Origin of the sequence: Corallococcus exercitus (assembly GCF_042231735.1) — a bacterium.
Lineage (GTDB): Bacteria > Myxococcota > Myxococcia > Myxococcales > Myxococcaceae > Corallococcus > Corallococcus exercitus_B.
The window spans coordinates 5893940-6007356 of sequence record NZ_CP102577.1; the positions used below are offsets into that span (position 1 = coordinate 5893940).

At 70.4% G+C, this 113417-nt stretch carries 102 protein-coding genes (2 of these 102 running past the window's edge); 51 read left to right on the forward strand and 51 right to left on the reverse strand.

Annotation, left to right across the window (positions count from 1 at the left end; translation table 11 throughout):
• From NR792_RS23160 to NR792_RS23200, 9 genes are all read left to right on the forward strand, one after another.
• On the forward strand, positions 1 to 12 hold the 3' portion of the coding sequence (locus NR792_RS23160; RefSeq protein WP_375754850.1) for a VOC family protein. Its footprint begins 759 nt before the window's first position; only the last 12 of its 771 coding nucleotides appear in the window; its start codon lies off the left edge, out of view; the stop codon is at positions 10 to 12.
• A gap of 218 nt (positions 13 to 230) precedes the next feature.
• Positions 231 to 1418 (forward strand): HlyD family secretion protein, encoded by a 1188-nt coding sequence (locus NR792_RS23165; RefSeq protein WP_375754851.1) that lies wholly within the window; start codon positions 231 to 233, stop codon positions 1416 to 1418.
• Position 1419: 1 nt separating this feature from the next.
• Positions 1420 to 4110: an ATP-binding cassette domain-containing protein gene (locus NR792_RS23170; protein WP_375754852.1), complete on the forward strand. Its 2691-nt coding sequence runs from the start codon at positions 1420 to 1422 to the stop codon at positions 4108 to 4110.
• Entirely contained in the window at positions 4107 to 6233 is a 2127-nt protein-coding gene (locus tag NR792_RS23175) for an ATP-binding cassette domain-containing protein (RefSeq protein WP_375754853.1), read from the forward strand. The genes NR792_RS23170 and NR792_RS23175 overlap by 4 nt, the downstream gene beginning before the upstream one ends.
• On the forward strand, positions 6230 to 7522 hold the full coding sequence (fes, locus tag NR792_RS23180) for an enterochelin esterase (protein WP_375754854.1): 1293 nt from the start codon (positions 6230 to 6232) through the stop codon (positions 7520 to 7522). Before NR792_RS23175 ends, fes begins: the two co-directional genes overlap by 4 nt.
• 137 nt (positions 7523 to 7659) lie before the next feature.
• A complete protein-coding gene (locus tag NR792_RS23185) occupies positions 7660 to 7839 on the forward strand; it encodes a hypothetical protein (protein ID WP_375754855.1) in 180 nt (59 codons plus the stop codon).
• Between the two features lie 49 nt (positions 7840 to 7888).
• The gene (locus NR792_RS23190; RefSeq protein WP_375754856.1) at positions 7889 to 8641 is read left to right on the forward strand and encodes a ferritin-like domain-containing protein; all 753 of its coding nucleotides are present in this window, start codon (positions 7889 to 7891) and stop codon (positions 8639 to 8641) included.
• Positions 8642 to 8721: 80 nt separating this feature from the next.
• Positions 8722 to 9069 carry a DUF3088 domain-containing protein gene (locus NR792_RS23195; protein WP_375754857.1) on the forward strand — a complete coding sequence of 116 codons (348 nt, stop codon included), beginning with the start codon at positions 8722 to 8724 and terminating at the stop codon, positions 9067 to 9069.
• A 44-nt stretch (positions 9070 to 9113) separates the two neighbouring features.
• A complete protein-coding gene (locus tag NR792_RS23200) occupies positions 9114 to 10106 on the forward strand; it encodes an LLM class flavin-dependent oxidoreductase (protein WP_375754858.1) in 993 nt (330 codons plus the stop codon).
• Here the strand turns inward: NR792_RS23200 and larC are convergent.
• From larC to thiL, 8 genes are all read right to left on the reverse strand, one after another.
• Complete coding sequence (gene larC, locus NR792_RS23205) at positions 10096 to 11262, reverse strand: nickel pincer cofactor biosynthesis protein LarC (RefSeq protein WP_375754859.1); 1167 nt, start codon at positions 11260 to 11262, stop codon at positions 10096 to 10098. The genes NR792_RS23200 and larC overlap by 11 nt on opposite strands.
• A 6-nt stretch (positions 11263 to 11268) precedes the next feature.
• A complete protein-coding gene (larB, locus tag NR792_RS23210) occupies positions 11269 to 12021 on the reverse strand; it encodes a nickel pincer cofactor biosynthesis protein LarB (protein ID WP_375754861.1) in 753 nt (250 codons plus the stop codon).
• A gap of 57 nt (positions 12022 to 12078) precedes the next feature.
• Positions 12079 to 12669, reverse strand: coding sequence for a chemotaxis protein CheC (locus NR792_RS23215; RefSeq protein WP_375754862.1), 591 nt, complete (start codon positions 12667 to 12669; stop codon positions 12079 to 12081).
• Positions 12666 to 15125: a chemotaxis protein CheW gene (locus tag NR792_RS23220; protein WP_375754863.1), complete on the reverse strand. Its 2460-nt coding sequence runs from the start codon at positions 15123 to 15125 to the stop codon at positions 12666 to 12668. The genes NR792_RS23215 and NR792_RS23220 overlap by 4 nt, the downstream gene beginning before the upstream one ends.
• Positions 15126 to 15192: 67 nt before the next feature.
• The gene (locus NR792_RS23225; protein ID WP_014400067.1) at positions 15193 to 15561 is read right to left on the reverse strand and encodes a response regulator; all 369 of its coding nucleotides are present in this window, start codon (positions 15559 to 15561) and stop codon (positions 15193 to 15195) included.
• Between the two features lie 71 nt (positions 15562 to 15632).
• Entirely contained in the window at positions 15633 to 16055 is a 423-nt protein-coding gene (locus tag NR792_RS23230; RefSeq protein ID WP_120524690.1) for a chemotaxis protein CheW, read from the reverse strand.
• 24 nt (positions 16056 to 16079) lie between these two features.
• The gene (locus tag NR792_RS23235) at positions 16080 to 17453 is read right to left on the reverse strand and encodes a methyl-accepting chemotaxis protein (RefSeq protein WP_375754864.1); all 1374 of its coding nucleotides are present in this window, start codon (positions 17451 to 17453) and stop codon (positions 16080 to 16082) included.
• A gap of 64 nt (positions 17454 to 17517) precedes the next feature.
• Positions 17518 to 18480 (reverse strand): thiamine-phosphate kinase, encoded by a 963-nt coding sequence (gene thiL / locus NR792_RS23240; protein WP_375754865.1) that lies wholly within the window; start codon positions 18478 to 18480, stop codon positions 17518 to 17520.
• A 117-nt stretch (positions 18481 to 18597) separates the two neighbouring features.
• Between thiL and NR792_RS23245 the strand changes: the two genes are divergently transcribed.
• Positions 18598 to 19731, forward strand: a complete 1134-nt coding sequence (locus tag NR792_RS23245) for an aquaporin (RefSeq protein ID WP_375754866.1) — start codon at positions 18598 to 18600, stop codon at positions 19729 to 19731.
• 17 nt (positions 19732 to 19748) lie between these two features.
• On the opposite strand, the gene NR792_RS23250 is transcribed toward NR792_RS23245, so the two are convergent.
• Positions 19749 to 21245, reverse strand: coding sequence for an ATP-binding protein (locus NR792_RS23250; RefSeq protein ID WP_375754867.1), 1497 nt, complete (start codon positions 21243 to 21245; stop codon positions 19749 to 19751).
• Complete coding sequence (locus tag NR792_RS23255; protein ID WP_375754868.1) at positions 21242 to 21967, reverse strand: ATP/GTP-binding protein; 726 nt, start codon at positions 21965 to 21967, stop codon at positions 21242 to 21244. The genes NR792_RS23250 and NR792_RS23255 overlap by 4 nt, the downstream gene beginning before the upstream one ends.
• 270 nt (positions 21968 to 22237) lie before the next feature.
• Here NR792_RS23255 and NR792_RS23260 point away from each other — a divergent pair, with 270 nt between their 5' ends.
• The 15 genes from NR792_RS23260 to NR792_RS23330 all read left to right on the forward strand — a co-directional run bounded on the left by NR792_RS23260 (position 22238) and on the right by NR792_RS23330 (position 38607).
• Positions 22238 to 22777 (forward strand): N-acetyltransferase, encoded by a 540-nt coding sequence (locus NR792_RS23260; protein ID WP_120605084.1) that lies wholly within the window; start codon positions 22238 to 22240, stop codon positions 22775 to 22777.
• 176 nt (positions 22778 to 22953) lie between these two features.
• Complete coding sequence (locus tag NR792_RS23265; RefSeq protein WP_375754869.1) at positions 22954 to 24762, forward strand: type IV pilus twitching motility protein PilT; 1809 nt, start codon at positions 22954 to 22956, stop codon at positions 24760 to 24762.
• A gap of 1 nt (position 24763) precedes the next feature.
• Positions 24764 to 25870: a type IV pilus twitching motility protein PilT gene (locus tag NR792_RS23270; RefSeq protein ID WP_338277930.1), complete on the forward strand. Its 1107-nt coding sequence runs from the start codon at positions 24764 to 24766 to the stop codon at positions 25868 to 25870.
• A gap of 115 nt (positions 25871 to 25985) precedes the next feature.
• Entirely contained in the window at positions 25986 to 26405 is a 420-nt protein-coding gene (locus tag NR792_RS23275) for a DUF5684 domain-containing protein (RefSeq protein ID WP_375754870.1), read from the forward strand.
• A gap of 109 nt (positions 26406 to 26514) precedes the next feature.
• Entirely contained in the window at positions 26515 to 27555 is a 1041-nt protein-coding gene (locus NR792_RS23280; protein WP_375754871.1) for a beta-propeller fold lactonase family protein, read from the forward strand.
• Between the two features lie 134 nt (positions 27556 to 27689).
• Positions 27690 to 29537: a methanol/ethanol family PQQ-dependent dehydrogenase gene (locus tag NR792_RS23285; protein ID WP_375754872.1), complete on the forward strand. Its 1848-nt coding sequence runs from the start codon at positions 27690 to 27692 to the stop codon at positions 29535 to 29537.
• A 7-nt stretch (positions 29538 to 29544) separates the two neighbouring features.
• Complete coding sequence (locus NR792_RS23290) at positions 29545 to 30357, forward strand: substrate-binding domain-containing protein (RefSeq protein WP_375754873.1); 813 nt, start codon at positions 29545 to 29547, stop codon at positions 30355 to 30357.
• Positions 30354 to 30917 carry a c-type cytochrome gene (locus tag NR792_RS23295; protein WP_375754874.1) on the forward strand — a complete coding sequence of 188 codons (564 nt, stop codon included), beginning with the start codon at positions 30354 to 30356 and terminating at the stop codon, positions 30915 to 30917. The genes NR792_RS23290 and NR792_RS23295 overlap by 4 nt, the downstream gene beginning before the upstream one ends.
• A complete protein-coding gene (gene coxB / locus NR792_RS23300; RefSeq protein ID WP_375754875.1) occupies positions 30914 to 31954 on the forward strand; it encodes a cytochrome c oxidase subunit II in 1041 nt (346 codons plus the stop codon). Before NR792_RS23295 ends, coxB begins: the two co-directional genes overlap by 4 nt.
• On the forward strand, positions 31951 to 33885 hold the full coding sequence (ctaD, locus tag NR792_RS23305; RefSeq protein WP_375754876.1) for a cytochrome c oxidase subunit I: 1935 nt from the start codon (positions 31951 to 31953) through the stop codon (positions 33883 to 33885). The genes coxB and ctaD overlap by 4 nt, the downstream gene beginning before the upstream one ends.
• Entirely contained in the window at positions 33882 to 34496 is a 615-nt protein-coding gene (locus NR792_RS23310) for a heme-copper oxidase subunit III (protein ID WP_375754877.1), read from the forward strand. Before ctaD ends, NR792_RS23310 begins: the two co-directional genes overlap by 4 nt.
• Before the next feature lie 12 nt (positions 34497 to 34508).
• Positions 34509 to 34883, forward strand: coding sequence for a hypothetical protein (locus NR792_RS23315; RefSeq protein WP_375754878.1), 375 nt, complete (start codon positions 34509 to 34511; stop codon positions 34881 to 34883).
• Positions 34884 to 34887: 4 nt separating this feature from the next.
• Positions 34888 to 35823: a cytochrome c oxidase assembly protein gene (locus tag NR792_RS23320; RefSeq protein WP_375754879.1), complete on the forward strand. Its 936-nt coding sequence runs from the start codon at positions 34888 to 34890 to the stop codon at positions 35821 to 35823.
• Complete coding sequence (locus tag NR792_RS23325; protein WP_375754880.1) at positions 35820 to 36194, forward strand: c-type cytochrome; 375 nt, start codon at positions 35820 to 35822, stop codon at positions 36192 to 36194. The genes NR792_RS23320 and NR792_RS23325 overlap by 4 nt, the downstream gene beginning before the upstream one ends.
• Before the next feature lie 61 nt (positions 36195 to 36255).
• Positions 36256 to 38607 carry a TonB-dependent receptor domain-containing protein gene (locus tag NR792_RS23330; protein ID WP_375754881.1) on the forward strand — a complete coding sequence of 784 codons (2352 nt, stop codon included), beginning with the start codon at positions 36256 to 36258 and terminating at the stop codon, positions 38605 to 38607.
• On the opposite strand, the gene NR792_RS23335 is transcribed toward NR792_RS23330, so the two are convergent.
• The 3 genes from NR792_RS23335 to NR792_RS23345 form a co-directional block, all read right to left on the reverse strand.
• Complete coding sequence (locus NR792_RS23335; protein WP_375754882.1) at positions 38561 to 40558, reverse strand: ATP-dependent DNA helicase; 1998 nt, start codon at positions 40556 to 40558, stop codon at positions 38561 to 38563. The genes NR792_RS23330 and NR792_RS23335 overlap by 47 nt on opposite strands.
• Before the next feature lie 152 nt (positions 40559 to 40710).
• Positions 40711 to 41535 carry a hypothetical protein gene (locus NR792_RS23340; RefSeq protein WP_375754883.1) on the reverse strand — a complete coding sequence of 275 codons (825 nt, stop codon included), beginning with the start codon at positions 41533 to 41535 and terminating at the stop codon, positions 40711 to 40713.
• A complete protein-coding gene (locus tag NR792_RS23345) occupies positions 41532 to 42533 on the reverse strand; it encodes a site-2 protease family protein (RefSeq protein ID WP_375754884.1) in 1002 nt (333 codons plus the stop codon). The genes NR792_RS23340 and NR792_RS23345 overlap by 4 nt, the downstream gene beginning before the upstream one ends.
• 215 nt (positions 42534 to 42748) lie before the next feature.
• Here NR792_RS23345 and NR792_RS23350 point away from each other — a divergent pair, with 215 nt between their 5' ends.
• From NR792_RS23350 to NR792_RS23360, 3 genes are all read left to right on the forward strand, one after another.
• A complete protein-coding gene (locus tag NR792_RS23350) occupies positions 42749 to 43096 on the forward strand; it encodes a hypothetical protein (RefSeq protein ID WP_375754885.1) in 348 nt (115 codons plus the stop codon).
• A gap of 112 nt (positions 43097 to 43208) precedes the next feature.
• Positions 43209 to 44030 carry a hypothetical protein gene (locus NR792_RS23355; RefSeq protein ID WP_375754886.1) on the forward strand — a complete coding sequence of 274 codons (822 nt, stop codon included), beginning with the start codon at positions 43209 to 43211 and terminating at the stop codon, positions 44028 to 44030.
• Between the two features lie 47 nt (positions 44031 to 44077).
• Positions 44078 to 44791 (forward strand): HAD family hydrolase, encoded by a 714-nt coding sequence (locus tag NR792_RS23360; RefSeq protein WP_375754887.1) that lies wholly within the window; start codon positions 44078 to 44080, stop codon positions 44789 to 44791.
• 144 nt (positions 44792 to 44935) lie between these two features.
• Here NR792_RS23360 and NR792_RS23365 read toward each other — a convergent pair whose 3' ends face one another.
• A complete protein-coding gene (locus tag NR792_RS23365; RefSeq protein WP_375754888.1) occupies positions 44936 to 45394 on the reverse strand; it encodes a transcriptional regulator in 459 nt (152 codons plus the stop codon).
• Between the two features lie 303 nt (positions 45395 to 45697).
• On the opposite strand from NR792_RS23365, the gene NR792_RS23370 reads away from it, so the two are divergent.
• Entirely contained in the window at positions 45698 to 46612 is a 915-nt protein-coding gene (locus NR792_RS23370; RefSeq protein ID WP_375761682.1) for a lipid kinase, read from the forward strand.
• A 12-nt stretch (positions 46613 to 46624) separates the two neighbouring features.
• On the opposite strand, the gene hrcA is transcribed toward NR792_RS23370, so the two are convergent.
• Positions 46625 to 47656, reverse strand: a complete 1032-nt coding sequence (gene hrcA / locus NR792_RS23375; protein ID WP_120524719.1) for a heat-inducible transcriptional repressor HrcA — start codon at positions 47654 to 47656, stop codon at positions 46625 to 46627.
• 203 nt (positions 47657 to 47859) lie between these two features.
• Here hrcA and yedA point away from each other — a divergent pair, with 203 nt between their 5' ends.
• The 5 genes from yedA (at position 47860) to NR792_RS23400 (ending at position 52224) form a co-directional block, all read left to right on the forward strand.
• Complete coding sequence (yedA, locus tag NR792_RS23380; RefSeq protein ID WP_375754889.1) at positions 47860 to 48759, forward strand: drug/metabolite exporter YedA; 900 nt, start codon at positions 47860 to 47862, stop codon at positions 48757 to 48759.
• An 86-nt stretch (positions 48760 to 48845) separates the two neighbouring features.
• Positions 48846 to 49556 carry a hypothetical protein gene (locus tag NR792_RS23385; RefSeq protein ID WP_375754890.1) on the forward strand — a complete coding sequence of 237 codons (711 nt, stop codon included), beginning with the start codon at positions 48846 to 48848 and terminating at the stop codon, positions 49554 to 49556.
• Positions 49553 to 50464: a DUF3396 domain-containing protein gene (locus tag NR792_RS23390; protein ID WP_375754891.1), complete on the forward strand. Its 912-nt coding sequence runs from the start codon at positions 49553 to 49555 to the stop codon at positions 50462 to 50464. The genes NR792_RS23385 and NR792_RS23390 overlap by 4 nt, the downstream gene beginning before the upstream one ends.
• Positions 50465 to 50611: 147 nt before the next feature.
• Entirely contained in the window at positions 50612 to 51316 is a 705-nt protein-coding gene (locus NR792_RS23395; protein ID WP_375754892.1) for a hypothetical protein, read from the forward strand.
• A complete protein-coding gene (locus tag NR792_RS23400) occupies positions 51313 to 52224 on the forward strand; it encodes a type VI immunity family protein (RefSeq protein WP_375754893.1) in 912 nt (303 codons plus the stop codon). Before NR792_RS23395 ends, NR792_RS23400 begins: the two co-directional genes overlap by 4 nt.
• 22 nt (positions 52225 to 52246) lie before the next feature.
• Here NR792_RS23400 and NR792_RS23405 read toward each other — a convergent pair whose 3' ends face one another.
• Positions 52247 to 52831 (reverse strand): hypothetical protein, encoded by a 585-nt coding sequence (locus NR792_RS23405; protein WP_375754894.1) that lies wholly within the window; start codon positions 52829 to 52831, stop codon positions 52247 to 52249.
• A 429-nt stretch (positions 52832 to 53260) separates the two neighbouring features.
• Between NR792_RS23405 and NR792_RS23410 the strand changes: the two genes are divergently transcribed.
• Complete coding sequence (locus tag NR792_RS23410) at positions 53261 to 53680, forward strand: hypothetical protein (RefSeq protein WP_375754895.1); 420 nt, start codon at positions 53261 to 53263, stop codon at positions 53678 to 53680.
• Entirely contained in the window at positions 53677 to 54600 is a 924-nt protein-coding gene (locus NR792_RS23415; protein WP_375754896.1) for a type VI immunity family protein, read from the forward strand. Before NR792_RS23410 ends, NR792_RS23415 begins: the two co-directional genes overlap by 4 nt.
• Here the strand turns inward: NR792_RS23415 and NR792_RS23420 are convergent.
• The 4 genes from NR792_RS23420 to NR792_RS23435 all read right to left on the reverse strand — a co-directional run bounded on the left by NR792_RS23420 (position 54597) and on the right by NR792_RS23435 (position 67282).
• Positions 54597 to 56522 carry a sulfatase-like hydrolase/transferase gene (locus NR792_RS23420; protein ID WP_375754897.1) on the reverse strand — a complete coding sequence of 642 codons (1926 nt, stop codon included), beginning with the start codon at positions 56520 to 56522 and terminating at the stop codon, positions 54597 to 54599. The genes NR792_RS23415 and NR792_RS23420 overlap by 4 nt on opposite strands.
• Positions 56523 to 56642: 120 nt before the next feature.
• The gene (locus NR792_RS23425) at positions 56643 to 58616 is read right to left on the reverse strand and encodes a PAS domain S-box protein (protein ID WP_375754898.1); all 1974 of its coding nucleotides are present in this window, start codon (positions 58614 to 58616) and stop codon (positions 56643 to 56645) included.
• A gap of 119 nt (positions 58617 to 58735) precedes the next feature.
• Positions 58736 to 66160 (reverse strand): HAMP domain-containing protein, encoded by a 7425-nt coding sequence (locus tag NR792_RS23430; protein WP_375754899.1) that lies wholly within the window; start codon positions 66158 to 66160, stop codon positions 58736 to 58738.
• Between the two features lie 222 nt (positions 66161 to 66382).
• A complete protein-coding gene (locus NR792_RS23435) occupies positions 66383 to 67282 on the reverse strand; it encodes a hypothetical protein (RefSeq protein WP_375754900.1) in 900 nt (299 codons plus the stop codon).
• Between the two features lie 273 nt (positions 67283 to 67555).
• Here NR792_RS23435 and NR792_RS23440 point away from each other — a divergent pair, with 273 nt between their 5' ends.
• Positions 67556 to 68332, forward strand: a complete 777-nt coding sequence (locus NR792_RS23440; protein WP_375754901.1) for a hypothetical protein — start codon at positions 67556 to 67558, stop codon at positions 68330 to 68332.
• 73 nt (positions 68333 to 68405) lie between these two features.
• On the opposite strand, the gene NR792_RS23445 is transcribed toward NR792_RS23440, so the two are convergent.
• Positions 68406 to 69143, reverse strand: coding sequence for a MerR family transcriptional regulator (locus NR792_RS23445; RefSeq protein ID WP_375754902.1), 738 nt, complete (start codon positions 69141 to 69143; stop codon positions 68406 to 68408).
• Positions 69144 to 69506: 363 nt separating this feature from the next.
• Between NR792_RS23445 and rsgA the strand changes: the two genes are divergently transcribed.
• A complete protein-coding gene (rsgA, locus tag NR792_RS23450; RefSeq protein WP_375754903.1) occupies positions 69507 to 70604 on the forward strand; it encodes a ribosome small subunit-dependent GTPase A in 1098 nt (365 codons plus the stop codon).
• Positions 70605 to 70657: 53 nt separating this feature from the next.
• On the opposite strand, the gene NR792_RS23455 is transcribed toward rsgA, so the two are convergent.
• From NR792_RS23455 to NR792_RS23465, 3 genes are all read right to left on the reverse strand, one after another.
• A complete protein-coding gene (locus NR792_RS23455; protein WP_375754904.1) occupies positions 70658 to 71218 on the reverse strand; it encodes a hypothetical protein in 561 nt (186 codons plus the stop codon).
• A 96-nt stretch (positions 71219 to 71314) separates the two neighbouring features.
• Positions 71315 to 72931 carry a trypsin-like serine peptidase gene (locus tag NR792_RS23460; RefSeq protein WP_375754905.1) on the reverse strand — a complete coding sequence of 539 codons (1617 nt, stop codon included), beginning with the start codon at positions 72929 to 72931 and terminating at the stop codon, positions 71315 to 71317.
• Positions 72932 to 73026: 95 nt separating this feature from the next.
• A complete protein-coding gene (locus NR792_RS23465) occupies positions 73027 to 73632 on the reverse strand; it encodes a TetR/AcrR family transcriptional regulator (protein WP_375754906.1) in 606 nt (201 codons plus the stop codon).
• 143 nt (positions 73633 to 73775) lie between these two features.
• On the opposite strand from NR792_RS23465, the gene NR792_RS23470 reads away from it, so the two are divergent.
• On the forward strand, positions 73776 to 74525 hold the full coding sequence (locus NR792_RS23470) for an SDR family oxidoreductase (RefSeq protein ID WP_375754907.1): 750 nt from the start codon (positions 73776 to 73778) through the stop codon (positions 74523 to 74525).
• An 18-nt stretch (positions 74526 to 74543) separates the two neighbouring features.
• On the opposite strand, the gene NR792_RS23475 is transcribed toward NR792_RS23470, so the two are convergent.
• Both NR792_RS23475 and NR792_RS23480 read right to left on the reverse strand, forming a co-directional pair.
• Positions 74544 to 74774, reverse strand: a complete 231-nt coding sequence (locus NR792_RS23475) for a hypothetical protein (protein WP_375754908.1) — start codon at positions 74772 to 74774, stop codon at positions 74544 to 74546.
• Between the two features lie 29 nt (positions 74775 to 74803).
• On the reverse strand, positions 74804 to 75646 hold the full coding sequence (locus NR792_RS23480; RefSeq protein ID WP_375754909.1) for a 2-oxo acid dehydrogenase subunit E2: 843 nt from the start codon (positions 75644 to 75646) through the stop codon (positions 74804 to 74806).
• A 115-nt stretch (positions 75647 to 75761) separates the two neighbouring features.
• Here NR792_RS23480 and NR792_RS23485 point away from each other — a divergent pair, with 115 nt between their 5' ends.
• A complete protein-coding gene (locus tag NR792_RS23485) occupies positions 75762 to 76688 on the forward strand; it encodes a DUF1684 domain-containing protein (RefSeq protein ID WP_375754910.1) in 927 nt (308 codons plus the stop codon).
• 45 nt (positions 76689 to 76733) lie between these two features.
• Entirely contained in the window at positions 76734 to 77621 is an 888-nt protein-coding gene (locus tag NR792_RS23490; protein ID WP_375754911.1) for a nucleotidyl transferase AbiEii/AbiGii toxin family protein, read from the forward strand.
• On the opposite strand, the gene NR792_RS23495 is transcribed toward NR792_RS23490, so the two are convergent.
• The 3 genes from NR792_RS23495 to NR792_RS23505 form a co-directional block, all read right to left on the reverse strand.
• Entirely contained in the window at positions 77598 to 78383 is a 786-nt protein-coding gene (locus NR792_RS23495) for a hypothetical protein (protein WP_375754912.1), read from the reverse strand. The two genes, NR792_RS23490 and NR792_RS23495, sit on opposite strands and share 24 nt — an antisense overlap.
• Before the next feature lie 231 nt (positions 78384 to 78614).
• A complete protein-coding gene (locus NR792_RS23500) occupies positions 78615 to 79514 on the reverse strand; it encodes a hypothetical protein (RefSeq protein WP_375754913.1) in 900 nt (299 codons plus the stop codon).
• Between the two features lie 415 nt (positions 79515 to 79929).
• Positions 79930 to 80508, reverse strand: a complete 579-nt coding sequence (locus NR792_RS23505; RefSeq protein ID WP_375754914.1) for a type 1 glutamine amidotransferase domain-containing protein — start codon at positions 80506 to 80508, stop codon at positions 79930 to 79932.
• A gap of 166 nt (positions 80509 to 80674) precedes the next feature.
• On the opposite strand from NR792_RS23505, the gene NR792_RS23510 reads away from it, so the two are divergent.
• The gene (locus tag NR792_RS23510) at positions 80675 to 81847 is read left to right on the forward strand and encodes a PQQ-dependent sugar dehydrogenase (protein WP_375754915.1); all 1173 of its coding nucleotides are present in this window, start codon (positions 80675 to 80677) and stop codon (positions 81845 to 81847) included.
• Here the strand turns inward: NR792_RS23510 and NR792_RS23515 are convergent, their stop codons facing one another.
• Together NR792_RS23515 and NR792_RS23520 are read right to left on the reverse strand one after the other, a co-directional pair.
• On the reverse strand, positions 81848 to 82651 hold the full coding sequence (locus NR792_RS23515) for an ABC transporter permease (RefSeq protein WP_375754916.1): 804 nt from the start codon (positions 82649 to 82651) through the stop codon (positions 81848 to 81850). It abuts the gene before it with no gap.
• Positions 82648 to 83418 (reverse strand): ABC transporter ATP-binding protein, encoded by a 771-nt coding sequence (locus NR792_RS23520; RefSeq protein WP_375754917.1) that lies wholly within the window; start codon positions 83416 to 83418, stop codon positions 82648 to 82650. The genes NR792_RS23515 and NR792_RS23520 overlap by 4 nt, the downstream gene beginning before the upstream one ends.
• A 170-nt stretch (positions 83419 to 83588) precedes the next feature.
• On the opposite strand from NR792_RS23520, the gene NR792_RS23525 reads away from it, so the two are divergent.
• The 3 genes from NR792_RS23525 to NR792_RS23535 are packed head-to-tail and all read left to right on the forward strand — an operon-like array spanning position 83589 to position 87408.
• Complete coding sequence (locus tag NR792_RS23525; RefSeq protein ID WP_375754918.1) at positions 83589 to 85178, forward strand: cation:proton antiporter; 1590 nt, start codon at positions 83589 to 83591, stop codon at positions 85176 to 85178.
• Positions 85175 to 86311, forward strand: a complete 1137-nt coding sequence (locus NR792_RS23530; protein WP_375754919.1) for a cyclic nucleotide-binding domain-containing protein — start codon at positions 85175 to 85177, stop codon at positions 86309 to 86311. The genes NR792_RS23525 and NR792_RS23530 overlap by 4 nt, the downstream gene beginning before the upstream one ends.
• Positions 86312 to 86346: 35 nt before the next feature.
• The gene (locus tag NR792_RS23535; RefSeq protein WP_375754920.1) at positions 86347 to 87408 is read left to right on the forward strand and encodes an SDR family oxidoreductase; all 1062 of its coding nucleotides are present in this window, start codon (positions 86347 to 86349) and stop codon (positions 87406 to 87408) included.
• Positions 87409 to 87417: 9 nt separating this feature from the next.
• Here the strand turns inward: NR792_RS23535 and NR792_RS23540 are convergent, their stop codons facing one another.
• From NR792_RS23540 to NR792_RS23580, 9 genes are all read right to left on the reverse strand, one after another.
• Complete coding sequence (locus NR792_RS23540; RefSeq protein WP_375754921.1) at positions 87418 to 87810, reverse strand: hypothetical protein; 393 nt, start codon at positions 87808 to 87810, stop codon at positions 87418 to 87420.
• Between the two features lie 8 nt (positions 87811 to 87818).
• Positions 87819 to 88229, reverse strand: a complete 411-nt coding sequence (locus NR792_RS23545; RefSeq protein ID WP_375754922.1) for a hypothetical protein — start codon at positions 88227 to 88229, stop codon at positions 87819 to 87821.
• A gap of 54 nt (positions 88230 to 88283) precedes the next feature.
• Positions 88284 to 88703, reverse strand: coding sequence for a hypothetical protein (locus NR792_RS23550; RefSeq protein ID WP_375754923.1), 420 nt, complete (start codon positions 88701 to 88703; stop codon positions 88284 to 88286).
• A gap of 7 nt (positions 88704 to 88710) precedes the next feature.
• Positions 88711 to 89106, reverse strand: a complete 396-nt coding sequence (locus NR792_RS23555) for a hypothetical protein (protein WP_375754924.1) — start codon at positions 89104 to 89106, stop codon at positions 88711 to 88713.
• 146 nt (positions 89107 to 89252) lie between these two features.
• A complete protein-coding gene (locus NR792_RS23560; RefSeq protein WP_375754925.1) occupies positions 89253 to 89804 on the reverse strand; it encodes a hypothetical protein in 552 nt (183 codons plus the stop codon).
• Positions 89805 to 89877: 73 nt separating this feature from the next.
• A complete protein-coding gene (locus NR792_RS23565) occupies positions 89878 to 91050 on the reverse strand; it encodes a tetratricopeptide repeat protein (RefSeq protein WP_375754926.1) in 1173 nt (390 codons plus the stop codon).
• 50 nt (positions 91051 to 91100) lie between these two features.
• Positions 91101 to 92816 (reverse strand): aldehyde dehydrogenase, encoded by a 1716-nt coding sequence (locus NR792_RS23570; protein ID WP_375754927.1) that lies wholly within the window; start codon positions 92814 to 92816, stop codon positions 91101 to 91103.
• Between the two features lie 86 nt (positions 92817 to 92902).
• A complete protein-coding gene (locus NR792_RS23575) occupies positions 92903 to 95236 on the reverse strand; it encodes a M56 family metallopeptidase (RefSeq protein WP_375754928.1) in 2334 nt (777 codons plus the stop codon).
• 5 nt (positions 95237 to 95241) lie between these two features.
• Complete coding sequence (locus NR792_RS23580; RefSeq protein ID WP_014400122.1) at positions 95242 to 95622, reverse strand: BlaI/MecI/CopY family transcriptional regulator; 381 nt, start codon at positions 95620 to 95622, stop codon at positions 95242 to 95244.
• 267 nt (positions 95623 to 95889) lie between these two features.
• Between NR792_RS23580 and NR792_RS23585 the strand changes: the two genes are divergently transcribed.
• Both NR792_RS23585 and NR792_RS23590 read left to right on the forward strand, forming a co-directional pair.
• Positions 95890 to 96483, forward strand: coding sequence for a hypothetical protein (locus NR792_RS23585; protein WP_375754929.1), 594 nt, complete (start codon positions 95890 to 95892; stop codon positions 96481 to 96483).
• A gap of 111 nt (positions 96484 to 96594) precedes the next feature.
• A complete protein-coding gene (locus NR792_RS23590; RefSeq protein ID WP_375754930.1) occupies positions 96595 to 97959 on the forward strand; it encodes a hypothetical protein in 1365 nt (454 codons plus the stop codon).
• A gap of 23 nt (positions 97960 to 97982) precedes the next feature.
• On the opposite strand, the gene NR792_RS23595 is transcribed toward NR792_RS23590, so the two are convergent.
• From NR792_RS23595 to NR792_RS23640, 10 genes are all read right to left on the reverse strand, one after another.
• Positions 97983 to 99593, reverse strand: coding sequence for a phospholipase D-like domain-containing protein (locus NR792_RS23595; RefSeq protein WP_375754931.1), 1611 nt, complete (start codon positions 99591 to 99593; stop codon positions 97983 to 97985).
• A gap of 60 nt (positions 99594 to 99653) precedes the next feature.
• A complete protein-coding gene (locus NR792_RS23600; protein ID WP_171438659.1) occupies positions 99654 to 99890 on the reverse strand; it encodes a chaperonin in 237 nt (78 codons plus the stop codon).
• 663 nt (positions 99891 to 100553) lie between these two features.
• Positions 100554 to 101006: a hypothetical protein gene (locus NR792_RS23605; RefSeq protein WP_120530572.1), complete on the reverse strand. Its 453-nt coding sequence runs from the start codon at positions 101004 to 101006 to the stop codon at positions 100554 to 100556.
• Entirely contained in the window at positions 101003 to 101665 is a 663-nt protein-coding gene (locus tag NR792_RS23610) for an anti-sigma factor family protein (RefSeq protein ID WP_375754932.1), read from the reverse strand. The genes NR792_RS23605 and NR792_RS23610 overlap by 4 nt, the downstream gene beginning before the upstream one ends.
• An 84-nt stretch (positions 101666 to 101749) precedes the next feature.
• Positions 101750 to 102364: a sigma-70 family RNA polymerase sigma factor gene (locus NR792_RS23615; RefSeq protein ID WP_120530574.1), complete on the reverse strand. Its 615-nt coding sequence runs from the start codon at positions 102362 to 102364 to the stop codon at positions 101750 to 101752.
• 61 nt (positions 102365 to 102425) lie between these two features.
• On the reverse strand, positions 102426 to 103562 hold the full coding sequence (locus NR792_RS23620; RefSeq protein WP_375754933.1) for an Immediate early protein ICP0: 1137 nt from the start codon (positions 103560 to 103562) through the stop codon (positions 102426 to 102428).
• Between the two features lie 173 nt (positions 103563 to 103735).
• Complete coding sequence (locus NR792_RS23625) at positions 103736 to 104248, reverse strand: hypothetical protein (protein ID WP_375754934.1); 513 nt, start codon at positions 104246 to 104248, stop codon at positions 103736 to 103738.
• Positions 104248 to 105147 (reverse strand): oxygen-dependent coproporphyrinogen oxidase, encoded by a 900-nt coding sequence (hemF, locus tag NR792_RS23630; protein ID WP_375754935.1) that lies wholly within the window; start codon positions 105145 to 105147, stop codon positions 104248 to 104250. Before hemF ends, NR792_RS23625 begins: the two co-directional genes overlap by 1 nt.
• A 43-nt stretch (positions 105148 to 105190) precedes the next feature.
• Complete coding sequence (locus tag NR792_RS23635) at positions 105191 to 105943, reverse strand: hypothetical protein (protein WP_375761683.1); 753 nt, start codon at positions 105941 to 105943, stop codon at positions 105191 to 105193.
• A gap of 56 nt (positions 105944 to 105999) precedes the next feature.
• Positions 106000 to 106293, reverse strand: a complete 294-nt coding sequence (locus NR792_RS23640; RefSeq protein WP_375761684.1) for a DUF3467 domain-containing protein — start codon at positions 106291 to 106293, stop codon at positions 106000 to 106002.
• A 70-nt stretch (positions 106294 to 106363) separates the two neighbouring features.
• Here NR792_RS23640 and NR792_RS23645 point away from each other — a divergent pair, with 70 nt between their 5' ends.
• Entirely contained in the window at positions 106364 to 107197 is an 834-nt protein-coding gene (locus NR792_RS23645; protein WP_375761685.1) for an alpha/beta hydrolase, read from the forward strand.
• Here the strand turns inward: NR792_RS23645 and NR792_RS23650 are convergent.
• Positions 107151 to 109268 (reverse strand): ATP-binding protein, encoded by a 2118-nt coding sequence (locus NR792_RS23650; RefSeq protein WP_375754936.1) that lies wholly within the window; start codon positions 109266 to 109268, stop codon positions 107151 to 107153. The two genes, NR792_RS23645 and NR792_RS23650, sit on opposite strands and share 47 nt — an antisense overlap.
• A gap of 226 nt (positions 109269 to 109494) precedes the next feature.
• On the opposite strand from NR792_RS23650, the gene NR792_RS23655 reads away from it, so the two are divergent.
• The 3 genes in view from NR792_RS23655 to NR792_RS23665 are tightly spaced (at most 3 nt apart) and all read left to right on the forward strand, a layout consistent with a single transcriptional unit that may run on beyond the window.
• Positions 109495 to 110220: an ABC transporter ATP-binding protein gene (locus NR792_RS23655; protein WP_375754937.1), complete on the forward strand. Its 726-nt coding sequence runs from the start codon at positions 109495 to 109497 to the stop codon at positions 110218 to 110220.
• A complete protein-coding gene (locus tag NR792_RS23660) occupies positions 110217 to 112757 on the forward strand; it encodes an FtsX-like permease family protein (RefSeq protein WP_375754938.1) in 2541 nt (846 codons plus the stop codon). Before NR792_RS23655 ends, NR792_RS23660 begins: the two co-directional genes overlap by 4 nt.
• Positions 112758 to 112760: 3 nt before the next feature.
• On the forward strand, positions 112761 to 113417 hold the 5' portion of the coding sequence (locus NR792_RS23665) for a lipocalin-like domain-containing protein (RefSeq protein ID WP_375754939.1). It continues 543 nt past the right edge of the window; 657 of the gene's 1200 nt are visible here — the first part of the coding sequence; it begins with the start codon at positions 112761 to 112763; the stop codon falls past the right edge of the window.

Sequence of the window (113417 nt, forward strand, 5' to 3'; positions counted from 1 at the left end):
CCGGCGAAGTAGCGGGCCCACGCCGGGCTGGGCACCGTGTGCATCCGGCAGTCTTCATGACGCAACCGGATGCACACACGGGTCCAAAGTGTGCCATTCGCAGGCAATGACTCACCCAGCTCCGATCAGCAAGGGAAGGGAGGATCACCAACGATTCGAGCCTTGAGAGCATTCCGTGCTTTAGTCGGGCCACGTTGCGTCATCCAGTGGTGGGGGCGAACCCAGCGGCCATGGCCTCGGACTTCTCGAACACGCTTGAATCGCTTCGTGTGCATTCTCTCTGGCGCAGCCTGGGGTGGATGCTGGCAGGAATCCTGGTGATGGGATTATGGGCGGCCTGGTTCTTCTCCGCTGAAGTCCCTGTTTCAGAATCCGCTCCCGCCCGGCTGGAGGTCAGCCAGACCGCGCATCCCATTGAAGCGCCCGTCTCCGGGCGCATCGCACGCATCCATGTCTCCGAGCTGAACCGCGCCGTGACCCAGGGTGAGTTGCTTTTCGAGCTCGACACCAAGGCCCAGCGCCTTGAGCTGGAGGCAACCGAGGCACGCCGCAACGCGCGCATGGCGCAGCGGACGCTCCTGGCGAATGAGTATCAAATCGAGCTGTCCCTCCAGAAAGACGTCGAGGAGACAGCGCGGCTGTCGATAGCAGAGGCCCGGCTGCGTCAGGAGCAGTCCGGAACGCTGACCGCGCAAGCCAACAACGAAGCGGCGCGAGTCGGAACGCTCCTGGCCCAGGGCTTCGCATCGGAGGCGGAGCAAGAGCTCGCGGTGGTGCGCGCACAGCAGCAACAGGCTCAATCCGAGGTGTCTCGGATCGCGATGGCGCGTACCGCGCGGGACTCCCGCCTCTCCGAAGGCGCCCGCCAGGTCCTGCTTGAACGGCTCAAGCGAGACCTCTCCCTGCTCGACGGTGAAATCGAAAGCGACCGGTGGCTCATCGAGCGCCTGACCCACCAGATTGAACAACGCCTCATCCGGGCCCCCGTCGCGGGGCTGCTCGCGGAGCGCATTCCGCTTCAGCTGGAGCGCTACGTTCACGAGGGCGAAGGGCTGGCATCCATCCTTCCCCCGGGACAGCTTCAGGTCGTGGCTGACTTTTCACCGAGCGCGGCCATTGCTCGCATCCACCCTGGCCAGCACGCCTTCGTCCGGTTCAATGGCTTTCCCTGGACCCAGTTCGGCAAGCTTCCCGTCACGGTGTCACATGTCGCCAGCGAGCTTCGTGAAGGGCGCGTCCGCGTAGAGCTTTCCATTCCCTCCGCGCCGTCAGGTCCGCTCGTCCTTCAACATGGGATGGGTGGAATTGTCGACGTGGAGCTGGCTCGCGCGTCCCCTGCCACCCTGGCGCTCCAGGCGCTGGGACAGCGGCTGGATGCCATGGGGAGAGACTCCCTCGAGACGCCCGAGGCCCACTGACATGCGCACGTCTCCCCCCGCGAAGAAACACACCTGGAACGTGCCCGAAGTCATCCAGACCTCCGCCATGGACTGTGGCCCGGCGGCGCTCAAGTCCCTGCTGGGCGGAATGGGCGTCTTCCTCCACTACGGTCACCTTCGTGAAGTCTGTCAGACCACCGTCGATGGGACCTCCATCGACACGCTCGAGTCCATCTGCTCGCACCTGGGCTTCAACGCCGGGCAGCACGTCGTCCCGCTGGATCATCTCTTCCAGCCGGGCGTGGATCTGCTCCCTGCCATCCTGGTGACACGCCTCCCCAGCGGAGCGCCCCACTTCATCGTGGTCTGGAAGCGGGTGGGCGGCTTTGTTCAGATCATGGATCCGGCCTCCGGCCGGCGGTGGGTCCGGGCGGCGCGGCTCGTCGAGGACACCTATCTCCATTCCCTGGCGGTCGCCGCGGAGGACTGGCGGTCCCTCGCGCTGGCGGCAGGCTTTGAAGCCGCGATGCGCAGCCGGCTCCGTCGGCTGGGAGCCACCCTGCCGGAAGCGGACCGGCTCCTCACGCGCGCCCGTGATGACGCCTCCTGGTATGCCATGGCCTCGCTCGACGCCGCCACGCGCATGGTGACCTCCCTGGGGGGAACGACCGAGCGCGTCCAGGCCCTGTGGGAGCTGGCGCGCGCGCCAGGGGTGACCGTCTCGGATGTCATTCCCCCCATGTACTGGTCGGCGAAGCCGATGCCCGTGGAGGAGGGGGAAGACGAGGCCGTGCTCATGTCGGGGGCGGTGCTGCTGAAGGTGCGCCCGGCCACCGCGGTGGCGGACGGCACCGCTCCCGCCGCGGCACCGGACAGGGCTTCGCTGCCTCCGGAGCTGGCCGCCGCCCTCTCCGAGCCCCCCGCACGGCCCGGGCAATTTCTCTGGGAGCAGCTGCGGACAGAGGGCATCGGTGCGTTGCTGGCCCTGGGAGCCGGGCTGGTCCTGACGGCAATGACCCTGGTGGTCCAGGCGCTGCTGTTCCGAGGTCTGATCGACCTCGTATCCCTGCTGGGGACGCCCCGGGAACGGGCAGGCGCGATGCTCGCGGTCGTGGTCTTGCTGATGGCCATGATCCTGCTGGAGTGGCCGGTGGCCGCGGCCCTCAAGCGCGTGGGGCGCGGCCTGGAGGTCCGCCTGCGCATCGAGCTGTTCAAGGTGCTTCCCCGGCTGAGCGACCGGTACTTCTCCAGCCGCCTCAGCTCCGACATGGGGCACCGCAGCCACCAGCTCCACCTTGTCCGCAACCTGCCCGAGCTCGTGGGGCGCACGGCCCGCGACGTGCTTGAGTTCACCTTCATCGCGAGCGGTCTCATCTGGCTCGCCCCGTCCCTGGCCCTCCCCGTGCTCACGGCGGCGGCCCTGGCCATCGCGGCGCCGCTGCTGCTCCAGCCCATCATCCGGCAGTCGGACCTGCGCGTCCGCACCCACTCCGGTGCGCTCGGGCGCTTCTACCTGGACGCGTTCCTGGGGTTGATGCCCATTCGCACCCACGGCGCCGAGCGCTCCATGCTGCGCGAGCAGGAGCGCCTGCTCGTGGGCTGGTCCCATGCCTCCCGGTCGGTCCTGTCCGCGTCGCTGTTCACCGAGGCCTTGCAGGCGCTGGTGGCCGTGGCGGTCGCGGTGTGGCTGTTCGTGAGCTACCGGAGCCATGCCCAGACCACCAACGCCAATGTCCTGCTGGTGGCGTTCTGGGCGCTGCGCGTTCCCGTGCTCGGGCAGTCCATCGCGGCTTCGTCCCGCGAGTACCCTGTCCATCGCAACGTGCTGATGCGGGCGCTCGAGCCCCTGGGGTCCGGAGGCTCCGCGGCGCCAGTCACACGCACGCCCGCCACCGCCAGCCCGGCGCCTTCCACGGGCGCCGACATCCGGCTGGAGCAGGTCGAGGTACGCGCCCTGGGGCATACGTTGTTGTCGGACCTCACCCTGCACCTGCCAGCGGGGTCGCACGTGGCGGTGGTCGGTCCCTCGGGCGCGGGCAAGTCCACACTCGCGCACCTGCTGCTGGGACTCCAGCAGCCCGCCACCGGGACCGTTCAGGTGGATGGGCAGCGCCTGGAAGGGGCCCATCTGGAGCAGTTCCTTCCCCACGTCGCCTGGGTGGACCCCGCCACCCAACTCTGGAACCGCTCCCTGCTGGAGAACCTCTCCTACGGAGCCCCGACGCATGTCCCCTCCGCGCTGGGGGAGCTGCTCCAGCAGGCGGAGCTCCTTTCGGTGCTGGAGCACCTGCCCGAAGGCCTGCAGTCCCCCCTGGGAGAGGGAGGCGCCCTCGTGTCTGGAGGAGAGGGCCAGCGCGTGCGCCTGGGGAGAGCCATGCACCGGACAGCAGCGCGGCTGGTGGTCCTGGACGAGCCCTTCCGCGGGCTGGATCGCGAGCGGAGACAGGCGCTCCTGCGCAAGGCCCGGGCCTTGTGGAAGGACACGACGCTCCTGTGCGTCACCCACGACATCGAGGAGACGCGGGAGTTTCCCCGGGTGCTCGTCATCCAGCAGGGGCGCCTGGTCGAGGACGGCGCTCCGGACGAACTGTGCGCCCGGCCCACGTCCGCCTACCGCCAGCTGCTCGAGGGGGAGGTCCGCTCTCAGGAAATGCTCTGGAACGACCCTGACTGGCGCCGGTGGCGGATGGTGGATGGCCACATCCAGGAGCGTGACGGAGCAGGGCCATGAGCGATGCACTGGGCACGGCCGTGTGGCCCGCCAGCCGCGCCACGGAGGCCCTCCAGGTCCTCGCACGAATGGCTGGGATGGAGCTGCGCACGGTCGCGGCGCCCGCGGCCCCCGCGTGGCTGGAGACCTGCGACCCCGACACCTTCCATGACTGGCTCGTCTCCAGCTCCGAGTGGTTTGGTGTCGACGTCGAGCGGCTGGGGACCCACTACGGCGAATTCGACCAGCTCCTGTCGAGCGCGGGCCCCGCCCTGCTCAAGCTCCCGGGCTCCCAGACGCAGCTCCTGGCCCTGGTGGGACGCAAAGGCCGTCAGCTCCGGCTCCTGGCGCCGGACCGCTCCATCCACCTGTGCTCGCTGGAGGAGGTGCGCTCGCGCGTGTGCGCGGACATCGAGCAGATGCCCGCCGAGCGGGTCGAACGCATCCTCACGCAGGGCAACATCGGCCCGGAGCGCCGGGAGCAGGTCCGCCAGCAACTGCGCATGGAGCTCTTGCGCTCCTTCCGCGTCGAGCGTTGCTGGTTCATCCGCAGCCCGGCCTCCGCCCCCTTGCTGCGCCAGGCCCGACAAGCCGGGCTCTTCCGTTACCTGGGGGCGCTGCTGTCCCTCTATGCCGCCCAGGGTGCGCTCGCGGTCGCCTCGTGGTGGCTGCTGGGACTCATCCTGACGCAGAACGATGCGTCCTCTGGCTGGCTGTTCGCGTGGGCCCTGGCGCTGGGCAGCATGGTCCCCCTGCGGCTGCTCTCGGTCTGGTGCAGCGGGACCCTGACGCTGCTCGCAGGCTCCATGATGCGGCGGCACCTGCTGGCGGGCGCGATGAACATGGCCCCCGAGGACGTCCGGCGGCAGGGAATCGGCCATCTGATGGGCACCACGTTCGAGACGGAGAACCTGGAGGTCTTCCTCCTGAACGGGACCCTCCAGGCCTCCTCGGCGCTCCTGGAGCTGCTCGTGGCGGCGGTGCTCCTCTCCGCGGGCGCCGGAGGCCTGTGGCAGAGCGGATTCCTGCTCCTGGCGATTGTCGTCGCGGCCGTGCTGGGGCTCCTCTTCTACCGGGCCCGGAGCCACTGGACGCGCGCGCGCCTGTCGCTGACCCATGGCCTCATCGAACGCATGCTGGGCCACCGCACCCGACTGATCCAGGAGCGGCGGGAACAGTGGCACCACGGTGAGGACCAGCTGCTGTCGCGCTACGTGGGCGCCAGCGCTCAGCAGGAGCGGAGCGAAGTGCGGCTCACCTCGCTCCTCCCACCCATCTGGTTGTGCCTGAGCATCGCGGGCCTTGCAGGACCCTTCATTTCCGGAGCCGACCCCCTACGACTCGCGACGGGGCTGGGCGGGCTGCTGCTGGCCTATCCCTCGCTGCGCAAGCTCACGTTCGCGATGCTGGACCTGGCGGCGGCGGCCAGCTCCTGGCGCGAGGTCCAGCACGTCTTGCAGGCCAACCGCCGGTCCATGCCTGGCGGCGCTCCAGAGCAGGTGGTCGTGCCGGGAACGGCGGAGGCCGCGCCCCGCACACTCATCGACGCCAGCCATCTGTCCTACCGCTACGAGCGCCGGGACCACAGCGTCCTGAGCGACGTCAGCCTCACCATCCAGACCACGGACCGCGTCCTGCTGGAGGGGGCGTCAGGCGGAGGCAAGTCCACGCTGGCGTCCCTGCTCGCGGGCTTGAGACACCAGACCACGGGGCTCCTGTTGGTCGAGGGGCGCGATTGGAAGACCCTGGGGCCGCGCGGCTGGAGGGCGCGGGTGGTGGCCGCGCCCCAGTTCCACGAGAACCACGTGTTCACAGGCACCCTCGCCTTCAACCTCCTGATGGGCGGTGAGTGGCCCGGCCATCCCGAGGATCTGCAGCGGGCCGAGGCGCTCTGCCATGAATTGGGGCTGGGGGAGCTGCTGCAACGCATGCCGGGAGGACTGCACCAGCTTGTCGGAGAGACGGGCTGGCAGCTCTCGCACGGGGAGCGCAGCCGGGTGTTCATCGCGCGGGCGCTCCTGCAACGCGCGCCGCTGGTCATCCTGGATGAGAGCTTCGCGGCGCTCGATCCTTCCACCCTGGAGCAGGTGATGGGCTGTGTTCGCCGCCACGCCCGTTCCCTGCTGGTGGTGGCCCACCCATGACGAGCCCCCGCCCCCTTCAGCCCATGAGCCCTCGCATCGCCGAGCTGGAACGGCGGCTGTCACAGGGCGAGGACCAGGCACTCCGCGTCTTCTGGGAGGACCTGCGCGCGAACGGGAGCCCCCTGGTGGAGTCGCTGGACGACGGTTCCCAGGAGGTCCTGCTCACCCTCGTCTGGCGACAGGATCGCGAGGTGCGCAACCTCACCATCGTGCCGGGCCTGCGGCATGGCTGGCAGCCGCATGAGAACCAGATGGAGCGGTTGGGCAGGACCGACCTCTGGTACCGCACGTATCGGGTTCCCAGGGACCTGCGAACGACCTACTGCCTGTCCCCGGACGACCCACTGCTCAGCGTGGCAGGGCTTTCGCCGGAACAGGAGACCGCCTATTTCCAGGAGCGGTTCGCCGCATGGCGCCTGGACCCGCTCAACCCGCTCCAGTTCCAGCTCGTGCCAGGGATTCCTCCGGTGTCCGTCATCGAGCTGCCCGACGCCCCCGCGCAACCCTGGCTCCTCCCGCGTGAGGGAACGGCCCGGGGCGAGGTGGAGTCCTATGCCTTCACCAGTGAGCTGCTCGGCGATACGCGGAACCTCTGGGTCTACCGTCCTCCCACCCAACCCACGGGGGAGCGCCCTGGCCTGGTGGTCCTCCTGGACGGCAGCGCCTATCTCCGTCTGGGCATGGCAACGACGCTGGACAACCTGATTTCGGAAGGGCTCATCCCACCCGTGACGTGCGTCATGGTGGAGCAGCTCCACCGGAACCAGGAGTTGCCATGCAATGCGCGCTTCAGCCACTTCCTCGCGCGGGAGCTGGTCCCCTGGTTCCAAGAGGAGCTCGGCCTGTCGGAGGCCCCGGAAGACACCGTCATCGCAGGCTCGAGCTACGGCGGGCTGGCCGCCGTCTTCTGCGGCTTCGGACACCCGGATGTCTTCGGGCGGGTCCTCTCCCAATCCGGCTCCTTCTGGTGGGCACCCGAGGGGGACCCGGAGCCTGAGTGGTTGACCCGGCAAGCGGTTCATCGGCCCGCACCGGGCCTCCGCTTCTATCTGGAGACGGGCCGTCTGGATTCAGGCCCCACGCCAGGCCACGGCCCCAGTGTCCTCACATCCAATCGGCACCTGCGGGACGTTTTGCAAGCAAAGCAATATGACGTCAGCTACCACGAGTTCTCGGGCGCTCACGACTACGTGTGCTGGCGCGGAGGAATCGCGCATGGGCTCATCAACCTGACTGGAAATTCACACCCAAAGGCAGCGCCAAGGTTCAACAAAGACTCAGCCGAGTGAACGAGCACCTGCGGCACGAAAACCACACTTCACATGATTTTCACGGCTGATTTGCTTTTCACCCAGAGCAAAGGCAACAATCAGTCCTGCTCATCCCCTCTCATTCATCCAGGATGGGCCAACCCGAGGAACACACAATGGACCAGAAGATCTCGTTCGAGCTGTCCTCCGAGGAGCAGAAGGCCATCAACGCCAACAAGAGCAAGAAGGTCACCGTGACCGGTGGCACCCGTATGCAGACGGGCGTCCGCGCGGGTCCGGTCGCCGGCGACGAGGGCTGCATCTTCTTCGCCCGCAATGCGCCGTTCGCCGCCTAGTCGCAGCGCGTCCAGAAGTTCCTGATTGAAAGGGGATGTGCCCGTGAACATGCTTGCAGAACTCATCATCCAGCGACTGCACGAGCGGGGTCAGTTTGGTCCGCTCGAGCATTACAGCCGGTGCCTCCGGTCTGCATTCGGGGCACATCCCCCTCCCTACTCCCAGGCCTGGTACGGCAAGCGGTTCCGCGAGCACGCCCATGATCCGCAATGGCTGGCAAACTGTCTCGTCGACAATGCCGCCACAGAGGGCTGGGGCGCGGGAAAGCTCTGGGAGCTCGCCGGGCGTGCCTCGGTGAACGAGGACATCGCCGGCATGATTCGCTCGCATGCCGCGGACGAGGCCCGTCACTCACACATGTACTCGGGCATGGTGAATCTGGTCTTCCGGGGTTCGGTGTCGCCCGACGTCCGCGAGACGATGAACAAGTTCTCACCCGACTTGAAGACGCTGGAGCAAACCACCCTGCCAGCCTTTTCCGAGCAGGAGCTGGTGGACAACCTCCTTCAGATGAACGTGGCGGAGATCCGCACGCTCGTGAACCAGATGCTCACCCGGCCCGTCGCGCAGACCTTCTGCGTGGAGTCCTCGCGGGAGCACGTCGGCAAGCTGTTGGACACGCTGATGAGCGATGAAGTCAGCCACGTGGGCTACACCGCGAAGCTGATGGACGACGCCCTGGCGGGAAAGCACGGGGAGTTCGTCTGGGACATCGTCAACACCCGGCTCATGCAGTTCAACGAGCTGACCCTGGCGGAGGTAGGACGGCCTCCCAGTGAAGCGGGCGGCATGTCCGCCTGAAGTCGCCGGTTCCCACTGTCACTGCCGACGCGCTGGCGCGCCCAGCGTCGCGCGTCGTCGCATCACCACGGGCTCACCTCATGGACACAGACATTTTGTTCCTGTTGAAGCCTGACTTCCAGGATGCAGGGGACGAGGCGCGGTACTTCTGTCCCTCCTGCGCCTATGTCGAAGGCGTGCTTGGCTTCTATCCCCGCCTGCGGGACGTCGTGCAGGTGCGCTACGTAGACTACGCCCGGCCTCGTCCAGCGATTGTCGAACTGCTGGGCGAAGGCAACCAGGGATGCCCTGTCCTGGTGCTGGCCCCCCACTCCAGGACCAACAAGCCTGAATGGGTGCGGGAGCATGGCGCCCACAGGTTCATCACCGACAAGGTTGCCATCAGCCAGTACCTCGCTGAGCAACATGGCGTGGGGATTCCGCACTAGCACTGCTCAGCTAGTTCAGCATTCCCTCAAGCGCTGGAGAGGGCATGATTCCGTTCTCAATCCTCGACCTCTCGCCGATCATGCAAGGAACCACCCCGGCGGATGCCTTCCGCCGCACCCTGGACCTGGCTCAGCATGCCGAGCGATGGGGCTACAACCGCTTTTGGTTGGCTGAACACCACAACACCCTGGGCATCGCTTGCGCCGCTACCTCCATTGTCATTGCTTACGTCGCGGGAAGCACTTCGAGGATTCGTGTAGGGGCGGGCGGCGTCATGTTGCCCAACCATTCGCCCCTGGTCGTAGCGGAGCAGTTCGGGACCCTGGCTTCGCTCCACCCAGGGCGGATTGACCTGGGATTGGGGCGCGCACCTGGAACAGACAAGGTGACGGCACAAGCCCTTCGTCATTACGTCGAGGGCGCGAACAACTTCTCAGCTGATGTGGCGGAGCTTCACGCGTACTTCCAGCCGCCGCAGCCAAGCCAGGCGGTGCGAGCCGTCCCCGGCGCGGGGATGGAAGTGCCCTTGTGGATCCTCGGAACCAGCTTGTTCAGCGCGCAATTGGCCGCGAAGCTGGGCCTGCCCTACGCATTCGCTTCTCACTTCGCGCCCGGGCAGATGAGCGATGCGCTGGACACGTACCGCAACGAATTCCAGCCCTCGCCTCAGCTTGGCAAGCCCTACGTGATGTTGGGGCTCAACGTCTACGCCGCAGACGAGGACACCGAAGGAGCGCGGCTCTTCACCACGCTCCAGCAGCATTTCACCTACCGTCGGCGCAAGGCGGACGCGCCCTTCCCGCCTCCTGCGGACAATCTCGACGCGTTCTGGACGACCGAGGAAAGGGAGGTCGCGGAACAGGCCTTCTGTTGCTCCGCAGTCGGCGCACCCGATACCGTGCGCCAGCACATCGAAGAGTTCATCGAGTTGGGCCAGCCCGACGAATTGCTGCTCACGTCCCAAATCTATGACCACGCCGCACGGCTCCATTCTTTTGAAATCGCGGCTGGGATCCTGACCCGTCTCAACGCGTGAGGGCCGCCATCGCGGCGGCCATCACCTGCTTCACCGGCACGCCCGCGGCCCGGGCCAGCCGGACGCAGTCGTCGAACTCCGGGTGCGCGTTGAGCACCCGGCCGTCGCGCAGGCCGCGCTTCACGCGGACCTTCCCCCAGGGCGTCTCCACCTGCACGAAGTCGCGCTCCAGCGCGTGGCGCTCCACCCGGTGGTAGCGCACGCCCAGCGACGTGGACTCACTCAGGAGCGCGTCCACCACCGCCTCGCGCAGGCCGCCCTCCACCAGCGCGCCCAAGAGGTGCGCCGGCCGGCCCTTCTTCATCACCACCGGGGCTACCCACGCGTCCTTCGCGCCCACCTCCAGGAGCCGCTCCACCAGGTGCGCCAGGAGCTGCGGCGTGGCGTCATCCAGGTTCGCCTCCACCACCCACAGCCCTTCGGTGGCCTGCGCCTCCACGCGGCCCAGCGACGCGCGCAGCACGTTGGGCCGGTCACGGAAGTCCTTCGTCCCCACGCCGTAGCCCACCTTCTCCACGATGAAGTCCGGCGGGTGGCCAATCCGCGTCAGCACCTTGAGCAGCGCCGCGCCCGTGGGCGTCGTCAGCTCGCCCACGCCCTCGAAGCGCACGGGCACGTCGCGCAACAGCTCCAGCGTCGCGGGCACGGGAATGGGCATCTGGCCGTGCGCCACGCGGATGGTGCCGCTGCCCAGCGGCGGCGGCGCGGCGTGCACCTCCGGGTCGCCCAAGAGCTCCAGCACCACGGCGGCGCCGCAGATGTCCACGATGGAGTCCACCGCGCCCACCTCATGGAAGTGGATGGCGTCGATGGACACGCCGTGCACCTTCGCCTCGGCCTCGCCGATGGCGCGGAACACCGCCAGGGCCCGCGCCTTCGCGCGCTCCGGCAGCGTGGGCGCGGACTCAATCAGCTGGCGGATGTCCGCGTAGGCGCGGTGCGGGTGCGCCTCCTTCGCGTCCAGCACCACGTCCAGGTGCGTGCCGCTGATGGCGTGGCGCACCGCGCGCGACACCGCCAGCTTCCAGCCCGGCACGTTGAGGCCGGACAGGGCCTGCGCGATGGCGTCCGGCGACACGCCCAGGTCGATGCCCGCCGCCAGGAACATGTCCCCGGCGATGCCGCCCACGGGCTCCAGGTAGAGGATGCGTCGCATGGCGTTTCAGCTCCGGCCCTTGGTGCGGGAGATGAGCGCCGCGTAGAAGCCGCCGCCAAACCCGTTGTCGATGTTCATCGTGGCCACGTTGGAGGCGCACGAGTTCACCATCGAGAGCAGCGCGGAGATGCCCCCCAGGTTCGCGCCGTAGCCCACCGACGTGGGCACCGCCACCACGGGGATGCCGACGAGGCCGCCCAGCGCGCTCGCGAGCGCCCCCTCCATGCCCGCCACCGCCACGGCGACGTGGCACTCCTGGATTTCGTCACGCCGGCGCAGGAGCCGGTGGATGCCCGCCACGCCCACGTCGTAGACGCGCCGCACCTCCGCGCCCATGGCCTCCGCGGTGAGCGCGGCCTCCTCCGCCACGGGGAGGTCGCTGGTGCCTCCGGTCACGATGGCCACGCGGCCCGCCTTCACCTTGCGCTGGGGCAGGTGGAAGATGCGCGCCACCGGGTGGTACTGGCCCTTGGGGAAGCGCGCGACGAGGACCTCCGCCTTGTCCGGCTGCAGGCGCGTCACCAGCACCGTCTGCTTGCGCTCCACGAGCGCGCCCACGATGCCCAGGATCTGCTCCACCGTCTTGGGCTCGCCCAGCACCACTTCCGGAAAGCCGAACCGCAGGTTGCGGTGCGTGTCCACCGTCGCGTAGCCCAGCTCCGCGTACGGCAGGTCCTTCAGCTTGCCCACCGCATCGTCCAGGCTGACCTTGCCCGTCTTCACCTGGCCCAGCAGGGCCCTGAGCGCCTTCTCGTCCATGGGCGAGCGGTCTACCCCAGCCGCCCCCGGTCCTCCAGGCGGACGACAGGCGGTGGACTACAGGCCCAGCCGGGACAGCAGCGCCTGGGCGCTCCCGCGCTCCAGCACCAGCAGCATCTGGCCGCCCAGGTTCGTGGGGCCCGTGGCGGAGAAGCGCGCCGCCAGCACCACGCCCGGCCCCGGCTCCACGTCGCCCAGCACGCCCGCCAGCACCGGCCGCACGGGCCCCCGCTGGAGGTGGGGCACCGAGGGCAAGAGCCGCCAGCCCGTCAGCCGCCCGATGGCGGACAGGCACGCGCTGGCGAGGATGTTCGCGGCCTCCGCCAGGGCGCTCTCGCGCTCCTCGGGGGACGCGGGGTGGCCTCGCACGAGCGCGGACTCCAGCGCCTGCGCGTCCACGGACGGCAGCGTGAGCACCAGCGCGCCGCGCAGCTCGCCCGTCATGCCCAGGCGCACGGCGACGGCCGGGGCGTCGTCCACGAAGAGGGCCGGGCCGTGGGCGGCGTCCGTGACGCGCACCTCGGGGACGGACAGGTCCACGCGGCCACCCACGAGCCGGGCCAGGGCGTTGGCGCCATGTCCACAGCCGATGTTGGCCACCTCGCGCAGGGCGTCGAGCTGCGCGTCACTGGGCAGGGGGGGGCTCACGCGGTCAGTAACCTCGGGACGTCCAGGATGAACACGGGACGACCGCTGCCCAGGATGGTCACGCCGGACAATCCCGGCAGCAAGTCCAGGGGGCGGGACAAGGGTTTGAGTACGACTTCCTCCTGCCCCAGGAGGCGATCCACCGCCAGCGCCACCTTGCCGGTGCCGGCGTCGCCCTCCATCACCACGAAGGGCCGGAAGCCCGGCCTGGGCGCGGCGGGCACGCCCAGGAGCACCTCCAGGGCGTGCACCGGCAACAGGCCGTTGCCGTGGGGCAGGAGCGCCGTTTCACGGCTCCTGCTCAGGGCCTGCGGATCCGCCTCCGTGGCGCCCACCACCTTGGCGATGGGCAGGCCGAACACTTCCTCGCCCACCTCCACCAGAAGCAGGTGCACCACGGCGACGGTGAGCGGCAGGCGCAGCGTGAAGACGGTGCCCCGGCCGCGCTCGCTGTCGATTTCGAGCGTGCCGCCCACGCTCTCCACCACGCGCTTCACCGCGTCCATGCCCACGCCGCGGCCGGAGATGTCGGTGATGTCCTTGGCGGTGGAGACGCCCGGCAGGCACGACAGGAGGAACGCGTCCCGGTCCGCCATGCGCTGGGCGGCGTCCTCGGTGATGAGCCCGCGCTTGAGCGCGGAGGCCTTGAGCTTCGCGGGGTCCATGCCCCGGCCGTCGTCCTCGATGTCGATGATGACGCGGTCGCGGGCGCGGCGCACCGTGACCGTGACCCGGCCGCGCGCGGACTTCTTCGCGGCCAGCCGCTCCTCCGGCGACTCCAGGCCGTGGTCGATGCAGTTGCGCAACAGGTGCAGCAGCGGATCCGCCAGCTCGTCGAGGATGGCGCGGTCCAGCTCGATTTCGGCGCCGGTGATGACCAGCTCCACCTCGCGCTCCTTGCGGCGGGCGAGGTCGCGCGCGGCGCGGGGCAGCCGGTCGGTGATGAGCGACAGCGGCGTCATGCGCGCGCTCATGACCTTGTCGTGCAGGTCCTTCACCAGCGTGTGCAGCCGGTAGACGCCCTCCTCCAGCGCGGGGCGCGTGTTCTCCGGCAGCACCTTGCCCACCTCGCGCAGGCGCGCGGTGGCGAGCATCAGCTCCCCCACCGTGTCGAGGAAGTAGTCGAGCAGCTCCGTGCGCACGCGCACCGTGCGCGAGCCCGCGTCGGTGTTGGCGCCCCGCGTGGGGTCCGACGCGGGCGCGGCGACGGGGAGCGGGGGCGGCTCCGGGACGGAGGGGGTGACGGAGACGACCTCCACCTCGGCCACGTTGCGCAGGGCCGTCTGGATGCCGGCCTCGCCCACGCCGGTCTCCACGTCCACCTGGATGTAGCCGTCGGGGATGCGGCCCGCCTTGAGCTCCTCCAGGGGCGGCCGCAGGTCCACGAGCGTGCCCAGGGTGGACAGCCGCTTGTGCACCAGGAACGCGCGCACGCCGGGCACCTGGCAGGTGGGGGAGATGCGCAGCCGCACGGACCAGCGGGGCGCGGCGGGCTTGCCTTCCGCGACGCTGGTGACGGCCTTGAGGCCCGTGGCCAGCGTGGCCACGGAGGCGGAAGGGTCGCTCTCCGGCACCGCCGCCAGGGACCGCGCGACGGGGGCGCCGTAGAGGGCCTCCGGGCCGCTCAGGTCGCGCGGCGGCATCAGCGTGGCCGGCGGCATCACCGTCAGCGAGGAGGGCACCGCCGCGACGGATGCGCCCACCGGAGCGCCCGTCCCCGGCGCCCCGTTGCTCCCGGCCGCTCCCGGCCCCACCGCATCCGAACCCGAGGCCCCCGAAGCGGCTGCCGCCGTGCCCGGCGCGCTCGCGAGCGCCGACGCGGAGGTCGCCCCTCCCGCCGCGCCAGGTCCCGGAGCTCCCGTCGCACCGGCGCCCGAGGTGCCCGCCGCGCTGCCCGGAGTCCCCGCGCCCGACACGCCCGGCGCCGGTCCGGCGGAGCCTCCCGGCGTCCCTGGACCCGAGGCGCCCGAAGGCCCCTCTCCTCCCCCCGACCCTTCCCCGTCATCTCCGGAAGGGGCCGCGGGCTTGAGCGCGTTGACGTGGGCCACGCGGGTGGCGGCGGGGGCATGCCCGGTGAGCGCCTCCACGCGGGTGCCCAGCTGCTTGAGCAGCCCTTCGGCCAGCTCCGGTTCGCGGTTGGACGCGACGGCGCGCACCTGGGCCGTGAGCGTGTCCGCGGCGTTGAGCAGCAGGTCCACCAGGTCCCGGTCCAGGAGCTTGCGGTCCTGCCGCACCGCGTCCACCAGGTCCTCCACCCGGTGCGCCAGCATCGCGATGGGCTCGAAGCCCATGGACGACGCCATGCCCTTCACCGAGTGGGCGTGCCGGAACATCGAGTCCACGGTGCTGGCGGTGGCCTCGCGCTCCAGCGCCACGAGGTCCCGCCCGAGCGCCTCCAGGTGCTCGGTGGCCTCCGAGATGAAGAGGCCCAGGTACCGGGACATGTCCATCGTCATGAGCCGGCACCTCCTTCAGGCGGACGGGACCGCGACCCGGGCGGGCGCGGCCCCCTTTCGCGCCGCTTCAGGCCTCGCCCAGCACCTTCTTGACGACCGCCAGCACGTCCTCCGCCCGGAACGGCTTGACGATGAAGTCCGAGGCACCCGCCTCGATGGCCTCCATCACCAGGCTCTCCTGTCCGAGCGCCGAGCACATGATGACGACCGCGCTGCTGTCGGCCTTGATGATTTCCCGCGTCGCTTCGATGCCGCTCTTGAAGGGCATCACGATGTCCATCGTCGTGAGGTCCGGCTTCAACTCCTTGAACTTCTCCACGGCCTCCAGGCCGTTGGCCGCCTCACCGACGACCTCGAACCCTCCAGACGCAAAGATGTCCTTGATCATGTTGCGCATGAAGATGGCGTCGTCGACGACCAGCACCCGCTTAGCCATGTGAAGAACTCCGCCTCCGTTTCAGGCCTAGAGGGAGCGCACCCTATCACCGGCCGTTTCCGGGGGGCTACTCACTTGGAGGGAGTGAACAAGGCAACGACCGCCGCATCAAGTCCTTCCGGATCCAGCACGGTCACTCCCAGACCGCCCAGGCGGGCAACGCCGCGAACCGCGGGCATGACCTTGCCCGGGGCCGCGCTCACGCGCTCCACCGCCTCGATGCCGTCCACGTCCGTCACCAGGAGGCCCAAATCCCTCCGACCCCGGTCCAGTAGCACGACACGGCACAGGGGCGTGGGGCCTTCTGGCAGGTGCAAGAGCTGCCGCAGCTCCACCACCGTCACCACCCGGCCGCGCAGGTTCATCACGCCGGTGATGGCGGGCGGGGCGCGGGGCACCCGCGTGTAGCGCTCCGGGGGCACGACGACCTCCCGGACGGCCGACAAGGGCAACCCGTAGCGTTCCTTCTCGACCCGGAAGATGACGTGCCGCACGGTGAAGGCCCTTGGGCCGGGGGCTCAGGGCCCCAGGCGGAAGCTGCGCACCACGCTCTGCAGCTCCACGGAGAGGTTGGTCAGCTCGCTCGCCAGCGACGTCATCCGCGACACCGCGGCCGTCTGCTCCTGGATGACGGCCTGGATGGCCTCCGTGGAGCTGGCGTTGTTCTTCGCCACGAGCTTGATCTCCTCGATGGCCTTCACCATCTCCTCGCTGCCCTTCATCTGCTCGCGGGTGCTGTCGGAGATGAGCGTCACCTTCTCCGCGCCCTTGCGCGCGGTGTCGGTGATGGCCCCCATGGAGCGCATGATGTCGGTGAGGTCCTCACGGCCCTCCGCCAGCTCCGCGATGCCTTCCTTCATGGCGCTCACGACGGAGGTGGACTGGCCGGAGATGTCGCGCGCCAGGCGCGAAATCTGCTCCGCGGAGCGGCCCGCGCTCTCCGCCAGCTTGCGCACCTCGTCCGCCACCACCGCGAAGCCGCGGCCGTACTCGCCCGCGCGCGCCGCTTCAATGGTGGCGTTGAGGGCCAGGAGGTTCGTCTGCTGCGCCACCTGGGTGATGGCGTCGACGATCTTGGAGATTTCCTGCGTCTTCTCGCCGAAGGCGAACACCTGCTGGCTGGCGGACTCGATGCGGTTGAAGACCTTCTTCACCTTGTCGCCCGCGAGCCGCGCCGCCTTGGAGCCGTCCTCCGCGCTGCTGCTGGTCTCCGCGGACGTGCGGGCCGCGTCCAGCGCGCTCGCCGCCGTGCGCTGGATGCTGCCGGCCATCTCCGTGATGACCTTGGAGGCCTGGGACACCAGCTGGGACTGGGTCTCCGCGCCGCTGGCGATCTTCTCCATCGACGAGCCCACTTCCTCCGTGGACCCGTTGACGTTCTCCGCGCTGCGCTGAAGGTCGATGGCGGTGTCCGCCACGCTCTTGGCGGTGTCCTGAATCTTGCCCACCAGCTCGCGCAGGTTCTCCTGCATGCGGGAGATGGCGCCCGTCAGCTCGTCGATTTCGTCGCGGGTGCTGTGCACCTCCGCGGCCACGGGCTTGGACAAATCCCCCTGGGAGATTTCGAAGGCGGACCGGCTGAGCACCTTCACGCGGGTGACGCGCGCCAGCAGGGACGGCAGGAACGTGGCGCCACCGAAGGTGATGAGCACACCCACGCCCACCCGGATGATGAAGCTCCAGTGGCCCCAGGACGCGTCGAAGAGGCTCTCCGTGCAGAGCAGCCACGTGCCCAGCAGCAGGCCCAGCAGGATGTAGCCGGTGGTGATCTTCCGGTGCAGGGACTGCTCGCGGACCACCTTGGGACCCTCGACGGCGCGCAGCAGTCGCTGCACCGGCTCGCGTCGGGGGGTGAGGCCAGAGGGGGGGTCGTCGCGAAGGGGGCGGCGCACGGAGTGCTTTCAGCGGGAGGGGCGGAAAACAGCCCAGGGGTTTAGCCTTGCTGTCCGGTACGGGTCAATCATCCGACCGGATCTGCCTGCCTGACCGGGCGAAGTGATCGAATCCCCGGGGAGGGGTCAGAAGGCGCCCCCCTGCGTCGTGAACCCGCAACGTTCTCTCCCGGGTGAGCATACCGATGCGCGTCACCGGCTGCCCGGCGCGGGCACACGCCCGCTCGAACGCCTGCATGCGTGGAGGTGGGACGGCGAGCAGCAGCTCGTAGTCCTCCCCTCCCCTCAGGGCACCCTCCGGGCCCAGCGCCGCGCGCACGGCGGGCGACAGGGGCAGCCGGTCCAGCTCCAGCTGCGCGCCCACCCGGGACGCGGCGCACAGGTGCCCCAGGTCCTGGGCCAGTCCGTCCGACACGTCCATGCCAGCGGAGGCGAAGCGCGCGGCGAGCCGTCCCAGGGCGACGCGGGGCTCCGGGCGGCGCTGGCGCTTCACGGCCGCGCCCCGGCGGACCCCGGCCTGGAGGTGCTGGAGGCCCAGGCGCGCGTCGCCCAGCGTGCCGGAGACGTAGAGGAGGTCTCCGGGCCTGCCGCCCGCGCGGGTGAGGGGCGGCCGGGACAGCTCGCCGGTGACGGTGAGGGTGACGGACACCTCGCGCGAGGAGGTGAAGTTGCCGCCCACGAGCATGATGCGGTGCTCCTTCGCGAGCGCGGCCATGCCCCGGCCCAGCGCGGACAGCTCGCGGACCGGGAAGTCCCCAGGCAGCGCGAGCGCGCAGACGAACCAGCGCGGCGTGGCGCCCATGGCGGCCAGGTCCGACAGGTTCACCGCGAGCGCCTTGTGGCCGATGTCGGCGGCGGAGAACGTCGCGCGGGTGAAGTGCACGTCCTCCACCACGGCGTCGGTGGTGACGCACAGCGCGCCCTTCATGGGCGCGAGCACGGCGCAGTCGTCCCCCGGGCCCACCGGCACCCGCGCGCGCGGGAAGCAGGCGAGGAAGCGTTGGATGAGGTCGAACTCGCCGGGCATGAGGGGTGAGAGAGACCACGCCCGCGCCCGGTGACGCAATGCTGACCAGCGAACCAGCGGGCGGGAGCGGGCCCCATTGCGTTGACGGTGTCGGACCGCCCAGGCATAGGACAGGGAGTGCCCTCTTCCGTCCCCCCCATGGACCTGCGCCGCCGGCTGGTGACGGAAGCGCTGGGGTGTGCGCTGCTGGTGGTGGCGCTGGAGGGTTCGCACCACGTCGCGGAGCACCTGGGCGCGAGCGCCACCGAGGGACGCCTCTTCATGTCCCTGTCGTGCGGCGCGGTGCTGGCGTGCCTGCTGTGGGTGCTCCGTCCGCTGTCGGGCGCGCACCTGAACCCCGCGCTCACCTTCGCGGACGCGCTGGGGGACAGGACGCCCTGGCGCGAGGTGCCGCTGTACGCGCTGGCGCAGCTGTCCGGCAGCCTGGTGGGGCGGCTGGTGGCGCACCTCATGTGCAACGAGCCGCTGCTGCTCACCTCGAAGTTGCCCGCGGCGGACGGGGCCCGGTTCCTCACGGAGATGGTGGCCACGTTCGGGTTGCTGGTGGTGGTGCGCGGCTGCGTGCGCACGCGTCCGTCGGCGATGCCGCTGGCCATCGCGGGGTACGTGGCCGCGACGGTGTGGTTCACGGACTCGCGCTCGCTGGCGAACCCGGCGCTGGTGCTGGCGCGCGCGGCCAGTGCCCACCTGGGCGTGATGAGCCCGTGGGAGGTGGAGTCCTTCATCGCGGCGCAGCTGTTGGGCGCGGCGCTGGCGGTGTTCCTCTTCCGGTGGCTGCTGGGCGGCACGCCCCGGCCCGAGGCCACCGCCGTGGAGACGGTCGTCTTCGAGTGCGCGGAGGCAGGGCCCGCGCACCTGGCCGCCGCCCTCTTCAACGCGCTGGCGCACCCGGACCGGGCCCGCGCGGTGGTGTCGCCGCCTCCGGGCTCGGGCCTGGATGACGGGCCGCCGCTGGCCGTGGCGACGCTGATGCGCGAGGCGAACCTGCGCGCCGCGCCACCGCGCGACCGGAGCGTGCCCGCGTCGCACTACGTCCTCATCGACGTCGCGGGCCAGGCGCCGGGCATGGACGCACGCGTGCGCGAGCGCTGGTCGCTGCCCACGCTGTCACTGAAGGACGAGTCCGGCGCGAAGGCGCTTCAGGCGGCGCTGCGGCCCAAGCTGCACCAGCTCCTCGCGCGCCAGGGCTGGGAGCGGCTGCACGTCGTCAGCGGCGGCCCCGCTCCGGAAGGCCCCCGCGCCCTCACCTGACGCGAGCCCGCTGATGTCTAGAAGCGGTCCGGCTCCGGCATGGGCGGCGCGGCGGACAGCCCCCGGTCCTGCATGGGCGGGTGCAGCGGCAGCTGGACGATGAAGCGCGAGCCGTGGCCGAACTCGCTCTCCACGCGCACCCGGCCGCCGTGGCCCTCCACCAGGCTCTTCACGATGGCCAGGCCCAGCCCCGCGCCGCCGAACTCGCGCGTGGAGCTGCCGTCCACCTGGTAGAAGCTCTGGAAGATGCGCTCGAACTCCTCGGCGCGGATGCCCACGCCGGTGTCCTCCACGCTGATGCGGTAGCCAGGCACGCCCAGCTCCTGCTGCATCGCCGCGTCCGACAGCGACACCTTCACCCGGCCGCCCGCGGGCGTGAACTTCACCGCGTTGGCCAGCAGGTTCACCACCACCTGGCGCAGCTTGTCCAAGTCCCCGGCGAGCCTCGGCTGCGGCGTGTGCGGCAGCCGCACCTCCAGCTCCAGCCCCTTGCGCTGCGCCTGCGGCAGCACGCTGGAGACGGCTGTCTGGATGACGTAGCCGGGGTCCACCGGCGCCATGGACAGGCGCAGGCGGCCCGCTTCAATCTGGCTCAGGTCCAGGAGCGAGGAGATCATCGAGAGGAGCGTCTCGCCCTTCTCCACGATGGTGCGCACGTACTGGAGCTGCTCCGGGTTGAGCGGCCCCGCCAGCCCCTCCGCCATCATCTCCGAGTACCCGAGGATGGACGCGAGCGGCGTGCGCAGCTCGTGGCTCACCGTGCCCAGGAAGGTGGACTTCAGCCGGTCCAGCTCCTTGAGCCGCGCGTTCGCCTGGAGCAGCCGCGCGTTCTGCGCCTCCAGCTCGCGGTGCACCTCCAGCGTGGACTCCAGGTGCAGGTGCGTGGCCAGGTACGCCTTCTGCCCGCTGGCGACGAGCGCGCCCAGCACCTGGCCGAAGTGGCCCAGCACCTGCGCGGCGGTGCGCTCCGGCACGCGGCGCACGCGGCCCAGGAGCTCCTGCGCGCGCTCCAGGTCCAGCCCCTGGATGCCGGTGAGCGTCTGGGGGAAGTCCGTCAGCTCCTCCGGCGTGAAGGGCCCCAGGATGACCCGGCCCAGCAGGTCGCCGTCCCAGCGCACCGGCATCACCACGTAGCGCAGGCCGGTGAAGCAGGTGAGCGCGATGAGGCCCGCCGCTTCCGACACGTCGCCGTCCGCCACGCGCCCGCCGGCCTCCGGCAGCACGGGGCCGTCCTTCACCCGGCCCACCATGGCGGTGCACGCGTGGCGGCCATCCGGGAAGGAGAAGACGTAGGCGCAGAAGTCGCCGTGGCCCACCTTCACGTCCGCCAGCTTGTTGCCGCGCGTGTCCAGCACCTTGATGCCCACGCGGTACAGGTCGCTGAAGCCCTTCACCACCTCCGTGAAGGACGGCAGGTCCAGCAGGTCCCCTAACGACAGCCGCCGCTGGAGCGCGGACTCGCGCCGGGGCGCGCTCACGGTGTTCCGGGGTCCTCCGCCTGACGCGCCGCTCATGGCGCCCTCCCGCTCTCCCTGCCGCCGGGAATGGAGCCAGGCCCGTAGCGCCCCTCCAGCTCCGTGCCGCTCAGGTCGATGTGACGGAAGATCTGCCCCAGGAATTCCTCTTCGCTGAGGCCCACGTTGCGCGACAGCTGCGCCCGGCCCTCCAGCGCGCGCCAGGCCGTCTGCACCACGGCGTGGAAGGTCTCCACCACGCCCTCGCCTCGCACGGCCACGGAGCCCACCACCGGCTGGCTGCCCCGGCGCTGCACCTCCGCCAGCTCCGCGTCCGTCAGGCTGTCCGGCAGGTCGCGCTTGTTGAACTGGATGACCACCGGCACCTGCGTGGGGTCCAGCTCCATCTCCCGCAGGTTCTCCTGGAGGTTGCGCCAGTAGGCGTTGTTCTCCTGGGACGCGTTGCGCCGGCTGTCCGCGATGAAGACCACCGCGTCCGCGCCCTGCAGCACCACCCGCCGCGTGGCGTTGTGGATGACCTGACCGGGCACGGTGAAGAGCTTCACCTTCACCTTGAAGCCCGTGGAGGTGGAGAAGAAGACGGGCAAGAGGTCGAAGAAGAGCGTCCGGTCGTCGTGGGTGTCCACCGACAGGAGGCGCCCTCGCACGTCCGGCCGCGCTCGCGCGTGCAGCTTGCGCAAGTTCGTCGTCTTCCCGCTGAGCCCGGGGCCGTAATAGACGATCTTGAGCGTCAGCTCGCGCTGGGCGTGGTTGAGTTGCAAGGGGCAGAGCTCGGACCGAGGGGGACCCGGACAGGGGTTTTATAATGGCCTCACGTCCCGCGCGGAAGGCCGCTCGCAGTCCAGACAGCGAGACGGGACGCGTCTTCCCGGAATGACGCTCTCTCGCGTGGCGTTTCGAGAGATTCCTGCTCCCCGCCTGGGAGGAGGACGTCTCCCCACACGGAAAACAGGACAATGCGCGCGGAATGATCGCGTGCATGGGTACGGGGGGACCGGTTAGGATCGCGGACGCGACGGAGGAGCAAGGCGATGACGATGAAGCAGGTGGACCCTGGCGTCGAGGTGGCGGCCCCCACGCCGGTGCTGGAAGGAGCGACGCTCCCCAATGATCTGGTGAACGGGGTCAAATTCGGTCCGCCCACCGACGAGGACCTCACCACGGTGTCGGCCCTTCGCGCCAACTCCGAGCCCTGGAAGGGGCGGGGTGAGAGCCAGGAGGAGAGCCTCAAGGCCCTCACCCAGCTCAAGCCCTTCCTCCACGTGGCGCGGATCCAGAACCAGGTGGTGGGCTACGTGACGGTGGAGCGCGACGGCCCGGTGCCGGGCGCGGCCTACCTGCGCAACATCGTGGTGAAGCCGGAGCTGCGGCGCCACGGCGTGGGCGCGATGCTGCTCGACAAGGCGCTGGACGCGGCGCGTGACATGTACCGCAAGACCATCGCCCTGCGCGTGGACCCCGCGAACGCGCCCGCGGTGGGCTTCTACCGCAAGGCGGGCTTCACCACGGTGGCCACGGTGGTCTCCAAGAAGTCCGGCAAGCTGCGGCTCCTGATGTCCCGCGAGCTGTAGTCCGCCGCACCCCACACACCGGCTGTACCCGACGGGAGGGGCCCTCACACGGCCGCTCCCGTCGTGCGTTGGGGGGCATGCCCCCAGGGTGACCTGGGGCGCGGCGGTCGACTATCCTCGGCGGAGTTTCCACCCCGCCGGGCCTGACGCACGGCAGCGGTGGGGCCTCCCCCCGAATGAAACCGCTCGCAGAGCTGCTGCGTCATCTGTCGCGTCCTGGAATCACCGAGCTGGCCCTGGCCAGCGGCCGTCCCCCGATGGTGCGCGGCGCCACCGGGTACGAGCCCGTCGATCCCGGCGCCCTCTCCACCGATGATCTCGTGAAGGCCCTCCAGGCGATGGTGGGCATGGCGCGCGCGTCCACGGTGTCGGAGACGCCCGTGCAGTGGACGGTGAACGCCACCGGCCTCGGTTCCATCTCCATCGCGGCGGTGCGCCGGGGCGAGCTGATGAACGTGCGCCTCACGCGAGGCGCGGAGGGTGCGGCGCAGGCCGCGGCTCCCGCGGCGGCCGCGGCTCCGGCGGCGGCTGCCGCGCCCACGCGGACGCCCTACGCGGGAGTCCCGGCGGTGTCCGCGCCCGTGCCCGCGCGGACGCCCGCCGGCCCCACGCCCGGGGAGGCGGCCGCACGAGCCGCGCAGCCCGGTGGGTTCAGCGCGGCGGACGCCTCCCGTGCGGCCCCGGCAGGAGGCGTGTCACCGGCCGGCGCCCCCGCGCGTGGCGTCCCCGGCGCCGCAGCCCCCCAGGCGGGCGCGGCGGCCCATCCGGCCGCGACCTCGAATCCCCCCGCGCGGGTCATCCCCATCTCGCGCACGACCTCCGCTCCGGGGCGCGACCTGGCGGTGCTGCTGGAGCAGGCGCGCAGCATGAACGCCAGCGACCTGCACCTGGTGGCCGGACGGCCTCCGCTGCTGCGCATCGCCGGGGAGCTGCTGCCCCAGGACACGCCGCTGTCACCGGAGACGGTGGAGCGGCTGCTGCTGCCCATCGTCCCGGAGCGGCTGCGGCACGTGCTGGAGAGGGACGGCAGCGTGGACTTCGCGCTGGACTCCGAGGACACCGGCCGCTTCCGCGTCAACGTGGGCCGCCAGCGCACGGGCCTCAAGGGCACCTTCCGCCTCATCGCCCGGGAGATCCCCACCCTGGAGTCGCTGGGCCTGCCCCCGGACATCGCCAAGGCCACGCACCACCACCAGGGCCTCATCGTGCTCACCGGCCCGTCCGGCCACGGCAAGACGAGCACGCTCGCGGCGCTGGTGGACATCATCAACCGTGAGACGACGCACCACGTGCTCACCGTGGAGGACCCGGTGGAGTACGTGCACCCGCGCAAGCGCGCCCTCATCAGCCAGCGCGAGGTGGGCACCAGCACCCGCACCTTCGCCAGCGCCCTCAAGGGCAGCCTCCGCGAGGACCCGGACGTCATCGTCGTGGGCGAGCTGCGCGACACGGAGACCGTGCGCATGGCGCTCGCCGCCAGCGAGACGGGCCACCTGCTCATCAGCACCATGAACACGCCCAGCGCGGCGAAGACCATCGACCGGCTCATCGACCTCTTCCCGCCGGGGGACCAGCAGCAGGTGCGGCTGTCGCTCTCCAGCGGCCTGCGCCTCATCGTCAGCCAGCGGCTGATGCCTGCCACGGACGGCAAGTCCATGGTCGCCGCCGCGGAGGTGCTCACCGGCTCCGTGGCCCTGGGCAACCTCATCCGCGACAACAAGACCTATCAAATCCCCTCCCTCCAGCAGCGCGGCAAGTCGCTGGGCATCATCCGCTTCGAGGACTCGCTCGCGGACCTGGCGCGCTCGGGCAAGGCGACGCTGGAGACCGTGAAGGGCTTCGCGGAGAACCCGGACGAGATCGAGGCCATGGTGACGGGCAGGAGGCCCGGCGCCGCTCCCACCGTGCCCCCGCCCGCCTCCGCCCAGGAGGGCGCGCGGATGCTGTCCAAGGTGGGCTCACTGCTTGGCAAGAAGGGCGCCTGACATGACGGACACCCCTCGCATCGCGACCTGGTTCGACGTGCTGCTGGACAGGAAGGGCAGCGACCTGCACCTGGGCGTGGGCTATCCGCCCCTGGGCCGCATCCGCGGCGAGCTCGTGCCCCTGCGTGACGAGCCCCTCACCTCCGAGGAGCTGGAGTCGCTGCTCTTCGAAATCTGCTCGCCCGAACAGAAGCGGCAGATCGTGGAGGAGCTGGACCTGGACTTCGCCTACGGCTACGGCACCAAGGCCCGCTTCCGCGCGAACTACTTCTACAAGATGACCGGCATTGGCGCGGTGTTCCGCACCATCCCCAGCAAGGTGCTGTCGCTGGAGGACCTGAAGACGCCGGAGGTGGTGCGCAAGCTGGCGGACCGCCGCAGCGGCCTGGTGCTGGTGACGGGCCCCACGGGCTCGGGCAAGTCCACGACGCTCGCGGGGATGATCAACCACATCAACAAGACGCGCGCGTCGCACGTGCTCACCATCGAGGACCCGGTGGAGTTCGTGCACGAGTCGCTCAAGGCCCAGGTCACCCACCGCGAGGTGGGCCCGCACGCCTCCAGCTTCGCCACCGCCATCCGCTCCGCCGGCCGCGAGGACCCCAACGTCATCCTCATTGGCGAGCTTCGCACCAACGAGACCATGAAGCTGGCGCTCCAGCTGGCCAGCTTCGGCGTGCTCGTCTTCGCCACGGTGCACACCAACAGCGCCCCCGCCACCATCGACCGCATCATCAACGCCTTCCCCGCGGACGAGCAGGGCCAGGTGCGTGGAATGCTCGCGGAGTCGCTGGCCGGCATCGTCGCCCAGCAGCTCATCAAGACCGCGGACGGCAAGGGCCGCGTCGCCGCGCTGGAAATCCTGGTGGGCGGTCCCGCCATCGCCGCCATGATTCGCGAGGGCAAGGTGTTCCAGATCGCCTCCAAGATGCAGGCCGGCCAGAGCGTGGGCATGCAGACCCTGGACATGCACCTGGAGCGGCTGGTGAAGGACGACGTCATCGTCCCGGACGCCGCCCTGGAGAAGGCCCAGGACAAGGAGAATTTCGTGAAGGTCATCCAGCGGCTGAAGCCGGACTGGCAGGTGCCGGAGACCCTGAAGGCCTGAGCCGCCCCCCTGGGAGGTGAAGGAATTTGCATTCACCCCCCGACTTCGCATTTGTTCGGGAGTGAACGTGGACCCGCCCACCGAGGTGGGTCCCGATACTTCCGAGGGGGAAGTCATGGATCAGCAGCAGCTTGAGATGATGCAGCAGATGCAGGACCAGCAGGCGGCGGGCCCGGGTCCGCTGTTCTGGATCTTCTACCTGGCCTTCATCGGCCTGGTCGTCGCGGGCATGTGGAAGACGTTCACCAAGGCCGGCGAGCCGGGGTGGGCGGCCATCGTGCCGTTCTACAACCTCTACGTGATCACCAAGATTGTCGGCCGTCCGGCCTGGTGGGTGGTGCTGGCCATCCTGCCGTGCGTGAACATCATCGCGCTGTTCATCCTCAGCATCGACATGGCGAAGTCCTTCGGGAAGGGCGTGGGCTTCGGCATCGGCCTGGCGCTGCTCGGTCCGGTCTTCTACGCCATCCTCGGCTTCAGCGACGCGCAGTACCAGGGCCCGGCCGCCGCCTCCGGTGGCGTGGCCGCGGCGTAGTCGTCCCCCACGGCTTTCTGGCCGTGAACGGCGGCGGTGGAGTGGCCTTCCGGTCGCTTCACCGCCGTTCGTGTTTCTGGGGGCCCGCGCTTCGGGTAGAGCCCGGCCCATGGCCTCCGCTCCCCATCCCTTCCGTGTCCTCGCCCTGACGCTGCTCGTCGCCACGGCCTGTGGTTCGCGGAGCTGTTCGCGGGCGCCCGGGCCGCTCGTGTACGTGAGCAACGAAGGCTCCGACGACCTCTCCGTCATCGACGCTTCCACGAACCGCGTCATCGCCACCATCCCCGTGGGCAAGCGGCCCCGGGGCCTGCGCCTGTCCGCGGACGGCCAGCGGCTCTACGTGGCGGTGAGCGGCTCCATGCGCGCGCCGCCCGGCGTGGACGAGGACACCCTGCCCCCGCCGGACCGCACGGCGGACGGCATCGCGCTGGTGGACACGAAGACGCGCCAGGTGCTGCGCGTGCTGGAGAGCGGGGACGACCCGGAGTCCTTCGACGTGTCCCCGGACGGCCAGCGCCTCTACGTCTCCAACGAGGACGCCGCGCGCGCGTCCGTGGTGGACGTGGCCACCGGCAAGGTGACGCACGCGGTGCCCGTGGGCGGCGAGCCCGAGGGCGTCACGCTGCGCCCGGACGGCCGCTTCGCCTGGGTCACCAGCGAGGAGGACCACCACGTCTACGTCATCGACACCGGCACGCAGGCGGTGGTGGCGCGCATCCCCGTGGGCGGCCGTCCGCGCGCGGTGGCCTTCACGCCGGATGGCGCGTGGGCCTTCGTCACCGCGGAGCAGGGCCGCACCGTCACCCGCGTGGACGCGAACACGCACCAGGCCCGGGGCACGCTGGCCTTCCCGGAGGCGGGCGCGAAGCCCATGGGCGCGGTGGTGTCCCCGGACGGCCGCACGCTGTACGTCACCACCGGGCGCGGCAAGGCGCTGGCCGTCATCGACGTGGCGGCCTGGAAGGTGCTGCGCACCGTGGAGGGCGTGGGCGAGCGCCCCTGGGGCGTGGGCGTCACGCCGGATGGCAAGCGGCTCTTCACCGCCAACGGCCCCTCCAACGACGTCTCCGTCATCGACCCCGCGACGGGCCAGGTGCTCACGCGCATCCCCGTGGGCACGCTGCCCTGGGGCATCGCGGTCTCCCACTGAGAGTGGAGCCTTGAGACCAGGGTCCCATGCCTCCGTTCAGGGGTGGACACCGTGTCGCCCCTCCATCGCATGTCCGACGGCTCACGGCACACGTGGCGCGACAAACCTCCAGGGTTGCCTAGGGTGGCGCGCCTATGTCGTACCCAAGCCGCCTGTCGTCGTGCGTCCTCGCCGGTCTGTTCCTCCTGACACCGGGTTGCAAGAAGGAGGGCGGCGCGCACCCGTCCTCCGCGCAGGGCGCCAGCAGCCTCCCTGTGGGGGCGACGAAGCCGGACGCGTCGAAGCTGCCGGAGGACGACGGACAGTGGCTCACGGCGTCCAAGGACGCGGCCAACACGCGCTACAGCCGGCTCAAGGACATCCACGCGGGCAACGTGAAGCACCTGAAGCTCGCGTGGTCGTGGTCCACGGGGCTGGTGCGCGGGCATGAGGCGGCGCCGCTGGTGGTGGGCGGCACGATGTACGTCGTCACGCCCTACCCCAACCGGCTGGTGGCGCTGGACCTGACGAAGGAAGGCGCGCCGGTGAAGTGGACGTACGAGCCGGCGCCGTCGCCCTCGGCCCAGGGCGTGGCGTGCTGCGACGTGGTCAACCGGGGCGCGGCGTACGCGGACGGGCGCATCTTCTACAACACGCTGGACGCGCACACGGTCGCGGTGGACGCACAGACGGGCAAGGAGCTCTGGAAGACGAAGCTGGGCGACATCAACAAGGGCGAGACCATGACCATGGCGCCCCTGGTGGTGCGCGACCGGGTCATCGTGGGCAACAGCGGCGGCGAGCTGGGCGTGCGCGGCTGGGCCGCCGGCCTGGACACGAAGACGGGGGCCATCGCGTGGCGCGCGATGAGCACGGGGCCGGACGCGGACGTGCTCATCGGCCCGAACTTCAAGCCGTTCTACGCGTCCGACCAGGGCAAGGACCTGGGCGTGCGCACCTGGCCGCCGGACCAGTGGAAGGTGGGCGGCGGCAACGTGTGGGGCTGGGTGTCGTACGACGCCGCGCTGGACCTGGTGTTCTACGGCACCGGCAACCCCGGCCCGTGGAACCCGGACCAGCGGCCCGGGGACAACAAGTGGACGTGCGGCATCTTCGCGCGCCGTCCCTCCACGGGCGAGGCCGTCTGGTTCTACCAGTGGAGCCCTCACGACCTGTACGACCATGACGGCATCAACGAGTCCATCGTCGCGGACCTCACCGTGAACGGGAAGCCGCGCCAGGTGCTCATCCATCCCGGGCGCACGGGCTACGTCTACGTGCTGGACCGCGCGACGGGACAGGTGCTGTCCGCCACGCCCTTCGGCCACATCACCACCAGCACGGGCGTGGACCTGAAGACGGGGCGCCTTCAGCCGGTGCCGGGCATGGAGACGGGCTTCGACAAGACGGTGCGCGGCATCTGCCCGGCGTCACCGGGCTCCAAGGACTGGTCACCTTCCGCCTTCAACCCGGAGACGGGGCTGCTCTACATCCCCGGCAACAACCTGTGCCAGGACGCGCAGGGCTACGAGGCCAACTACATCGCGGGCACGCCCTACGTCGGCATGAACGTGAAGATGTACGCGGGGCCGGGCGGCAACCGGGGCGAGTTCATCGGCTGGGACGTGGCGGCCGGCAAGAAGGTCTTCGGCATCCCGGAGAAGTTCCCGGTGTGGAGCGGCGTCGTCGTCACCGCGGGCGACGTGGCCTTCTACGGAACGATGGACGGCTGGTTCAAGGCCGTGCACGCGCGCACGGGCCAGGAGCTGTGGAAGTTCAAGGTGGGCAGCGGAATCATTGGCCAGCCCATCACCTTCCGCGGCCCGGACGGCAAGCAGTACGTGTCCGTGCTCTCCGGCGTGGGCGGCTGGGCGGGCGCCATCGTCGCCGGCGGGCTGGACCCGCGCGACGACAACATCGCCCTGGGCTTCGGCGCCGCCATGAAGGACCTGCCACGGCACACCACCCCGGGCGGCATGCTCTACACCTTCGCCCTGCCCTGACAATCCAATGAGCGTCCTCCTGCCATGGACCGTGGGCCTGCTCCTGTTCGCCAGTGGCGCCGGGCCCGCGCCCTCGTCCGAACCCAAGCCCGAGCGCGTGCTGCGCGTGTGCGCGGACCCCAACAACCTGCCCTTCTCCAACGCGCGCGGCGAGGGCTTCGAGAACCGGCTGGCGGAGCTCTTGGGCCGCGAGCTGAAGGCACGCGTGGAGTACACGTGGTGGGCGCAGCGCCGGGGCTTCATCCGCGGCACGCTCAAGGCGAACCTGTGCGACGTGGTGATGGGCGTGCCCACGGAGCTGGAGATGGTGCTGCCCACGCGGCCCTACTACCGCTCCACCTACGTGTTCGTGACGAAGAAGGACGGCGGGCCGAAGGTCCGCTCCTTCGACGACCCCGTCCTGCACCAGGTGAAGGTGGGCGTGCACCTGGTGGGGGATGACTTCTCCAACACCCCGCCCGCGCATGCCCTCACCCGGCGCGGCATCATCCAGAACGTCGTCGGCTACACCCTCTACGGGGACTACGCGGAGGACAGCCCGCCCTCGGCGCTGGTGGAGGCCGTGCGAAAGGGCGACGTGGACGTGGCCGTGGTGTGGGGGCCGCTCGCGGGCTACCAGGCTCGCCGCCCGGGGGTGCCGCTCACCCTGTCGCCCGTGAGCCCCCAGGTGGATCCGCCGGGGCTCGTGTTCGCCTTCGACATCGCCGTGGGCGTGCGCAAGGGCGACAAGGCCCTGCGCGACGAACTGGACGCGGCGCTGACGCGGCGCAAGCGCGAGGTGCGCGCCCTGCTCACGAGCTACGGGGTGCCGTCGCCATGAGCCCGCGAGTCCTCCTGGGGGGCCTGGGAGCCCTCGTCCTCCTCACCGCGTGCGAGCGCGAGCACCGCCGCTTCCAGCAGCTGCCCGCGGCCGCGCGTCCCGCCGCGAGCACGGTGCAGCAGTCGGAGCTCCAGCCGGGGCCCGTCGCGGCGCCCGCGTCCGCGCCCGCGCCGGCCACGCGCGCCGCTTCGGAGGACAACGCCTACGACGTCAGCGAGGGCAAGCGGCTCTACGTCTGGTTCAACTGCGCGGGGTGCCACGCCGCGGGAGGCGGGGGCGGCATGGGGCCTCCGCTGCTCGACGCGAAGTGGCGCTACGGCAGCGAGCCGGAGAACATCTACGCCACCATCGTCGAGGGCCGGCCCAACGGCATGCCGTCCTTCCGGGGGAAGATTCCGGACACGCAGGTGTGGCAGCTGGTCGCGTACGTGCGCTCCATGAGCGGGCTGCTCAAGAAGGACGTGGCGCCCGGCCGGAGCGACACGCTCAACACCCGCCCCTCGGAGTCCAGCAAGGCCCGGGAGACGCCGCGCCCCGAAGAGGTGGAGCAGCCGCGATGAGGCGCCTGCTGCCACTGCTGCTGGCCTGTACCGGGTGCGGTGGGCTGCGCATGCTCGAGGCCCAGGGCCCGCATGTCGCGCGCCTGCGCTCGCTCTGGGACCTGCTGTTCCTCATCTCCGCCGTCGTGCTCGCCGGGGTGCTGCTGGCGCTGCTGGGCGCGATGCTGCGCCGCCGGGGAGGCTCCCGCTCCCAGGTGCCGGAGGTGGAGGCCCACGCCGTGCCGCCGGGCGGTGAGGGGGCCCGGCCGGTGGACCCCGCCCGCGAGCGGCGCCTGGGCCGCGCCGTGGGCACCGCCGCCGTCCTCACGTTGGTGCTGCTCTTCGTCATCACCGTGGCCAACGCGAGCACGGGGGCGGCGCTCGCGCGGCTGCGCAGCCCGGACGCGCTGGAGATTCAGGTGGTGGGGCACCAGTGGTGGTGGGAGTTCCGCGTGCTGGACCCCGACCCCTCGCGCATCCTCGTCACCGCCAACGAGCTGCACGTGCCCGTGGGCCGCCCCGTCATCCTCAAGCTCAACTCGCGCGACGTCATCCACAGCTTCTGGGTGCCGGAGCTCACCAACAAGCGCGACCTCATCCCCGGCCAGCAGAACACGCTGGAGCTCCAGGCGGACCGGCCCGGCGTCTTCAAGGGCCAGTGCTACGAGTTCTGCGGCCTGCAGCACGCGAAGATGGGCTTTGTCGTGGTGGCGGAAGCCCCGGAGCAGTTCGAGGCCTGGCGCGAGCAGCAGCTGAAGCCCGCGCTCCCGCCCACGGACCCCGTCGCGCAGCGCGGCCAGCAGGTGTTCCTCCAGGGCCCGTGCGCGCTGTGCCACGCCATCAGCGGCACCGACGCCGCCGCCAGCACGGGGCCCAACCTCACCCACGTCGCCAGCCGCTCCACGCTGGCCGCCGGCACGCTGCCCTTCGACCGGGGCCACCTGGCCGGATGGATCCTCAACTCCCAGAGCCTCAAGCCCGGCAACAACATGCCCGCCCTCACCCTGCCGCCGGACGACCTCCAGGCGCTGCTCGTCTACCTGGAGTCGCTGAAGTGAGCACCGCCCTCCCCACTCCGCCGGAGCCGGCCTCCGTGCGCGACGACGAGGCCTGGGAGCGCCTCTACCTGGAGCGCACCTGGGGCCCGAAGAAGGGCCTCCTGGGCTGGTTGAGCGAGGTGCACCACACCGCCATCGGCAAGCGCTACATCATCACCGCGTTCGTCTTCTTCCTGCTGGGTGGGGTGGAGGCGCTGCTGATGCGCTGGCAGCTGTCCGGGCCGGAGAAGCAGCTGATGGGGCCGGACCTGTACAACCAGGTCTTCACGATGCACGGCAGCACCATGATGTTCCTCTTCGCCGTGCCGATGATGGAGGGCGTGGGGCTGTACCTGGTGCCGCTGATGATTGGCACGCGCAACGCGGCGTTCCCGCGCCTCAACGCCTTCGGGTACTGGACGTACCTCATCGGCGGCGTGCTCCTCTACGGAGGCTTCCTGCTCAACGTGGGGCCGGACGCCGGGTGGTTCAGCTACGTGCCGCTGGCGGGGCCGCAGTACTCGCCGGGCAAGCGCGTGGACATCTGGGCGCAGATGATCACCTTCACGGAGCTGGCGGGCCTGGCGGGCGCGGTGAACCTCATCGTCACGGTGTTCAAGCACCGCGCGCCGGGCATGTCGCTCAACCGCATGCCGCTGTTCGTGTGGGCCATGCTGGTGAAGTCGTTCATGGTCGTCTTCGCCATGCCCGCGGTGATGGTGGCCAGCACGTGCCTGGCCATGGACCGGCTCATCGGCACGCACTTCTTCAACCCGGCCGAGGGCGGCGACGCGCTCCTCTGGCAGCACCTGTTCTGGTTCTTCGGGCACCCGGAGGTCTACATCATCTTCATCCCCGCGCTGGGGATGCTGTCGTCCATCCTGGCCGTCTTCACGCGCCGCCAGGTGTTCGGCTACCTGCCGGTGGTGCTGTCCATGGTGTCCATCGGGTTCATCGGCTTCGGGCTGTGGGTGCATCACATGTTCGCCACGGGCCTGCCGCAGCTGGGGCAGAGCTTCTTCACCGCCGCCAGCCTCATGGTGGCGCTGCCCAGCGGCGTGCAGATCTTCTGCTGGCTGGCCACGCTGTGGGGCGGACGGCTGTGGATGCGGCTGCCCCTGTACTGGGTGCTGGCCTTCTTCGCCGTGTTCGTCACCGGCGGCCTGACGGGCGTGATGCTGGGCACGTACTCGGTGGATCAGCAGGTGCACGACACCCACTTCGTCGTGGCGCACTTCCACTACGTGCTGATTGGCGGCGCGGTGTTCCCGCTCTTCGGCGGGCTCTACTACTGGTTCCCCAAAATCACCGGGCGGATGCTGGGCGAGCGGCTGGGGAAGTGGAACTTCTGGACCTTCTTCCTCGGCTTCAACCTGACGTTCTTCCCGCTGCACCACCTGGGGATGATGGGGATGCCGCGCCGCGTGTACACGTACGGCGTGGACCGGGGCTGGGAGACGCTCAACCTGGTGGCCACGGCGGGCGCGGTCATCATGGCGGTGAGCATCACGCTCCTGCTGGTGAACATCTTCTGGAGCCTGAAGCGGGGTGAGGTGGCCGGGGACGACCCGTGGGGCGCGGACACGCTGGAGTGGAGCACGACGTCGCCGCCGCCCTCGTACAACTTCCTGCACCTGCCCACGGTGCGCGGGCGCTACGCGCGGTGGACGGCGGCGGAGGACCAGCCCGTCGTCACCGGCGTGCGCAGCGACCGCAAGGAGGTGCTCATCACCCGGCTGCTGGACGCGGCGCCGGACCACCGCGCGGAACTGCCCGGCCCCACGCTGTGGCCCCTGTGGGTGGCGCTGGCCACGGGGGTGATGTTCGTCATGGTCATCTTCACGCCCTGGGGCGTCGTCGTGGGCGGCGTGCTGCTGTTCATCACGCTGACGGGCTGGTTCTGGCCCCGGCCGCCCTACAAGGAAGAGCTGGCCCCGGAGCAGCCGTCATGAGCCCGCCGCGCCGCACGCTGGACGTGTCGCACCTGCCCACCTTCGCCTTTGGCCACCGAGATCCGCTGTGGTGGGGCGTCACCGGGTTGATGGCCATCGAGTCCACGGCCTTCGTGTTGATGTTCGCCAGCTACTTCTACATCCGGGGCAACCAAGCCCACTTCCCGCCCACCGCGCTGCCCTTCTACGTGAAGGTGCTGGCCGCGGTGATTACCGGCGTGATGCTGCTGAGCGCGGTGCCCATCCACTACGCCAACCGCGCGGCGCTGAAGGGCAGGCTGCGCGGGATGCGCTGGGGGCTGGCGCTGGGAAGCCTGCTGGGCTTCGTCGTGGTGGCGCTGCGCATCGTGGAGTTCCTGTGGATCGGCTTCCGCTGGGACACGCACGCGTACGGGTCCATCTTCTGGTTCATCGTGGGCATGCACACCGTGCACACCATCTCCGGTTCGCTGGAGGACCTGTTGCTGCTGGGGGTGCTGCTCAAGGGGCCGGTGGAGGAGAAGCACCTGGTGGACGTGCACACCAACGGCCGCTACTGGTTCTTCGTCGTCGCCAGCTGGGTGCCCATCTACGTGATTCTCTACCTGGACCCCGCGGTCCTCGCGAGCTGAAGGGGAGGCGTCATGTCACACGCGACTCCGGACGACGGCGTGGGCACGCGGCGCAACGTGGCCCTCTGGGCGGGCGTGCTGCTGCCGCCGTTCGCGTGGCTGCTGGCGCTCCAGGTCAACTACAGCCTGGTGACGTCCAATTGTCAGAAGGCCCGGCCCGCGCTCCTGCACGGCGTGCTCGTGGGCGCGGTGGTGCTGCTGGGGCTGGGGGCGCTGCTGGCATGGCGTTCGTGGCGGGCGCTGCGGGGAAAGCCGGGCACGCTGGAGGACAGCGGCGTGGGCCGAGCCCGCTTCATGGCCGTGTTCGGGCTGCTGGCGAGCGGGCTGTTCGCCCTGCTGCTCGTGGCCACCGCGCTTCCCACCTTCCTGCTGAGGCCCTGTGACTGAGCGCATGCGACGGCTCCCCTGGTTTCTCCTGGGCGTTCCTTCCGTGGCGTGGGCCCATGGGGGCGAGACGCACCACCTGAACGCGCACGACGTGCTGCGCTGGTGGACGTGGGATCCGCTGGTGCTGGGGATGCTCGCCGTCTCCGGCGTGCTGTACGCGCGGGGCCTGCGGGCGCTGTGGCGGCACGCGGCGCCGGGCAAGGGCGTGCGCGGGTGGGAAGCGGGCATGTTCGCGCTGGGGTGGGTGACGCTGGGGGTGGCGCTGCTGTCGCCGCTGGACCGGCTGAGCGACATCCTGTTCTCCGCGCACATGACGCAGCATGAGCTGCTGATGCTGGTGGCGGCGCCGTTGCTGGTGCTGGGCCGGCCGCACCTGACGGCGCTGTGGGCGCTGCCAGAGGCGCGGCGCGCTCCGGTGGCCCGGGCGTTCCAGGGGCCGAGGGCGCGCGCGGTCTGGCGCGGGGTGACGGGGCCGTTCGTGGTGCTGGTGCTGCATGCGGTGGCGCGCTGGGTGTGGCACGTGCCGGCGCTGTTCGAGGCGGCGCTGGAGAACGACGCGGTGCACGCGGTGCAGCACCTGTGCTTCTTCGGCACGGCGGCGCTGTTCTGGTGGGCGCTCTTGCGCGGGCGCTACGGGCGGGCGGGATACGGCGTGGGGGTGCTGTTCGTGTTCGCCACGGCGGCGCACACCAGCATCCTGGGAGCGCTGCTCACCTTCGCGCGGTCGGTCTGGTATCCGCTGTACGCGCGCCGGGCGGTGGAGTGGGGGCTGGGCGCGCTGGAGGACCAGCAGCTCGCGGGGCTCATCATGTGGGTGCCTTCGGGGGCGCTCTTCCTGGCGATGGGGCTGGCGTTGTTCGCGGCGTGGCTGGGGGAGTCGGAGCGGCGCGCGGACATCGCCACGGGCGAGTCCCCGGCGCCGGGGGAGACGGGGCCGTGAGGGTTGCGTGGGTGGTGCTGGTGGTGCTCGCCGCGGGGTGCAAGCAGGCGGCGGAGCAGGACGCGAAGCAGACGGCGGTGACCCTCACGGGCGGCGACGTGGAGCGCGGCAAGGCGGCGTTGCAGCACTACGGCTGCGGTGGCTGTCACGTGATTCCGGGCGTGCCGGGGGCGACGGGACAGGTGGGCCCGTCGCTGGAGGGCATCGCGCTGCGCACGTATCTGGCGGGCCGGCTGCCCAATGCGCCGGAGAACATGGTGCGGTGGGTGCAACATCCACAGGCCGTGGAGCCGGGCAACGCGATGCCCGAGCTGGGCGTCAAGGATGGGGACGCGCGCGACATCGCGGCGTATCTGTACACGTTGCGGTGAAGGCGACGCTGGCGTTCAGCGTGCTCGCCCGAAGGCCGGACATCCAGTAGAGCGGAGCGCGATGCCTGGACCGCGCGCCCCTTCCCGTCTGTCGCTCCCCCGCCGTCTTGGACTGGTGCTGCTGCTGCCCGGAGTGGCCACCGCGCAGGCAGTGGGGAGCGAGCCGCCCGAGAAGGCGGAGGCAGCAACCGTCGCGGCGCCTCCACATGACGTCCCGCCTGTCGCGACGCCCGTGGCGCAGGAGCCTTCCACGGACGCCCGGGCAGCCACGGCACCGCCGGACTCCGAGCCAGCACGTGACGCCGCTTCCGCCACGGCGTCGCCGGACTCCGAGCCATCACGCGACGCCGCTTCCGCCACGGCACCGCTGGAGCCCGACGCGCCTCCCGATGCCGGGACACGGACCGTCGTCACCGCGACGCGCCTGCCGCGTCCGCTCCGGGACGTGCCCGCCACCACGGTGGTGATTCCGCGCGCGGAGATCGAGCGCAGCCCCACGCTCACGCAGGACGCGCTCATCCGCACGCTGCCCTCCGCCGCCACGTTCCGCCGCACGCCGTCCCTGGTCGCGGACCCCACCGCGCAGGGGCTCAACCTTCGCGGGCTCGCGCCTTCTGGCGTGGCTCGCGGGCTCGTGCTCCTGGATGGACTTCCCTTCAACGACCCCTACGGCGGCTGGGTGTTCTGGCGCGCCCTGCCCCGCCTGGGCCTGGACCGCATCGAGGTCGTCCCCACCGGCGGCTCCGCGCTCTATGGCAGCGCGGCGCTGGGCGGCGTCGTGCAGCTGTTCTCCCGGCCCATCACCGGCCCGGTGCTCGACGCCGACGTGTCCGTGGGCAACCTGGGCACCGGCTTCGTCGCCGCTCGCGCCGCGGACCGCTGGGGCCGCGTGGGCGCTTCGCTGGAGGTCGAGGGCCTCACCAGCAACGGCTACCGTATCGTCCCCGAGAACCAGCGCGGCGACGTCGACAGCGACACGCCTTCCAAGCACGTCAGCGCCCAAGCGCGCGTCGAAGCGGACGCCACCGACCACCTCTCCCTCTCCGCCCGCGCGGGCGTGTTCCGCGAGACGCAGAACGGCGGCACCCGGTACACCGTCGCCAGCGTGGACCTCGCCTGGTTCGCCGCGAGCGCCCGCCTCCGCACGGACGCCGCCGGCGCCTTCGAGCTGGGCCTCTTCGGCCGCACCCAGCACTTCGCCCAGGACCGCGCCCGCATCACCCCGGACCGGAACTTCGAGGTCCGCTCCGCCCTCCAGGACGTGCCCGCGAATGATCAGGGCGGCTCGCTCGTCTGGACCGGCCCGGACCTGACGCTGGGCGGAACCCACGTGCTCGCCGCGGGCGTGGACGTGCGCCGCTCCTCGGGCAGGGCCGACGAGCTGCTCTTCCCCGCCGCCTACACCCCCACGACGCTCTACGCGCGCACCACGCGGGGCACGCAGCTGTCCGGCGGCGTCTTCGTGCAGGACCTCTACACCGTGTCCCCCGCGCTGGAGTTCGCCGGCACGCTGCGCTGGGACACGTGGCGCAACTTCGACGGCCACCAGCTGGAGAGCTTCGCGAACGGCGCCACCACGCCCACCGACTTCGAGCCCCGCACCGCCCGCCAGCTCAGCCCGCGCCTCGCCGCGCGCGTGCGCCCCCTGGACTGGCTCACCCTGCGCGCCTCCGCCTACCGCGCCTTCCGCGCCCCCACGCTCAACGAGCTCTACCGCCCCTTCCAGGTGGGCACCGTCCTCACCGCCGCGAACCCGGACCTGGGCGCCGAGCGCCTCTGGGGCACCGAGGCGGGCGTGGAGGCCACCGGCCCCCGAGGGCTCACCGGCCGCATCACCGGCTTCTGGAACGTGCTCGACGCGCCCATCACCAACGTCACCCTCGCCACGCCCCTGCCGGACGGCACCACCCGCCAGCGCCAGAACCTGGGCCGCGCCCGCGTACGTGGCGTGGAGCTGGGCGCGGACTGGCGCCTGTCCCGCCAGTGGACCGCGCTCGCCGCCTATACCTTCGTGGACCCCGTCGTCACGCGCGCCCCCGGCCAGCCCGGCCTCGTGGGCCGCCAGCTCCCGCAGGACCCCAGGCATCGCGGGTCGCTCGCGGTCACCTTCGACGACCCGTCCATCGTCTCCGTCACCGCGCAGCTGCGCGTCTTCGGCCCCCAGTACGAGGACGACCTCAACACGCGCGGCATGGGCGGCGCGGCGGTGGTGGACCTGTTCGTGAGCCGCCACCTCTTCTGGAAGGTGGACGCGTTCGGCGCGGTGGAGAACCTCTTCGACCGCCAGTACCTCGCGGGCCGCGCGGGCGTGGACACGCTCGGTCCGCCCTTCCAGGCGCGCGTGGGCCTGCGCCTGCGCGACGTGTTCAGCGAATCGAGCGCACGGGCGGCACGGGGCGCACCGGGCCGTTGAACCAGCGGCTCAGCTCCGTCGTGTCCTCCATCCGCTTCGCGGGCGGCAGGCTGGAGAGGAACACCCGGCCGTAGCTCTTGGTCACGATGCGGCGGTCCAGCATCGCCACGATGCCCCGGTCCGCCTGCGTGCGGATGAGCCGCCCGAAGCCCTGCCGCAGCGCCAGCGCCGCCTGCGGCAGCTGGTACTGGTCGAACGGTTCCTCTCCGCGCGCTTGAATCTGGCGGATGCGCGCGGCCACCAGCGGGTCGCCCGGTGAAGCGAACGGGAGCCGGTCGATGATGACCAGGCTCAGCGCGTCCCCGGGCACGTCCACGCCCTCCCAGAAGCTGTGCGCGGCGAAGAGCACGCTGGGCGTCTGGCGGAAGGCGTCCAGCAGCTGCTGCTTGGGCCGCTCGCCCTGGAGCAGCGCCTGATAGGGCAGCCGCGTCGCCGTCAGCTCGTACGCGCGCACCATGTTGCGCAGGGACGTGAAGAGCACGAACGCGCGCCCGCCCGTCACCTCGCACAGCTGGATGATTTCCTCCGCCGCCGCCTCGATGAAGCCCGGGGCGCTGGGGTCCGGCAGGTGCGTGGGCAGGTACAGCGCGGACTGGCGCGGGAAGTCGAACGGGCTGGGCACCGCCAGCGTGCGCACGCGCGTCACGGGCTGACCCTCGTCGTCGTACATGCCCATGCGCCTGGCGAAGAAGTCGAAGCGGCTGTCCGCCGCGAGCGTCGCGGAGGTGAAGACGACCGTGTCCAGCGCGCCGTAGAGCCGGTCGCGCAGCTCCTTCGCCACGTCGATGGGGTTCGCGCGCAGGAACAGCCCCTTGCCTCGCGCCTCCGCCCAGTACACGTGGTCCGCGGACTCGGACTTCTCCAGGAACGTGAGCTGCTCCGCCATCTCCTCCGAGCGGCGGTGGATGGCGGCCAGCTCCGGCTCGCGCTCGCTGCCCGCGAAGGACGCGAGCGCCGCCAGCCCCTCGCGCACCTGCTCCAGCGCGCCGGACAGCTTGCCCATCGTCTCCGGGCGCAGGGCCACGGTGGACTCCTGGCTGGACAGCCCCAGCGCGCGCGGCGCCTGGAGGAACAGCGCGTCCGCGTGCGAGCGCACCCGCTGGGCCAGCGCGGAGAGCGTCGCGTGCCGCTCGTCCTTCGCCGGCAGGGCCGCCACCGCGTCGCGCGACAGCTCCTCCAGCCGGTAGTTGGACACGCTGCACCCGAAGTGGCTGCTGGCCGCGTCCTCCAGCGCGTGCGCCTCGTCGAAGATGACGGCGTCGTAGAAGGGCAGCACGCCTTCCGTGCGCTTGCCGGAGCTGCGCAGCGCCAGGTCCGCGAAGAACAGGTGGTGGTTCACCACCAGCAGGTCCGCGACCTCCGCGCGCTTGCGCATCCGCGTGACGAAGCACGTCTCATACAGCGAGCAGCGCGAGCCCAGGCACGTCTCCGACGTGGTGGACAGCCGCGACCACGCGGCGAAGGACTCCGGCAGGTCCAGCTCCGCCCGGTCCCCCGTCTCCGTCTGCGTCACCCACTTCTTGAGCAGCGGCCACTGCTTCGCCTCTTCCTTCGAGACGAACTGCGGGTCCTTCTCGAAGGACTCGTAGCGGTGCAGGCACAGGTAGTTGCCGCGCCCCTTGAGGTACGCCGCCTCGAAGCGCAGCCCCAGCTTCTCGCTGAGCAGCGGCAGGTCCTTGAAGAACACCTGGTCCTGCAGCGTCTTCGTGGCCGTGGACACCACCACCTTGCGCCCCGACAGGAGCGCGGGCACCAGGTAGGCCAGCGTCTTGCCCGTGCCCGTGCCGGCCTCCGCCAGGAGGTAGCTGCCCTCGGAGAAGGCCCGCTCCACGGCGCGCGCCATCTGGAGCTGCTCCGGGCGGTGCTCGTACGCGGGCAGCGCCTCTTCCAGCGCGCCACCAGGACCCAGCAGGCTGTCGACGGAAGGGGGACGGGGCGCGGGCGCGGACATGCGGCGGTCTTCGGGGGGCAGGAGGACGGAAAGGCGGCCCCGCAGGATAACAGCGCCCGGCGCCCTCCGCGCGTTCCGTCACACGGCCCCCAGGCCCTGTCCCCCGCCCGCCCGGGAAGCGGCCCGGCCAGCGCCCCTTCGGGCCTTTCCGCCTAGAAGGCCCCGCGCAGCAGCTGGAAGAGCACCAGCACCAGCACCAGGGCCACCACCATCACCGCCCCCATCACCGTGTTCTTCACCTTGCGAGCCAGCGCCGGAGACGGTCCGTCGGAGGCGAGCGGCACCGCGGACGTCACCCGGCGCACCACCTCGTCCCGCCCGCGCAGCGCCTGGGGGTCGTTCGGCGCCCGGGCCAGCCGCAGGCGGTACAGCCGGCCCACCATGGCCAGCTCCCCCCGCCCCATCGCCTGGGACAGCAGCCGGTCATGCGCGTCCCAGTCGTGCCACGTGCCCATCAGCGCGCGCCACTCCGTGGACAGGAACCCGGAGGGCTGGTGCTCGTCCGGGATGAAGTTCGCGTAGACCAGCCCGCACTGCGCGCAGGCCCCGGCGTCGTCGCGCATGGGCGCCACGCACTTGGGGCAGTGGCCCGGCGGCGACTGGAAGGGGTCCCCGTCGAAGTCAGGCGGGGCGAGGGAGGCCGCCTCGGAGCGAATCACCCGCAGCGCGGTGACGCTGGCCCGGGCGGGCGCGGGCGGCACGAACACCTCCGGCGCGGGCATCGCCACGGCGGCGTTGTCCCCTCCGCGAGCTCCCGGCGCGTCCTCCCGCTCCCGGGAGGCCTCCTGCAAGGCCACCGGAACCACCGGCGCCGCGGCCACCACGGGCGCCGCGGCCACCACGGGCGACACGGAGGGGGACGGCCCCGCGAGCGTCTTCGCGCCACACACCCGGCACGTCACGGCCAGCTGGCCGTCCTCGATGCGGAAGGACTCCACCTGGACCAGCCGCTCGCAGCCTTCGCACTGGTACTTCATGACCACACCTCTCGCAGCGGAATGGGCATCGCGCACCCTACCAGCGCCAGCAGGCACAGCGCGCAGATGACCTTGCGCGAGGGGCTGAGGGGCTCCTCCGGCCGCACCACCTCCGGGTGGCCGAAGCCCACGACCTTGCTCGCCACCACCAGCCACAGGCCCCACGACGCGGTGACGAACACGGTGAGGAAGAGCAGCACCAGCGCCACGCCCTGCCCCACCAGGCGGGCCCTGGCCCCGAACACCGCGAACGTCAGGTGTCCGCCGTCCAGCTGTCCCACGGGCAGCAGGTTGAGCAGCGTCACCAGCAGGCCGAACCACGCGGCGATGACCACCGGGTGCACCACCACGTCCCTGCCCTCCGGGATGGGGCCCAGCGCCAGCCACGTCAGCGCCTTCATGATGAGGTTGTCGCCGAACAGCGTCTGGTGGCTCGTGTAGATGGGGGTGGCCGCGGGCGGCGCCTGCGTCAGCTTCTCCATCACCCAATGCAGCAGGTCCTGTCCCAGCACCCACAGCGACGACTCACCGGGGAACGTGGACGGCACCGGCGGCGAGTCCACCACCGTGGAGTGCAGGAGCCCCCAGTAGAGCAGCGGCAGCGCCACCACCAGGCCCGCCAGCGGCCCCGCGGCGCCAATGTCCACCAGGGCGTTGCGCGTGGGGATGCGCCCGCGCAGCCGGATGACCGCGCCCAGCGTGCCCAGGCTCCCCGGCACCGGCAGCGGGATGAAGTACGGCAGCGACGTGTCCACCCGGTGCCAGCGCGCCAGCACGTAGTGCCCCATCTCGTGCGAGCCCAGGATGGCCAGCAGCGACACGCTGAAGAACAGCGCCTGCGTCCGGTCCTCCTCGAGCAGCCCGCCCCCGCTGAACGGGAACGAGCGCCCGAAGAGCAGCAGGTACGCGAGGAACGTCGTCCCCAGCGTCACCGCGAACAGCAGCAGGTGCAGCCAGACGCGGGTCGGGGCGGGACGCGGAAGGGAAACCGGGTGCATACGCGAAGATGCCTCACGTCCGCCAGAGGGGCGACCGGTCCTGGGAGGCCCGGCGGATGAAGTGTCAAACACAACTCGGATTACCCCGGCCCGGGTCCTTGACTTGAAAAAGCCTTCTGCTACGAACCGCGCCGCTTGAGGTTTCACCGAACGGCGGAGCGCCCGTCCGGGTCGTCCCGCCACCATCCAAGCCACCGCCAGTTGGGGAGATAACCATGAAGAAGTTCATCCTGTCCGCCGTCGCCGCCGCCTCGCTCGTTGGCTGCACCAGCGTCGAGTCCGCCGTCGTCTCCGGCTCCGAGATCGCCGCCAACGGTGAGGCCGTTGCCGTCATCCAGGGCAGCTCGCTGGGCCTGACCGCGATCTTCCACATCATCGACATCGTCCAGAGCGACCTGGACACCGTGGTCAACAAGCTCCTCATCAGCGAGGCGAAGGCCATGGGCGCCTCCAAGGTGGACCTGAAGTCGGCGAGCACCACGCCCCGTCACGGCATCTTCGCCCTGTTCGGCACCATCATCGGCATCACCAGCTCCTCCGCGACCGGCGTGGCGGTGAAGTAGTCCACGCTGCCTCCTCACCGAGGCAGTCCGAAGGCCCCCTGGCGACAGCGGGGCCTTTTCCATTTCAAGCCCGTCTCCCGAGCCCGTTTTCGAGCCCGTTTCCGAGCCCCTCATGCGCGCCCTCCTCCTGCTGCCCCTCGTGTGCCTCCTCGCGTGCCGCTCGTCCTCCTCCGGGGGCGCGAACGACGCGGAGCTGATGGCCCAGGTGCGCGAGAAGCTGGCCGCGCGCGACGCGAAGCTCCAGGCCTACCAGCTGGAGGGCACCCAGACGGAAGGGGACACCGCGTCCGCGGGCTTCACCTTCGCGTACCGCGCGCCCCAGAAGATGCGCGGCACCGTGTCCGCCCCCCAGGCGCGGCAGGTGTGGTGGGACGGCAAGCACCTGTACGAGCAGGTGGAGGCGACGAAGCAGTTCACCACCTTCACGTCCCAGGTCTCCTCGGAGAAGCTGTCCGCGTTCCTCACCGAAATCTTCACCCCCTTCGTGCCGGACGGCTTCCGGGCGCCGCTGCTCCTGCGCAGCGCGAAGGCGAAGCGCACCACCGGCCTGCCCCAGGCGAAGGAGGCCGTGGAGCTGTCCATGGGGTTGGAGGGCGAGGCGGGCGGCGGCGTGGAGGTGACGTACGTGCTGCGCTGGCCCACGCTGGACTTCCTGGCCAGGCGGACGCGCGCGCCGGACGGCACCCGGGCGGAGGTGCGGATGGAGGAGGAGCACTGCGACCCGGCCCTGGGCCTGTGCGTGCCGCGCAAGCTCACCCGCTGGCTGGGGGACGCGAAGCAGGGGGAGACGGTGCTGTCGAAGGTGGACCTGAAGGGCTCGCTGCCCAATGACGCCTTCACCCCCGCCACGCCGGACGGATACAGCGTGCAGACCCGGACACTCGTGGACAGTGAAGCGCAGGAGAGTGGACCGAAGCCACCCACGGGCGGTTGACCGGCCCACCTTCCATCGCCACCTTGGGCGGCGGAGGTTTGCCGCACATGGTCGAGAACGTCATCTTCGACGTGGATGGAACGCTGATCGACTCCGTGGACGAGCACGCCGAAGCCTGGCGCCGGTCGTTCATCGAGTTCGGCCGGGACATCCCGTTCGCGCACGTGCGCAGCCAGATTGGCAAGGGCGCGGACCAGCTGCTGCCCGTCTTCTTCAACGACGAGGAGCTGGAGCGCTTCGGCAAGGACCTGGAGGAGTACCGCTCCGCGCTCTTCAAGCGCGAGTTCCTGCCCAAGGTGCGCTGCTTCCCGCGCGTGAAGGAGCTGTTCCAGCAGCTGCGCAAGCGCGGCCGCAAGGTCGCCCTGGCCTCCAGCGCCAAGGACGACGAGCTCAAGCGCTACGTGGAGCTGTGCGGCATCGACGGCCTGTTCGAGGCGAAGACGAACAAGGACGAGGTCGACAAGAGCAAGCCGCACCCGGACATCTTCGAGGCGGCGCTCGCGAAGCTGGGCAAGCCGGACCCCGCCACGGTGGTGGTGGTGGGCGACACGCCCTTCGACGCGCTCGCCGCGGGCAAGCTGCACCTGGCGTCCGTGGGCGTGCTGTGCGGAGGCTTCCGCGCGGACGACCTGCGCACGGCCGGCTGCCGCACGCTGGTGAAGGACCCCGCGGAGCTGCTGCGCCGCCTGGAAGAGGACCCGGAGGCGTGGCCCTGGGACGCGGCGTCGCGGGACACCTCCAAGGACGAGGAGTCGCGCTGAGCCGAAGGCCCGCGTGAAGGCCCCCGAGGCGGCCACGAACCCGTGGCCGCCGGAGGGCGAGGCGTCTCGCGCTGACGTCAGACGGTCACTGAAGGCGCCCCCGGCGGCCACGCACCCGTGGCCACCGGTGGAGCCCTTCGGGCGCTACTTGCGCGAACCGCCGCGCTTCGCGCGAGAACGGGACGCGGTGCTCTTGCGCGCGGCCCCGCGGCGCGTCGTGCTGCTCTTGCGAGCCGTGGAGCGCTTGCCGGCGGTGCCGGTGCGCGAGGTGGCCTTGCGGCCGGTGGTGGCGCGCTTCGCCCGGGCGGGCGCGGCCCGCTTGCGGCTGGAGGTGGCGCTCTTCTTCGCGGTGGCCGCGCGGCGCTTGCCGCCGATACGTCCGGCCTTGCGCGCGTTCTTGCGGGCCGTGGGACGCCGGCGGGCCACCTTCGCCTTGCTGCCGGAGCCGCCCTTCATTCCGCCACCGGTGAGCTTGTTCACCGTGGCCCAGGCGCGGGCCTCCGCGGTCTTCTCGCTGGTGCCCTTGTCCTCGTAGCCCTTCTCGATGTGCTCGGCCATGCGCTTCTGCTTCGCCGAGTACTTGTCCTTGCTTCCTCGTGCCATTCAAAACCCTCCTGGAAACAGTCCCGGCGCGGGTCCGAGGCACGGAGTCCGCGTCGCCTGGAAGGTGGGCACTCCTACCCAGGGAGGGAACCCGTTGGCCCCCTACCCCTGTCCACTCGAGGACCCCTGCCGGGTCCCAGGGATGGGGAATGGACAGTCCCTCCGTCCTTTCCGCCCGGGTCCCGCTGGTGCTGGAGGGCCGCCGTGCGCAGCTTGATGACGCTGCATCGAACGCCGAGGTTTCCTCTGGAACCCGCACTCAACGCACCTCCGCGCCTCCGTCACGAGGACGGAGGGCCCGCGATCCTGGTGGTCAATACGCGCTCGCGCTCGGGGCGTGACGCCTTCGAGAACGCCCGCGCCCTGCTGGCCGAGCACGGCATCCCGCTCATGGCCGCGCACGCGCTGACGCGGCCCAAGCGGATGCGCAAGGTGCTGGAGGAAGCCATCGCCCAGGGCGCCCGCCGCGTCCTCGTGGGAGGAGGCGACGGCACCATCAGCTGCGCGGTGCAGGTGCTGCTGGGCCGCGACGTGACGCTGGGCGTGGTGCCGCTGGGCACCGGCAACGACTTCGCGCGCTCGCTGGGCATCCCGGACACGCTGGAGGCCGCGTGCGACGTCATCGCCAGCGGCTACACGGCGCGCGTGGACGTGGGGCTCATCAACGGGCGGCCCTTCCTCAACGCCGCCAGCCTGGGGCTCACCACCGCCATCGCGAAGCGGCTCACGCAGGAGCTGAAGCAGCGCGCCGGCAAGCTGGCCTACCCCATGGCCGCCGCGGCGGAGATGCGCACGCTGCAGCCCTTCCACGTCCGGCTCCAGGCGGACTCCCAGACGCTGGAGGTGGACGCGCTCCAGCTGGTGGTGGGCAACGGCCGCTACCACGGCGCGGGCAACATGGTGGCGCCGGAAGCCACGCTGGACGACCGCCAGTTCCACGTCTACGCCATCACCGCCCCGTCCGTGGCGGACGGCGGCGAGCGCACGGGGCTGGGCCACCTGCAGGACGTGGCCACGCTGGCGCGCGTGGCGCTGGGCATGCGCAGCGGCGGGCACCTGGAGCACGAATCCGTCGTGCACCTGCACACCTCGCGGCTCGTCGTGGAGACGGACCCGCCCATGGAGGTGAACGCGGACGGGGAGAACGTGGGCATGACGCCCATGCGCTTCGAGGTGGCTCCCGCGGCGCTGCGCGTCTTCGCGCCCGCGCCGCAGTAGGGCTCCGCGCCGCTACACCTTCTCCAGCACGCTGGAGAGCACCTGGGCGGTGAAGTTCACCAGGGGAATCACGCGCCGGTAGTCCATGCGCGTGGGCCCGATGACGCCCACCGTGCCCAGCACCGCCTCCGCCGTGCCGTAGGGGCTGGCGATGACGGTGACGTCGCCGGCGGCGGAGAACTCGCTCTCCGCGCCGATGAAGACGTGCATCTCCTTGGTGCGCTGCACGCGGTCCAAGAGGTGCAAGAGCTTGTGCTTCTCATCCAGGGCGCGGAACAGCGCGCGGATGCGCTCCACGTCGGCGAACTCGGGCTGCTCCAGGAAGGAGCCGGTGCCTTCGATGAGCACGCGCTCGGGCGTCTGCAGGTCGGTGGCGGCGGCGCCCAGGCGCAGGGCCTTGGCGGTCAGCGCGTTGTAGAGGGCCTGCTCCTGGTCCATCTCCGCGCGGATGCGCTCGCGCGCCTCCTCCAGGGGCACCTGGTGCAGGAGCTCGGAGAGGTAGTTGCTGGCCTTGATGAGCTCGTCGGACGTCACCGGGAAGTCCACGGTGAGGGCCTTGTTGTGCACCTGGCCGTTCTGGCCCACGAGGATGGCGAGCACGCGGTTCTCGCGCAGGCGCAGGAACTCGATGCGCTGGAACACGGCGGCGTCGGGGCGGGGCGTGAGGACGACGCCCGCGTGCCGGGTGAGCGAGTGCAGCACGCGGCTGGCCTCCGACAGGATGTCGTCCAGGCTGGACTCGTGGACCAGGCCCGCGTGGATGAGCTCGCGGTCGCGAGGGGCGGGGTCGCGCAGCTTCACCAGGGTGTCCACGTAGAAGCGGTAGCCCCGGTCGGTGGGCACGCGGCCGGCGGAGGTGTGGGGCTTCTCCAGGAAGCCCAGGGCCTCCAGGTCGGCGAGCACGTTGCGCATGGTCGCGGAGGACACTTCGAACTCTCCGCGGCGCGTCAGCTGCTGACTGCCGACCGGTCCGCCCGTGGTGATGTACTCCTGCACCACGGCCCGGAGGACTTCCTTCTCGCGCTCACCCAATTCGTCGGGCATTCCCGCTCACGCTCCGGAAGCTGTCGACCCGACCTCCGGGTCTCCATGGCTCCTGTAGAATTCTAAAAGGGACGCCCGGGGCATTCAATTGGGTGCGCCGTCCAGGAGGGCAGGCAGGCGGGGCGCTGGCTTCCCGGGCTGGGGGCGGGTACGGCAAAGCGCACATCGCCCTGGAGGGTGCTGGGGATTAGAAGCCCGCCGCCGTGACGACCGCGACCGCGACCCCCGACGTTGCCGAGCCCACGCCCCACCGGGGCCGGCTGCTGTTCAGCCTCTTCTCGCTCTACGTCATCTGGGGGTCGACCTACCTGGCGATGCGGTTCGCGCTGACAGGCTTTCCGCCCTTCCGGATGGCGGGGCTGCGCTTCCTGCTGGCGGGCGGGCTGCTGTTCGCGGGGTTGCGGCTGAAGGGGCAGCCGGGGCCGGGGTTGCGGCAGTGGGGGGCAGGCGCGGCGACGGGCTTCCTCCTGCTGGTGATGGGCAACGGGGGCATCGCGTTCGCGCAGAACCTGGGGGTGCCGTCGGGGGTGGCGGCGCTGGTGGTGGGGAGCATGCCGTTGTGGACGGCCATCTTCGGGGCGGCCTTCGGGCAGAGGCCCGGCCGCGCGGAGTTGGTGGGGCTGGTGCTGGGCTTCGCGGGCGTGGCGCTGCTGAACCTGGGTGGAGACATGGGCGGCGGGGGCATGGCGGCGCTGGCGCTGCTGGTGGCGCCGGCGACGTGGGCCTTCGGTTCGGTGTGGAGCCGGCGGTTGCCGATGCCCGCGGGGCTGATGACGCCGGCGACGCAGATGTTGAGCGCGGGCGTGATGATGATGGCGGTGAGCTTCGTGCTGGGGGAGCGGATGGCGGACGCGGTGCCCCCGCGCGCGATGGTGGCGTTCGTGTATCTGGTGGTGTTCGGTTCGCTGGTGGCGTTCAGCGCGTACGGCTATCTGCTCCGGCACGCGAGGCCGGCGCTCGCGACGAGCTACGCGTACGTGAACCCGGCGGTGGCGGTGCTGCTGGGCGTGGTGTTCGCGGGAGAGACGCTGGGTCCGCTGACCCTGGGAGCGATGAGCGCCATCCTGGTCGCGGTGATGCTGCTGGCCCGCGGCAAGCGGTGAGCCGGTTCGCGGGCCTGGTGGCCTGTGTCCTGCTGACGGCGTGTGCCGGAGGGACGCGGCATTCCCGGCACGGAGAGCTGGGGTTCGTGGATTCGGAGACCGCGGGGAAGGCCCGGCACGCGGCCTACGTGGCGGAGCAGGCCTCCGCAAGGGCCGCGACCCGGGCCATGGCGTCCCCACTGGTCCGGGCCATCCCTCCCGCAGTGCTCGCGCTGATGCAGCAGGACCACGACGCGGACGAACTGGAGAAGCAGCTCGCCGCGTGCGCGGTCCAGGCAGAGCAGTTGGGGAACGCGCGCTACTTCCAGGGCCGACCTCCGACACGACAGGAGTGCGCCGAGGTGGTGGAGCAGGACCGCTGCGGCAAGCCTGTGACCCGGGCCATGAAGCTGGGAAAGCAGAAGCACGTGCTCGCCCTTCAGTGCGCGGAGGAGGTGTTGAAGGAGCTGTGGCCCGCGCCCTTCAGCATCGAGCAGCGCTACCGCTACTACCCGAACGCCCGGATGGTGGAGACGGTCAGCAAGAAGGAGGAAGCGCGGCTCATCGCCGAGGGATGCACTGACGAGCTACGGGGAACCATCAAGCCCGACCTCGTGCTCCACGAGGACCGCAACCTGCTGAAGGCCGCGCTCACCTTGGACTTCAAGTTCCCCTGCCCTGATAGCAACCTGCCACAGTGGACGGTGTATGGCCCCAGCAGTCCATACATCGGCAGAAACCAGGGAGAGGTCTACAAGGCAGCGCTGGGTGGACCGGCGCTGCTCATCTCTCCAGGCAATGGAGTGAGGATGCGATGAGGGACACCTTTCCGATCATCCGGCTTCGCACCAGGAAAGGCTGGCTCGCGGGACGCGATGGCATCCTCATCTCCTTCTTCGTCCATCGCCCGCCCAAGGACATCGCCCCTGCGGTGTGGCGCGCCCTGCAAGCCTACCTTCGAGCCATTCCTGCAGGAACGCTGGGCTGGTACCCGGCCGATGACGGAGAGATGGCGCCTCTCGATGACACCGGATGGCAACACCTCCGGCAGTGTCTGCTGGAGCCGCCCTGGAACGGCCTCCGCCCCATCGAGCTCCTGGAGAGTCCGAGCGAAGCTGGCGGCTACCACTTCGAATACTACGGGCGGCAACTGGGGGACCCCATCCTGGAAGATCCCATCAGCTCGGTATCGTTCACGTTCCCGACCGAATACCTCAGGGAGCACGGCACTTCACACCTGCGAGCCCTTGCGCTCCAACTGGGTGATGAGCTGCCCTTCAGCTTCGGCTACGCCAGCTTCGCCATCGTCTCACCCCAAGGCTTGTTCAGCTCAGGCGACTGGAACATCACCGAGGCGCTCCTCGCTCGGTATCCGGGACTGGATGCCTACAACAACGAGGAGCTGAGTTCAGTCATCGGCACGCATGCGCTGGCCCCGGCCTGGCTCACCTTCCTGGGCCAGCCCCTGCTCGGACAACTGGGCGGAATGGACGCGCTCCGGAACGGGCTTTCCTTCCCGGAGGTCTCCCTGCTCCCCATGGAGGGTGACCGCGTGCTCGTCACGCTGGATGAATGGCCAGACCCCATCGACACGCAGACGAAGCCCATCCCTCCCCAGTACCGCGTGCTGGCCCGACTGATGGAGCCCTTCTTCTTCCAGTACGAAGGCGAAGGGCTCCCTCTCTACAAGCACGACACGAACCGGTGGATCCGTCGGTTCCTCTAGCCCTGCGGCCACGGCGACACTCCAGCAGCGCATACGTCGGATAGAGTCCGGCGGGTGCGTCCCGTGAAGAGTCTCTGGGTGGCCTGTGCCCTGCTGACGGCGTGTGCCGGTGGCTCACGCCATTCAAGACACGGAGAGCTGGGGTTCGTGGATTCGGAGACCGTGGGCAAGGCACGGCACGTGGCCTACGTGGCGGAGCAGGCATCCGCGCGGACTGCGGCGTCGACCCTGGTTCGTGCCGCCCCCGTGTTGCTTGGGGTGATGCAACAGGACCACGCCGCCGTGGGTGACTTGGAGGAACGCCTCGCGGAGTGTGCTGTCCGGGCTGAGCAGGTGGGGAATGCGCGCTACTTCCAGGGGCGACCTCCGACACGGCAGGAATGCAGCGAGGTCGTCGAGAAGGACCGCTGTGGCAACCCCATCACGCGAGCGATGCAGTTGGGCAAGCAGAAGCACGTGCTCGCGCTTCAATGCGCGGAGAAGGTGTTGAAGGAGCTGTGGCCTGCCCCCTTCAGCATCGAGCAGCGTTACCGCTACTACCCAAACGCCAGGATGGTGGAGACGGTCAGCCGGAAGGAGGAGGCTCGCCTCATCGCCGAAGGCTGTACCGAGGATCTCCGGGGCACCATCAAGCCGGACATCGTGCTCCACGCGGACCGAAACCTGCTGAAGGCCGCGCTCACCCTGGACTTCAAGTTCCCCTGTCCGAACAGCAATGAGCCACAATGGACTCGTTATGGGAACAGCAGTCCATACGCCAACCAGAGCCAACAATACGTATACGAAAAAGCATTGGGTGGACGAGCGCTTCTCGTCTCGCCACAGAAAGGCATACGGTCGCCGGTGCCATGAAAAACGATCTTCCCATCATCCGGCTTCGCGGCCGGGGCGAATGGCTCTTGGGTCGCGATGGATTTGTCGTGTCCTTCTTCATCCATCGCGATCACACCGAGGTCGCGCCCGCCATCTGGGGCGCAGTGCAGACCTACCGTCGCGCAATCCCTCCCGGATCATTGAATTGGTACACCTCCGATGACGGGGACATGGTTCCGCTCGACGAGGAGGGCTGGGAACACAATCGCCGGGAAGTGATTGACTGCCTTGAAGGTGGCGGCAGGACTGTTGAGCTGCGGGAAAGCCCTAGCGAAACCGGCGGCTACCAGGTCGAATACTACGGGCGGCTGCTCGACAGCCCGTTCCATGATGCCCCCGTAACCGCTCTGGCCTTCACCTTCCCTTCCGAATACTTCCTGGAGCATGGTGCGGACCACCTGCGAGCCCTGGCGCTTGAGTTGGCTCGCGAACTGCCCTTCAACTTCGGATACGTCAGCTTCGCCCTTGTTTCGACACAAGGCGCCTGGGCGTCAGCAGATTGGACGGTCCTGGATGGACTCCTCTCTCGATACCTGGGTCTGGACGTCTACAGCGTCGGTAAGGCCGGCAGCGTCATCGGAACCCACTCTCTGGGGCCTCACTGGCTCACCTTCTTAGGGCGGCCCCTCTTGGGACGGCTTGGGGGCATTGACGCGATGAGGCGAGCGCTTTCCTTCCCGGAAGTCTCCCTCCGGCCCATGGAAGGCGACCGCCTGTTGGTCACCCTCGGAGAAGGACCCGATCCCATCGATACCGAGAAGGGAGCCATTCCTTCTCAGTACCTTGCCCTAGGACGCCTGCTGAAACCTTTCATGTTCGAATATACCGGAGATATTGACGAAATGCAGGGCAAGATGAATTGCTGGCGCAGGCGGCTCTGCCCATAGCCACCCTGCCAGCGCGACCGTCCTAGTCACCGACCGAGCCAAACTCAGACTCAAGCCTGATTCGGAACAGCCCCTTCACTTTCACGCACGTACCGTTCGCCGCAAGCCTTGGGCAGCTCAACACAAGCCGCATGCCCGGCAATTCTTTAAGCGGAGCCGCTTGGCCGAACAGATGTCTCTCACCACACGCACAGTCAAACGACAACGCCTGATAAATAGACATACCCATTCTTGGCGACCATCCCATCAAAACCCTCCTCTTGAACTCCTCCCAGGACACGATCTCCAATCCAGTCCGGCGCCCGCTCTTTTCAGCACTCTCAAAAACATGCCGAACAGCGAGCTTTTCTCCTTCACCGAATCGGTCGCTTGCAAGAATAGGTTCAAGATAGTCCTTCCGGAGGACATCGATAGGAACTGGGCCTACGACATCAACCAAAAGCGCCCGCTGCATTGAAATCAAACATCTTCGACCATCCTCAGACGGCGTCCGACCATGAAGCAATTCTAAATCCACTTCTTTGGCCGCACGAACAAGCAACTCAATCGTGCGCTCGACATTTTGCCGCTGGGCTCTTTCCGACATCTTTCTGAACCAGGCAATCACCCAAGACCTCCACCCATCGAACTGAATCCGCCAACGCACCAACACACACAAACCACACCCCGCACTGCAAACACAAGATCCCACGGCGCACGACCTACTGGCCATTGATGAATATGGCTTTGGAGGCTCACACCACAGACCGTAGGCCCCAAAGATTCTTAGCATCTATCAGCAGCCTGCTAGATTTTGCTTCGTGGATGTCCGCCCTGGGGAAACCACCAACATGGGCTGCTTTCAGCGCTGCACCACAAACTCTGTACCAGAACGTCGCGAGCCTGTATGTGGCCGGAGTCCTACTCACGGCGTGCGCCGGAGGAACGCGGCATGCCCGGCACGGAGAGCTGGGGTTCGTGGATTCGGAGACCGTGGGCAAGGCACGGCACGCGGCCTATGTGGCGGAGCAGGCATCCGCGGGCCGCGACCCGGGCCATGGTGTCGCCCCTGGTCCGGGCCATTCCTCCGGCCGTGATTGCACTGATGCAGCAGGACCACGACGCGGAGGAACTTGCGGACCGCCTCGTGCAATGCGCGCGGCAGGCCGAACGCTTGGGGAATGCGCGTTTCTTCCTCGACCGTCCGCCTACGCGACAGGAGTGCGGCGAGGTGGTGGAGAAAGACTCCTGCGGAAGACCTGTCACCCGAGCCATGAAGCTCGGCAAGCAAAAGCACGCGCTCGTCCTCCAGTGCGCGGAGCAGGTGCTGAAGGAATTGTGGCCCGCGCCCTTCAGCATCGAGCAGCGCTACCACTACTACCCAAACGCCCGGATGGTGGAAACAGTCAGCAAGAAGGAGGAAGCGCGGCTCATCGCCGAGTCTCCTCGTATCGGCATCGCGGAGAATCTGAAATGAACTGGTGGGATGCTCCCGTCATCCGGCTCTGGTCGATTGGCGATCTCCCCGTCGCCCGTGATGGCATCGGCCTCAGTTTCTTCATCCACCGCGACCACAAGGACATCGCGTCCGCCGTCTGGCGTGCCCTCCAAACCTATCTTCGCGCCATTCCCCCTGGCTCGCTGGGTTGGTACGGCACGGATGACGGCGACATTCTGGAGCTCGATGAAAAGGGCTGGGAGGAGGCCCGCCAACAGATGCTGGAGCGCCCCTGGGGCTACAGCGGGAACGCGAACCTGTCGGAAAGCCCGGGTGGAGGCGAAATCTCCAGCGGATACATTTTTGAGTACGAGGGCCAGCCACTCGATACACCGTTTGGAAAGGCTCCAGTCAGCGCGGTGTCATTCACTTTTCCCACGAGCTATCTCCAAGGAAACGGCGCGGCCCACCTGCGCACCCTGGCGCTGGAGCTCGCTCGCGAGCTGCCCTTCAACTTCGGATACGCCAGCTACGCCATCATCTCGTCCCACGGCATGTCGAGCGCGGCCAGGTGGCCCATCGTCGAAGCACTCCTCGCTCGCTATCCAGGCCTGGATCTCCATCACGGCACCGGCTTCAGCTCCAGCTTGGGAACCCGCGCCCTCAGCCCTGCCTGGCTCTCGTTCCTGGGCCAGCCCCTGCTGGGACAGATGGGCGGCATCGACGCGCTCCGGAACGCGCTTCCGTTCCCGGAGGTCTCCCTGCTCCCCATGGAGGGTGACCGCGTGCTCGTCACCCTCGACGACTGGCCAGACCCCATCGATACGCAGACAAAGCCCATCCCGCCCCAGTACCGCGCGCTGGCCCGGCTGATGGAGCCCTTCCTCTTCCAGTACGAAGGGGAGGAACTCCCCCTCTCCAAGAGCGACACGAACCGGTGGATCCGCCGGTTCCTCTAGCCCTGCGGCCACGGCGACAGCTTCTCCGCCTCGTACCGCTCCAGCAGCGCATGCGTCGCTCGCGCCGCCTCCTCCACCTCCACGCGCGACAGCCCTCGCGGCAATGACTCAACCAGCGTCGGGAACGGCTGGTCGAAGACGAGCAGGTTCTCCAGCTCCAGCGGATCCGTCTCCAGGTCGTACAGCTCCCACTGGTCCGCGTGCTCCCCGGACGGGTCCCACGTCCTCGACAGCTTCCAGCGGGGCGTGCGCACGCAGCGGACGTGGTTGGGCTGGCACACCGCTCCGGGCCTCAACCCGGGCACCTTGCCCTGCTCCCGCAGCCGCTCCACCGCGCGCACGTACACGGAGAACAGCGCGTCGTCGTGCAGCTGGTGCGGGTCTCCCGTGCGCGGCAGGGGCTCCGTGATTTCGTCGTCCGTCACGAAGAGCACGCCCTCGCGCGGCGTGCCGTTGGGCTCCGTCACCGTGGTCGCCTCGCCCCTCGCCAGCGGGCTCAGGTCCGCGCCCACGAACGGGGGCACCGGCCGGTGGAGCCGCAGGTCCGTGCGGATCGCCGCCTGCTCCTCCCGGGAGATTCCCGCCAGCCCCAGCACCGTGGGCACGATGTCCACGTGACTCGTCAGCGCGTCGATGTGCCGCGTCGCCTGCGCCTGGGGCAACCGCACCACCAGCGGCACGTGCAGCGCCTCCTGGTAGGCCGTGTGCCACTTCTCCATCAGGTAGCCGTGCGCCGCGCCGTACTCGCCGTGGTCGGAGAGGAACACCACCACCGTGTTCTCCCCCAGCCCCGTCTCGTCCAGCGTCCGCAGCACCCGCGCGATGTGCCCGTCCACCAGGTGGATGAGCCACGCGTAGTACTGCTGGAAGCGCTCCGCCGCCTTCTCCGGGTCGTGCGTCAGCTGGAACGGGATGCCCGCGCTCAACGTCACCGTCACCGGGTCGATGTTCTCGTTCGCCTGGTGCACCGTCAGGCCCGTCTTCGACGACAGCGCGAGCCCCATCTTGTACGCGTAGTCCCGCTGGCAGTCCGGCTTGTTCGCCAGCGTGTCGCGCAGGTTCGACGGCACGCCCGCGTTCTCCTGCGGGAACCCCAGCGGGTTGAGCGGCACCGTGAACGTCCCCGCCGTGGGCTTCACCGACCGCGCCCCTTGCGCCGGCACCGTCAGCGGCCCCAGCTTGGGCGCCCCGGGGTCCAGCTGCCGCGGCAGGATGGGATACGTCGCGATGTCGTGGGGGTTGGTGAACGACGCCACCGCCAGCCACGGCTGCGCGCTGCCCTCCGGCGCGTCCGCCCGGGGCGCCGCGTACGCCTGATCCGCGAGCGCCCGGTTGTACGGCTCGCCCAGCGCCATCCGCCGCAGGAAGCCACACGCCAGGTCCGCGAAGCCCTCGTCGCGGAACGCGCCCAGGTTGTTGATGGAGGACCCGTGCGGCTCCGGATACGACAGCTCCCAGTCGTCAAAGCCATACTGCTTCAACGAGTGGTCCGGCGGATTGCTCACGTGCCACTTGCCGAAGTAGTGCGTGTGGTAGCCCGCCTTCTGGAACCAGTGCCCCAGCGTCGGAATCCCTTGCGCCGACAGCCACGGGAAGGCCGCCGCGTCACCGCTCTTGAACAGGCCGTCCGTCTGCGTGACGCCCGTGCGCGTGCCGTACTGCCCCGTGTAGATGGCCGCGCGGCTGGGGATGCACGCCGACGCCGCGATGGTGTGGTTGCGGAACACCGCCGCGTTCCGCCGCAGCGCCGCGAAGCCGGGGAAGAACTTCCGGAACGGGTTGTCCTCCCCGCCCTCGTCCACGAAGCCCAGGATGTCCTTGATGCCCGGCAGGAAGCCGCCCTCGGGCCCATAGGCGAAGCGGGGGAACTGGAGCTGGTCGACCGTGAGGATGAGGACGTTGGGCCGCGAGGAAGAGGGCATGGCCCCCACCAGAGCACGGGCCATACCAACGCCCCATGCCCCGGGGCGCCGGCCCCTCCCCCCACCCGGCGCGTCCCGGGAGGACGCGGGCCGCGTCCTCTCTGACGCGCGCGCGGAAGCTCAGCTCGGGGCGCGCGAGGACTCCGCCGGCGTCGCCGCTTGGGCCTCGGTGCGCCGGGGCAGCCAGACGTTGAAGGTGGAGCCCTGGCCCGCGGTGCCGGTGGACTCCGCCCAGATGCGGCCGCCGTGCTGCTCCACGATGCCCTGGCTGATGGTGAGCCCCAGCCCCAGCCCGCCGTACTTGCTGCCGTGCGCGCGGCCGAAGCGCTCGAAGATGAGGCGCTGCTTGTCGCTGGGGATGCCCACGCCCTGGTCCTTCACGGACAGGTGCACGCCGCTGTCGCCCTCGGCCACCAGGCGCACCAGCACCTGGCCTCCTTCCGGCGAATAGCGGATGGCGTTGGACAACAGGTTCGTCAGCACCTGGTCCAGCCGCCCCCGGTCCCACGTGCCCTCCAGGTGCTCGGGGACCTCCACCTTCAGCTCGTGCGTCTGCGACAGCACCGCCATGCGGTCCCGCGTCTCCAGCACCAGCTGCGACAAATCAAACGGCTCCAGCTCCAGGGACAGCCGGCCCGCCTGCAGGCGGCTGATGTCCAGCAGGTCCTCCACCAGCTTCGCCATGCGGTCGATCTGCCGGTTGATGATCTGCAGCGACTTGCCCGGGCCGGCCTCCGTCTGTCCGCCCAGCTTGAGCAGCGCCAGGTGCGCGTGGCCCTTCGCCGCGGCCAGCGGCGTGCGCAGCTCGTGGCTCGCGGCGGCGAGGAACGCGTCCTTCGCCTCGCTCGCCAGCCGCAGCGCCGTCTCCGCGCGCTGGCGCTCCGTGATGTCACGCGCCACGGAGATGAAGCGGCCGGGGCCCTCCCCTTCCGCCACGTACTGGAGCACCACCTCCACCGGCACCTCCGTGCCGTCGCGGCGGCGGTGGTTGGTGGAGTACGTCTGCGACGGCAGCGTGCCGGACATGAGCGGCGCCAGCAGCTTGCGGAAGCCCGTCTCGTCGAAGGCGCTCTCCACCTCCAGCACGGACAGGCCCACCAGCTCCTCCACCGTGGCGGACAGCTGCTTGGCCGCGCCCGCGTTCGCGTACGCGAGCGTGAGCGTGTCCGGGGTGAACATCAGGACGCAGTCCAGCGTGGCGTCCAGCGTCGTCTTGAAGCGCGCCAGCGCCTCTTCCGCGCGCCGCTTGTCGTCGATGTCCGTGGCGATGGCCAGCCAGCCCACCAGCTGCCCGTGCTCGTCGTGCTCCGGCACCGCGCGCGCCAGGTGCCAGCGGTAGACGCCGTCCTTGCGCCGCAGCCGGAACTCCTCCGTGCTGTTCTGGATTTGCACCACCGCGTCGGCCCACACCGTGCGCATCCGCTCACGGTCCGCCGGGTGCACGTCCTGGAGGAAGGAGGAGAGCGACAGCTCATACCCCTCCTGGTGGCCGGTGTAGTCGCGCCAGGCCCGGTTGGCGTACGTCAGCGACCCGTCCGCGCGGGCCGCCCACATGGGCTCCGGCAGGGCCTCCGTGAGCCGGCGGTAGCGCATCGCGCTCTGGCGCTCCAGGGCCTCGCGGTCGCGCTGGCGCAGCAGGGCCGCCTGGCGCTGGAGCTGCTGCTCCTTGAGGAACAGGTCCACGAAGACGCTGACCTTCGAGCGGAGGATTTCCGGGTCGAAGGGCTTGAGCAGGTAGTCCACCGCGCCGTGCGCGTAGCCCTTGAAGACATGCGCCGCGTCACGGCTGAGCGCGGTGAGGAAGATGATGGGGATGGTGCGCGTGCGCTCGCGCTGCTTGATGAGCGCCGCCGTCTGGAACCCGTCCAGGCCCGGCATCTGCACGTCCATCAGGATGACCGCGAAGTCGCGCTGCAAGAGCTGCTTGAGCGCCTCCTCGCCGCTGGTCGCCTTCACCAGGTCCTGGCCCAACGGCTCGAGGATGGCTTCCAGCGCCAGCAGGTTGGCCGGATGGTCGTCCACCATCAGGATGGCCGCGCGCGGCGGCGCGGCGGCTTCCTGGGGACGTTCCGGAGTGTGCTCAGTGGAGTTCATGTGCGCGGTGGGGGAGCGCGTGGGTCAGGGGACCCGAGACACGGCGGACAAGGCTAGGGCCGCCCCCTTCCAGACGGAAGTGCAAAGGGGGCAGGAGGATGGATCGTCCTCGTTGAGTATCAAGCACTCACCCAGAGGCGAACGAGTTCCAGGAGCTTGTCGGTGTCCACCGGCTTGGGCAGGTAGTCACTCGCGCCGGCCGCCATGCACTTCTCGCGGTCGTCCTTCAGCGCCTTCGCGGTGACGGCGATGATGGGCAGGCTGGCGTACTTGGCGTCCTTGCGGATGGCACGCATGGTCTCGTAGCCATCCATCTCCGGCATCATCACGTCCATCAACACGACGTCCACGTCGGGGTGCTGGCCGAGCATCTCGATGGCGGCCCGCCCGTTCTCCGCGAAGACGACCTGCATGCTGTGATTTTCCAGCACGCTGGTGAGCGCGAAGATGTTGCGCATGTCGTCATCCACCAGGAGCACCTTCTTGCCGGCCAGCGGTGCGTCCTGGTCGTTGCGCTGCGCCAGGGCCGCGCGCGCGCGTGGTGGGAGGTTCTCGTCCAGGCGGTGCAGGAAGAGCGCCGTGTCGCTGAGCAGCTGGTCCGGGCTCTTCGCGCCGCTCTTCAGGATGACGCTGCCGGTGTAGCGCCGCAGCCGGGCCTCGTCCTTGGGCGTCAATTCGCGGCCGGTGTAGACGACGATGGGCAGGTCGCGGAAGCGCTGCTGCGTCTTCACCTCCTCCACCAGCTTGATGCCGTCCATGTCGGGCAACAGGAGGTCGATGACGAGGCAGTCGTACTCGTTCTCCTCCAGCTTCTGGAGGGCCTCCTGGCCGGACGCCACCGCGGTGACGACGACGTCTCCGCCGTCGCTGAGCAGCTGGGTGAGGCTGCTGCGCTGCACGTCGTCGTCCTCGATGACGAGCAGGCGGCGCTCGCGGCGCTCCAGGAAGCGCGACAGCTGGCCGAAGACGCGCTCCAGGCCCTCCTTGCTCACGGGCTTGGTGAGGTAGCCGAACGCGCCCTGGGTGTTGCCCAGGTGCTTGTCCATCACGCTGATGATGTGGACGGGGATGTGGCGCGTGCGCGGGTTGCGCTTGAGGCGGTCCAGCACGCTCCAGCCGTCCACCACGGGCAGCTGGATGTCCAGGGTGATGGCGTCCGGCTGGTACTCGTGCGCCATGGACAGGCCGCTGTCGCCGCGCGTGGCGACCAGGGCCTTGAAGCCCTTCTCGCGCGCCATCTGCACCATGATGCGGGCGAACTTCAGGTCGTCCTCGATGATGAGCAGGGTGCGGTCACCCTCGCGGATGAGCTCGCGGTCGTCCTCCACCACGACGGGCGTGTGCGACCCCTCCACCGGCGGGGGCAGCGCGGCGTCCAGCACGTGGGCCTGCGGCTCCGACACCAGGGCCGACGGCGCGAGGGGCGGCGGCGTGGCGATGCCGGGCGAGGCCGGAGGCAGGTGCGATTCCGGCAGGGCCCCCAGCGCGCGAACGGCCGAGTCATTGCCCTGCGCGCCGTCCTCGTCCGAGCCCTGGTACTCCGGAGGCAGGTAGAGGGTGAAGGTGCTGCCCTTGCCCGGCTCGCTCTCCAGGCGGATCTCACCGCCCAGCAGCTTGGCGATTTCGCGGCTGATGGACAGGCCCAGGCCGGTGCCGCCGTACTTGCGCGCGGTGGAGCCGTCCGCCTGCTGGAACGCCTCGAAGATGATGCGCTGCTTGTCCTTGGCGATGCCGATGCCGGTGTCCTTCACGGCGAAGGCCAGCACGTGGCGCGAGCGGCGCAGCGCCTCGTGGTCGAAGCGCATGCCCTTGTCCGCCAGGCGCACGGTGAGCTTCACGCCGCCCTCGTCGGTGAACTTGAAGGCGTTGGAGAGCAGGTTCTTGAGCACCTGCTGCAGCCGCTGCGGGTCGGTGCGCACGTGGCGCGGCGTCCCGGCCAGCACCTCCACCTGGAAGGTGAGGCCCTTCTGGTCCGCCACCGGGCGGAAGCTGCGCTCGATGAACTGGTTGAGCTCCGTGAGGACGATGTCCCGGGGCTCCACCTGCATCTTGCCCGCCTCCACCTTGGACAGGTCGAGGATTTCGTTGATGAGGCTGAGCAGGTCGCCGCCGGACGCGTAGATGGTGTTGGCGTACTCGACCTGCTTGTTGGACAGGTTCCCGTCCTTGTTGTCGGACAGGAGCTTGGCCAGGATGAGCAGCGAGTTGAGCGGCGTGCGCAGCTCGTGGCTCATGTTGGCCAGGAACTCGCTCTTGTACTTGGAGATGATGGTGAGCTGCTCCGCCTTCTCCTCCAGGCTGACGCGCGCCAGCTCCACCTCGCGGTTCTTCTCCTCCACGCGGGTGTTCTGGTCCGCCAGCTCCTTCGCCTTGTCCTCCAGCTCGATGTTGGTGCGCTTGAGCTCGTCCTGCTGCTGGGTGAGCTCGCGCGACTGGCTCTGGAGCTCCTGGGTCAGGCGCTGCGACTCGGAGAGCAGCGTCTCCGTGCGCATGTTCGCCATGATCATGTTGAGCACCACGCCGATGCTCTCCGTCAGCTGGTCCAGGAAGATCTGGTGGATGGCGCTGAACGGGTGGAACGAGGCCAGCTCGATGACCGCCTTCACCTCGCCCTCGAAGAGGACGGGCAGGACGATGATGTTGAGCGGCGCGGACTCGCCCAGGCCGGAGGAGATGGTGATGTAGTCCGACGGCACGCGCGTGAGGAGGATGGTCTTCTTCTCCAGCGCGCACTGCCCGACGAGTCCCTCACCCAGCCGGAAGCGGTTCGCCAGGTGCTTGCGCTCCCGGTACGCGTAGGTGCTGGTGAGCTTGAGGGACGGGACGCCGCCCTCGGGGTCGGAGAGGAAGAAGGCGCCGTGGTGCGCGGACACCAGCGGGGTCAGCTCGCTCATGATGAGGCGGCTGACGGCATCCAGGGACTTCTGGCCCTGCATCATGCCGCTGAACTTCGCCAGGTTCGTCTTGAGCCAGTCCTGCTCCTGGTTCTTCTGCGTCGTTTCACGCAGGTTGACGATCATCTGGTTGATGTTGTCCTTCAGCGCCGCGACCTCGCCTTCCGCGACGACCGTGATGCTGCGGGTCAGGTCGCCCTTGGTCACGGCGGTGGCCACGTCGGAGATGGCGCGCAGCTGGCTGGTGAGCGTCCCGGCCAGCTGGTTCACGTTGTCCGTCAGCTGCCGCCACGTGCCGCGCGCACCGGGCACGCGGGCCTGGCCGCCCAGCTTTCCTTCGATACCCACCTCGCGGGCCACCGTGGAGACCTGCTCCGCGAAGGTGCCCAGCGTGTCGGTCATGTTGTTGATGGTGTCCGCGAGCGCGGCCACCTCGCCCTTCGCGTCCACGATGAGCTTCTGGGTCAGGTCGCCGTTGGCCACCGCCGTCACCACGCGCACGATGCCGCGCACCTGGGTGGTGAGGTTGGAGGCCATGAAGTTCACGTTGTCCGTGAGGTCCTTCCACGTGCCGGCCACACCGGGCACGCGGGCCTGGCCGCCCAGCTTCCCTTCCACGCCCACCTCGCGGGCCACCGTGGAGACCTGCTCCGCGAAGATGCCCAGCGTGTCGGTCATGTTGTTGATGGTCTCCGCCAGGGCGGCCACTTCGCCCTTCGCGTCCACCACCAGCTTCTGCTTGAGGTCGCCGTTGGCGACCGCGGTCACCACCTTCACGATGCCGCGCACCTGCGTCGTGAGGTTGCGGGCCATGAAGTTCACGTTGTCCGTGAGGTCCTTCCACGTGCCGGACACGCCCTTCACTTCCGCCTGACCGCCCAGCTTTCCTTCCGCGCCCACTTCACGGGCCACGCGGGTCACTTCGGAGGCGAAGCTGTTGAGCTGGTCCACCATCGTGTTGATGGTGTTCTTCAGCTCCAGGATTTCACCCTTCGCGTCGACGGTGATCTTCTTGGACAGGTCACCGTTCGCGACGGCCGTCGTCACCAGCGCGATGTTGCGCACCTGGCTGGTGAGGTTGGAGGCCATGCTGTTCACGTTGTCCGTGAGGTCCTTCCACGTGCCGGCGACGCCGGGCACCGCGGCCTGCCCCCCCAGCTTGCCGTCCGTACCCACTTCCTTCGCGACGCGGGTCACTTCGGAAGCGAAGGCGCGGAGCTGGTCCACCATCGTGTTGATGGTGCTCTTGAGCTCCAGGATTTCGCCCTTCGCCTCCACGGAGATCTTCTGCGACAGGTCGCCGTAGGCCACCGCCGTGGTCACCTTGGCGATGTTGCGCACCTGGTCCGTGAGGTTCGCGGCGAGGACGTTCACGTTGTCCGTGAGGTCCTTCCACACGCCCGCGACGCCGGGCACCGCGGCCTGGCCGCCCAGCTTGCCCTCCGTACCCACTTCCTTGCCCACGCGCGTGACTTCCGACGCGAACGCGCGGAGCTGGTCCACCATCGTGTTGATGGTGTTCTTCAGCTCCAGCACCTCGCCCTTCACGCTCACGGTGATCTTCTGGGAGAGGTCGCCGTTGGCCACCGCCGTCGTCACCTTGGCGATGTTGCGCACCTGGTCCGTCAGGTTGCCGGCGAGGACGTTCACGTTGTCCGTGAGGTCCTTCCACACGCCGGACACGCCCTTCACGTCCGCCTGACCACCCAGCTTGCCTTCCGTACCCACTTCCTTCGCGACGCGCGTCACTTCCGCGGCGAACGCGCGGAGCTGGTCCACCATCGTGTTGATGGTGCTCTTGAGCTCCAACACCTCGCCCTTCGCGTCGACGGTGATCTTCTTGGACAGGTCGCCGTTCGCGACCGCCGTCGTGACCTCCGCGATGTTTCGCACCTGGGCCGTGAGGTTGTTGGCCAGCAGGTTCACGTTGTTCGTGAGGTCCTTCCACGTACCGGCCACACCCGGCACTTCCGCCTGGGCGCCCAGCTTGCCCTCCACGCCCACCGTGCGCGCGACGTCCGTCACCTGCTGCGCGAAGACGGACAGCGTCTGGGTCATGGCGTTGATGGTGTCCGCGAGCGCGGCGATCTCACCCTTGGCCTCCATCACCAGCTTCTGGGACAGGTCGCCGTCGGCCACCGCCGTCACCACCTTGACGATGCCGCGCACCTGGGTGGTGAGGTTGAAGGCCATGCTGTTCACGTTGTCCGTGAGGTCCTTCCACACGCCGGACACGCCCTTCACGTCGGCCTGACCACCCAGCTTGCCGTCCGTGCCCACTTCCTTCGCGACGCGCGTCACTTCCGCGGCGAACGCGCGGAGCTGGTCCACCATCGTGTTGATGGTGCTCTTGAGCTCCAGGACCTCACCCTTCGCGTCAACGGTGATCTTGCGCGACAGGTCACCCTTCGCGACCGCCGTCGTCACCTCGGCGATGTTACGGACTTGATCCGTAAGGTTGTTCGCCAGGAGGTTCACGTTGTTCGTGAGGTCCTTCCAGGTGCCCGCGACGCCCGGCACCACGGCCTGGGCGCCCAGCTTGCCTTCCACGCCCACCGTGCGCGCGACGTCCGTCACCTGCTGCGCGAAGATGGAGAGCGTCTGGGTCATCGCGTTGATGGTGTCCGCGAGCTCCGCCACCTCGCCCTTGGCCTCCATCTTCAGGCGCTGGGTGAGGTCGCCGTTGGCGACCGCGGTCACGACCTTGGCGATGCCTCGCACCTGGGTGGTGAGGTTGGACGCCATGAAGTTCACGTTGTCCGTGAGGTCCTTCCACGTGCCGGACACGCCCTTCACTTCCGCCTGACCGCCCAGCTTGCCGTGCGTGCCCACCTCGCGGGCCACGCGGGTCACTTCGGAGGCGAAGCTGTTGAGCTGGTCCACCATCGTGTTGATGGTGTTCTTCAGCTCCAGGATTTCGCCGCGAGCGTCGACGGTGATCTTCTTGGACAGGTCACCGGTGGCCACCGCCGTCGTCACCAGGGCGATGTTGCGCACCTGGGTGGTGAGGTTGGAGGCCATGCTGTTCACGTTGTCCGTGAGGTCCTTCCACGTGCCGCCGACTCCCGGCACCGCGGCCTGACCGCCCAGCTTGCCGTCCGTACCCACTTCCTTCGCGACGCGGGTCACTTCGGCGGCGAACGCGCGGAGCTGGTCCACCATCGTGTTGATGGTGCTCTTGAGCTCCAGCACCTCGCCCTTCACGTCCACGGTGATCTTCCGCGACAGGTCGCCATTGGCGACGGCGGTGGAGACCTCCGCGATGTTGCGCACCTGGCTGGTGAGGTTGGACGCCATCAGGTTCACGTTGTCCGTGAGGTCCTTCCACGTCCCCGCGGCGCCGGGCACCTGGGCCTGGGCGCCCAGCTTGCCCTCCACGCCCACCGTGCGCGCGACGCTGGTCACCTGCTGCGCGAACACGTTGAGCGTGTCCGTCATGTTGTTCAGCGTGGCGCCCAGCGCGGCGATCTCACCCTGCGACGGCACCATCAGCTTCTGGGTGAGGTCGCCGTTGGCGACCGCCGTCACCACCTTCACGATGCCGCGCACCTGCGTCGTGAGGTTGGACGCCATGAAGTTCACGTTGTCCGTGAGGTCCTTCCACGTGCCGGACACGCCGGACACCGCGGCCTGACCGCCCAGCTTGCCTTCCGTACCCACTTCGCGCGCGACGCGCGTCACTTCGGAGGCGAAGCTGTTGAGCTGGTCCACCATCGTGTTGATGGTGCTCTTGAGCTCAAGGACTTCGCCCTTCACGTCCACCGTGATCTTGCGGGACAGGTCGCCGCGGGCCACCGCCGTGGTGACCTCCGCGATGTTTCGCACCTGCGCGGTGAGGTTGCCGGCGAGGACGTTCACGTTGTCCGTGAGGTCCTTCCACACGCCGGACACGCCCTTCACGTCCGCCTGGCCGCCCAGCTTTCCTTCGGTGCCCACCTCCTTCGCGACGCGCGTCACTTCGGCGGCGAAGCTGTTGAGCTGATCCACCATCGCGTTCACGGTGGTGCCGATGCGAAGGAACTCGCCCTTCACGGGCTGGCCGTCGATCTCCAGCGCCATCTTCTGGGTGAGGTCGCCTTCGGCCACCGCCACCAGCACGCGGGCGACTTCCGTGGTGGGCTGCACCAGGTCGCCGATGAGGGCGTTGATGGACTGGACGCTGGTGGCCCAGTCGCCACGCACGTCGCCCAGGGTCACGCGCTCGCCCATGCGGCCCTCGCGGCCGACGACGCGCTCCACGCGGACGATTTCGTGGGTGAGCGTGGAGTTGAGCGTCACCACCGCGTTGAACGCGCGGGCGATCTCATCCATCACCATGTCCTGCGCGCCCGACGGCAGCCGCACGGAGAAGTCACCGCCCTGCACGGCCCGGAGCGCCGCCAGCAGCTGCTGGAGCGGAGGAGGACCGCCGGGGCGCAGCCCCTCATCCGCTTGACGGCTGTTGCCGTTGCGGCCTCGCGCGGGAGCGCGGCGGGTGGACGCGGGCTCGGCGCGCGACGCCTCTGTGTTGCTCAGCCGGTTGGCCGCCACGTTGGCCTGGGAGCGGCCCCCTGGAAGGCCAGCGTCCTGACTTGCTGCGGTCCCGGCCGTCTTGCGCCCGTTGGCGCGCTTGCGGGGAGCGGAGGAGCTGGAAACCTTGGTGTCGTCCACGTGTGAAACCCCTGATCGGCGAAAGCGTTGCGGCTGGTACTGGGAAACCGGCCCGCGATCCCAGGAACGTCCAATGAGTTCGCGGGTTTGTCGAATGTAAAGCCGGGATGGGAGGGCCCTTTGTGTCAGGCACTCAACGCCCTGACGACTGTAGGCCCCACCATCCCCGGAAGCCCCGGATTGAAACGGAGGCCCCCGGAGCGGAACCTCCCCATAACAGCTTCAGGGGGGCGAGGCCGTGCACGGGAAGCCATCGCACCCCTGCACATACAGCGCCCGGCCCGAGAGCCTCCGGGCAGGCGCGCGCGTGCCGGCGGGCACGGCTTCACGGGCGCCGGTGCGGACGTTGAAGCGCAGGGCGGCAGGCCCCTGTGCGTCCGGGGAGGCGGGCGCGCCACAGGCCAGCAGGACCTGATCCGCTCCGTCCAACCACCAGAGAAACTCCACGGTGCAGGGGGCTTCGGCTCGCACCGGCTCCAGGGTGCGGGCGTCGTAGACGAGGACGCCTCCGCCCCACTCCACCGCCGCCAGCACGCCCCCGGGGCCGACGGACAGCCGCCCTCCGGGACCCGGCACCTGCGCCTGGCCCAGCACCTTGCCGTCCGGTGCCACGGAGACGAGCTGCCCGGTGTCGTCCAGCGCGAGGACCCCGCCCGCGTGGCCGATCAGCCACTCCGGCGGAGCGATGTCGCCCACCGGCTGGAGCGCGCCGTCACGCTCACGCAGCAGGCGGCCTCCGGTGGCGACCCACAGGTGGCGCTCGCCGTCGAAGGCGAGCGCGGTGGCGCCGGGGACCTCCAGCCGCGCGTGCGAGCCGTCCTCGCCACAGACCGCGACGACGCGGGGTCCGAACACCGCCGCGCGCGACGCATCCGGCGCCACGGCCCAGCCCAGCCGCGTGGCCCCCTGGAGCTGCCGCGCCAGACAGTCATTGAGCGCGCCCAGGTGCGCGTCTCCCGCGGGTGAGGCGATGAGGTACGGCAGGCTGGTGGTGGAGACGTAGAGGAGCATGCCCAGGCTCGCGGCGATGACGAGCGTGAGGGTCCAGGCGCGTGCGCTCGCGCTTCGCGTCTGTCGCGCGCTCTTGCGGCCCGCCGCCAGCTGCACTTCCCGTCCGCTCACACGCGCTCCTTTCCGGACCGGGAGGACAGCACAGAACGGGAGCGAAGACTGCCCATGCGATGCGGAAGCCCGCTTCCTGGACATCCCGTGGCGTCCCGCCTGGGTCCCCCGGTGTCTCCGGGAGCCCGTGCGCGCAAGCCCTGCCCCGCGCGCTCTGTCCCATGAACGACCTGCGAGCTGCCGTCCTGCCATGTGCTGGCTTCTTTCAACGGGTTGCCCTGTCGGCTGAAGCACACACCTTTACGCCACCAACGACGGGAAAGGATTCCTCACATGCGACGCTCCATCGGCACCGCGGCACTGGCCTTCAGCTTCCTGCTCTCCACCAGCGCGTTCGCTCAGCAGGTAGGCGACGGGTCGAGCCCCGGGACGACGCCCGGCTCCACGAGTGGATCTCCGGGGGTCATCAACAACGGGCAGACGGGCACCGCCGGCTCCACCGGGACGTTCACGCCCGGCTCCACCAACTCCACCGGCGTGCAGACGGGCAACACCGCCACCGGCACGGGCGGATCAGGCTCCGGCACGACCACGACTCCGGGCACGACCGGCACCGGCACCACCGGCGGCAGCACTTCCGGCACGGGCGGCACCGGGACCAGCGGCATCGGCACGGGCTCGCCCACGAACACCGGCTCCAGCTCGGACACCTTCGGCACCGGTAGCACCGCGCCCTCCACGGGCACCACGGGCACCAGCTCCGGCACCTACGGTGGCTCCGGCAGCAACATCGGTGGCTCCGGCACCAGCACCGGCAGCAGCATTGGTGGCTCCGGGAGCACCGGCACCACCGGCGGTAGCAGCACCGGCAGCACCGGCACCATCGGTGGCTCCGGCAGCGGCACCACCGGCGCCACCTCGCCCGGCACCGAGAGCAACGGCTCGACGGTCATCGACCCGGGCGGCTCCACTACGGGCGGCACCGGCACCAGCGGCGCGACCGGCACGGGTGGCGTCGGCGGCAGCGGCACCAGCGGCTCCGGCGGCACCATCGGCGGCGTGGGCGGCACCGGCACCAGCGGCTCCGGCGGCACCGTCGGCGGCCAGTAGCCTTGCGGTGGGATGTTCTTGAATGACGGTACGGCCGCCAGCCCTTCGCTGGCGGCCGCCGCCATGTCTGGCTTTACTTCGACGCGTCCAGGCACGCCATGGCGCGGCCCACGTACTCCATGAGCTTGGGGTCGCGGCCCTGACGCTGGGCCACCTGCGGCTCCTGCTGGTGCAGCGTCTGGAGGGACTTCTCGATGCCGGGGTTGCCGCCCGTGAAGGCGCGGACCAGCTCGCGCCAGCGCGTGGCCAGGGCGCGCACCGGCTCGGACGCGGGGTCGGCGCCCTGCTCCATCTGCTCGCGCATGCTCGCGATGAGGCGGGGCCACTCGGCCTCCACCTGCTTGATGGCGTCGTCACCCATCGCCTGGCGACGGGCCTCCAGTTCCTTCAACTGCTCCGGGGTGTAGTACTTCTCGAACATGGTCATGGCCTCGATGGTCTGTAGGAAGTCGTCGGCGGAGACGGGCTCCGCCGCGCGCAGCTGTCGTGCGAGGGAATCCAGGCGGTCGCAGAGCTGACGCTGTTCCGCCAGCTGCTCCCGGGCCCGCTGGAGCCGCAGCTCCACCACGCGCAGGGCGGAGAAGTCCGCCCGGCCCAGCGTCTCGGCGATCTCCTCCAGCGAGAACCCGAGCTGCTTGAGCGACAGGATGTGACTCAGGCGGGCGATGTCCGCCGCCGTGTAGAGCCGGTGCCCCGACGCCGTGTGCGCCGAGGGCTTGAGCAAGCCAATCTCGTCGTAGTGGTGCAGCGCGCGGATGGACAGCCCCGTGCGCCGGGCCAGCTCCCCTACCTTCAGCTCCGTGTGCTGCATGCCTCACCCCTTTCCAGTCACCGTCCTTCGCGTGACTGGATGAGATGGGTACAACCTCACGTCGCGTGAGGTTCAAGGGGGAAACACACGGACGCCATAAGGGGTGGCCAGCGGCCGACAGGAATTGCTAGCTTCTGCCTCAGGTCCGGCGATGACCGCCTGACCTCGAACCCTTGAGGAGACCTGTCCTGATGACTCCGCCCCTTGTCGTCGTCGCGGCCCTGTCCGCCACGCGGGCGCTCATCCGCTGAGCCGGTCGCAGCACCGTCGTCCGTCGCAGCGCGAGCCCCGCTTCCTTCACGCCCGGCGCCCCGGAGTCCTCCTCCGTGCGGCCCTGGCCTCGCTCTGCCCGGAGTTCCCCAAGTGTCACTTGAAATCCTCGGCTGGGGTCCCGACCTCGACCTCGCGCTGTCCTCATTCGTTTCGCAGTCGTCTTCCTCTGTCTCCCTCGTCCCCGGGCGCGTCGTGCGCCAGCAGCGGGGACTGCTCACCGTCCAGACCGCCGGCCCGGCCTTCCTCGCGCGTGCCGCGGGACGCCTCCTCCATCAGGCCCAGGGCGTGGAGGCCCTGCCCACCGTGGGCGACTGGGTCCTCCTGCAACCGCCCGCTTCCGGTGACGGCGAGGCGCTGATGCACGCGGTGCTGCCCCGCCGCAGCCTCCTGAAGCGGCGCGAGGCGGGCAGCGAACACGACAGCCAGCTCATCGCCGCCAACGTGGACGTGGTGTTCCTCGTCACGGGGCTGGACGGCAACTTCAACCCGCGCCGCATCGAGCGCGCCCTCACCGTGGCCTGGAACAGCGGCGCCACGCCCGTCGTGCTCCTGAGCAAGGCGGACCTCGCGGACGACGCCGCCGAGCGCGTCCGGGAGGTGGAGGCGCTGGCCCCCGGCGTGGACGTGCTCGCGGTGAGCGCGCACACGGGCCTGGGTGTGGAGGACGTGCGCGCACGGCTTCCCGCCGGAAGGACGGGCGTGCTGCTGGGCTCGTCCGGCGTGGGCAAGTCCACGCTCACCAACCGGCTGCTGGACGCCGCGCGGCTCGTCACCCAGCCCGTGAGCGCGGAGGGCGACAGGGGCCGGCACACCACCACGCACCGGGAGCTGTTCGTGCTGGAGCACGGCGGCCTCGTCATCGACGGGCCCGGCATGCGCGAGCTGGGCCTGTGGGGCGACGATGACGAGGGGCTGGCCCACGCCTTCGCGGACGTCCTCGCGCTGGCCACCGGCTGCCGCTTCAACGACTGCGGCCACCAGAACGAGCCGGGGTGCGCGGTGAGGCAGGCGGTGGAGGACGGCACGCTCTCCGAGGCACGGCGCGCGAGCTTCGAGAAGCTCCAGCGCGAGCAGGCCTTCCAGCACCGCCAGACGGACGCCGCCGCGCAGCGGGCGCACAAGCGGCTGGAGCGCAACCGGTCCAACGAGGGCTGGGCGCGGATCCGCTCGAAGCGGCACAGCGAATAGACAGACACCCCGGGCGCGGCGTGGAGTCCTTCCGCGCCGCGTCCGGGCGTGCTTCAGAGGCCGGGGCTCGTCTCCGGCACCGCGCCGGGCGGCGGCAGCGGCGGCGGGGTCGGCGTTTCAGGCACCGGGACCTCGCCCTCCTCCGGCGTGGTCGCGCCGTCCGGAGCGCGGGCGGGCGTCTCCTCGCGGAAGTCCGGGGCCTGCCGCGGAGGGACGTTCTGGTACTCCGAAGCGCAGGCGTAGGCCACGGTGCGAGACCCCACCAGGACCGTGGGCAGCAGCAGGCCAATCGCGGCGCAGTTGCCCTGCTCCTCGTCGGTCCGGTTGCCGCCGGCACACACCGCTGACCCGATGAACGCGCCCGCCACCGCGAGGCCCGCCTGGATGAGGAAGTCGCTGGGGGTCGCGCGGCTCTGTGCCCACGCGACGCCGTTCTTGCACTCGCTGCCAGGAGGGCTGGACACGGGCACCAGGCCCGCCACCGTGAACCACTGCCGGTCCTGGTGGACCTTGGGCTCCGGCCGCAGGTTCGTGACGATGCTCGTCCGATAGCAGCCCGTCTGCCCCAGCATCAGCGCCGCCATCGACGCCGCCACCGCATGTGCCTTCCGCATCAGTGCCCCCAATCCCGGTGAGTGACCGCTCGCACCCGCGTTCAGGCCCCTGTGCCTAGCCTGAACGCGGGGGTCACCGGAAGAGGGGTCGGTGCCTCAGTAGATGACGTAGGCGGCCGTACCGCTGCAACTCGTGTCGCGGAAGCAGCCGACGCGGATTTGATACTGCTCCGCCGGGGACACCACGTTCATGTGGTAGGTGACGCGCGAAAGCGAGCCGCAGGTGCCGAAGGCATCGTCGTTCTCCGCCACCGGCATGCCCGAGGAGTCGTGCACCCGCAGGAGGGTGTCACCCACGCCGTTGGCGCACTCCACGGCGCAGGTGCCCACGTCGAGGACCTGGCCAGGGGTCAGCGTCACGTTCAGGTTGGCGGTCCTGCGCGTGCCGCTGTCGGTGTTGGTGAGGTTGAAGGGCAACGTGCCCCGCGTGAGGTTCGCGTTCAGGGTGACATTCACCTCCACCGTGGCGCTGCAGCTATCGGTGTAGTCGCAGCCGGCGCGGAGGGTGTAGGCGCCAGCGGTCTGCACCCGGAGCTTGAAGCCGCACCCGTCGAAGCTGGAGGCGACCTCGTTGCCCTGGACGTCGACGAGGCGCAGCTTGGGGTAGCCCGTGGCGGGGAAGTCCGGCAGACCGCAGGCGTTCGCCTGGATGACGTCGCCCACGCCGAGCGTGTACGCCCGGTCCACCGTGTTCTGCGTGGCGTCGTAGGTGTCGCTCGTCGTGTAGCCGAACGCGTTGGCCGGACGCACCGGGGCCGGCGGCATCCCGGTGCACAGCCGCGCGCTGCCGTTCTGGAGCTCGGTGCACACGCCCTTGAGGGCCGGGTAGACGTACGTGCTCTCCGAGCCGGTGCAGCCCGTCTCGGGGCACACGTTCACCACGTTGCAGCTGCCGTTGGCGACGTAGTCCACCCCGTACCCGCGCACGAGGATGCCCGCGAGGGTGTGCTGGTCCAGCTCGTACACCGCCCCGCCCGACGAGCCGGGGAAGGTGTCCGAGTTGGACACGAAGTAGTCCAGCGTGCCCGAGCGGGCGTCACGCACCGAGCCGCCGGAGTCGAGCTTGATGGGGCTGCCGCTGCTGCCGCCCACGACGGCCACGTTCCGCGCGGCGCCCAGCGCGGTGTTGCCCGTGCGGACGGGCGCCGGGGTGAAGCGCGGCGTGGCCGCCCGGTCCAGGCGCACGATGGCGTAGTCCAGGTTCTGCCCGTTCGACATGCCGTGCTGCCGCGCCACGATGGAGTCGCAGGTGAAGACGTCCTGTGACGTGATGGGGTGCAGCACGCCCGCCGCGGTCCGGTAGAAGTTGAAGACGAAGTACGTGTCGGCGCACTCCGCGGCGTTGCCCACGCAGTGGCCCGCGGTGAGCACCAGGTCATCGTCGATGAGCGTGCCGGAGCAGAAGGCCGCCCGGGGGTCATTCCAGAAGCGCTCGGTGGAGCAGAGGTTGAGGCCGGTGCCCAGGTTCGGGCCGGGGAAGGTGACGTTGTCGGGGTCCGTCAGGTCGATGAACCCGGGATGCACCAGGCCCACCGCGGCCTGCTGTGCCCTCGCGCGCAGCGTGGCATCCGGGTGGGCATGGACGTCCAGCCGGTTGTCCGTGCCGTAGACCACCTCGCGCTTCTGCTCCGCGAGGGATTCCTCTGACGGGCCGCAGCCCGCCGCGAGCGCAAGAGCGCCCATCACCAGAAACCCAGACTTGAAATGCTTCATGGAAGGGATGCCTTTGTTTGGGGGAAACAAGCAGCCCTACCGTGCCAGATCAGCCAAACGCTACTACCCCAGAAATCCCGCGTTCCTCAAGATAATCAACGGCGGCGCTTCGCCGGGGCGGGCAGGTTTTCGAAAGTCGTCTCCACCATGCCTCGCAGGCTGGCTTCGTCCATGCCCGCCTTGCCCACGGCCTCCAGTCCCCGCATGACCGCGAGCAGCATGGCGCCCAGCTTCCGGGGATCCGCCTGGGCCGCGAGGTCCCCATGCGCCCGCGCCTGTTCCAGACAGTGCACGAACGCGGCCTCCAGCCCCTGGAAGGTCTCCAGCGCCCGGTCCGCCACGTGCGCGTCCTGCGCCGCCAGCTCCGCGGTGCCGCGCCCCAGCAGACACCCGCGCCGGTTCGAGGGCGCCGCGGAAGCGGTGGCCACCCCCAGCAGGTACTGGCGCAGCCGCTCCAGCGCGCCAGCGTCCGGGCCCTCCAGCGTCTTCCTCACCGACTCCACGGAGCTCACGCAGTACGCGTCGAACACCTTCAGGAAGAGCTGATGCTTGTCGCCAAAGGCCCCGTAGAGGCTGCCCTTGCCCAGCCCCGTGGCCTGCATCAGGTCATCCATGGACGTGGCCGCGTAGCCCTTGTTCCAGAACTGGTCGCGCACCGCGCGCAGCACCTGCGCCTCATCGAATGTCCGTGGCCGAGCCATGCCCCGAAATTAAAAGTTATTGACCGCCCGGTCCACCATTCTTAGATATGGACCACAAAGTCCATAACTCCTCCGCTGGCACGGGGAGCAGGTGGGCTGGCGCTTCACGGGGCCACGGGTGTCCCGGAACAAGGAGCAGGACCATGGGCAGGCTTGACGGGAAGGTGTCGGTCGTCACGGGTGGAACCACGGGCATTGGCTTCGCGACCGCGAAGCGCTTCGTGCAGGAAGGGGCGAAGGTGTTCCTCACCGGCCGCCGGCAGGCGGAGGTGGACCGGGCGGTGAAGGAGATTGGCCACGGCGTGGTGGGCGTGCGCGGGGACGTGTCCGTGATGGCGGACCTGGACGCGCTCTACGCGCGGGTGAAGCAGGAGGCGGGGCACCTCGACGTGGTGTTCGCCAACGCGGGCGGGGGCGAGTTCGCGGCGCTGGGCGCCATCACGGAGGCGCACTTCGACCAGACGTTCAACATCAACGTGAAGGGCACGCTGTTCACGGTGCAGAAGGCGCTGCCGCTCTTGAAGGACGGCGGCTCCGTCATCCTGACGGGCTCCACGGCGGGCTCGGACGGCTCGGCGGCCTTCAGCGTCTACGCGGCGACGAAGGCGGCCATCCGCTCGTTCGCGCGCACCTGGGCGACGGACCTGAAGGGGCGGAGCATCCGGGTGAACACGCTCAGCCCGGGCCCCATCGACACGCCGGGACTCAGCGGGCTGGTGTCCGACGCGGCGGGGGTGAAGCAGATCAAGGAGTACCTCACCAGCCGCATCCCGCTGGGCCGCATGGGACAGCCGGACGAGGTGGCGAAGGCGGCGCTGTTCCTCGCGTCGGACGACAGCAGCTTCGTCAACGGCGCGGAGCTCTTCGTGGACGGCGGCGCCGGACAGGTCTGAGCGCGACAGGCGGGCGCTTCAGTCCTCCTTGCCGTCCGGGTTCGACGCGGCCAGCTTGCGCAGCCGGGCGGCGAAGGGGCTCTCGCCGTTCACCGGCGGCGGGCCGCCGGCCATGCGCTGGCGGCGGTCCATGGCGAGGGGACCCTCGGGGGGGCCTTCCAGGGCTTCCTTCTCGAAGCGGTCCTGGCCGCCCAGCACCCGCCCCACGGGACGGGACGAGCGGACGCGACGGTTGGGATCCACGGACATGGCGTTGACCTCCGGATGACGCCTCCGTTCTACCGCGCTTCGTCCCCCGGTGCATCCCACCCCCGGGGGTCCTCCAGCGCGCCGCCGATGTGCCGCAGCACCCGCGCCGCCAGGTCCACGTCGATGAGGCGCGAGTCCCAGGTGCAGGTCAGCGTCATGGCCTTGCCGGGCACCAGCGCGCCGTCTTCCACCACGGGCACGTCCCGCACGAGCCCGGGCGCCAGCAAGAGCGGCACGCGCGTGTAGGGCACCATCGCGACGAAGCCCCGCTCCAGCCCCAGCGAGCCCAGGTTCGTCACCGCCACGGAGCCGAACGGGTCGAACGGCATGCCCACCGGGCGCAGGTCCACGTTCAGGCCGTACCAGACGAAGGACAGCAGCCGCAGCGCGGGGCCCATCAACCAGCCGGGCAGGAGCGACGAGCGGCGCTTGCCCCGTTCAATCTCCACGTCCTCGCGCGCGCGGACCCGCGACACGCGTGACTCCATGGCGTCCGCCAGGGCCTCCAGCGACTTCTGGTCCGCGCGGTGCACGGTGGCGGTGGTGAGGTCCACGCGCGACGCGCCGCTCGCCGGCTGCACCACCAGCACGCAGACGCCCACGTCCTCGCGCAGCCACGGACGCTGGCCGCGCAGCATGACGTTGGCCTCCGGGTAGCGGCGCAGCGCGTCCGCCGCGGCCTTCGCCACCAGGTGCGTCACCGTCAGCCGGCGGCCGGTGCGCGTTCGGTGCGTGGCCATGAACGCGAGCGCCGCTTCCATGCGCACGTCCAGCGACGCGTAGGCGGTGGGGTCGCGGGGCGCGCGCCACGTCCCCAGCGCGAGCTTGCGCAGGGCACTGGCGGGGGGCGCGGGGTGGAGGTCCAGGTTCACGGAAGGATTCCCAAGCCTTTGCACGGCGGGAGCGCCGCGCGCAATGGGGGACGGGCTTTGTTAGACAAGGGCCCCAGCGCCCCTTCCCTCCTCCCGCGCTTCGAGGCCCTTTCACATGAGCACCCTCGCCCTGGTCCTGTCCCTGGCCCTGCAGGCCGCGCCGCCCGCGAAGCCCCTCCCCAAGCCCGCCGCGAAGGCCGAGCAGAAGAAGGCTCCCGCGGAGGACGTCGCCGCCGCCACCCAGGCGTGGCAGGCCGAGCGGCTGCAACGCCTGACGTCGCCGGAGGGCTGGCTGACGTTGGTGGGGCTCACGTGGCTGAAGGAAGGCGAGCAGAAGGCCGGCTCCGCGCCCGGCAGCGCGGTGCCGCTGCCCGCGCCGGTGCCTGCCCAGGCGGGCACGTTCACGCGTCAGGGCGACACCGTGCGCTTCCAGCCCGCGGCGGGCGTGGCCTTCACGCTGGAGGGCAAGCCCTTCACGGGGGGCGTGCTGAAGACAGACGAGAAGGGCGCGCCGGACGTGCTGCGGCTGGGGAGCGTGAACTTCCAGGTCATCCGCCGTGGGGACCGGCTGGGCGTGCGGGTGAAGGATTCGGAGGCGGCGGCGCGCAAGCAGTTCCACGGCATCCCGCTGTATCCGGCCAGCGCGGACTGGAAGGTGGAGGCCCGGCTGGTGCCGGACGAGAAGCCGCGCATGCTCAGCGTGCCCACGGTGCTGGGCATCTCCGAGGAGATGAAGTCCGCGGGCACGCTCGTCTTCACGGTGGCGGGCAAGGAGCACCGCCTGATGCCCGTGGCGGAGGAGGGCTCGGACGAGCTGTTCATCATCTTCGGCGACGAGACGAACCGCGACACCACCTACGGCGCGGGCCGCTTCCTCGAAGCGCCGCTGCCGGACAAGGACGGGCGCGTCGTGCTGGACTTCAACCGCGCCTACAACCCGCCATGCGCCTTCACCCGCTTCGCCACCTGCCCGCTGCCCCCGCGCGGCAACCGCCTGGCCCTGCGCGTGGAAGCCGGAGAGAAGCGCGCGGGCGACCACTGACCCCTGGCCGCGCATCAACACCCGCCAGCCACCTCCAGCGCCGCCGTGACATCGACCTTCGCATTCGAGCTCGCGGTCCTCACCGCCTCCGCCATTGCCTCCAACGCGTCCTTGATGGACCGGCTGGTGCTCAAGGGCGGAAACGCGCTGCAGCTGATCCACCAACTGGGGGCTCGCGCCTCCATGGACCTGGATTACTCGATGGAGGGGGACGTCGAGGACGCGGACGCGCTGGGGCGTGAGCTGGAGGCCGCGCTGTCGTCGCGATTCTCCGCTGCCGGGTATGCACTCATCGACTTCCGCTTCGGGCCCAAGCCCTCGACCTCCGGCCCTGGGGTGAACTGGGGTGGCTACCACGCGGAGTTCAAGGTCCTGGCGCTCGCGGCCATGAAGCGGCTGGAGGAGGAGCTGCGTCGGCGTGAGGCCAGGAAGGGAGCGGTTCCCAACGCGGAGCAGGTTCAGGAGCTGCATCGACGAAGCGCGCCGAAGCGGACCATCGACATCAGCAAGTTCGAGTTCTGCCAGGGCAAGGCAGAGGCCACGCTCGTCGATGGCCAGCGCTGTTTCGTGTACACGCCCGCGATGATCGCCGCCGAGAAGCTCCGGGCCCTCTGCCAGCAGATGGACGAGTACGAGCAGCGAAAGAACCCCGCCAGCCGCGCCCGGGACTTCTATGACCTGCACGCCTGCATCCGCTACGCGCGCGTGGACCTGACCGCGCACCGCGCGCTCATGGAGGGCATCTTCGCGTCCAAGGAGGTGCCCCTGGGGCTCCTGCGGCTGCTTCCGGAGGAGCGCCACCGGGAGTTCCATCGTCGGAGCTGGTCCGCCGTGGAGGCGGCGGTCACGGGCGAAGCCCTGGAGCCCTTCGACTTCTATTTCGATTTCGTCTGCGCGGAGGTCGCCCGGCTACAGGCCGCGGGGATGGTGTAGCCGCCAGCCCGCGTCGTACACGAGCCCCTTGAGCCCGTAGGCCAGATAGAAGTCGTGGTGCAGTCCCAGTGCCTTCAAGGGGGCCAGCGCCTCTTCGCTGAAGCCCGCGCGCTCCATGTAGAACCCCAGGGCCTGGTGATAAGGATAGACGTAGTTCAGCTGGCCGAGCGTCTGGAGCAGCTTCGCCACGTCCACCTTCTCCTGCTCGCGCGCACGACGAAAGGCGCCCAGGACCTCCTCGACACCTCCCGCGTAGTTGGGACGAACCGTCAGGTCGATCAACGTCCGCTCGACGTTCGTGGCGGGCAGGAACTCTCCTTCTGGCGTCGGGACGTCCTCCACTCCCAACGCCCCCGTGTTCTTTCCGCTGAGCAGGACCGCCCGGTAGATGTCGAAGTGGAAGACGTAGGTCGATGCGCGCTGCTGCCCCTTGAAGGCGCGGTCGATGGCCTCCTGGGTGAGCCCTCCCCTGGGAGGGGGCTTCGGGCTCTGCTCCTTGTTGACGTAGATGACCTTGGCGAACTGGTCGGTGAGTCCGTGCAGCCGCGCCGCGGTCGCGTGCGAGAGATAGGCGGACGGACGCAGCGTCAGCGCCACGGCCTGTGGAGACGCCTGCTCCCACACGTAGCGCGTCACCACCTCACCGGTATCCGCGGACAGGCGCACCACGGAGAGCTGCTTCGAGTCCTGCAGGAACTGGATGAAGCCGGTCAGCCCCACGGAGGCAGGGAGCTGCCAGGCTTCGCGGTGCCGCTTGAGCATCGCCGTCAACGCGGGGCGCGAATAGACCCGGCCAGGCTCATCCTGGAAGGCCCGGGCGATCAGCCCGGCGGCTAGCTGGAGTCTCGTTCGGCGAGGCATATATCAGCGTGTGCCCAGGTATATATACCTGGGCACACGCTGATTTTCAGCTTTATACCCTACAAACGCCACCGCCCGCTTCCCTGGGGAGGGAAACGGGCGGCGTGGGCCTGCTTCAGGAGCGGTAAAGCCTCAGAGCTGGATGGTCTTCTCCACGTCCGCCATCCGGAAGCGCGCCATCGCCAGGTTCGCGTTCGCGCGGTGCAGCGCGATGTAGAGGAACAGTCCCTCGCGCGCCGCGAGCGGCCGGATGATGTGGTACTGCTCGCCCAGGGTGATGAGCATGTCCTCGATGCGGTCCTTGATGCCCAGGGCCTTCATCGTCTTCATCTTGGCGCGCATCACCTCGGTGTTGCCCGCGGCCGCCGCCTCGATGTTGAACGCCGAGGACCCACCGACGCTGCCCAGCGTCATGCCGCTGTTCGCATCCGCCAGACACACCGCGAACGCACCCTCAATCTTCATCGCCTCTTCCAGCGCCTGCTTCACGTTCGCCATGACTTCTCTTTCCAATAGGACGGGGGAAACCGAGGGGGACTGCGACTGCGAAATGGCGGGCGGCGCCTGCGTCACGTCGGCGCTCAGCTCCGCCAGCTCGAACGTGAGCTGGCTGGAGTAGGAGCGCGGCTGCGGGACGAAGAGGGCCTGCGCCTCCGTCAACCCGAAGAGCGCGTCCAGCTGCGTCCCCAGGTGCCGGCACAGCAGGTCGCGCAGCGTGTCGCGCGGCACCAGGCCCCACGCCACCAGCGTCTCGCAGAAGTTGCCGCCGCTCTTGCGGCACTCCGCCATCACCTGCTCGACGTCCTCACGGCTCACCAGCCGCGCGTCGATGAGCGCCGTGGAGAAGCTGCGCGAGCCCGGGCCCGTCAGCACCGTCCACGCCACCTTGCGCTCCACCACGAAGATGCGGCCGGAGACCGTGGCGGACTTCACCACCACCTCGCCTCCCAGCTTGCTCTCCAGGGCTTCGTTCAGCACCGCCCGGACGACCTGACGGGGCTGGGACATGACGGGGCGGGGGGCCGGATTCATGAGGGGGATCCACAGAGACCGTCAGTGATGGCGCGGTCTGTCAGGGGGTCGCTGCTGTCCGGATAATAAACAGCAACGCTGCACAATGGCAACTCAGCTGTAAAATTCGGGGAATAAATGACACCCCTGGGGTTGGTGAAACCCCGTACAGATGAATGAGTTTGTGGCACCGGGGGGCCAAAGACAACGGAACAATTCCAGAGCAGCGAAAACTCGACGCATGGACCCGACAGCGCAATGCGTCGCCAGGGCAGGCAGGTTCGCTCGGTGACAGTTCCCTCTGGAAACGAGGATCAATTGCTTGGAAAGCGCGCGGGAAATCCGTTCCGGCCCTCTCCACGTAGCAGCCCCCGGTGTGCGCGCGGCACCCCGGGGGCCTGGGTCCTGTTGGACCATGTTCCGACCTGTTGGCGGCTCAGTGCACTGGCGGTGCGCGGTCCGCGGCGGCTTCCGGGGCCAGGGGTGACTCCAGACGTGGGGCGATGCCGTCCTTCAGCTGGCGCACCAGGGCGGCGCAGAAGGCCTGCAGGTCGTCCGGCTTGCGGGAGGTGATGATGTTGCCGTCCTCCACCACCTGGCGGTCCACCCAGCGGGCGCCGGCGTTGATGAGGTCCGTCTTGATGGACGGGAACGACGTGACGGTGCGCTCGTCCGCGATGTCCGCCTCCACCAGCATCCACGGCCCGTGGCACACGGCGGCGATGGGCTTGTCCGCCTTGAAGAAGTCGCGCACGAAGCCGACCATGCCGATGTCCATGCGCAGGTGGTCCGGCGAGTAGCCGCCGGGGATGACCAGCGCGGCGAAGTCCGCGGCCTTCACCTCCTTCACCGCCCTGTCCGTGCGGACTTCCGCGCCCTTCTTCCCCTTGAGCGTCTTGCCTGCCTCCAGGCCGATGACGACGGGCTCATGCCCCGCCTGCTTGAGCGTGTCGAAGGGGACCTGGAACTCGGAGTCCTCGAAGTCGTTGGCCACGATGAGTGCGATGCGCGCCATGGAACTGCCTCCCGCTGGGCAATGGTTGCCGTTGAACCCGCCCGAGCAAGGTGCCCACGACAGGGGCCGGGACAACGCCGTCCGGGACCGTCTTCCAGTGCCGGATGCGCTCGCCTGCCCCCCTTCCAGGTCCATGGGCGGCGTCCACCAACGCTAGATTCCCGCCATGCGCTCCCGCCGCCTGCTCCTGTCCGCCCTCGTGGTGCTCACCGCCACCGCCTCCGCCTGCCGCAAGAGCCAGGCGCAGGGGACCGCGTCGCCCGAGGACTGCATCCTGATGGAGGACGGCTGGGGACAGGACGGCAGCGTGCCCATCACCGTGGACGTCGTGGCGGAAGGGCTGGAGGTCCCCTGGGGTGTCGCCTTCCTGCCGGGCGGGAGCGGAGACGCGCTCATCACCGAGCGGCCGGGCCGCGTGCGGCTGTTGCGCGGCGGCCAGCTGCAGCCCGGGGCGGTGGCCACGCTGCCCCTGGCGGCGAGCGGCGAGGGCGGCCTGCTGGGCATCGCCGCGCACCCGGACTTCGCGACGAACCGCCAGTTCTACCTGTACGTCACCACCCAGGCGGACGGGAAGGCGCAGAACCGGGTGGAGCGCTGGACGCTGTCGCCGGACGGCGCGAGCGCGACCTTCGAGCGCGTCATCTTCGGGAGCATCCCGTCCGCGAAGTACCACGACGGCGGGCGGCTGCGCTTCGGGCCGGACGGCATGCTGTACGTGGGCACGGGGGACTCCCGCGACCCGGACCTGTCCCAGGACGTGGCCAACCCCGCGGGCAAGCTGCTGCGCCTGACGCCGGAGGGTGCCGTGCCCGGAGACAATCCCTTTCCCAACTCACCCGCGTTCCTGCTGGGCGTGCGCAACACGCAAGGCTTTGACTGGAAGGACGCCACCACGCTGTACCTCACCGACCACGGCCCCAGCGGCGAGACGATGCGCTTTGGCCACGACGAGGTGAACGTGGTGAAGGCGGGCGACAACCTGGGCTGGCCCGGCATCTATTCGTGCGAGACGCAGAACGGGCGCATCACCCCGTCGCTCACCTTCGACGACGCGTCGCCCCCGGGCGGCGCGGCCGTCTACACGGGCACCGCGATTCCGGAGTGGAAGGGCTCGCTGCTCGTGGGCACGCTGAAGTCCCGGCACCTCCACCGAGTGGAGTTCGATGCCCGGGAGCCCCGGCGCGTGGCCCGCCACGAGGTGTATCTGCGCGACACCTGGGGCCGCCTGCGCGACGTGCTGATGGGCCCCGACGGCCACCTGTACGTCACCACCAGCAACTGCGACGGCCGGGGCGAGTGCGGCCCCCGGAAGGACCTGCTCCTGCGCATCCGGCGCTGATCAGCTCACGCTCTCCGCGCTGTAGCGGGCCAGCAGGCCCGTGCGCACCGCGTAGCGGTAGACGCGCTGGAAGACCCAGCCCGCCAGCACGATGTCCAGCAGCGCCAGCGCCAGGCCCCAGCCCAGCGTGGTGCCGGAGAACTCGCCGCCGGCCACCAGCGTGCGCACGCCCTCGAAGACGTAGGACGGGGGCAGCAGCTTCGCGACCCACTGCATCCACTCCGGCAGCGTGGACAGCGGGTAGAAGACGCCCACGAACGGGGACAGCAGGCTGGGGATGGGCCAGACGAACCACTCCGACGCGGGGCCCAACCTCAAGACCATCGCGCTGCTGAGGATGCCCAGCGCGATGCCGAAGAGGAACAGCACCATCACGAAGGGGATGAACATCGCGCCGTAGGCGGCGAAGGACAGCCCGAACACCGTGGTGGACAACAGCAGCATGACGACGAGGCCGATGGCGCTGGTCGCGATGCTCGTCACCACCAGGCCGCACACGTACTCCGGCAGCGTGAGCGGCGTGGCGAAGACGTTGAGGAAGTTGCGCGACCAGACGTCCTCGAAGAAGCCCGTGGTCAGCCCCTGCATCACGCGCGCGAAGAAGTCCCAGAGCAGCACCGCGCCCAGCAGCGCCGGCACGAAGTTGTAGCCGGAGGACGTCACCTCGTTGAGGTACCGGGTCATGAAGCCCCACAGCACCATGTCCACGGCCACCCACGCGAAGAGCGGCACCACGCGCGCGAAGTTGCCCTTGTAGAGATAGAACTGGCGCAGCGCGATGCCCGCGACGTGGTTCAGGTTCATGGCGCTTCGGTCCTCTCCAGCGCCAGCGGCTCGTTGGCCACGGCGATGAACAGCTCCTCCAGCGTGGCCTTGCCGTGCTCGCGGGGCAGCGTCTTGGGGTCCCCCTCCAGCAGCACCCGGCCGCGCGCGAGGAAGAGGACGCGGTCGCAGACGGCCTCCACCTCGTACATGTTGTGCGACGTCCACAGCACGCTGCTGTCACCCTTCGCGGCGAAGGCCTTGATGCGGGTGCGGATGTCCACCGCCGTGGCCGGGTCCAGCGACGCGGTGGGTTCGTCCAGGAGCAGCAGGCGGGGCTGGTTGAGCATGGCCTTGGCCAGCGACACGCGCGTCTGCTCGCCGGAGGACAGCACGCCGCACTTGGTGTCTCGGAAGCGCTTCAGGTCGTACTCCTCCAGCAGCGCCTCGATGCGGGCGGACAGCCCCTTCACGCCGTAGATGAGGCCAAAGACACGCAGGTTCTGGGCCACGGTGAGGTTGCCGGGCAGGGGCGAGTAGACGGCGGCGAAGTTGGTGCGCGACAGGGCCTTGACCCGGTGGGTCTCCAGGTCGGTGCCCTCGATGGCGATGGTGCCGGAGGTGGGCTGGAGCACGCCCAGGAGCATGTTGATGGTGGTGCTCTTGCCCGCGCCGTTGGGCCCCAGGAGCCCCACGATTTCGCGGCGGCGCACGTGGAAGGAGATGCCGTCCACGGCCGTGTGGGCGCCGTACGTCTTGCGCAGCGCCGTGACGGAGAGCACCAGGGTGTCCATCGAGCCGGATTTCATCAGGGGCCCTGCTGTACCACGCGGACGTACCACCGCCAGGGCGCACTTCGGGAGAAGGAAGGCAGGCGGGCGGGGCCCTGGACGGGACGACGAAAAGCAGACGGTGCCCGTGCACGGTCCGCGCGAATCTGGAAAGCTTCGCGCTCCTTCCTGGTCCCAGTGGAGTCGCCGTGCTGCTGGAAGTACCCATCCTCATCGGCCTGATGGTGGCGGCCATCGCGCTTGCCATCGCCGCCAAGCGGGCCAGCGTGCCGTACAACGTCGCGCTGGTGCTTGGTGGCTTGCTCATCTCCGTCGCACACCTGCTGCCGGGGGTTCCACCGCTCAACCCCCAGGTGGTGTTCCTCATCTGCCTGCCGCTGCTGCTCTTCGAGGGCGGCATCATGGCGGACCTCAATGGCATCCGCGCGAACGCGGTCCCCATTGGCCTCTTGTCCACGCTGGGGATGGTCCTCGCCATTGGCGCCACCGGCACCGCGCTGCACCTGATGCTGGGATTGGCGTGGGGGCCCGCGCTGCTCCTGGGCTCCATCCTCGCGGTGACGGACACGGTGTCCATCCTCTACGCCTTCCGCCGCGCGCCGGTGCCCGGGCGGCTGGCGGGCATCATCCAGGGCGAGAGCCTCTTCAACGACGGCACCGCGCTGGTGGCGTACACGGCCATCGCGGCGGTGGTGGCGGGCGGCGCGGCGCCGTCGCTGGGTTCGCTGGGCGGCCACGTGCTGCTCGCGTCGGTGGGCGGCGCGGTGGTGGGGCTGGGCCTGGGCCTCCTGGGCGGCTTCATCATCCGGCGCGCGGAGGATCCGCTCGCGGAGATCATGGTGACGACGGCGGTGGCGCTGGCGTCCTACGTGCTGGCGGAAGAGGTGCACCTGTCGGGCGCCATCTCCGCGGTGGTGGCGGGGCTGGCGGTGGGCGTCACGCTCCGTCGCGAGGTGCCGCCGCAGAGCCAGGTGGCCATCCACTCCTTCTGGGAGTACGCCACCTTCGGCGTCAACACGTTCCTCTTCCTCTCCGTGGGCCTGGACACGCGGCCGGAGGCGCTCCAGGGGCACCTGCCGGGCGTGGGCATGGCGGTGGTGGCGGTGGTGCTGGGGCGCGCGGTGGCCATCTACCTGCCCTTCCTGCTCTTGCGCCTGTTCAAGCCCGCGGAGTCCATCCCGCTGAGATGGCAGCACGTGTTCCTGGTGGGCAACATCAAGGGCGCGCTGTCCATTGGCCTGGCGCTGGGCCTTCCGGAGTCCACGCCCGCGCGCGAGCAGATCGTCTCCATCGCGTTCGGCGTCACGCTGGTGTCCATGGTGGGCCAGGGGCTGATGCTCACCGGCGCGCTCAAGTGGCTGGGGTTGTTCCAGCAGGACGCGGTGGCGCTGGAGATGGCGGAGCAGCGCGGGAAGCTCATCGCCAGCCGCGCGGCGCACGTGGAGCTGGACACCTTGCACACGCAGGGCCTCTTGCCGCGCGCGGCCTATGAGCATTTGCGCAGCGAGTACCAGGTGAACATCGCCCGGGCGGAGCGGGAGCTGCGCCGCATCAGCGAGCAGCACCTGGCCGAAGGGGCGAAGGACCTCCTGAGCATGCGCAGGCGGCTCATCGACGCGGAGCGCACGGCGTTGCAGGGCGCGCGGCGCAACGGGCTGATTCCGGAGGCGACGGCGGAGGAGATGCTGGCGCACCTGGACGCGCGGATGTTGGACCTGGAGAAGGTGTTGCACGGCGGGCACGCGAGCAAGGACAGCAAGGAGCACAAGGCGTCATGAAGATCGTCATCGCGGGGGGAGGACGGGTGGGCGGCGCGCTGGCGGCGCGGCTCGTGTCGGAGCAGCACACGGTGACGGTGATTGAACGCGACGCCGGCATCTGCGCGCGCCTCTTCGAGGAGGTGGGCGTGGTGACGGTGTGCGGGGACGCCACCAACCCGCGCGTGCTGGAGGCGGCGGGCATCGGGACGGCGGACGTGGCGGCGGCGGTGCTGGCGCACGACCCGGCGAACCTGGCGTTCACCATGCTGGTGCGCGCGGTGTCCAGCGCGCGCCTGATGGTGCGCATGCTGGACACGAACTACCGCGAGGCCTACCGGCTGGCCGGCGTGAAGGAGCTGGTGGCGGAAGCCGACGTGGTGGTGGCGAAGATGACCACCGCCATCGACTTCCCGCAGGTGTCCGGGTCGCTGCCGCTGAGCAGCGGCGACGCGCTCCTCTTCGAGCTGGCCATTCCCGTGCGCGCCCGGGTGGCGGGACAGACGGTGGCGCAGGTGCGCGGCATGGAGGGCTTCCCGCGCGAGTGCATCTTCATCGCGCTGGTGGACCCCCAGGGCCACACCGCGCTGCCGGAGGGCAACACGCAGCTGAAGGCCGGGCACAACGTCATCCTCGTGGCGCGCAGGACGCAGGTGGCCAAGGCGGTGGAGTTCCTCACGTCGGAGCCGCCGCTGGGCGCGGGCCTGGCGTCGTCGCTGGCGCAGACCTTGCGCAAGCTGGACTTCCTGGCGCCCCTGAGTGAGGACGAGCTGGAGGCGGTGGCGCGCGGCGCGGAGCTGCTCCAGACGCCCGCGGGCACGGAGCTGTTCCGCCAGGGTGACGCGGGTGAGACGTTCTACGTGGTCATCTCCGGCGAGGTGGCGATGAAGGACGGCGCGCGGCAGACGGTGGCCACGGTGAAGCAGGGCGGCTTCTTCGGGGAGCTGGCCCTGCTCACGGGCGAGCCGCGCAACGCCACCGCCGTCACCGCCACGCCGTGCGAACTGGCCGCGGTGGGCCGCGAGGACTTCCGCGGCGTGATGATGGCCAACCCCGCCGTCGCGCTGGAGATGAGCCGCATCCTGGGCCAGCGGCTGTCACGGCTGGGCGGACAGACGCAGCCGGCGAAGAAGCGCGGGCTGTTCGGCCGCTGATCAAGACAGACACCCTCCCCTCAAGGGCCTTTCCCATGACGACGAAGCACACGGCGCTGGTGCTGGGCGCTACCGGCATCATCGGCCGCAACCTCCTCACGTACCTGGACACGCGGCCGGACTGGAAGGTGAAGGCCGTGTCGCGCCGCGCGCCGGACTTCGCCACGCGCGCGGAGGTGAAGTCGCTGGACCTCCAGTCGCCGGACTCGCTCGCCAGCGCGGCGGAGTGGCTGCGCGACGTCACGCACGTCTTCTTCGCCGCGTACCAGGAGCACCCGGACCCCGCGGACCTCAGCCGCATCAACGTGGCGCTGCTGCGCAACATCGTGGAGGCGGTGGAGAAGCACGCACCGGGCTTCCGCCACGTGTCCTTCATCCAGGGCGGCAAGGCGTACGGCGCGCAGTTCGGCCTCTACAAGACGCCCGCCAAGGAGACCGACCCGCGCCACTTCCCTCCGAACTTCTACTACGACCAGGAGGACTACCTGCGCGACGCGTCCCAGGGCCGGCGCTGGACCTGGACCGCCCTGCGGCCCGACATGATGATGGGGCTCGCCGTGGGCAACCCCATGAACCTGGGCAACCTCATCGGCGTCTATGCGTCGCTGTGCAAGACGCTGCGCGTCCCCCTGCGCTTTCCGTCCACGCCTCGCGCGTACTCCATCCTCGCCAACGTGACGGATGCCACGGTGCTGGCCAAGGCCATGGAGTGGTCCGCCCTCAACGAGGCGTGCGCGGGCGAAATCTTCAACATCACCAACGGCGACGTCTTCCGCTGGAGCCAGGTCTTCCCGCGCATCGCGGACGCGTTCGGCATCCCGTGCGCGGACCCGCAGCCCTTCTCCCTGACGGAGGCGATGAAGGACAAGTTCCCCGTCTGGGAGGCGCTCACGCAGCGCCATGGCCTCCAGCCGCACGGCCTGAAGAAGCTGGCCAACTGGGCCTTCGGCGACTTCATCTTCGGCGTGGAGAACGACGCGTTCTTCGACGTGAACAAGGCCCGCCGCTTCGGCTTCCAGGAGATGCACCTGGACAGCACGGAGGCCATGGTCGCGCTGATGCGGCAGCTCCAGGCGGAGAAGCTCATCCCCGCCTGAAGCGGCCCGTCACGGGCTGTCGATGACCACCCTCGGCGTGAAGCCGAGCTGGATGGTGAGGGACGGCTCGCGCGGCACGGGGTTCGTTGAACGGATGACCACCGTCGTGCCCTCGACCCGCGGCGGGGTCACGCACTGCACGCCCGACGTGACGACCTGCGTGTACGACGTGCTGTACCCGTTGGCCCAGGTGGCCATCACGCAGTGCTCCTCGCCGTCCGCGTCGCAGTCCCCTCCCGGGGAGCCGTCCCGCTGCACGCACGTGAGGACGGCCGTCACCGTGACGTGCTCGTCCGCGTCGCGGACAGCGGTGGCGGTCCGGACGCCCACCAGGTCCGGGCCAGGACCACACGCGGCCAGCAGGCCACAGCACATCAGCATCCAGGGGATTCGCGGGGACATGGGGAGGCTCAAGGGCTGTCGATGATGAAGCGGGTGGTGCGCGGATCCACCTGGACCAGGATGCGCAGGTCGCGGCCGGCAGGGACGACGTCTGGCGAGACGACGGTCATCGCCCTGTACATGCGGGTGCCGACCGGCTCACACGTGCGCTGTGACAACAGGGGCGTGCGGAAGGCGGCGTCCTCCGCCGGGTACCAGCCCGCATCGACGCACAGGGGCTGCTCTTCCGGCCAGCCGCAGGCGTCGTCCGCGGACCGCTGCCCCTGGAGCACCCCACACACGATGTAGACCTGAAGCGACACCCGGCCATCCTCCAGCCGCGTCGCCCGGACCCCGGTGAGGTCGGGTGCCAGCAGGTCCTCGCCGCCGCAGCCCATGGCGGCCAGCGCCCACAGCACTCCACTCACGGCACGGCGCATCGCGGGCCTCCCCTCAGGGACAAGACCCGCCCTCCATAGCAAGACGCGCATGCGTCAGGGGCTCGCGAGGAAGACGCGCGGGCCCTCTCCACCGATGAGGGTCCGTCCCAGCTCCAGGGTCCAGGGCACGTCGCGCGGCACGGGCTCCGGTGAGCGCAACACCACGGTCGTCCCCTCCCAGTGCTTGGGTTTCAAGCACTCGGAGACGCGCCAGACTCCCAAGGAGGAGCGCTCCTCCGGCAGGACCTCCGGGGTCGGGTACCCCATGAGCCCGATGCACAGGGACTCTCCGTCCTCGTCACAGCCGTCTGGCTCCGAGCCGTTCGCGGGCACGCAGGTCAAGACGGCGGTCACGGTGACGTGGTCGTCCGCGTCACGGGTGGCGGAGGCGGCGCGAACGCCCACGGCGTCCCAACGAGGCCCGCAGGCCGTCAGCAGGCCCGCGAGGGCCACGATGATGAAGGTCGGATGCATAGGGGTCTCAGGGGTTGGGGATGATGACGTTCGCCACGCGGGGATCCGCGCTGACGAGGATGCGCAGCCCGGGGTCACGGTCCACGGCCTCCGACGTGGTGACCGTCACCTGGGTGCCGATGATGTCGGGGACCGTCTGGCACGACTCCGCCCGGTGCAGCGGATGGGCGAAGGCCGTGTCGTCGGCCGCGTACCACTCCGCGGAGACGCAGACGCGCTCGCCATCCGCGTCACAGCCTTGCGACCGCGCGAAGCCGTACACGAGGCCGCAGGTCAACGTGACTTCGACGGAGACGCGGTCGTCCTCGAGCCGCGCCGCCGTGGCATCCCACACACCGGCCGCCTCCAGCCCGGACTCACAGCCAGCAAGGACGGGGAGCAGCAGCAACAGCCAGCGACGCACGCGGGACCTCCGGGAGCAGTGGACCCCGCGCCCCAGAGCAACACCCGTGCCCACTGGCCGACAGACGGCCTCACTCCGAGCAGCCCCCCGCAATGCCTGACAGACATGTCAGGGCATGACGCCCGTGCCCTGCCGCCCGCGGCTTCTCAGGCCGACTGCTTGAGGCGCCCGCACAGCGCGGACGCCGCCAGGAAGCCCACGCTGAAGGCGTTGCGGAAGCGGTTGTAGAGCGTCCCCACGCCGGGCACGTTGGCGATCATGTCGCCGAAGCTCCACATCTCCTCGTGCGCGTGGATGAGCGGCAGCACCTCTCCGCCGTCCTCGCCGCGCTGGAGCGTGAAGTCGTACACGAGGAGGGTGCGCAGCGGGTACGTGTAGAGCCACGCGAACTGCTTGAGGTTCATCACCCCGTCCACGATGGCCCGCCCGCTCTTCCCGTCCGGCTCCAGCTGGACGTTGAGCTGGTAGATGTCGAAGTCGAAGCGGAACATGCAGTGGAAGCCCGCCGCACCCTTGCGGTACGTCTCCTTGCCGCCGCCCTTCTGCCAGGGGTCGGTGAAGGTGACGTCCTCCGCCATCATCGGCATCAGCTCCGCGTCCAGCACCGACGCGGGGATGGACGTGGTGTAGAGCAGCCGCGTCACTTCCCGGAAGCGCGCCTCGAGCTGCTCGATGAGTGCCTGCTCCGCCTTGCGCATGCGCCCCCCTCCCCGCTGATTGGACCGGGCGTGAAGGTAGGCACGGACCTGGAGCGGGGGAAGACGGGGTGCGTCAGCCGCCCAGCTCGGTGAGGAGCTGCGCCGCTTCGTCCTTCACGGCGGCGTCCGCGCCCAGCGACTGCGCCTGCTTCGCGTGCCGGGTGGCTTCCGCCCGGTCGAACGGCTGGGTGGCGCGCGCCAGGTTGAGGTGCGTGAGCGCGTCCTGGGGGTTCGCCTCCAGCACCCGCTCCAGCAGCACGCGGGCCCGCGCGTGGTCCTGGTCGCCCATCAGCAGGCGCACCAGGTCGTTGGTGGGGCCGGGCTCGTGCGGGACCGCCGCCACGATCTCCTCCAGCAGCTTGCGGGCCTCCGCGCGCTCGCCCAGCGCCTCGTGTGCCTGCGCCAGCGAGTGGCGGATGTCCCACTGGTTCGGGGCGCGCTGGAGGGCTTCACCGAAGAGGGCCTTCGCCTCCGCCAGCTCCCCGGCCAGCATGCAGGCCAGGCCGTGCAGGTGGACGTAGCGGACCTGCGCGGGGTCCAGCTCGCGCAGCTCCAGGATGGTGCGGCGGGCCGCGTCCTTGCTGTTGGCCTGGAGGTAGAGCCGGAAGAGGTCCTGCAGCACCGCCACGCGCGTGCGGCCCTGCGCGTGCTCCAGCGCGCGCGTGGCCGCGGAGATGGCCGCGCCCAGGGCACCGTTCGCCGCGTGCGCGCGCGACAGCATCAGGTGCGGCAGGGCCTCCTGGGGCGCCAGCGCCGCGGCCTGCTGGAAGTGCACGGCCGCCGCCGCCGGGTCCTTGCGCTGCACCGCGATGCGGCCCAATTCGAAGTGCGGGTAGACGCTGTGGGGCGCCACCACCTGCGCGGCCTCGAAGGCGGCCTTCGCGCCCTCCAGGTCGCCGCGCTCGGCCAAGAGCGTGCCCAGGTTGAAGCGCTCGAAGTAGCCGGCGGTGGGCGCGGCGGCCAGCGCCTTGAGCGTCACCAGCGCCACGGGGTCCCCGGCCTGCGCCTTGAGCATGGCCAGGTGGGCCTGCGCCTCCGTGTTGTCCGGCTGCACCTGCAACAGGCGCGTCACGGCCCCTTCCGCGTCCTTCGCGGCGCCGGTGCTCAGGTGGGTGCGCACCAGGCCCATCAGACAGTCCACGTCCTTCGGGTCGATGGAGAGGCCCTTCTGGAAGCTCTTCACCGCCTCCGCGGGCTGGCCCTGCTGCAGCAACTGCCCACCCTCTTGCGCGTACCTGGATGCCATGGTCCCCCTACTACCACGAGCCTCCAGAAACCCCGCCTCCCCGCCTGCCCCTACCGGCGCAGCGCGGCCAGGGCGACACCGGGGAGCTTCAGCCAGGACGGGGACTGCTCGAATTCCACCAGCCGGCGGGACAGCGTCGCCATGCTCTTGTGACCCGGCACCCACGGGGGCGGGAACAGGGACGTGATGGGGGCGCGCAGGACCGCCTTCTCGATGGACTCCAGCATGGACGTGTTGTGCACCCAGCCCTGCCCGCTCTGGATGTCCTGGGCGGACGCGGACGGATGTCCGCCCCAGGGCAGGCTGCCCAGCGCGTAGCCCGCGGCGGGCCACGTGTTGAGGGCGACAGTGCCGTAGCGCAGCTCCCGAATCGCCTTCTCCACCGCCGCGCGCACCCGCGGGTCCTTCATCGTCTTCGGGTGGACGATGAGCATGGCGTTGAGGGTGCCCCACACCTTCTCGTTGAGGAACGCGACCGCGGCCTCCAGGAAGGCCACCGGTTCGTCGGAGCCCGGCAGGCCCGTCTCCGACAGCACCGTGCACCAGGGCTCGTGGCGGAAGACGCGGTCGTCCGTCTTCGCGGGGTCCACGTCCGGAATCAGCGCGTAGGCCAGGTCGCCCTCGCCGGGGTTGCCCACGAGCCGCAGGTTCGGCCGCGCGTCCGTGAACTGGTGCCAGCGCTCCTGCGCTCCCGGGTAGTACGCGCGGCGCACGGGCGCCTGGCCCAGGCTCGCCTGGATGCGGTCCACCAGCGTGCCGCGCCGGGCCCAACCCTTCGGCTGCACCAGCAGCTTCGCCGCGTTGCAGTTGAAGGACGCGTTGTTGGACACCATGCCGGCGATGTCGTCCGCCTGGAAGCGCAGCTCGCCGTCCGAGTACGGCCCCGGCACCACCACCACGGGGGAGATGTTGCCCAGCTCGCTGGAGACGTGCTTCGCGAGCAGCGGTTCGTTCTTGCGGCGGCGCTCGTCGGACTCCGGGCCGGGCGGGCCCCACACGAGCGCGTCGTGGGTCTTGTCGCTGCCGGTGATGTGCACCTCGTCCACCGCGTCGTGATGGACCAACTGCGCGCCCTCCTCCGCGCCGCCGTAGATGATGGCCAGCGCGTCGCGCGCGACGAGCGGCGCGAAGGCCTGCTCCAGGAACGGGCCCAGGTACGCGTTGACGGGGTTCATCTTGAGCACGCAGACGGTGCCCTCGACGAAGAGCTTGTAGAGGCAGTCCAGCGGCGGGATGGAGTTGACGTTGCCGCCGCCCAGCACCGCGCAGACGCGGCCCTTGTGGGGCTTCTTGTAGAAGGACGCCTGGTGGTCGCGCAGGTTGTCCGCGGTGACGCCGGGCTGGAAGTAGACCTCGCCCGTGGTGCCGGGCAGCAGCATCCCCTCCAGCCTGTCCCTGGGGAACAGCCTTGCGGCGAGCCGGCCGTCCTCCAGCGTGCGCAGGTGCGTCCGGGGGATGACGGGCACGCCGTGCTTCTGGATGTCCTTCAGCGCGTCCGAGAGCAGGCGCAGGTTGCGCACCACCACCATGGGCCCGGCGAGCCACTCCTCACCCGCGAGTGGACCGCCGGGGTCGATGCCCTTCGCCTCGCAGGCCGCGCGCACGCTGGGCTCCGCGATGGCGACGTACGCGTGGCGCAGGTCCTCCAGGAGCCGGATGCGCTCCTTCAGGGCGAGCTTCACCCACGCGCTCGAGCCCTCACGGACCCGGCGCACCAGGATGTCGATGGTGGTGCGTGACGTGGACTGCGGGACGGCGGCGGACATGGCGACCTCCGAGAGAGGCTTCACACCGGGTCCCGGTATAGGGAACCCCCGCGTGCGCCGTCACCGGGGAGCCGCGCCCTCCGTCCTCAGGTGGGCAGAGGCTCGGCCAGGCCCTTGCGGATGGCCTCGTCGATGACGGCCATGACCTTCTTCATGTTCTCGCGGCTGCGGGCAGCCTGCTGCTCGCCCAGCTTCCCCTGCTCCTCACCGAGCTTCCCCTGCTGCTCGCCCAGCTTCCCCTGCTCCTCGCCCAGGGCCTCCATCTTCTGGCTGAGCGCCTCCTGCTCCTTGTCCAGACCCTCCAGCTCCTTGTCGAAGGCGTCGTCGCGCTTGTCGAGCTCCGCCTCCTTGCGGTCGCGCTCGGGGCCGTCCTCCTGGTTGCGGAGGCGGGCGCGCTCCAGGGCGATCTCCGCGCGCTTCGCGGCGATGGCGGCGTGCTTCGCGGCGATCTGCGACATGGGGTAGGCCAGCTCCGCCTGCTTCTGGCCCAGCGCGGCCTGCTGCGCACCCAGCGCGGCCTGCTTCTCACCGAGCGCGCCCTGCGCGTCGCCCAGCTTGCGGTCGTCCTCCATCAGGTTGCGCACCTGCTCCAGCGTCTTGGCGTCGCGGATCAGCAGGGGCTTGCCGTCGCGGCGCACGAAGAGCACGTCCTTGCCCTTCTGCTTGAAGGTGCGCGCCAGGTACAGGTCGTCCGTGGAGCCGGCCATCATCGTGCGGCCGTCGGAGAGGTACGCGAAGGTGTCGTCGTCCTCGAGGCCCATGTCCGGCGGGGCGGGAGGCGCGGGAGGACGCGGCGCGGCCGCGAGCATGGGAGCCATGGGCGGCAGCGGGGCCCGAGGGCCACCGACGGGCGGCATCGGGGCCAGCGCGCCACGGACCGGGGGCGCGGGAGGCACGGGCGGCACCGGGGCCAGCTTGCCGCCGGTCGGCGGAGCGGGGGGCGCGGGCGGGGCGTGCAGGGTAATGATCCGCGTGGACGGCGTCCCCGGCGTGGGAGGAGGCAACGCGGGCAGCGGCGGCAGCGGCGTCGCGTCCTCGGGCGTCCCGGGCGCCTTCGCGGTGTGCTCCGTCACGGTGGGCTTCGGCGCGGCGGCCGGCTTCGCGGCAGGGGCCGGCGTCGCGGTGGAGGTCCTGGCGGCGGGCGCGGCGTCCTCGGGCAGCTGCCGGACGGTGCCCACCTTCACGGGGGCGGGGGCCGCGTCCTTCGTGGAAGGAGCGGCGCTCTCCGCGGGCGCCTTGGCGACGACCTGGAAGGGCATCAGGACCACGGCGCCGAGGGCGAACAGCGCACCCTTCAGCCACCGGCGGGGTTGGGTGGGGACGACGTCGACATGTTCCAGCATGCGGAGCCTCCTGTGCAGCGCGTGAAGGTGGGCCGACGCCCCAAGCGCCGCTGCGCTGCCGGGGGGCCGGGTGATGCCAAAGGCAATCAGCAACTCGCCGTAGTCCGCGGGCTCCGCGCCGGTGAGGCGCAGCGCCTCCGCGTCGCACGCCTCTTCCCGGGCGAGCGCGTACTCACGGGCCGCCTGGCGCGCGAGCGGGTGGAAGAAGAGGACCGTCTCCGCCAGCGCCGGCACCCAGCCCAGCCACAGGTCCCCGCGACGCAGGTGCGCCACCTCATGCGCCAGCGCCATGCGCAGCGCGTCCTCCGGCAGGTCGCGCACCGCCTTCGCGGGCAGCACGATGACCGGCGACATGAGCCCCGCCGCCAGCGGGCTCACCACCTCGTCCGACACGAGCAGCGTGGGCGGACGGCGCAGGCCCGCCTCGTTCGCGAGGAACTCCGCCTCCTCCTCCAGCACCGGGTGACGGAAGGGCCGCGCACGCTCGCGCATGCCGCGCACCTGGCGATACGCCTGCACGTGACCCCGCACCTTCCAGACCACGCCCGCGCCCCACAGGACGAGCAGCGCCCACGCCAGGCCCACCGTCCACGGATGCGAGCGCAGCGACTCCCAAGCGCCCCGGACGAAGGCCGCGAGCCGCGCCCCGTGCGAGGGACCTTCCGACGCCACCCCCGCGAGCCCCGGCTCGGCAGGCCGCGCCGCGCCTGGCGGCGACACGGGCCCGGACACCTGGAGGTGCGGGGTGGCCTCACGGGCGTCGGACGCCGTGCGCATCGTGATCATCACGGTTGATGTCTGGGATTGTGCCCCTTCCGCGCCGGACGTCTGGGATTGCGCCGCCGTCGCGCCCTCCACGGGCAGCAGCGCGAGCGGCATGGGCCTGGGCCAGCCCAGCGTGAGCACGAACTTGAGCGCCACCAACCACCACAGGCCCGCGCGCACGGCCGCGGGCAGGCGCGGCACCGCCCGGGCCACGCCCCAGACGACCAGCGCGCACAGCGCCCCCTGCCACGAGGCGCGCCACACCGACTCCGACCACGACGACCACCACGGCGAGGTCATGAGAGGCGTCATGGGGCTCACTCCTTCCGCTTCTGGCGCAGGCGCGCCACGACGTCCTGGAGCTGCTTCAGCTCTTCGTCGGACACGTCCTCCGTCTCCGACAGGTAGGTCACGAACGGCGACAGCGAGCCGCTGAGCGTGCGCTGCACGAAGTTCCCTACGACGTCGCGCAGCAGCTCTTGCGTCGCCACCGGGGACGCGTACTGGAACACCCCGTCCACCTTGCTCCGCGTCAGGTGCCCCTTGAGCCGCAGGCGCTCCATCACCGTCAGGATGGTGGAGCGCGCCAGCCCCTGCGCCTCACCGAAGCGCTCGGCCACCTCGCCCACGGTCGCCGGCCCGTGCTCGGCCACGTACCGCAGCACCGCCAGCTCCTGCTCTCCCACCGGCTTCTTCATGCGCCCTGCCCTTCGTGACGACAGCTGTAGTCAGAAAGGAAGGTACGCCTGACTACAGCCGTAGTCAACTCGAAGTGCGCGGACACGCTGTTCGCGTTGGGGAGGCGCGGGAAGCGCTCGCGCACTGTCGGGCTGCCGGGCGCCCGCTCTCCCGGCTACCCAGGAGCGTGCCAGTTGGGGGGAGCCCGTGTGTGTCCTTGTCTCTGTCGGAAGGACAACCAGATTTCCTCAAGCCGAGTTCAAACCCGACACACACGGAGATTTCCCATGAAGCTCCCTCTGTTCGCGGCGATCGCCGCCCTGTCGCTGTACGGTTGCAGCCACTCCTCCAGCGCGCGTGAGGCCTCGTCTCCCGAGGCAGGCGCCATCGGCGGCTCGGGCAGCGCGGGCAGCACCCAGGACACCAGCAGCGGGAGCATCGACTCCTCGGCCTCGGACTCCTCCTCCCAGGAGCTGCCCGGTGAGACGGGCAACGTGAGCGACCTGGAGAAGCGCGACCGCATGAACGCGCCCACCGTCTACGAAGGCGAGGCCACCGGTGGCTCCGGCGCCGCCGACGAGACCGTGAAGACCCAGGACGGCCAGAAGTGGGACGTGCAGCAGAACACTCCCACCGACCTGGGCGACACGCAGGCGCCCTCCGGCGCGGTGAACCAGAACCGCGACCCCAATGAGAAGGGCAACCTGGGCACCGAGGGCGGCACCGGCGGCTCCGGCTCCACGAGCACCGACGGCAAGAGCGACGTGGAGGACGTGAGCGGCGAGTCCGACGCCCTCGACACCGACAGTGCCACCACCGACGACTCCAGCACCGACAGCTCCAAGGTCGAGTCCGGCGCCACGCCCGACCCCACGAACTAGCTTCCCAGCCTCGCGCCCCACGTGAGGGCGGATACCCGGTAAAGCCCGCACGCGGGCCGCGCCGGGTATTCGTCTGTCCACCCCGCGCCGAGCCAACTAGAGTGAGCACCAATGACTGGTGCTCCCCTCGTGGCCCTGCTCGCCCTGCTTCAATCCCAGTCCTCCACCATCGAGGAGGTCCCCAATGATGCGCAGGAGGCGTACTCCGCGCCGGAGTCCTCGGGGAGCTCGGGCGATTCGGAAGGCATCGGCTTCCGGGCGCTCCTGGAGGTGGGACCGCTGAGCTTCCCGTCCGGGACGCCCGGCGGGGAGCAGGACCTCTTCGGGTACGCGTACCCGTCACTGGGCGTGGATGGCGGGGAGGACTTCGCGTTCATGCTGGGGGCGCCGCTGCGCTTCCGGCTGCTGGACAACGACCCGAAGCAGAAGGACCAGGACCACGGCGCGTGGCTGAGGCGCGAGGACTGGGACGAGCGCAGCGACTACGGCCAGGTGGTGCGCCTGCTGCGCATTGGCGACGAGTCCGGCCGCTTCGGCCTGCGCGTGCAGCCGTTCCTGGAGGAGTCGCTGGGGCGCGGCTACCTGGTGAACCGCTACGACAACCAGCTCAACCCGAACTACCACCCGGCGGGCGGCACGCTGTCGTTCACCGCGGGGCCCGCGCGCGTGCAGCTGCTGGCCAGCGACGTGCTCGCCGCGCGCGTGTTCTCCGGCGAGCTGCTGCTGGACATCGGCCGCCTCGCCAGCGACAGCGAGGGGAACTTCGACCGCTACCTGGTGCGCGCCTCCGCGGCGCACGACTTCGGCGAGGCCGGCGGCGTGACGCCGGAGGCCACGCTCGCGTCGGTGGGCGGCGAGTTCGCCATGTACAAGGGCGAGCGGCTGCGCTCGTGGGCCCTGGTCGCCGGCGGCGCGCGGCTCAACGAGGGCGCGCAGGACGTGGGCGCCCTGCTGGGCGTCGCGTTCGAGGGCAACTTCAAGGGCACGCAGCTCAGCGTCACCCTGCAGGGGCGCCGGCAGGGCGGCGGCTTCCGCTTCGGCTACTTCGGCGCGGGCTATGAGCTGTCTCGCTTCTCCGCCGTGGGCCTCTCCGAGGAGCCCCAGTCGGACCAGCGCGTGCCCAAGGACTTCTCCGGCTACCTGGAGCTGTCCGTGGCGCGCGGCGACGGGCCGGACTCCCCGGAGGTGGTGGCCAGCGGCGCCGTGGAGTACTCCGCCTTCGGCCGCGCGGACGGCGACCTGTCCCTGAGCTTCAGCAGCCCGGGCGGCGAGTCGCGCGGCATCGCGCGCGTGGTGGTGATGGGCCTGGGTGACAAGCCCCGCTACTCGGTGGCGGCGGAGTTCCGCCAGCGCGTGCTGCCCGCCATGTACGTCTGGGGCGCCGGCGCCACGGTGCACTTCCCGCAGCCGGATGGCGTGCTGGTGCGCGGCGTGAGCGTGGGCGCTGGCGTGGGCGTGGACTTCGCCCGCCGTTAGCCAGGCCCCGCGCCCACCGCGGGCTAGTTCCCCGCCGTCCCGCCCTCTTCCTGCCCGGGGACGCAGGGCAGGATGGCGCTGTGCCGGGTCGTGTCGCACGGCTTGCCCACCAGCCACCGTGACAGCAGGCGCACGCCGGAGGCGAAGAGGCCGTCGTCGCCCTTGTGCAGGGCCTCGAAGAGGGACTCGTCCAGCACCGACTCCTCCGGGTCGATGAGGAACTCCTCCGGCTCCAGCGGCTTGAAGAGGGGGTTCTGGTCGAACACCGTCTCCAGCGGGTGCGGACGCAGCCGGTGCCGGCCCTCGTGGGCCAGCCGGTCCAACGTCTCCACCAGGTGCGTCGCGTCCACCAGCGGGCGCAGCGCGGCCACGCCGGAGAGGCCCACGTGCTCCGCCATCAGCGACACGCGCACGCGGCGGATGGCGCGCGACACGTCGTCGCCGGGCCTCTCCGCCTCCCAGCTCAGGTTCAGCTCCGAGTCCAGCCCCAGGCTGCGGTTCGTCGTGTTCGCGGATCCAATGGTCATGAACGTGTCGTCCACGACGAGGACCTTCGAGTGGATGTACGTGAAGACGTCCGAGCCGTCCTCGTCCTTCGCCGCCGAGCCGTACACCGCGAAGCCGTGGCCCGTTTCGGAGGCCACCTCGCGCAGCGCGCGCAACAGGCGCACCTGGGCCACGCCCATGGCGATCTGCTCGCGCAGCGCTTCGGGCTGACGGGGCAGCACCAGCATCACCTGGAGCCGGGGCCGTCCGGCCGCGCGCATGCGCTTGACGAGCGCGTCGTAGATGGCGCGCGAGGAGAAGTACTGGTTCTCGATGTAGATGAAGCGCTCGGCCGCGGCGATGGCGTCCACGTACAGCGCGCGGATCTCCTGCACCTCCTCTTGCGGAGGCAGGAGGGTCTTTCCAAAGGTGCGGCTGATGGCCACCGGGCCCGGAGGCGCGGGCATCGTCGCTTCGAAAGTCAGGTCGTCCCGGTTCACGGGCTCCAGGTGGATCTCCCCACCGCCCGAGTGCGCCCAGCGCGCCTCGAACAGCTCCGCGAGCGGCTTCACCGCGGGGCCCGTCAGCACCGTCTGCACGTCGTGGTAGGGCCCGTGCGGGTCGCGGCCGGAGTCGCAGCGCAGCTTCGAGCACGCGGGGTGGTCCCGGTCGTCCCAGCGGCAGTCACACACGTCCATGCCGCCGGTGAAGGCCATCACACCGTCGATGACGACGAGCTTCTGGTGATGGGCTCCGTAGAGCGGGCTGGACGAGTCGAAGCGGAAGCGCAGCCGCTCGTTCGTGGTCCAGTTGAACAGCAGGTTCTGCATCCACTCGCGCTCCATGGCGAGCAGCATGCTGAAGTCCCAGGCGAGGATGTAGACGTGCAGCTCCGGGTTCTCCCGGCACATCTGATCCAACAGCGGCAGCAGCCGGACCTCGCCTCCGTTCGCCTCCTCCAGGTCCTCACCGCGTAGCAACGTCACGTCGCTGTCGAACTGCCAACCGGTGATGACGATGGAGCGGCGGGCCTTCCGGATGGCCCGATACAGCTCCCGGTAGTAATCCCGGGCGTCCACCAGCACGCCCGCGTCATGCGTTTCCGTCCGCGTCCAGCAGTTGCGTCCGGGGATGAGAATGGATTTCACGTCGGTCACCTGGCCTTGGAGTGGATCCCTGAGGTCGTCCGCGCCCGGCCGGCGGAAGCATCACCCCACGAACACAATGTGCTTGCCGGTCGCCAGCGTCATGTCGGTCGAGGAGACAACCTTGGCCACCTTGCGAGCCTCGCCGCCCACGGTGTCGAAGGCCGCGGCGATCAGGTCACCGAGCGTCACCTGCACGCGCTTCGCCTGCTTGCCAGCGGAGGACACGGCCTTGACCGTCTTCGCCTTCATCTGACGGGCCTTGCGCTGGATGGTCTGCTTCTGGGTCTTGGTCGCCATGGTCTTTGTCTCCTGAGGATGAAGTGTCTGCCCGTCTGCGTGGTGTGACGTACCGCCCCGTACCGCCGTGCTGCCCCTGCCCCGTCCCGCCCGTCCTGCCCCGTCCCGCCCGTCCTGCCCCGTGCTGCCCCGACCCGCCCTGCCCCGTCCCGCGTTGCTGCCCCGACCCCGTCCCGCCCGTACCGCCCCGTCCTGCCTTGCTGCCCCGTCCCGCCCTGCCCCGTACCACCCCGTGCTGCCCCGTCCCGCCCCGCCGCCCTGCCCGCCCACCGTCCCGCCCGTCCTGCCCTCAGACCCAAGAGCAACTGCCGTGCCGTCGCCCAACTCAGCGTTTTCCGAGGGAAGAAACCCGGAGGGACGCCCTGGGAACCTGGCAGGACTGTCTTTCTTTCAGCCCGGCTCCAGGTAGTTCCGCCCTCTTTCCTGCCCCACGGTCGCAGGCACACCCCGGCGCACGTCAGGCGCGGGACGGAGCGCTCCAACGCCGGTACAGCACACCGCCCACGCAGGGGTGGATGTGCGAGGAGTGGGGAAGATTCAGGGAGAGTGGGGCCCTGACGCGGGGCCGCCCGGGAAGGAGGGGGCCATCCAGGCGTCAGGGAGGTGCTTCCACCGGACGGCGCCTGCCCGGGGGGCGGCGCGCATCCGTCACGGCTCACACGGCTACTTCGACGGCGGCACCAGGACGAGGATGAGCTCGCCGCCCACGTGCTTGCCGGCCTTCTGGTACACGGCGCCCTGGCGGCCCAGCTCCACCTCCACGGAGGACTGGTTGGGGATGATGACGCGCAGCGTGGCGCTGCCGTCCTTCATGCCCAGCAGCTGGAGCGACGCGTTCGTCCCGTTGGGGAGCTTCACTTCCGTGGGCTTCTGGGCGCCCACCTCCACCGTGTCCAGCGACATGCGCTTGAAGGAGGTGAAGCTGAAGTTCTGCTTCTGGAACGCCTCCTTCATCTTGCCCAGCTCCGGCGGGTCCACCACCGTGCCCTTGTTGGAGGCCAGCACCACCTCCACCTGGACCTTCACCTTCTGCTCCTGCGCGAAGGCCACCGACGGCCCCAGCACCAGGCCCACGGCGAACAGCAGTGCCAGCACCGCCCACATCGGCTTCGTCATAGCGCTCCTCCGGTGGGCCGCGGCGGGACGGACGGAGCCGTCGCCGGCTGTCCTCCCTGGCCATCCGGCTCCACGCTCGAATCCTGGCCTTCCGCCGCGCCCGGCTTCTTCTGCCCGTCAGCGGCGCCCTTCACGGGCTCCGGGGCCTGCTCCTGCTCGTCCACCATCCAGATGATGGAGCCGCCACCCTCGGTCTCCATCACCACCGGGGCCACGCGGGCGCCCTGGTAGGACTGGATGGACTTCACCGTCATGCGCTCGGCGGCGTAGCCCTCCGGCGCGTTGTCGCGCAGCACCAGCGGCAGCGCCACCAGCAGCACCACCGCGGCGGTGGCCAGCGACGAAATCATCGCGGTGCGCTGGTAGAGGAACATCTCCGACAGGGCCAGCCGCAGCCGTTCAATGAGGGGCGGCTTCTCCGGCGTCACCCGGGCCATCACCTTCTGGGCGAAGTCCTTGAAGTCGACGTCGTCCACCGCCATGTCCAGGCCGACGCGGAGCAGCCCGGACTCGGCGCGAAGGTCCGCCGCGCGGCCCGTGCAATCCCGGCAGGCGGCCAGGTGCCGCTCCACGTTCACGCGCTCCCCGGGAGCGAGTTCACCGTCGATGTAGGGAGACAGGAGCGGTACGAAACGCTCACACGCGGGATTTCCGGCCATACTCTTCACCCTGCGGGCTGGTGGGAATTCGTCGGTGGGACGCGCTCGCCCCCACGGATATTCGAGGAGGCCTTTCTGGCATCCTCATTCGTTGCCCACCCCGCTCTTGGCTTCGTCCAGCTCCAGGTAATCTCCCAGGATTTTCTGCACCTTGGCGCGCGCGTGGAACAGGCGGCTCATCACCGTGCCCTTGGGGATGTCCAGCGTGCGGGCCAGGTCCTCGTAGGACATTCCCTCGATTTCGCGCAGCAGGAGGATGGCGCGGTGCTTCTCCGGCACCGTGGCCAGCGCCTCCTGGATCTTCTCCGCCAGCTCCTTGCGCAGGGCGCTCTTCTGGGGGTTCGTCCCCAGGCGGCTGCCCAGCGCGCCGATGCGGGCCTCGGAGAGGTCCACGTCCTGCGTCTCGTCGAACTCCACGGGCTCGCCGCTGCCCCGGCGCTTGCGCAGCACGTCGATGCAGATGTTCGACGTGATGCGGTAGAGCCACGTGTAGAAGGACGCGTCGCCCTTGAAGTGGTCCAGGTACTTGTAGACCTTGACGAACGCCTCCTGGGAGACGTCCATCGCCTCCTCCTTGTCCTTCAGCATTCCGAGCGCGACGGCGTACACCTTGCGCTGGTAACGCTCGACGAGGAGCTTGAAGGCGCGCTGGTCCCCGCTGCGGACGCGCTTGACGAGTGTGAGGTCGTCGGTGGCCAAGTGCGCGGCACCGTAGCACAGGCCACGCCAACCCCAAGGCTTTCGACGCGGCCCGTCGCTCCTAGAGGGAGCTGACGAGCGCGATGGCCGCCAGGGCCAGGCCCACCATGGCCAGCACCGCGCCGAAGACCATGCGGTCCCACTGGGCCTGGGTGACGGCGGAGTCCTCCGTGTCCTCGCCGGCCCGGAAGGCGTGGAGCACGTTCCAGAACATGCGGCCGCCCAGCCGCCGGTCCGTGCCGTGGCGGTCGCGGGGGTCGTCGTTCTGGAGCGGCTGGCCCTGGGCGTCCCGGCGCACGAAGGGGCCGGGCAGGGGCTGGTAGAGGCCAGGGGTGAGCGGGGCGGCCTGCTCGGAGTGGCGCACGTCGGGCGGGGGCTCCAGCCGGACGGCGTCCGCGCGCTCGCGGGCCTCCTCGGGGCCGGGCGCGTCCATCACCCACAAGCCGGCCTCCACGCCGTTCTGCCCGGTGTGGGCGTCCTGGAGATGGGCGAAGCCCTGGTCCTTGAGGGCCTGCTCGAAGGCGGCCCTGCCCTCCGGAGCGGGCGGGTGCTGGGCGGCGGCCTCCGCGTAGGCAGCGAAGAAGGCCCACAGGCGGGCCACCCGGTCCGACGAGGGCAGCGACGAGGGCCGCACCTGCGCGGCCAGGAGCGCCCCGTCCGAAGCGAAGCGCTTGCCCACCGCGAGCTGGCCGTCCAGGCCGTTCAGGTCGGAGGGGATGAGCGACTCCACGTCCAGCACCGGCCCGCGCGCCTCGCCCGCGCCCAGGTAGGGGCTGGCGGTGGTGGGGGCCGAGCCCGGCGTCCGGAAGCCGTCCCCGCCCTTGCGCCGGGGCGCCTGGGGGGCCGTGCCGGGGGACTCGAAGCCCGTGCCGGCGTCCGCGCGAGGCGCCCGCGTCGTGCCGCCCTTGTCGGTGCGCGGGGGCAGCGGGCCCCGGTTGGGCACGCCGACGCGGACCGAGCGCGCGCCCACGTCCTGGGGCGTGCCGTCCGCGCCGTCCGGAGAGGCGCCGGTCTCCAGGCCTTCGCCGCCGGGGAGGCCGGACTCGCCGCCCGTCTCCAGCCCCTCGCCGCCGGGGAGCCCCGGCTCGCCACCGGGCTCCAGCGGCGCGCCGCCGTCCGCTTCCGGCGGGAGGCCCACGGGTGGGGCCCCGATGCGGGTCCGGTCCCCGGGCGAGGTGGTGGGGGTGGAGGTCTCCATCCCGTCATCGAGGAACGGAGAGGCCGGCGCCGACGGCGCGGGCGCCGAGGGCCCACCGCCGGAGCGGGGCCCGCCGGGGCCGTGAGTCCCACCCACGCGGGGGCCGCGGATGTCGCCGACGTTTCCCATCCCTGGGATTCTCGCACAACGAGAACCCGGAGTTGCATGGGGGGCTACTCCCCCTCGTGATCCACCTCCACGGGGGTCGTCATCCCGTTGGCATCCAGACGGATGCGGTAGACGGCGTTGAGGCCGTCACCGTCCGTGTCCGCGCGGGCGAGGCAGGACACCTCCGGCTCGCCCACGGGGCTCTCCTCCACCCGCACCTCGTACTGCAGGTGCACGGCGGGGCCGGGCTCGAAGCCGATGCGGCGGAAGTCCTCGTGGTCCTTCGGGAAGGGCACGGCTTCCCCCCGCTGGGGCACGGGGACGGGAGAGGGCGCGATGGGCACGTAGTCGCCGTGCTCGTCACGGAAGCCCTGCACCGCGTCGCACAGGGCCAGCACCTGGATGCGGGCCTCGTTGGCCACCTGCTCCGGCGAAGCGGATCCGCCGCCCTTCATCGCCGGGAGCCGGACGATGAACACGGCGGTGGCGGCCATCGCCGCGAACACGGTGACGGCGATGCCCAGGCGCACGCCGGTGTTGCGCGGGCGCGCGGGCCCGGGCTCGGTGGACGCGGACATCAGGCCCACTCCCGGGGATTGCGCAGCACCTCCACCAGCCGGGCCTCCGGGGTGCCGGGCTCCGGGTGGTAGTCGTAGCGCCAGCGCACGCGCGGCGGCAGCGACATGAGGATGGACTCCGTGCGCCCCTGCGTCTCCAGGCCGAAGATGGTGCCCCGGTCGTAGACGAGGTTGAACTCCACGTAGCGGCCCCGGCGCACCTCCTGCCAGAAGCGCTGTTCTTCCGTCACCGGCGTGTCCTTGTGCTTCTTTGCGATGGGCAGGTACGCGGGGATGAAGCTGTTGCCGCACGCCTGCACGAAGGCAAACTCGCGCTCCAGGTCGCCGCCCATGTTCTCGAAGAAGAGGCCGCCCACGCCGCGCGCCTCGCCCCGGTGGCGCAGGTGGAAGTACGTGTCACACGCGGCCTTGAAGCGCGGGTAGTACGTGGGGTCGTGCGCGTCGCACGCGGCCTTGTGCACGCGGTGGAAGTGGGCCGCGTCCTCGTCGTCCAGGTAGTACGGCGTCAGGTCCGCGCCGCCGCCGAACCACGCGCGGCCGCCCTGGTGGATGAAGCGGTAGTTCGCGTGCACCGTGGGCACGTGCGGGCTTCGCGGGTGCAGCACCAGCGACAGGCCGCCGGCCCAGAAGGTGCGCCCCTCGCCCTGGAGCTTCTTCGCGAAGGCCTCCTCCAGCTCGCCGTGGACGATGGAGATGTTGACGCCCGCCTTCTCCAGGACGGCGCCCTCCTCCAGCACGCGGCTGCGGCCGCCACCGCCGCCCGGGCGGGTCCACGCGTCCTCGCGGAAGCGGCCCTGGCCGTCCAGCTGCTCCAGCGCGCCACAGATGTCGTCCTGGAGCTTCTGGATGAAGGCGGCCATGCGCCCCTTCAAGCCCTCCACGTCCACCGTCGCCGTCATGCCCGTTGTCTCCCTGTCGCGGGTTGAACGGGCGGAAACACTACTAGGGGCCCTGGGCGGACGGGGCCTCGAAGTCCACGGGGGGCGTGGACGGCGCCAGGTTGCCCGCTGCATCGAAGGCCTCGATGCGCGCGCGGTAGCTGCGCCCGTCCTCCAGCGAGAACGCCCCACCGCAGGCCTCATGGCCCAGATAAGCGGTGTTGCCCTGCACGGGCAGCAGGTACTGCTGGGGGGAGAGGCCCAGGCGGCGCGGCGACAGCTTCACCACCAGGAAGGCGGGGCTCTCCTCGCGCAGCGCCAGGTTGAGCTTCACGAACCGCGCGATGCCCTGGGGCGAGCGGCGCACGAAGCCCTCCGACACGGCGGGGCGCTTCACCCACTTGGGGGCCTTGGAGTCCGGCCCCTTGCCGCTCAGCCATGAGGGCTGCGCGCCCACCTGGCCGTTGAGGAGGGAGACGTTGGGCAGCACCTCCTGCAGGTTCAGGAAGTAGCGCTTGTCGGCCTTCATCGGCTCCGCGAGCTTGAGGATGATGGTCGCGCGGCCCAGGGAGCTCTCCCAGCCCTTGGTGACCTTGAGCTTCACCTCGTGGTCGGTGGAGACCAGCTTCAGCGGCTTGCCCACCAGCCCCAGCACGGGCGACTTCGCGGTGCCCACGCCCTCCAGCAGCAGGCGCATGTTGGTGGGGACGATGCCCCCGGGCGCGGGATACAGCTGCACGCCGTCCCCCGTGCACTGGGCGGAGGCGGTGGCGGCGGACAGCAGGGCAGCGGCGAACACGAGGGCGCGGAACACGATGCCGCGCAGTGTGCGCCGGGAACGGCCGCCAGGGAAAGTCCCTGGCGACCCGCCCCTCAGTGCCGGGGGTTTTCGTCCTCGTCCAGCGGGAGGGTGCCGAAGCGCGCCTCGTAGCGCTGCACGTTGTCCTGGAGCGCCTTCAGGAGGCGCTTCGCGTGGCGCGGGCTGGTGATGATGCGCGAGCGCACGCGGGCCAGGGGCTGCTGCGGCTGGACGTAGAGGAAGTCCAGGACGAACTCCGAGTCCGTGTGGTTCACCAGGACCAGGTTGCTGTACTGGCCATTGGAGACCTCTTCGCTCATCTGCACCTGGAGCTGCACTTCGGGGGGCTTCGTCGGAGTGTCCGCCATGAGGCAGGCGGCATAGCGCCTGAGGCCCGCCGTGGCCAGTGTCCTCCCCGTGAGCACGCGCTGGCGGGACATCGACGGGGAGTCCACCGCGCCCTTCGCGCTGGGGCGGGGGCCGGACGCCTGCCTGCTCCTGCATGGCTTCACCGGCAGCCCGTGGGAGGTGCGCCCCCTGGGCGAGGCCCTGGCGGCGCGGGGCATGCGCGTCGTGGCGCCCCGGCTTCCGGGCCACGGCACCACGCCGGAGGCGATGCTGGACGTGGACCACCGCGACTGGCAGGCGTGCGCGGACGACGCGCTGGCCTCGCTCTCCGGGTACCGCCGCGTGTTCGTCGCCGGACTGTCCATGGGCGCGCTCCTGGCGCTGCGGCTGGCCGCGCGGCAACCGGAAGCCGTGCACGCGCTGGCGCTGGTGGCGCCCGCCATCCGCTTCCGGGGCGCGCGCATGGCGCTGGTGCGCCAGCTGTGCCGCACGCCGCTGCTCGAGTGGACGACGCCGTGGGTGGACAAGGGCGGCACGGACATCTCCGACCCCGCCACGCTGGCCCAGGCGCCGGTGCTGCCCGCGTTCCCGGTGGCCCGGCTGCGCGACCTGTGCACCCTTCAAGACCTGGCGGTGGTGGACGCGCCCCGGGTGAGATGCCCGGTGCTGGTGGCCACCGCGGAGCAGGACCACGTGGTGGACCCGGAGGGCGGACGCTGGCTCGCGCGGCGGATGACGGCGTCCCCGGCGGTGCGGCTCGTGGCCTACGCGGAGGGCTTCCACATCATCCCGCGCGACGTGTGCGGGGCCCGGCTCTCCGAGGAGGTGGGGGACTTCCTCCAGCCCTGGCGTCAGCCCTCGGCGCGGGACGACGACCTCAGGAGCCAGCCTGATGGGCTGGCGCAAGACGCGCCACCGCCGTGAGCAGCTCCACCGCGTCGAGCGGCTTGGTGACGAAGGCGCTGAACCCCGCGCGCAGGGCCCGGTCGCGGTCCTCGCGGCGCGCGGCGGCGGTGACGGCGAGCGCGGGCACACCGCCTCCGGAATCCCACGGCAGCGCGCGCAGCCGGTACAGCAGCGAATAGCCGTCCTCGCCGGACAGCGTCACGTCCGTCACCAGCACCGTGGGCGGGGAGCGGCGCACCTCGTCCATGGCGTCGGTGACGTTGGTGGCGGTGAGCACGTGCGCGCCCACGCGGGTGAGCAGCACGGACATCCACTCGCGCGCGTCCGGCTGGCCGTCCACCACCAGCACGCGCTGGCCCTCCAGCTCCGGGAAGCGCGGCAGCGTCAGGCCCTCCACGGGGCGAGGCTCGCGCGAGGAGCCCGGCGCCCTGCCCACGCGCGCGTTCGGCAGCACGACGGTGAACGTGGCGCCCTTGCCTGGCCCTTCGCTGGCGGCCGTCACCGCGCCGCCGTGCAGCTCCACCAGGTGCCGCACGATGGACAGGCCCAGGCCCAGGCCGCCGTGCTGGCGGCTCACGCTGGTGTCCGCCTGCTGGAAGCGCTGGAAGAGGAGGGGCAGGAAGTCGGGCGGGATGCCCTCGCCGTCGTCGCGCACCACCAGCTCCGCGCCCTCGTCGCGCGTACGCGCGGACACCGTCACGTGGCCGCCGGGCGGGGTGAACTTGATGGCGTTGGAGAGCAGGTTCCACACCACCTGCTGCAAGCGGTCCGGGTCGCCGAACAGCGGCACGCCGTCCGCGTCCACGGAGACGGTGAGCGTCAGCTCGCGCGCGAGCGCCGTGGGCCTGACGGCGTCCAGCGCCGCCTCCACCACGCTGCCCAGCTCCAGCGGCACCCGCTCCAGGCGCAGCCGGCCGCTGGCGATGCGGCTGATGTCGAGCAGGTCCTCGATGAGCTGTCTTTGCGCGCGGGCGTTGCGCTCGATGGCCTCCACCGCGCGCTGGCGCTTGTCTTCACCGAGCAGCCCCTGCCGCAGCATCTGCGACCAGCCGAGGATGGACGTGAGCGGCGTGCGCAGCTCATGGGACACCGTGGCGAGGAACGCGTCCTTGGCGCGGCTGGCGGCCTCCGCGACGCTCCGGGCCGCGCGCTCCTCGTCATACAGCCGCGCGCGGTCCAGCGCCTGCGCGCACAGCCGGCCCACCGTCAGCAGGAAGGCGTGCTCCGCCGCGTCGAAGTCGCGCGCGTCGCCGAAGCCCAGGCCCAGCGCGCCGAACACGCGCCCGCCGCTCACCAGGGGCACCGCCGCCCACGCCGCCAGGGTCCGCTCCAAGGACAGCTGCGCGAGGCGCGGGTAGCGCGCCAGGCACTCCGCCCACGAGCCCAGCGCGCAGGGCTCGCGCGTGCGCGTCACGTCCGTGAGGGGACACGTGGCGGAGGCCTCGAAGCGCTGCCAGCCCTCCAGCTCTCCCGGGGAGAAGCCATGCGCGGCGGCGCGCTCGAAGACGTCCAGGGTCGCGCCCTCGGGCACCACCACCAGGCCGGTGAGGGCGCCCATCGCGAGGGCGCCTTCACGCGCGGCCACCTCCACCACCTGCGCGGGGGTGAGCGCCTCGGAGAGCGCGGCGGTCATCGCCTGCAGGCGTTCCGTGCGCCAGGCCGCGGTGGTCCACGCGGCGCGGCGGGTGCGCACGAGCTCCGTCACGTCCACCGCGAAGGCGAGCACGCCCTCCACCTGGCCCTTCGTATCGCGGCGCGGCAGCAGGGAGAGGTTGAAGAAGAGTTCCTCGTCCGTGGGGCGCGCGCGGGCGGAGGCCTCACGCAGGTGCAGCGCTTCGCCGGTGGTGAAGACGCGGTCCCAGGCTTCGTGCCAGCCGGGGCCCTCCAACAGGGGGCAGGCCTCGCGCAGCGGCAGGCCCACCCGGCCGTGCGTGTCGAGCAGCGTCAGGCGCGTGGAGGTGCTGAACTCGATGAGGTGGACGGGGCCGCGATAGAGGCCGAAGAAGGCGGGGAGCTGCTGAAGCAGCTCATGCAGCCGCGGGGGCACGCCGCCGGGCGCCGCCACCCAGCCGGCTTGGGCATCGCTCATGTGTGTAGCCCCCCCCACCCCGGCGGAAGACAGGGCTTCCGGCGAGAAGAGGTGACCATCAAACACCGGGACGTGCCGCATGGCACGAAAAGCAACCCGGACAACCTGCCAGGTGTCATGGGCTGAGCGCTCCCTGGCGCTGCTGGCGTCCAGTAGCGGGCATCCGTCCCGGCCAGGCGCGGAAACGCTCCCGGACGCCGGGCATCGGCTATGTCGGATGCCCGGCATGCCTTCCTCTCCTTCCGATTCGCCTCTCGTCGAGCTGCGCGCCGTCACCAAGTCCTACGCGGAAGGCGATTCCGTGCGCGAGGTGCTCTCCGGCACGTCGCTCGCCCTGCACCGGGGCGAGTTCGTGGTGCTGCTGGGGCGCAGCGGCTCCGGCAAGTCCACGCTGCTCAACCTCATCAGCGGCATCGACCAGGCGACGCACGGCGAAATCCGGGTGGAGGGCCGCGACCTGGGGCGCATGCCGGAGCGCGACCGCACCCTGCTGCGCCGCGAGCGCATCGGCTTCATCTTCCAGGCCTTCAACCTGCTGCCCACGCTGACGGTGGAGGAGAACGTGCGGCTGCCGCTGGAGCTGCTCGGCCGCCCGGGCGCGGAGGCCAGCGCGCGGGCGCGGGAGCTGCTGGGCCGCGTGGGGTTGGGGGCCCGCGGGAACAGCTTCCCGGACCGGCTCTCCGGCGGCGAGCAGCAGCGCGTGGCGGTGGCGCGAGCGCTGGCCCACGCCCCGCCGCTGCTCCTGGCGGACGAGCCCACGGGCAACCTGGACGAGGAGACAGGGGGCCAGGTGCTGGACCTGCTGGAAGGGCTCACGCGGCAGGGCAACGCGTGCGCGCTCATCGTCACGCACGAGCCCGCGATGGCGGCGCGCGCGGACCGCGTGCTGACCCTGGAGCACGGACGGCTGGTGGACCGCCCCGGCGGGCGCGGCCGGGGGACGACGTCATGAGGGCGCTGCTCGCGCGCTCCAGCCTGCGGCACCTGGGCGGACACCCGTGGCTCACGGCGCTGTCGCTCCTGGGCATCGCGATGGGCGTGGCGGTGGTGGTGTCCATCGACCTGGCGAGCGGCAGCGCGCTGCGCGCCTTCGAGCAGTCCACGGACGTCGTCGCGGGCCGCGCCACGCATCAAATCACCGGCGGCACGTCCGGCCTGCCGGAGGCCGTCTACACGGCGCTGAAGCTGCGGCCGGACGCGCCGGACGCGGCGCCCGTGGTGCAGGGCTTCGTGCAGGTGGAGGGCGGCAACCAGCGCACGCTCACGCTGCTGGGATTGGATCCGTTCGCGGAAGCCCCCTTCCGGGACTTCTCCACCGGGAACGCGGTGGGCGACGTGGGCGCGCTGCTCACGCGGCCCGGCACGGTGGTGATGGGTGCGAAGACGGCGCGGGCCCTGGGCGTGAAGGCCGGGGACCCGCTGCCGGTGACGGTGACGGGGCTGCGCCGGGAGCTGCGCGTGTCCGCCCTGCTGACGCCGGCGCAGGAGACGACGGAGCGCGCGCTGGAGTCGCTGCTCATCGCGGACATCTCCACCGCGCAGGAGGTGCTGGGCCAAGAGGGCCGGCTGACGCGTGTGGACCTGCGCTTGAAGGGCGGAGAGGCCCAGGCCGCGCCGCTGCGTGCCGCGCTGCCGCCGGGCGCGGAGCTGGTGCAGACGTCCGGGCGCGCGGGCACGGTGGAGCAGATGACGCGCGCGTTCCGCACCAACCTCACCGCGCTGTCGCTGCTGGCGCTCGTGGTGGGGATGTTCCTCATCTACAACACGATGACGTTCTCCGTGGTGCAGCGGCGCGGGATGCTGGGCCGGCTGCGCGCGGTGGGCGTGACGCGCGGCGAGCTGTTCGCGGTGGTGCTGGGGGAGGCCCTGCTGCTGGGCATCGTGGGCACCACGGCGGGGCTGCTCCTGGGCATCCTGATGGCCAGCGGACTGGTGGGCCTCATCACCCGCACCATCAACGACCTGTACTTCGTGGTGAACGTGCGGCGTCTGTCATTGGAGCCGTTCACGCTGATCAAAGGCCTGAGCCTGGGCCTGGGCGCGACGGTGCTCGCGGCGCTGGTGCCCGCGTGGGAGGCGGCGCGGGCGGCCCCGGTGACGGCGCTGCGGCGCTCGACGGTGGAGGACGTGTCACGCAACCGGGCGCCCCGGCTGGCGGTGCTGGGGGTGCTCATCCTGGGCATCGCGGCGGCGGTGCTCGCGTGGCCCACGCAGGCGCTGCTGCCCGCGTACGCGGGACTCTTCGCCGTGCTGCTGGGCAGCGCGCTGCTGGTGCCCTGGGTGACGGAGAAGCTGACGGTGGCGTCGGCGCGGCCCCTGGGCGCGCTGTTCGGTCCGCTGGGGCGCATGGCGGCGCGCGGCGTGACGGCGAGCCTGTCGCGCACGGCGGTGGCGCTGGCGGCGCTGATGGTCGCGGTGGCGACGACGGTGGGCGTGGGCCTGATGGTGTCCAGCTTCCGGGGCACGGTGGCCGCGTGGCTGGAGTCCGCGTTGCAGGCGGACGTGTTCGTGTCACCGCCGTCGCTGGTGGCGCGGCGCGGGGACTCCTCGCTGGTGCCGGGGCTCGCGGAGAAGCTGCGGTCCACCCCCGGCGTCGAGGCGAGCGGCTCCATCCGGGTCATCCACGTGCGCATCAACGACGTGGACACGGACCTGCTGGCGGTGGACTTCGCGAAGGGGCACGAGCGGACGTACCGCTTCAAGGAGGGGCGCGCGGAGGACGTGTGGCGGCAGCTGGACGCGTCACCGGACGCGCTCATCGTGTCGGAGCCCTTCGCGTTCCACCGGAACGTGCACGCGGGCGACACGCTGCGCGTCGCGACGGACAAGGGGCCGCACGACTTCCGCGTGGCGGGCGTGTACTTCGACTATGGCTCGGACGTGGGCACGGTGCTGATGCCGCGCGCCACGTATGAGCACTGGTACGAGGACCGGGGCGTGTCCGGCCTGTCCCTCTTCGCCGCGCCCGGGCAGGACGTGGACGAGCTGGTGGCCCGGGTGCGCGACCGCGCGGGCGGTGAGCAGGCCTTGAACGTGCGCGCGAACCGGGCGCTGCGGCAGGCCTCCATGGAGGTGTTCGACCGCACCTTCACCATCACGCAGGTGCTGCGCCTGCTGGCCATTGGCGTCGCGTTCGTGGGCGTGCTGAGCGCGCTGATGTCATTGCAGCTGGAGCGGGCGCGCGAGTTCGCGGTGCTGCGCGCGACGGGGCTCACGCCGGGACAGCTGTGGGGCATGGTGTCGCTGCAGACGGGGCTCTTGGGATTGCTCGCGGGGTTGTTCTCCATCCCGCTGGGCCTGGCGTTGGCGTACGTGCTGGTGCACGTCATCAACCAGCGCTCGTTCGGGTGGACGTTGCAGCTGGTGGTGGCGCCCGGCGTGGTGGGACAGGCGCTGGTGCTGGCCCTGGTGGCGGCGGCGCTCGCGGGGCTGTACCCGGCGTGGCGCATGGCGCGCGCGAACCCGGCCATGGCGCTGCGGGAGGAGTGAGGCATGGGGCGGGGACTCGTCATCGGGGTGGTGTTGGTGCTCGCCGCGCTGGGCGTGGCGGTGGGCGTGGTGCTGCGGGACACGGAGGACACCGGGCCCGGGAACGCGAGCGGCATGACGGTCGCGTCCGCGATGGGCGGCAACGGCAGCATGGAGGGCTACGCGCGCGCGACGGAGCCCCGGCCCTTCCGCTTCCCGGAGGACCACGGCCCCCACCCCGACTTCCGCACCGAGTGGTGGTACTGGACGGGGAATCTAGAGACGCAGGACGGGCGGGCCTTCGGCTACCAGTTCACGCTGTTCCGCAGCGCGCTGTCGCCGGAGAAGCCGCAGCGCGAGTCCGGCTGGGGCACGCGGCAGGTGTTCATGGGGCACTTCACGCTGACGGACGTGAGCGCCGGGCGCTTCCACGTCAGCGAGCGCTTCAGCCGCGCGGCGCAGGGGCTCGCGGGCGCGGACGGGACGCCGTTCCATGTCTGGCTTCAGGACTGGGACGTGCGCGGCGAGGGCCCGGACGGCACGTGGCCCATGCACCTGCGCGCGCAGGGCGACGGCGTGACGCTGGAGCTGACGCTGGACCAGGGCAAGCCGCCGGTGCTCCAGGGTGACCGGGGCCTGAGCCAGAAGGGGCCGCAGCGAGGCAACGCGTCCTACTACTAC

Excerpts from the sequence above, each read along its gene's own strand:
- NR792_RS23165 (WP_375754851.1), top strand. The coding sequence starts at position 231 with ATGGCCTCGGACTTCTCGAACACGCTTGAATCGCTTCGTGTGCATTCT.
- NR792_RS23170 (WP_375754852.1), top strand. The coding sequence starts at position 1,420 with ATGCGCACGTCTCCCCCCGCGAAGAAACACACCTGGAACGTGCCCGAA.
- NR792_RS23175 (WP_375754853.1), top strand. The coding sequence starts at position 4,107 with ATGAGCGATGCACTGGGCACGGCCGTGTGGCCCGCCAGCCGCGCCACG.
- fes (WP_375754854.1), top strand. The coding sequence starts at position 6,230 with ATGACGAGCCCCCGCCCCCTTCAGCCCATGAGCCCTCGCATCGCCGAG.
- NR792_RS23185 (WP_375754855.1), top strand. The coding sequence starts at position 7,660 with ATGGACCAGAAGATCTCGTTCGAGCTGTCCTCCGAGGAGCAGAAGGCC.
- NR792_RS23190 (WP_375754856.1), top strand. The coding sequence starts at position 7,889 with ATGCTTGCAGAACTCATCATCCAGCGACTGCACGAGCGGGGTCAGTTT.
- NR792_RS23195 (WP_375754857.1), top strand. The coding sequence starts at position 8,722 with ATGGACACAGACATTTTGTTCCTGTTGAAGCCTGACTTCCAGGATGCA.
- NR792_RS23200 (WP_375754858.1), top strand. The coding sequence starts at position 9,114 with ATGATTCCGTTCTCAATCCTCGACCTCTCGCCGATCATGCAAGGAACC.
- larC (WP_375754859.1), bottom strand. The coding sequence starts at position 11,262 with ATGCGACGCATCCTCTACCTGGAGCCCGTGGGCGGCATCGCCGGGGAC.
- larB (WP_375754861.1), bottom strand. The coding sequence starts at position 12,021 with ATGGACGAGAAGGCGCTCAGGGCCCTGCTGGGCCAGGTGAAGACGGGC.
- NR792_RS23220 (WP_375754863.1), bottom strand. The coding sequence starts at position 15,125 with ATGACGATGGACATGTCCCGGTACCTGGGCCTCTTCATCTCGGAGGCC.
- NR792_RS23225 (WP_014400067.1), bottom strand. The coding sequence starts at position 15,561 with ATGGCTAAGCGGGTGCTGGTCGTCGACGACGCCATCTTCATGCGCAAC.
- thiL (WP_375754865.1), bottom strand. The coding sequence starts at position 18,480 with ATGCCCGGCGAGTTCGACCTCATCCAACGCTTCCTCGCCTGCTTCCCG.
- NR792_RS23250 (WP_375754867.1), bottom strand. The coding sequence starts at position 21,245 with ATGAGCGGCGCGTCAGGCGGAGGACCCCGGAACACCGTGAGCGCGCCC.
- NR792_RS23260 (WP_120605084.1), top strand. The coding sequence starts at position 22,238 with ATGACGATGAAGCAGGTGGACCCTGGCGTCGAGGTGGCGGCCCCCACG.
- NR792_RS23265 (WP_375754869.1), top strand. The coding sequence starts at position 22,954 with ATGAAACCGCTCGCAGAGCTGCTGCGTCATCTGTCGCGTCCTGGAATC.
- NR792_RS23270 (WP_338277930.1), top strand. The coding sequence starts at position 24,764 with ATGACGGACACCCCTCGCATCGCGACCTGGTTCGACGTGCTGCTGGAC.
- NR792_RS23275 (WP_375754870.1), top strand. The coding sequence starts at position 25,986 with ATGGATCAGCAGCAGCTTGAGATGATGCAGCAGATGCAGGACCAGCAG.
- NR792_RS23280 (WP_375754871.1), top strand. The coding sequence starts at position 26,515 with ATGGCCTCCGCTCCCCATCCCTTCCGTGTCCTCGCCCTGACGCTGCTC.
- NR792_RS23285 (WP_375754872.1), top strand. The coding sequence starts at position 27,690 with ATGTCGTACCCAAGCCGCCTGTCGTCGTGCGTCCTCGCCGGTCTGTTC.
- NR792_RS23290 (WP_375754873.1), top strand. The coding sequence starts at position 29,545 with ATGAGCGTCCTCCTGCCATGGACCGTGGGCCTGCTCCTGTTCGCCAGT.
- NR792_RS23295 (WP_375754874.1), top strand. The coding sequence starts at position 30,354 with ATGAGCCCGCGAGTCCTCCTGGGGGGCCTGGGAGCCCTCGTCCTCCTC.
- coxB (WP_375754875.1), top strand. The coding sequence starts at position 30,914 with ATGAGGCGCCTGCTGCCACTGCTGCTGGCCTGTACCGGGTGCGGTGGG.
- NR792_RS23310 (WP_375754877.1), top strand. The coding sequence starts at position 33,882 with ATGAGCCCGCCGCGCCGCACGCTGGACGTGTCGCACCTGCCCACCTTC.
- NR792_RS23315 (WP_375754878.1), top strand. The coding sequence starts at position 34,509 with ATGTCACACGCGACTCCGGACGACGGCGTGGGCACGCGGCGCAACGTG.
- NR792_RS23320 (WP_375754879.1), top strand. The coding sequence starts at position 34,888 with ATGCGACGGCTCCCCTGGTTTCTCCTGGGCGTTCCTTCCGTGGCGTGG.
- NR792_RS23330 (WP_375754881.1), top strand. The coding sequence starts at position 36,256 with ATGCCTGGACCGCGCGCCCCTTCCCGTCTGTCGCTCCCCCGCCGTCTT.
- NR792_RS23335 (WP_375754882.1), bottom strand. The coding sequence starts at position 40,558 with ATGTCCGCGCCCGCGCCCCGTCCCCCTTCCGTCGACAGCCTGCTGGGT.
- NR792_RS23340 (WP_375754883.1), bottom strand. The coding sequence starts at position 41,535 with ATGAAGTACCAGTGCGAAGGCTGCGAGCGGCTGGTCCAGGTGGAGTCC.
- NR792_RS23345 (WP_375754884.1), bottom strand. The coding sequence starts at position 42,533 with ATGCACCCGGTTTCCCTTCCGCGTCCCGCCCCGACCCGCGTCTGGCTG.
- NR792_RS23350 (WP_375754885.1), top strand. The coding sequence starts at position 42,749 with ATGAAGAAGTTCATCCTGTCCGCCGTCGCCGCCGCCTCGCTCGTTGGC.
- NR792_RS23355 (WP_375754886.1), top strand. The coding sequence starts at position 43,209 with ATGCGCGCCCTCCTCCTGCTGCCCCTCGTGTGCCTCCTCGCGTGCCGC.
- NR792_RS23360 (WP_375754887.1), top strand. The coding sequence starts at position 44,078 with ATGGTCGAGAACGTCATCTTCGACGTGGATGGAACGCTGATCGACTCC.
- NR792_RS23365 (WP_375754888.1), bottom strand. The coding sequence starts at position 45,394 with ATGGCACGAGGAAGCAAGGACAAGTACTCGGCGAAGCAGAAGCGCATG.
- hrcA (WP_120524719.1), bottom strand. The coding sequence starts at position 47,656 with ATGCCCGACGAATTGGGTGAGCGCGAGAAGGAAGTCCTCCGGGCCGTG.
- NR792_RS23390 (WP_375754891.1), top strand. The coding sequence starts at position 49,553 with ATGAGGGACACCTTTCCGATCATCCGGCTTCGCACCAGGAAAGGCTGG.
- NR792_RS23400 (WP_375754893.1), top strand. The coding sequence starts at position 51,313 with ATGAAAAACGATCTTCCCATCATCCGGCTTCGCGGCCGGGGCGAATGG.
- NR792_RS23410 (WP_375754895.1), top strand. The coding sequence starts at position 53,261 with ATGGTGTCGCCCCTGGTCCGGGCCATTCCTCCGGCCGTGATTGCACTG.
- NR792_RS23415 (WP_375754896.1), top strand. The coding sequence starts at position 53,677 with ATGAACTGGTGGGATGCTCCCGTCATCCGGCTCTGGTCGATTGGCGAT.
- NR792_RS23420 (WP_375754897.1), bottom strand. The coding sequence starts at position 56,522 with ATGCCCTCTTCCTCGCGGCCCAACGTCCTCATCCTCACGGTCGACCAG.
- NR792_RS23425 (WP_375754898.1), bottom strand. The coding sequence starts at position 58,616 with ATGAACTCCACTGAGCACACTCCGGAACGTCCCCAGGAAGCCGCCGCG.
- NR792_RS23440 (WP_375754901.1), top strand. The coding sequence starts at position 67,556 with ATGCGACGCTCCATCGGCACCGCGGCACTGGCCTTCAGCTTCCTGCTC.
- NR792_RS23445 (WP_375754902.1), bottom strand. The coding sequence starts at position 69,143 with ATGCAGCACACGGAGCTGAAGGTAGGGGAGCTGGCCCGGCGCACGGGG.
- NR792_RS23455 (WP_375754904.1), bottom strand. The coding sequence starts at position 71,218 with ATGCGGAAGGCACATGCGGTGGCGGCGTCGATGGCGGCGCTGATGCTG.
- NR792_RS23460 (WP_375754905.1), bottom strand. The coding sequence starts at position 72,931 with ATGAAGCATTTCAAGTCTGGGTTTCTGGTGATGGGCGCTCTTGCGCTC.
- NR792_RS23465 (WP_375754906.1), bottom strand. The coding sequence starts at position 73,632 with ATGGCTCGGCCACGGACATTCGATGAGGCGCAGGTGCTGCGCGCGGTG.
- NR792_RS23470 (WP_375754907.1), top strand. The coding sequence starts at position 73,776 with ATGGGCAGGCTTGACGGGAAGGTGTCGGTCGTCACGGGTGGAACCACG.
- NR792_RS23475 (WP_375754908.1), bottom strand. The coding sequence starts at position 74,774 with ATGTCCGTGGATCCCAACCGTCGCGTCCGCTCGTCCCGTCCCGTGGGG.
- NR792_RS23485 (WP_375754910.1), top strand. The coding sequence starts at position 75,762 with ATGAGCACCCTCGCCCTGGTCCTGTCCCTGGCCCTGCAGGCCGCGCCG.
- NR792_RS23495 (WP_375754912.1), bottom strand. The coding sequence starts at position 78,383 with ATGCTCAAGCGGCACCGCGAAGCCTGGCAGCTCCCTGCCTCCGTGGGG.
- NR792_RS23500 (WP_375754913.1), bottom strand. The coding sequence starts at position 79,514 with ATGAATCCGGCCCCCCGCCCCGTCATGTCCCAGCCCCGTCAGGTCGTC.
- NR792_RS23505 (WP_375754914.1), bottom strand. The coding sequence starts at position 80,508 with ATGGCGCGCATCGCACTCATCGTGGCCAACGACTTCGAGGACTCCGAG.
- NR792_RS23510 (WP_375754915.1), top strand. The coding sequence starts at position 80,675 with ATGCGCTCCCGCCGCCTGCTCCTGTCCGCCCTCGTGGTGCTCACCGCC.
- NR792_RS23515 (WP_375754916.1), bottom strand. The coding sequence starts at position 82,651 with ATGAACCTGAACCACGTCGCGGGCATCGCGCTGCGCCAGTTCTATCTC.
- NR792_RS23520 (WP_375754917.1), bottom strand. The coding sequence starts at position 83,418 with ATGAAATCCGGCTCGATGGACACCCTGGTGCTCTCCGTCACGGCGCTG.
- NR792_RS23530 (WP_375754919.1), top strand. The coding sequence starts at position 85,175 with ATGAAGATCGTCATCGCGGGGGGAGGACGGGTGGGCGGCGCGCTGGCG.
- NR792_RS23535 (WP_375754920.1), top strand. The coding sequence starts at position 86,347 with ATGACGACGAAGCACACGGCGCTGGTGCTGGGCGCTACCGGCATCATC.
- NR792_RS23540 (WP_375754921.1), bottom strand. The coding sequence starts at position 87,810 with ATGTCCCCGCGAATCCCCTGGATGCTGATGTGCTGTGGCCTGCTGGCC.
- NR792_RS23545 (WP_375754922.1), bottom strand. The coding sequence starts at position 88,229 with ATGCGCCGTGCCGTGAGTGGAGTGCTGTGGGCGCTGGCCGCCATGGGC.
- NR792_RS23550 (WP_375754923.1), bottom strand. The coding sequence starts at position 88,703 with ATGCATCCGACCTTCATCATCGTGGCCCTCGCGGGCCTGCTGACGGCC.
- NR792_RS23560 (WP_375754925.1), bottom strand. The coding sequence starts at position 89,804 with ATGCGCAAGGCGGAGCAGGCACTCATCGAGCAGCTCGAGGCGCGCTTC.
- NR792_RS23565 (WP_375754926.1), bottom strand. The coding sequence starts at position 91,050 with ATGGCATCCAGGTACGCGCAAGAGGGTGGGCAGTTGCTGCAGCAGGGC.
- NR792_RS23570 (WP_375754927.1), bottom strand. The coding sequence starts at position 92,816 with ATGTCCGCCGCCGTCCCGCAGTCCACGTCACGCACCACCATCGACATC.
- NR792_RS23575 (WP_375754928.1), bottom strand. The coding sequence starts at position 95,236 with ATGACGCCTCTCATGACCTCGCCGTGGTGGTCGTCGTGGTCGGAGTCG.
- NR792_RS23580 (WP_014400122.1), bottom strand. The coding sequence starts at position 95,622 with ATGAAGAAGCCGGTGGGAGAGCAGGAGCTGGCGGTGCTGCGGTACGTG.
- NR792_RS23585 (WP_375754929.1), top strand. The coding sequence starts at position 95,890 with ATGAAGCTCCCTCTGTTCGCGGCGATCGCCGCCCTGTCGCTGTACGGT.
- NR792_RS23590 (WP_375754930.1), top strand. The coding sequence starts at position 96,595 with ATGACTGGTGCTCCCCTCGTGGCCCTGCTCGCCCTGCTTCAATCCCAG.
- NR792_RS23600 (WP_171438659.1), bottom strand. The coding sequence starts at position 99,890 with ATGGCGACCAAGACCCAGAAGCAGACCATCCAGCGCAAGGCCCGTCAG.
- NR792_RS23605 (WP_120530572.1), bottom strand. The coding sequence starts at position 101,006 with ATGACGAAGCCGATGTGGGCGGTGCTGGCACTGCTGTTCGCCGTGGGC.
- NR792_RS23610 (WP_375754932.1), bottom strand. The coding sequence starts at position 101,665 with ATGGCCGGAAATCCCGCGTGTGAGCGTTTCGTACCGCTCCTGTCTCCC.
- NR792_RS23620 (WP_375754933.1), bottom strand. The coding sequence starts at position 103,562 with ATGGAGACCTCCACCCCCACCACCTCGCCCGGGGACCGGACCCGCATC.
- NR792_RS23625 (WP_375754934.1), bottom strand. The coding sequence starts at position 104,248 with ATGTCCGCGTCCACCGAGCCCGGGCCCGCGCGCCCGCGCAACACCGGC.
- hemF (WP_375754935.1), bottom strand. The coding sequence starts at position 105,147 with ATGACGGCGACGGTGGACGTGGAGGGCTTGAAGGGGCGCATGGCCGCC.
- NR792_RS23640 (WP_375761684.1), bottom strand. The coding sequence starts at position 106,293 with ATGGCGGACACTCCGACGAAGCCCCCCGAAGTGCAGCTCCAGGTGCAG.
- NR792_RS23650 (WP_375754936.1), bottom strand. The coding sequence starts at position 109,268 with ATGAGCGATGCCCAAGCCGGCTGGGTGGCGGCGCCCGGCGGCGTGCCC.
- NR792_RS23655 (WP_375754937.1), top strand. The coding sequence starts at position 109,495 with ATGCCTTCCTCTCCTTCCGATTCGCCTCTCGTCGAGCTGCGCGCCGTC.
- NR792_RS23660 (WP_375754938.1), top strand. The coding sequence starts at position 110,217 with ATGAGGGCGCTGCTCGCGCGCTCCAGCCTGCGGCACCTGGGCGGACAC.